The following is a 115,343-nucleotide window of genomic DNA, read 5'->3' on the forward strand; positions in this document are numbered from 1 at the left end:
TCGTGGCCGGTGTCGTCGAGTTCGCGGGCGAGCGTCGGCGCGGTCATCGCGGGCTGCTTGGTCGCGAGCGTGAAGTGCAGGAAGTGCATCAGCATGAAGCTGGCCGCGTAGTTGACGCCCGCGAGCAGCCCTTCGAGCATCGATTGCAGGTGCGCACCCGTGATCGCGAACTTCACGCACACGGTCGCGACGGTGACGAGGCCGCCGCCCGCGGCCATCCGCAGCATCTTCAGGTACTCGGCGCGGCCGCGCGAGATGTAGTGCTCGCCGGTGTCCGCGTTGGTCTCGACCAGCTTGCGCGCGAACAGCGAGAAGTTGCTGCGCACGAGGTGCGTCACGCTCTGGCTGTTCTGGTTCGCGTCGACCAGTTCGGCCGTCAGGCGCGCCATCCCGTGCAGGTCGTCGCGTGCCATCCACGCGTTCAGCAGCGTCTCGGCACGCAGGATGCGCATGCGCATCCGCTCGACCTGGAACACGATGTCGACCGATACGCCGTTGCGGTACAGGTGCGAGAACACGTCGTCGACGGCGATCCGGCATTCGTCGAGCAGCACGCGCAGGTAGTTCACTTCATGCAGCAGCTTGCTCGGGTCGCCGCCGTCCTCGACGGCCGCGTGCGCGGTCTCCACCGCGAGCATCGCGCGCGTGAGGCGGTAGAACGGCTGCGTTTCGAGCGGCTTGCGCGCATCGTCGTCGGACAGCCGGCTGCGTACCGTCTGCGACAGGCCGGTCGAACTGATCTGGCAGGTCAGGTTGTGCAGCGCGGCCAGCAGGTCGCGCGAGAACGAACCGGGCTCGTGGCGTTCCTCGTCGGTGACGTCGAACGAGATCAGGTCGGCGAGGCGCGTGAGCAGGTCGTCGGGCAGCGCGTCGATCCATTGCACGTCGTCGGGCGTCGGGAACATCAGCGTGAAGAGCGCCGACAGCTCGCGGCGGTTCGGCGCGGGCGGGATCAGCGACGAGTCGATCCGCTCGAACAGCGCGCCGAAGAAGCCCGAGTGCACGGGCATGCCGGCGTCGCACAGCAGCGAGATGCCGTCGCAATCGCGCAGGACGCCGCGCAGGATGCGCGCCGCGTGCGCTTTCCATGCGGGGTTGCGATCGAGCACGTGGAACAGGTAGCGCAGCCGAGCATGAGCCGGATACGCGCGCGCATCGGCGTCGCGATCGGCCGCGGCTTCCTGCGTGGCCTGCATCGTGCCGCCGCGGCGCAGCCAGTGCGCGAGTTCGATCAGCCATTCGCTGCGCTCGGCATACGACGCATCGGCATCGGCGTGCGCGAGCAGCGCATCGAGCTGGTGACCGGCATTGCGCGACGCGCGCCACTTCTTGATCAGGGTCGTCAGGGAACGAAACATAAACGGAATAGCGAAAGCCCTGGACGGGCGGGTTCGGGATGCCTGCCGGGAAATCGGCACGGCGCCGGGGAGAACGGGTGAGACGGGGCCGGTTGCCGGACGATGCGCGGCGACCCGCGATGCGGCTGCCCCGCTGCGATGCACGCCGATCGCGTGCAGGCGCCGGGAGGCACGGCGGTCGGGCCGAACGCGGCCCGGCGCCGCTGACTGGCGCGCCCGACGGGCGGCGCGAGCCTGAAAGTGCGTAGGATCGTCAATCGGGCCGGAAAACGCAAGCCGACCGCGTTGATTGGCGCCGGTTCCGGCCGACTTTGACAAACAATGCAAACCGGCCGTTCGGCCGATGAAGGCGGGGCGAGGCCGGCTGCGGCCGGGTCATGCCGGTGGCTGCCGGCGATCGCGATCGGCCGCACCGGGCCGGACGCAGCCGCGCGGACGAGCGCCGCTTCGGACGTTCGCCTGCGCGCCGCGCGCTTATGCGCCGGACTTGCCCGTCGCGCCGTCGCTGCCCGACGTCGGGTTGGCCGGGCACGGCACGACCGGCGCGGCGGCCGTCTTGCTGCCGGTCTGCGGCGCGGTCGTGCCGCGGCGTGCGGCCATCGCGCGCACGCCGGCCGCGGCCTGCGCGGCAATCACGTCGAGCGCGCGCCGGTGGCCGGCGACGAGCGCGTCGTAGCCGTCGGCGACCGGTTCCGCGACGCTCGTGCGGCAGGTCATCACGGCCTGCGTGCCGAGCGAGCGGACACTCCACACGGCGTCGACCGCCGCGCGTTTGCCGGGCCACGACTCGAAGCGCTGCACGTTCACGCTGACGCGATACACGGGCACGCCGGCCGGGTACGCGGAATTCGCGACGTCGATCGTGCCGAGCTGCGCGGCGAGATCGTCGGACAGCGCGCGGCGGATCTCGTCGGCGGGCGGCGACGCCCAGCGTTCCTGCTCGAGCACGTCGACCTGCGCGGCGTTCTTCTGCACGACCAGCTGGTTCTTCGCGACCTGCTCGGGCACGCCGACGGACGGCACCTCGATCAGGAACGCCGGGTTGGCCGGCGCGGTGCGTACCGGCGCTGCGGCGTCGGCCGGGCTGAGCGTGTAGAACCGCGCGGGCGGCGAGCTGCACGCGGCGAGCGCGAGTGCAGCGATGGCCGCCGCCGCGCCGCTCGCGAAACCGTTCACGCGTGTCGTCATTGTTGATCTCCAGGCTTGCCCTTGAGCAGCGATTCGGGGTGACGCTCCAGATAGTCGGCGAGCGCGTTCAGCGACTGCAGCGTGCGCGTGAGTTCCTTCAGCGCGCCGCGCACGTCGGACTGCAGCGGCGAATCCTGCTGCAGCGTCGCCTCGGCGGTCGAGAAGGTCTGCTTCGCGGCCGACAGCGTGTCGCGCGCTTCCGGCGCGACCTGCGTGTCGAGCTGCTTGAACAGCTTGTCGGCGTTCGACAGCGCGCTGTTCAGGTTCGCGCCGATCTGGTCGAACGGCACCTTGTCGAGCTTCTTCGCGATGTCGGCGACCTGCAGCTGCAGTTCGTCGAGCGTGTTCGGCACGGTCGGCAGTTCGAGCGGCTGGCGCGACGTGTCGAGCTTCGCGGCCGGCGCCTTCGGGAAGAAGTCGAGCGCGACGTACAGCTGGCTCGTCAGCAGGTTGCCGGTGCGCAGCTGGCCGCGCAGCCCGTGCTGGACGAGCCGCTCGACGATCTCGCGGCGGGCCGGTTCGCCCTTGCTCTCGATCGATTCGCGGAAGCGGCGGCCGAGGCGCTCCGGATACACGTTCATCGTCACCGGCATCATGAAGTTCTTCGACTTCGGATCGAAGTCGATGCCGATATTCGTCACTTCGCCGAGCACGATGCCGCGGAAGTCGACCGTCGCGCCGACGGCGAGCCCGCGCAGCGACTGGTTGAAGTTCATCACGACCTGCAGCGGCTGGCCGTCCGGGTCGCGCATCGCGTCGCCTTCGTCGGAAGCCAGGCGGAACGTCGTGTTGTTCGGCGCCGTCGTGCCGCTGCCCTGGTTCGGCGGCGTCTGGAACGCAATGCCGCCGAGGATCACCGTCGCGAGCGACTGCGTGTTCAGCTTCAGGCCGCTCGAATCGAGCCGCAGGTCGACGCCGCTCGCCTGCCACCAGCGCGAGTTCACGCCGACGTACTGGTCGTACGGCGCGTTGACGAACACGTTGAACGTGACGCCCGTGCCGTCCTTGTCGAGCGAGAAGCCGACCACCTGGCCGACCTGCACGCGGCGGTAATAGACGGGCGAGCCGATGTCGACCGAGCCGAGCGAATCGCCGCGCAGCACGTATTGCGTGCCTTTCTGGTCGCCGGTGACGGCCGGTGGCGTCTCGAGGCCCGTGAAGTCGGTCTGGGAATCCTGCGAGCGGCCGGCGTCCACGCCGATGTACGCGCCGGACAGCAGCGTGCCTAGCCCCGACACGCCGGTCGCGCCGATGCGCGGACGCACGATCCAGAAGCGCGAGCCCTTGACCGCGAAGTCCTCGGCTTCCTTCTTGAGCTGCACCTGGACGAGCACGCGGGACAGGTCTTTCGACAGCTTGATCGTCTTGACCGTGCCGATCTCGACGTCCTTGTACTTGACCTGGGTCTTGCCGGGCTCGAGCCCTTCGGCGGTGTGGAAGCTCAGCGTGATTTCCGGGCCGCGCTCGCGCACGGACTTGATCACGAGGCCGATGCCGATCAGCGCGGCGATCAGCGGCACGAGCCAGACGAGCGACGGCAGCCAGCCGCTTTTCGTCGAGATCGTCGGATCGGGCGGCCGGGGCGCGTCGTGCTGCGGGCCTTGTGGACTATTCATTGAGATTTCCTGAGTTTTCGACTGGATCCCAGATCAGGCGGGGATCGAACTGCATCGACGCGAGCATCGTCAGGATCACGACCGAGCCGAACGCAAGTGCGCCGGGGCCGGCCGTGATGACGGCGAGTGAACGAAAATGAACGAGCGCGACGGTGAGCGTCACGACGAAGATGTCGAGCATCGACCAGCGGCCGATGCGCTCGACGATCCGGTAGAGGCGCGTGCGCTGCATCGGTCGCCACGGCGAGCGGCGCTGCGAGCTGATCACGAGGATCGTCAGCACGCCGAGCTTGAGCATCGGCACGAGAATGCTCGCGACGAACACGACGACGGCGAGCGGCCAGTCGCCCGACACCCAGAAATAGATGACGCCGCTCATGATCGTGTCTTCCTGCGAACCGACGATCGACGACGTGCGCATGATCGGCAGCAGGTTCGCGGGAATGTAGAGGATCACGGCAGCGAGCAGCAGTGCCCACGTGCGCATGATGCTGTTCGGGATGCGGAAATGCAGCACGGCGCCGCAGCGGGCGCAATGCGCGTGCGGCCGGTCGAGCGTCTGCACGAGCCCGCACGAGTGGCAGCTCGCGTAGCCTTCGCGGGCGGCGGTCGGTGTCGTCATCGGCGGGCGGCCTCGGGCAGCGGCGCGGCGTCGTCGGGTTGCGCCGGCGGTTCGGGCGAGCGCCCGGCGCGCAGGTCGTCGGCGATGTCCCACAGCGTGCGCGGATCGAACATCAGCACGACGGCGATCATCAGCGTGAGCGCGGCGAATGCGAACAGCGCGGCATCCGGCACCACGCGCGCGAGGCTCACCATCTTCACGATCGTCACGAGGATCCCGAGCATGAACACCTCGATCATCCCCCATGGCCGCACGAGCTCGATCGCGCGCAGCACCAGGTTGAAGCCGGGCGGCACGACGCCGCGGCGGATCGGCAGCAGCAGGTACAGCAGCGCGGCCATCTCGACGAGCGGGAACAGCACGGTCGAGCAGAACACCATCACGCCGACGATCGCCATGTCCTGGCGCCACAGCGAGTCGATCGCGCCGATCAGCGTCGTCTGCACGCGGTTGCCGTTTACATCCATTTCGAGGATCGGGAACGCCTGCGCGATCGAGAACGTGATCAGTGCCGCGAGCGCGAGCGCGCAGATCCGCTCGATCTGCGCGGCGCTGTTGCGATAGAGCAGCGCGTCGCAGCGCGGGCAGCGCGCGATTTCGCGGCCGCCGAGGCGCGGTTTGTGCAACAGTGCGTCGCACTCGTGACAGGCAATCAGGTCGTTTCGTTGCATGGAAAATGCGGTTGTGCGACGGCGGGGGGACGCGTCGACGGGGCCGGAACCCGCGCCAATCTTACCAAAAGGCCTTTTTCGGCGTGTCAACGATCGCATGTTGAGTGACCGAGCGGTAACATGACAGGAAACCGTCAGGCGGCTGGCACGCCTGTCCTCAGAGTCCGCGCGCGTCAAAAGGTTGCGGTAGCATGGCGCCCTTGACAAGCGTCGGACTCGTGACCGGCGCGGCTGTTCGCTGAACTGAGGAAATCCAAGATGGCATCGAATTCGCTGCCGGCCAAGCCGGTACGCTATACGCAGACCGCGATCGCGCTGCACTGGCTGATCGCGCTGCTGATCGTCTGCGGCTTCGCGCTCGGCTGGGTGATGACGGACATCCCCGGCTTCACGCCGACGAAGCTGAAGTACTTCTCGTGGCACAAGTGGATCGGCGTGACGGCATTCGTGCTGGCCGTCGTGCGCGTGCTGTGGCGCGCGACCCACGTGCCGCCGTCACTGCCGGGCGATACGCCGGCGTGGCAGCGCGCGGCGTCGAGCGGCGTGCACTTCCTGCTGTACCTGCTGATGCTGGTGATCCCGATCACGGGCTACCTGTACAGCTCGGCGGCGAACATCCCGGTCGTCTACCTCGGCATCGTGCCGCTGCCGCGGCTGATCGACCCCGATCCGGTGCTGAAGGAAACCTTCAAGACGCTCCACGTGTCTTTGAATTACATTCTGCTTGCGCTCGTGTCGCTGCACGTGGTCGCCGCGCTCAAGCACCAGCTGTTGGACCGCGACGGCCTGCTGTCGCGGATGCTTCCCTTTGCCAAATGAAGGATCCCATGAAAGTGTCTTTCTCCCGCTCCATGCTGACCGCGTTCGCCGCGGTGTCACTTGTCGCGTCGGGCGCGGCGCTCGCCGATGTCGATCTCGCGAAGAGCAAGGTGTCCGCCGTGTCGAAGCAGATGAACGTGCCGACCGAAGGCGCGTTCAAGAAGTTTTCCGCGCAGGTGAAGTTCGACGCGGCGAAGGCCGCGCAGGGCAGCGCCCAGATGACGATCGACGTCGCGAGTTATGACCTCGGCGACAAGATGTACAACGACCAGGTCGCCGGCAAGGACTGGTTCGACGCGAAGACCTACCCGCAGGCAACGTTCGTGTCGTCGGCGATCGCGCCGGCGGGCGGCAACAAGTACAACGTGACCGGCAAGCTGACGGTCAAGGGCAAGTCCGAGACCGTCACGGTGCCCGTCACCGTCACGCAGAGCGGCGCGACGCAGACCTTCGACGGCGTGCTGCCGATCAAGCGTTCGACGTTCAACGTCGGCACCGGCGAATGGAAGGACACGTCGGTCGTCGCGGACGAAGTGCAGATCAAGTTCCATCTCGTCGCCACGAAGTAAGCGGCGGCCTGTCACCTCACTGAATGCCGCGCGAGGGCGCGGCGCCGTTCCAAGGAGAAAGAGTTGAAAAAGCATCTGATGATCGCCGCGGGCGCGCTGGCCGCTTCGCTGTCGTTCTCGGCGTTCGCCGACAGCGCGACGTACCAGTTCGACCCGGCTCACACGTACCCGAGCTTCGAGGGCGACCACATGGGCGGCCTGTCGGTCTGGCGCGGCAAGTTCGACAAGTCGAGCGGCACCGTGACGCTCGACCGCGCGGCAAAGACCGGTACGGTCGACGTGACGACCGACATCGCGTCGATCCACACGGGCAGCGCGAAGCTCGACGAGCATCTGCAGACGGACGAGTTCTTCAACGTCGCGAAGTTCCCGCAGGCGAACTACAAGGGCACGATCAAGTTCGACGGCGACAAGCCGGTCTCGGTGGTCGGCAACCTGACGCTGCATGGCGTCACGAAGCCGGTGACGCTGAAGATCGACTCGTTCAAGTGCATGCCGCACCCGATGCTCAAGCGTGAAGTGTGCGGCGTCGACGCGGTCGGCGAATTCAGCCGCGACGATTTCGGCCTCGACTACGGCAAGCAGTACGGCTTCAAGATGAAGACGAAGCTGCTGATCACGGCCGAAGCGATCAAGCAGCAGTAAGGTTTCCGGCCGGGGCAGCCCGGCGCGAGCCAACCGCCGCGTCCCCGTTGCCGGGGGCGCGGCGGTATTTTTTTGCGCGCCTATAATCGCCCGAGCGCCGCCCGCGGCGCCGGGCAGGCCGACGGTGCCGCAAGCGGCCGCCTCGAACAGAACGTACAACGACAAGGAGATCGCCGATGCATGCCGCCACGCAGTCCCGTTCCATTGCCTCGTCGCCGCGCGTGTGGCGCGCGGTGGTCGCCGCGTCGATCGGCAATGCGCTCGAGTGGTTCGATCTCGTCGTCTACGGTTTCTTCGCGGTGACGATCGCGAAGCTGTTCTTTCCGGCCGGCAACGACACCGTGTCGCTGCTGCTCACGCTCGGCACGTTCGGCGTGTCGTTCTTCATGCGGCCGCTCGGCGCGATCGTGCTCGGCGCGTATGCCGACCGCGCGGGCCGCAAGGCCGCGCTCACGCTGTCGATCCTGCTGATGATGGTCGGCACGCTGATCATCGCGGTGCTGCCGACCTACGAGACGATCGGCGTCGCGGCGCCGGTGATTCTCGTCGCCGCGCGGCTGATGCAGGGCTTCTCGGCGGGCGGCGAGTTCGGCAGCGCGACCGCATTCCTCGCCGAGCACGTGCCGGGCCGGCGCGGCTTCTTCGCGAGCTGGCAGGTCGCGAGCCAGGGGCTCACGACGCTGCTCGCCGCCGGCTTCGGCACCGTGCTGAACGCGCAGCTCACGGCCGGGCAGATGGCCGCGTGGGGCTGGCGCGTGCCGTTCTTCTTCGGCCTGCTGCTCGGGCCCGTCGCGTACTACATCCGCACGAAGGTCGACGAGACGCCGGAATTCCTCGCGGCCGAAGGCACCGCGAACCCGCTGCGCGACACGTTCGCGTCGCACAAGGCGCGCCTGGTCGCCGCGATGGGCGTGGTCGTGCTCGGTACCGTCGCGACCTATCTGGTGCTGTTCATGCCGACCTACGGCGTGAAGCAGCTCGGCCTCGCGCCGTCCGCGGCGTTCGCGGCGATCCTCGTGGTCGGCGTGATCCAGATGGCGTTCGCGCCGCTCGTCGGCCACTGGTCGGACCGTTACGGCCGCGTGCGCGTGATGGTCGCGCCGGCCATCGGCATCCTCGTGCTGATCTATCCGGCGTTCGCGTATCTGGTCGCGCATCCGGGCTTCGGCACGCTGATCGCACTGCAGGTGCTGCTCGCGTTCCTGATGACCGGCTATTTCGCGGCGCTGCCGGGGCTGCTGTCCGAAGTGTTCCCGGTGCAGACGCGCACGACCGGGATGTCGCTCGCGTATAACGTCGCGGTGACGATCTTCGGCGGCTTCGGGCCGTTCATCATCGCGTGGCTGATCCGCGCGACCGGGCTGAAGACCGCGCCGAGCTTCTACCTGATGTTCGCGGCCGTGCTGAGCCTCGCGGCGCTGATCGTGCTGCGCCGGCGGTTCGGGTTCCGGTGACGTTCCGGTGACAGGGCAGGCGGCGCGTCAGTTGCCGCCGCGCTCGCACACGGGCTGCGCGGGCATCAGCTGCGCCGGCGCGTCGACGGTCCGCACGGGGCGCCCCGCGAGTGCGGCGAGCGCCTGCTGCAACTGCCAGTCGCCGGCCGTGCCGAACGCGCGCTGCGGCAGCGCCGCGCTCTTCGACGTATCGACCTTCGCGCGCACGCGCTGCTCGCGCAGTGCCTGCCGTTCCTTGCGCACGTGCGCGAACGGGTCGGGCGCCAGCCGGTCAGCATACGGCGCGCGGGCGAGATCGGCTTCCCGGTACCACAGCAGCACGCCGTCGACGTCCGAGTCGCGGCGCGGCGGCACGAGCCAGTCCGGCACGACGCCGTAGCCGTCCATCGGGCAGCCGTCCGGCCGCAGGTTGCGTGCGAACGTGAAATTCAGGCGCGTGCCGTCGATCAGGTCAACACCGGTCTGCGCGAGCCCCTTCCCGTAGGTCGGCATGCCGAGCAGTTTCGCGCGGCCGAGATCCTTCAGCGCCGCCGCGGTCGCTTCGGCGGCCGACGCGCTCTGGCCGTCGACGAGTACGACGAGCGGCACGGTGCGCCACCAGTCGTCGGTCTGCAGCGGCGCGAGCGGATCCTGCCCGTGCATCACCGGCAGTTCGTAGTCGGGCCAGTTGGTCGAGAAGCGGCGGCGGTTGGCGTCGCCGCGCTCGACCGTCACCATCGCGGTGCGGTCGCGTCCCGCGAACAGCGCGGTGATGCCGATCGCCGCATTGAGCGCACCGCCGCCGTTGATGCGCAGGTCGAGAATCATGCCTTTCACCGGCGGGCCGGCGCGGCGCGCGGCCTGCACCGCGTCGATGTAGTCGCCGACCGCCGGTTCCGGAAAGCTCGACAGCCGCGTGTACAGGATGTCGCCGGCCAGCCGCTTCGCGATCGCCGGATGCGGTTTGACGATCGCGCGCATGGGCGCGAAATTCAGCACCGCATGGTTCGGGCCGCGCTGCACCGTGAGCTTCAGCGGGACGCCCGCGTCGCCTTTCGCGAGTTTCACGAGCTCGCTGCTGTCGATGCCGACGACGCTCCTGTCGTTCATCGCGACCACGAGATCGTCGGGACGCACGCCGGCCTTCTCGGCGGGCGCGTCGGGAATCACGTCGATGATGTGCAGCCCGTCGGGTCGCGTCTCGAAGACGATCCCGATGGCCGGTGTGCCGTCGCGCGCGCGCCGCTCGTCGTCGCGCCGTTCCTGCTCCTCCTTCGCGTTGAAGAAGCGCGCGTACGGCAGCGTCTTCATGCCGTCGTGCACGGTGGCGTCGAGCAGCGCGCCGATGTCGACGTCGGTCAGGTGCTGCTTCTTCAGTACTTCGACGGCCGCCTTCAGTTCGCAGAGCTGCGGTTCCCAGTCGGGCGGGCAGGGCGACGGCTGCGACGCGGCGGGCGGGGCGGAGGCGGATTGCGCGCGGGCCGGCGGCGCGAACGGCATGGCGACCGCCGCGACGGCTGCGCTGCAGAGGGCGAGGCGAAGAACGGCACGCACGGGAGGCATCATGGAAGCCGCAGTCTCGGACGGGTGGCGGGGGCGGGACGCCGACGATTGTAGCCGACGCCCCGGCGGGGCTGCCGCGATCCGGCCGCAGCCCTCGCATGAAAAAAGGCCGGTCCTGGTGGACCGGCCTTTTGGTGTTTGCCGAAACGACGCGCTGCTTAAACCTGCGCGCCCGCGTTCGGATCGTCCGGATCGTGCGCGGTCTTCTTGTCCTTGATCAGGTCTTCGCGCTTGATGCCGAGCCACATCGCGAGCGAGCCCGCGACGAACACCGACGAGTAGATGCCGAACATGATGCCGACCGTCAGCGCGAGCGCGAAGTAGTGCAGCGTCGGGCCGCCGAAGAAGAACATCGACAGCACCATCATTTCCGTCGACGTGTGCGTGATGATCGTCCGCGACATCGTGGTCGTGATCGCGTGGTTGATCACTTCCTGCACGTTCATCTTGCGTTCGCGGCGGAACGTTTCGCGGATCCGGTCGAAGATGACGACCGACTCGTTGACCGAGTAGCCGAGCACCGCGAGGATGGCCGCGAGCACCGCCAGCGAGAACTCCCACTGGAAGAACGCGAAGAAGCCGAGAATGATCACGACGTCGTGCAGGTTGGCGATGATGCCGGCGACCGCGTACTTCCATTCGAAGCGGAACGACAGGTAGATCACGATGCCGATCACGACGCACGCGAGCGCGAGCAGGCCGTCGGTCGCGAGCTCCCGGCCGACCTGCGGGCCGACGAACTCGACGCGCTGCAGCGTGACGTCCGGGCTCTGCGCCTTCAGCGCGTTCATCACCTGGTCGCTCTGCTGCGCGGACGTGAGGCCTTCCTTCAGCTGCAGCCGGATCAGCACGTTGCGCGACGTGCCGAAGTTCTGCACCTGCGCATCGGCGTAGCCGAGCTTGCCGAGCGTCGCGCGCACCGGTTCGAGTTCCGCGGTCTGCTGGTACTGCACTTCGATCACCGTACCGCCGGTGAATTCGACGGACAGGTGCAGCCCGCGGTGGAACAGGAAGAACACGGCGGCGAGGAACGTGACCAGCGAGATCACGTTGAACACCAGCGCGTGCCGCATGAACGGAATGTCTTTACGGATGCGGAAAAATTCCATGGTCTCGTCTCCGGGGCCTTATTGGGTCGAGCCCGGTTTCTTCGGCGACACGCCTTGCTGCGCGCGGTTGCGCAGCTGCGGCTTGCCGGTGCGCGGCGCGTTGCCCTTCGTGGGGGCGGCGAGCTTCGCGGCGCGCGCGGTGTCGGTCGATTCGTCCGCCGCGTCGAACGAGGCGGCGGCTGCGGCGCCTTCCGGCTTCCACACCTGGCCGATCGCGAGCGACTTCAGCTTCTTGCGGCCGCCGTACCAGAGGTTGACGAGCCCGCGCGAGAAGAACACCGCGGAGAACATCGACGTCAGGATACCGATACAGTGCACGATCGCGAACGCGCGCACCGGGCCCGAACCGAACGCGAGCAGCGCGAGGCCGGCGATCAGCGTCGTGACGTTCGAGTCGAGAATCGTCGCCCACGCATGCGCGTAGCCGGCCTGGATCGCGAGCTGCGGCGGCTGGCCCGCGCGCAGTTCTTCACGCACGCGCTCGTTGATCAGCACGTTCGAGTCGATCGCCATACCGAGCGCGAGTGCGATTGCCGCGATACCGGGCAGCGTCAGCGTGGCCTGCATCAGCGACAGCACGGCGACGAGCAGCAGCAGGTTCACCGACAGGCCGATCACCGAGACGACGCCGAACAGCATGTAGTACGCGATCATGAACACGGCGATCGCGCAGAAGCCCCAGATCACCGAGTGGACACCCATCCGGATGTTGTCGGCGCCGAGGCTCGGGCCGATCGTGCGTTCCTCGATGATGTCCATCGGCGCGGCGAGCGAACCGGCGCGCAGCAGCAGCGCGAGGTCGGCCGCGGCCTGCGGCGTCGGCTGGCCCGTGATCTGGAAGCGGTCGCCGAGTTCGGACTGGATCGTCGCGACCGTCAGCACTTCGCCCTTGCCCTTCTCGAACAGCACCATCGCCATCGGCTTGCCGATGTTGTCGCGCGACACCGTGCGCACCGAGCGGCCACCCGCCGAGTCGAGACGGATGTTGACCGACGGACGCTGGTGGTCGTCGAAACCGGCCGATGCATCGATGATGCGGTCGCCGGTGAAGATCACGTCCTTCTTCAGCAGCACCGGCGCCTGGATGCCCTGCGTGAACAGTTCCTCGCCCGGCGGTACCGGGTCGTTCGGGTTCGGGTGCGTGTTGATCGGATCGGCGAGGCGCGCTTCGAGCGTTGCGGTGCGGCCGATGATGTCCTTCGCCTTCGCGGTGTCCTGCACGCCCGGCAGTTCGACGACGATGCGATCGCTGCCTTGCTGCTGCAGGATCGGCTCCGACACGCCGAGTTCGTTCACGCGGTTGTGGAGCGTGGTCAGGTTCTGCTTGAGCGCGGCGTCCTCGACGGATTTCTGCACGGCCGGCGTGAACGTGCCGACGACCTGCGTGCCGCCGCCGCCGGGCTGGGTCGCCCATTGCAGTTCGGTGATCGACAGCGCGAGCACCTTGCGGGCATCTTCCGCCGTTTGCGCATCGCTGAAGTTGACGACGACCGACTGGTCGACGCGGCTCACGCCGCCGTCGCGGATGTTCTTGTCGCGCAGCAGCGTGCGCGCGTCGGACGCGTCGGAGTCGAGCTTCTTCGTGAGCGCGCCCGTCATGTCGACCTGGAGCAGGAAGTGGACACCGCCGCGCAGGTCGAGGCCGAGATACATCGGCAGCGCGTGCAGGGCGGTCAGCCAGCGCGGCGACGCGCTCTGCAGGTTCAGTGCGACGACGTATTGCGGATCGTTCGGATCGGCGTTCAGCGACTTCTGCAGCAGGTCCTTGACGCGCAGCTGCGTATCGGTGTCCTTCAGGCGCACGCGAATGTTCGCGTTGGTCGCCGTGTTCTCGAAGGTGACGTCGTCCGGCGTGATCTGCGCGGAGGCGAGCGCGGATTCGACCTGGGTCAGCGTGGTCGAGTCGAGCTTGACCGTGGCCTTGCCGCTCGACACCTGCACCGCCGGCGCTTCGCCGAAGAAGTTGGGCAATGTGTACAGAAAGCCGATGGCGAGCGCCACGACCATCACGACATATTTCCAGAGTGGATAACGATTCATGAGGGGGCCGAACGGGTGGTTGGCGTGAAAGCGTCGCGTCCGGCGCCGCGGCGGCTCGCTCTCTCAGGCGGGCACGGCGCGGGGAGCCGGACGCTCGGTGAAGGGCTTACAGCGACTTGATCGTGCCCTTCGGCAGAATGGTCGTGACCGCAGCCTTCTGCACGGTGATTTCAGTGCCTTCGGCGATCTCGACGCCGATGTAGCCTTCGGTGACCTTCGTCACCTTGCCGACGAGGCCGCCGCTCGTGACGACTTCGTCGCCCTTGGCCATGGCCGCGAGCATGTTGCGGTGCTCCTTCTGCCGCTTCATCTGCGGACGGATCATGATGAAGTAGAGCACAGCGAACATCAGGATGAGCGGCAGAAAGCTCATCAGGCTCGATTCGGCGCCACCGGCACCTTGCGCGAAGGCATTGGAAATGAACGGCACGTTGGTCTCTCCGTAGGGGAACTTCGAAAAATAAGCCGGTTATTCTACCACCGGCCCCATGCGCAAACGGCTCGGCAAATGCGCTTTCGGATCAAGCTGTTAAAGCGCGAACCGACACCGTTGCGACTTGTATGGAAAGGCAATTGTAATATTTGGCGGTCGTGACGGGCGACTGGAACGCGTTATTTAGTACTCGTCCTATGTGACGGGCCGCCGCGCGGCCCGCCGGCCCGTCAGTCGACGCCTCTCGCGCGATCCTCCGCGAAGCGCTGGCGGAACGCGTCGAACGTATGGGTTTCGATCGCGTCGCGGATCTCGCTCATCAGCTGCAGGTAGTAGTGCAGGTTGTGGATCGTGTTGAGCTGCGCGCCGAGGATTTCGCCGACGCGGTGCAGGTGATGCAGGTAGCCGCGCGAGAAGTTCTGGCACGTGTAGCACGTGCAGCTCGCGTCGAGCGGCTTCAGCGAGTTCTTGTGCGTCGCGTTGCGGATCTTCACGTCGCCGAAGCGTGTGAACAGCCAGCCGTTGCGCGCGTTGCGGGTCGGCATCACGCAGTCGAACATGTCGACGCCGTTGGCGACGCCCTCGACCAGGTCCTCCGGCGTGCCGACGCCCATCAGGTAGTGCGGCTTGTTGGCCGGCAGCTTCGGGCCCACGTGCCGCAGCACGCGCATCATGTCTTCCTTCGGCTCGCCGACCGACAGCCCGCCGATCGCGAGGCCGTGGAAGCCGAGTTCCGACAGGCCCGCGAGCGATTCGTCGCGCAGGTCCTCGAACATCCCGCCCTGGACGATCCCGAACAGCGCGTTCGGGTTGCCGAGCCGGTCGAACTCGTCGAGCGAACGCTTCGCCCAGCGCAGCGACATGCGCATCGAGTCGGCCGCTTCCTTGTGCGTCGTCGGCACGCCGTTGGTTGCGTACGGCGTGCACTCGTCGAACTGCATCACGACGTCGGAATTCAGCACCTTCTGGATCTGCATCGACACTTCCGGCGACAGGAACAGCTTGTCGCCGTTGATCGGCGACGCGAACGTGACGCCGTCCTCGGTGATCTTGCGCAGGTCGCCGAGCGAGAACACCTGGAAGCCGCCCGAATCGGTCAGGATCGGCTTGTTCCAGCCCATGAACGCGTGCAGGCCGCCGTGCGCGTCGATCGTGTCGAGGCCCGGGCGCAGCCACAGGTGGAACGTGTTACCGAGGATGATCTGGGCCTTGATCTCGTGCAGCTCGCGCGGCTGGATCGCCTTCACGGTGCCGTACGTGCCGACCGGCATGAAGATCGGCGTTTCGACCACGCCGTGGTTGAGCTTCACGCGGCCGCGGCGTGCGTGGCCGTCGGTCGTCAGCAGTTCGAATTCGAGCCCGTTTGCCGGGCGGTCCTGCACGGGGGCGTGCGTATCGTGGGATGAACCTTCGGTCATCGCTTTATGCTCCTTGCCACCGGAGAACAGTCCGGCGCATGTTGGAAGCGCCGCCGGCAAGCCGGCGGCGGGGAAAAGGGTGCGTCGCGCTTATGCGCCGGTTTGCACGCCGGCCGCCTCCGGCGTGTCGCGCCGCGTGAGCAGCATCGCGTCGCCGTAGCTGAAGAAGCGGTAGCGCTGGTCGATCGCGTGCCGGTAAGCGGCGCGGATCGTCTCGACGCCCGCGAACGCGGACACCAGCATCAGCAGCGTCGACTTCGGCAGGTGGAAATTCGTGACGAGCCGGTCGACCACGCGGAAACGATAGCCGGGCGTGATGAAGATGTCGGTCTCGGCCTGCGTCGCCGCGAGCGGGCGGCCCGCTTCGTCGGCCGTGCGCGCGGCGGCTTCGAGCGCGCGCATCGACGTCGTGCCCACCGCGATCACGTTGCCGCCGCGCGCGCGGGTCGCGGCGATCCGGTCGACGAGCGACTGCGGCAGGTCGTACCACTCGCTGTGCATCTTGTGCTCGGCGATGTTGTCGACACGCACCGGCTGGAACGTGCCGGCGCCGACGTGCAGCGTCAGCGTCGCGCGCTCGACGCCCATCGCGTCGAGCTGGTCGAGCAGCGGCTGGTCGAAGTGCAGCCCGGCCGTCGGCGCGGCGACCGCGCCCGGGTTGCTCGCGTAGACGGTCTGGTAGCGCGTCTCGTCGGTCGCGTCGGGATCGTGCTCGATATACGGCGGCAGCGGCAGGCGGCCGAACTGCTCGATCAGCACGAGGCACGGCTCGGGGAAGTGCAGCGTGAAGAACGGCTCGACGCGCTCGCCGACCGTCACGTCGAACGCGTCGGCGAGGCGCAGCGTCGTGCCGGCGCCCGGCGACTTGCTCGCGCGGATCTGCGCGAGCGCCGTGTGGGTGCCCGTCACGCGCTCGATCAGCACCTCGATCTTGCCGCCGCTGGCCTTCTGGCCGAAGAAACGCGCCTTCAGCACCTTGGTATCGTTGAAGACGAGCAGGTCGCCGGGCGCGATGCACGACGGCAGCTCGGCGAATTTGCGGTCGACGAGGCGCGCGGGCTCGACGGTGCGGTCGACCTCGAGCAGGCGGCTCGCGGTGCGATCGGGCAGCGCGGTTTGTGCAATCAGCTCGGGCGGCAGATTGAAATCGAAATCGGAAAGCGTGAACATGCGGGCTGGTTCGAAACGGCCGGCGAGCGTTGCCGGCAGGGCGGAAACGCGTAAATGGGGCGCGCGAGCCGCTATGATGACGGGATGCGCGGCCTGGCCGGCGTCGTTCGTTCGGACGACGTGAAAGCCGCTATTGTACTTGCCTTGCGAAGCACCCAGACGATCCGATGCCTGTGTCACCACGCCGTTCCACCGCCACCGTTGCCGATTCCGCCGATCCGTTCGACGCGGACGATGCCGCGCTCCCCGCGCAAAGCGCGCAGGAGCCTGCCGAGCCGCAGCGCGCCGCGCCGCGCCGGGCCGGGCCGAAGCGCGGCGCCGACGGGCGGCTCTCGCAGCCGGCCGCCGCCGCACCCGATGCCGACGGCGCCGCCGCGAGCGACGAAGCCGGTGCGGCCGGCGCGAAGCGCAAGAAGAAGGCGGCCGCCGACAAACCGGTAAAGACCGTCGACAAGCTCGCGAAGCTCGGCCTCACGCGCTCGATCGATCTCGTGCTGCATCTGCCGATGCGTTATGAGGACGAAACCACGCTCACGCCGATCGGCGAGCTGCTGCCGGGCGGCATCGCGCAGACCGAAGGCGTCGTGTTCGACAACGAGGTCGCGTACCGGCCGCGCCGCCAGCTCGTCGTGAAGATCCAGGACGACGACGGCGAGCTCCTGGTGCTGCGCTTCCTGAATTTCTACGGCTCGCAGGTCAAGCAGATGGCCGTCGGCCAGCGGCTGCGCGTGCGCGGCGACGTGCGCGGCGGTTTCTTCGGGATGGAGATGGTGCATCCGGCGGTGCGCGTCGTCGAAGCGGATGCGCCGCTGCCGCAGGTGCTCACGCCCGTCTATCCGAGCACGGCCGGCGTGTCGCAGGCCTATCTGCGCAAGGCGATCGAAAACGCGGTCGAGCGCACGCCGCTGCCCGAGCTGCTGCCGCCCGAGATCGATCGGGCGTACCTGAAGCCGCTCGGCGTGCCGTCGCTCGAGCAGGCCGTGCGCATCCTGCATCACCCGCGCGTCGATTCCGACGAAGCCGCGCTGATGGACGGCTCGCATCCGGCGTGGACGCGCATCAAGTTCGAGGAGCTGCTCGCGCAGCAGCTGTCGCTCAAGCGCGCGCACGAGGAGCGCCGCACGCGCGCGGCGCCCGCGATGCCGCGCCGCACCGCGAGCGATGCCGGTGCGCTGACGACCCGGCTCTACGCGGCGCTGCCATTCACGCTGACGGGCGCGCAGTCGCGCGTCGTCGACGAGATCGCGCACGACCTCACGCTCGCGCACCCGATGCAGCGGCTGCTGCAGGGCGACGTCGGCAGCGGCAAGACGGTCGTCGCGGCGCTGGCCGCCACGCAGGCGATCGACGCCGGCTACCAGGCCGCGCTGATGGCGCCCACCGAAATCCTCGCGGAACAGCACGCGCGCAAGCTGCGCGCATGGCTCGAGCCGCTCGGCGTCACGGTGGCGTGGCTCGCGGGCAGCCTGAAGGCGAAGGACAAGCGCGCGGCGATCGAGGCGGCCGCGCTCGGCACCGCGCAGCTGGTGATCGGCACGCACGCGATCATCCAGGACACGGTCGAATTCGCGCGGCTCGGCCTCGTGATCGTCGACGAGCAGCATCGCTTCGGCGTCGAGCAGCGTCTCGCGCTGCGCGCGAAGGCCGCGAACGCGGCCAACGGCGCGCGCGATTTCCAGCCGCACCAGCTGATGATGTCGGCCACGCCGATTCCGCGCACGCTCGCGATGACGTACTACGCGGATCTCGAGGTCTCGACCATCGACGAACTGCCGCCGGGCCGCACGCCCGTGCTGACGCGCCTCGTCGGCGACGCGCGGCGCGAGGAGGTGATCGCCCGCGTGCGCGAGGCCGCGCTGACCGGGCGTCAGGTGTACTGGGTGTGCCCGCTGATCGAGGAGAGCGAGACGCTGCAGCTGCAGACGGCCGTCGAGACCTACGAGACGCTGGCCGCCACACTCCCCGAGCTGAAGGTCGGGCTCGTGCATGGCCGGCTGTCGCCGGCCGACAAGGCGGCCGTGATGGAGGCGTTCACGCGCAACGACGTGCAGTTGCTCGTTGCGACGACCGTGATCGAAGTCGGCGTCGACGTGCCGAACGCGTCGCTGATGGTGATCGAGCATGCTGAACGCTTCGGCCTCGCGCAGCTGCACCAGCTGCGCGGCCGCGTCGGGCGCGGCACCGCGGCGTCGGTGTGCGTGCTGCTGTACACCGGGCCGTTGTCGATCACCGGTCGCGAGCGGCTGAAGACGATGCGCGAGACGACCGATGGCTTCGAGATCGCGCGGCGCGACCTCGAAATCCGCGGCCCCGGCGAATTCCTCGGCGCGCGCCAGTCGGGCGCGGCGATGCTGCGCTTCGCGAACCTCGAGACCGACGGCTGGCTGATCGACCCGGCCCGCGAGGCCGCGGCGCGGCTGATCGACGGCTACCCCGAGGTCGTCACGCAGCATCTCGCGCGCTGGCTCGGCGCGCGCGAGCAGTACCTGAAGGCTTGATCCACCGGCTTGGGGCCGGATCCGAAAGCGCCAATCGATGCATCGCGATGCAGAGAAACTTGGCGAACCGGTGCCAGAGGGTGTATAAATTAAACCTATCGCCTGTATATCTCTGATTGACCCACAATGACGCTGACTGAATTGAAATACATCGTCGCGGTTGCGCGTGAGCGGCATTTCGGCCGCGCGGCCGAAGCATGCTTCGTGAGCCAGCCGACGCTGTCGGTGGCGATCAAGAAGCTCGAAGACGAGCTCAACGTGCAGATTTTCGAGCGCGGCGCGAGCGAAGTGAGCGTGACGCCGATCGGCGACCAGATCGTCACGCAGGCGCAGCGCGTGCTCGAGCAGACCTTCGCGATCAAGGAGATCGCGAAGCAGGGCAAGGACCCGCTGGTCGGTCCGTTCCGTCTAGGCGTGATCTACACGATCGGGCCGTACCTGCTGCCGACGCTCGTCAAGCAGATGATCCAGCGTGTCCCGCAGATGCCGCTGATGCTGCAGGAGAACTACACGCTGAAGCTGCTCGAACTGCTGAAGCAGGGCGAGATCGACGCGGCCATCATGGCGCTGCCGTTCCCGGAAACCGGCCTGATGGTGCGGCCTCTGTACGACGAACCGTTCGTCGTCGCGCTGCCGGCCGGCCATCCGTGGGAGAAGCGGGTGGAAATCGACGCCGAGGACCTGAAGCAGGAAACCATGCTGCTGCTCGGCAACGGCCACTGCTTCCGCGATCACGTGCTCGGCGTGTGCCCGGAGCTGATGCGCTTCTCGCAGACGGCCGACGGCATCCAGAAGACCTTCGAGGGCTCGTCGCTCGAGACGATCCGCCACATGGTCGCGAGCGGCGTCGGCATCACCGTGCTGCCGCGGATGTCGGTCGCCGAGGTCGGCCCGCGCGCGAACGGCCCCGATGCGGAGCTGCTGTCGTACGTGCCGTTCAACGAACCGGTGCCGGACCGCCGCGTGGTGCTCGTGTGGCGCAAGAGCTTCACGCGGATGCCCGCGATCGACGCGATCAGCGACGCGATTGCCGCATGCGTGCTGCCGGGCGTCGCGAAGCTCGACATGCCGGCGACGATGAACTGAGTCGCCGCGACCCACGGCCCTGGCCGATAGACGGGGTTCACGACCCCGTTTAATTTTATCTAAGTAATAGATAAAATTAATCAAATATCTTGTTTGAATAGTATTTAATAGAATCTCTCACATGGATCGTTTGCCGGTTCGGCAGCCGGTCCGCACGCTGAATGCAAGCGTCAAAGGAGGATGTCATGATGCGTTCGATACTGGGGCACGCGCAGCGGAACATCCCGCCGCGCGGACATGTCGTAGATCGCGCCAGGGCCGCAATTCTGAGCCTGCGCCCGATCGCATTCGCGTACCTGGCGGACCGCGCGTATGGTGGATGAGTGCCGCCGCCCGCCGGTCCTGTGTTCCCCCGAGTCACCCGCCGTCAAGCCATGAGGGAGCAACGCATGTCAGAAAGCTGGAAACCCGCACGCGTCGCCGGCACGCCACCCGCCGGCCACCGCCTGCCGCAGCGCGCCGCTCGCGGCACGCGCGTATCGAAGCGCTCGCACGACATCCCGTAGGACGCAGGAGGATCAACCCGTTCCGTTTCTTACCCCCGCAATGACGCTTCACCCGCCGGTTCCGGCACGATGCCGGATCGCGCAGGTGGGGAAATACGAGCAAGCCAAGGAGAAAACGCATGTCGAACGAAACGAAGTGCCCGTTCAATCACGCCACCGGCGCTGGCGCGACGAACAAGGACTGGTGGCCGAATCAGCTGAACCTGAACATCCTGCACCGGCACTCGGCGCTGTCCGATCCGATGGACAAGGATTTCGACTACGCCGAGGCATTCAAGACGCTGGACCTCGCGGCGGTGAAGAAGGACCTGCACGCGCTGATGACGACGTCGCAGGACTGGTGGCCGGCCGACTTCGGCCACTACGGCGGCCTGTTCATCCGCATGGCATGGCATAGCGCCGGCACGTACCGCACGGCCGACGGCCGCGGCGGCGCGGGCGGCGGGCAGCAGCGCTTCGCGCCGCTCAACAGCTGGCCGGACAACGTGAGCCTCGACAAGGCGCGCCGGCTGCTGTGGCCGATCAAGCAGAAGTACGGCCGCAACATCTCGTGGGCCGACCTGCTGATCCTGACCGGCAACGTCGCGCTCGAATCGATGGGCTTCAAGACCTTCGGCTTCGCCGGCGGCCGCGTCGATACGTGGGAACCGGACGACGTCTACTGGGGTTCGGAAAAGATCTGGCTGGAACTGAGCGGCGGCCCGAACAGCCGCTACTCGGGCAAGCGCGACCTCGAAAGCCCGCTCGCCGCCGTGCAGATGGGCCTCATCTACGTGAACCCGGAAGGCCCGGACGGCAACCCCGACCCGGTCGCCGCCGCGCACGACATTCGCGAGACGTTCGCGCGGATGGCGATGAACGACGAAGAAACGGTCGCGCTGATCGCGGGTGGCCACACGTTCGGCAAGACGCACGGCGCCGGTCCGGCGTCGAACGTCGGCGCCGAGCCGGAAGCCGCCGGCCTCGAGCAGCAAGGTCTCGGCTGGAAGAGCACGTTCGGCACCGGCAAGGGCGCGGACGCGATCACGAGCGGCCTCGAAGTCACGTGGACGTCGACGCCGACGAAGTGGAGCAACGACTTCCTCAAGCACCTGTTCAGCTATGAGTGGGAGCTCACGAAGAGCCCGGCCGGCGCGCACCAATGGGTCGCGAAGGATGCCGGCGACGTGATTCCGGATGCGTTCGACGCGTCGAAGAAGCATCGCCCGACGATGCTGACGACCGACCTGTCGCTGCGTTTCGATCCGGCCTACGAGAAGATCTCGCGCCGCTTCTACGAGAACCCGGCCGAGTTCGCCGATGCGTTCGCACGCGCCTGGTTCAAGCTCACGCACCGCGACATGGGCCCGCGTGCCCGTTATCTCGGCCCGGACGTGCCGGCCGAGCATCTGCTGTGGCAGGACCCGATCCCGGCCGTCGACCACAAGCTGATCGATGACGCCGACGTCGCGGCGCTGAAGGCGAAGGTGCTGGCATCGGGCCTGTCGGTGTCGCAGCTCGTGTCGACCGCGTGGGCGTCGGCTGCGACGTTCCGCGGTTCGGACAAGCGCGGCGGCGCGAACGGCGCGCGGATTCGCCTCGCGCCGCAGAAGGACTGGGAAGTGAACCAGCCGGCGCAGCTCGCGAAGGTGCTCGCGACGCTCGAAGGCGTGCAGAAGGCGTTCAACGACGCGCAGACGGGCGGCAAGAAGGTGTCGCTCGCCGATCTGATCGTGCTGGCCGGTGCGGCCGGTGTCGAACAGGCGGCGAAGAACGCGGGCGTTGCGGTGACGGTGCCGTTCGCACCGGGCCGCGCGGATGCGACGCAGGAAGAGACCGACATCGAAGCGATGGCCGTGCTCGAACCGCTGGCGGATGGCTTCCGCAACTTCCTGAAGCATGCGTACAAGACGCCGGCGGAGGCGCTGCTGGTCGACAAGGCGCAACTGCTGACGCTGAGCGCGCCGGAGATGACGGTGCTCGTCGGTGGCCTGCGCGTGCTTGGCACGAACGTCGGCGATGCGAAGCACGGCGTGTTCACCGACCGTCCCGAAGCGCTGACGAACGACTTCTTCGTGAACCTGCTCGACATGGGCACGGAATGGAAGCCGGCATCGGCCGCGAACGACGTGTTCGAAGGGCACGATCGCGCGACGGGCAAGGTCAAGTGGACCGGCACGCGCGTCGACCTGATCTTCGGCTCGCATGCGCAACTGCGTGCGCTGGCCGAGGTGTACGGCAGCGCGGATGCGAAGGAGAAGTTCGCGCACGACTTCGTCGCGGCCTGGAACAAGGTGATGAACCTCGACCGCTTCGATCTCGCATGAACCTTGCCGCGACGTAATGCGGTAGTGAAGTAACGCAGCAACGCAGCAACGCGAAACGGCCGGTCGAACGACCGGCCGTTTCTTCTGGAACCTGAGTTTTGTTGAAGGAGTGACGACCATGACGCAATTGATGTTGAACATGCGCGCCGCACTGGCGGCGCCGAAGATGCGGGCGCCGGCCGAGATCGCGCGATACGTAGCCGGATTCGCGATCGTCATCGGCGGTGCGGCCGAACTGGTGTCGCAGGCGCTGCGCGCGATCGCGGCCGCCTGAGCGCGGCGCGTCACGCGCCACGCTGCAGTGGCGAGCCGTGCGCGCGGGTGGTGCGGTGTCGACAGGCAGGTAGCCCGATTTGCTTTCATTGCCTTGGTTCATTGAATAAGGAGTCCGTAACATGGCCGGGAAGACTCACGCCACGCAGATCAACATCGGCATCAGCGACAAGGACCGCAGGAAAATCGCGGACGGCCTGTCGCGCCTGCTCGCCGATACGTTCACGCTGTACCTGAAGACCCACAATTTCCACTGGAACGTCACGGGCCCGATGTTCAACACGCTGCACCTGATGTTCGAGGCGCAGTACAACGAACTGTGGCTCGCGGTCGATTCGGTCGCTGAACGCATTCGCACGCTCGGCGTCGTCGCGCCGGGTACCTTTGGCGATTTCGCGAAACTGTCGTCGGTGCCGGAAGCGAACGGCGTGCCGGCGGCGGAAGACATGATCCGCCAGCTCGTCGAAGGGCACGAGGCAGTCGTGCGAACCGCACGCGCGATCTTCCCGATCGCCGACGCGGCGAGCGACGAGCCGACCGCCGACCTGCTGACGCAGCGGCTGCAGACGCATGAGAAAACCGCGTGGATGCTGCGGTCGCTGCTCGCGTAAGCGCGGCGCGGCCGGGCAGGGCGCGCGGACGGCGCGATCCGGGTGGTGTGGAATCTGCCCCTTGATTGATGCGTATCGCGGCGCGGCCGCGTGCGGCGGGCCACGGCGGTCCATCCGCGTACTGCAACTGCCGGCCGCGGGTCGCGCCGACATGACGCGAAGCGCCGCTCGGCTCTAAAATGCCGGGGTTATCTTCCCGGTGCTTCGCCATGCTTGCCCGTTTTCCGCTGTATCTGCGGCTCGTCCGGATGGACAAGCCGATCGGCAGCCTGCTGCTGCTCTGGCCGACGCTCAACGCGCTGTGGATCGCGTCGGACGGCCACCCGCGCTGGCCGCTGCTCGTGATCTTCACGCTCGGCACGCTGCTGATGCGTTCGGCCGGCTGCGCGATGAACGACTACGCCGACCGCGATTTCGACCGCCACGTGAAGCGCACGGCCGACCGGCCGCTGACGTCGGGCAAGATCCGCGCATGGGAAGCCGTCGCGATCGCGGTCGGGCTGTCGTTCATCGCGTTCCTGCTGATCCTGCCGCTCAACACGCTGACGAAGGAGCTGTCCGTCGTCGCGCTGTTCGTCGCGGGCTCGTATCCGTTCATGAAGCGCTTCTTCGCGATTCCGCAGGCGTATCTCGGCATTGCATTCGGCTTCGGCATCCCGATGGCGTTCGCGGCCGTGCAGGACACGGTGCCGGCGATCGCATGGGTAATGCTGATCGCGAACATTTTCTGGTCGGTCGCGTACGACACCGAATACGCGATGGTCGATCGCGACGACGACATCAAGATCGGCATCCGCACGTCCGCGCTGACGTTCGGCCGCTTCGACGTCGCGGCCGTGATGGCGTGCTACGCGGCGACGCTCGGCATCTACGTGTGGATCGGCGTGACGCTCGGCTTCGGTCTGGCGTACTGGGCCGGCTGGGCAGCGGCGGTCGGCTGCGCGCTGTATCACTACACGCTGATCAAGGGTCGCGAGCGGATGCCTTGCTTCGCGGCGTTCCGGCACAACAACTGGCTCGGCGGCGTGCTGTTTGCCGGGATCGCCGCGCATTACCTGCTGGCCGGCAACTGAACGGAGCCGCGCGCCGGCGCGCGGTGCCAATGAAAAAAGCGGCCAGGTGACCGCTTTTTTTACGTCCGGTGCCGGAGAAGCCGGCACCGCGGGCGTGCTTACGCGCGGCCGAGTTCGTCGCCCATTTCCTTCGCGCGTGCCTCGGCCGCGAGTGCGCCGCGCACGATCGCTTCCTTCACGCCCTGCGCGTCGAACGATGCGAGCGCGGCGGCCGTCGTGCCGCCCTTCGACGTCACGCGCTCGCGCAGCACGCTCGCCGGCTCGCCCGATTGCGCGGCGAGTTGCGCGGCGCCCGCGAACGTCGCGACCGCGAGCGCGCGGCCCTGTTCGTCGTTCATGCCGAGGCGGCGCGCGGCTTCCTGCAGTGCTTCGATGAAATAGAACACGTACGCCGGGCCGCTGCCGGAAATGGCCGTGACGGCGTCGAGCTGCGATTCGTCGTCGAACCACACGATCTCGCCGACCGCGCCGAGCACGTTCGATGCGAGTTCGCGGCCCGCCGCGTCGACGCCCGGCAGCGCGGCGAGGCCCGTCACACCCATGCCGACGAGCGCGGGCGTGTTCGGCATCGTGCGCACGACGCGCGCGTAGTCGCCGAGCCAGCGCGCGAGGTCCGTGCCGCGGATGCCGGCCGCGATGCTGATCACGAGCTGCGACTTCAGGTGCGGCGCGAGCGCCTGCGCGACGTCCTTCAGCACCTGCGGTTTCACCGCGAGCACGACCGCGTCGTAATCGGCGAGCGTCGCGTCGACGGCCGCGCCGGTGCGCACGCCGAATTGCTGCGCGGCGCGCGCGCGGACGTCCTCGTTGATGTCGATGGCATACAGGCCGTCAGCGGCGACGCCGCGCTTGATCAGGCCGCCGATCAGGGCCGCGGCCATGTTGCCGCCGCCGATGAATGCGATTTTCATGATGTCCGATTGAGCAAGTGAGTGAACGGAAAGGCGGAAAGGGCGCGGCGTTCAGTGCGCGTAATCGCGCGCACCGAAGATCGCGGTGCCGACGCGCACGATCGTCGCGCCTTCGAGCACGGCCGCGTCGAGATCGGCGGACATGCCCATCGACAGCGTGTCGAGCGCCAGGCCGTCGGCGCGCAACGCGTCGAACAACTCGCGCAGCGCGCGATGCGGCGCGCGTTGCGCGTCGGTGTCGCCGGCCGGTTCGGGAATCGCCATCAGGCCGCGCAGCCGCAGCGACGGCAGCGCGGCCACCGCGCGCGCGACCTCGGCCACGTCGGCGGGCGCGACGCCGCTCTTCGACGCCTCGCCGCTGATGTTCACCTGCACGCAGACGTTGAGCGGCGGCAGGTGCGCGGGGCGTTGTTCCGACAGGCGCTGCGCGATCTTCAGCCGGTCGACCGAATGAACCCAGTCGAAGCGCTCGGCGACCGGGCGCGTCTTGTTCGATTGCAGCGGCCCGATGAAATGCCATTCGAGGTTCGCACGCAAGTCGGCGAGCGCGTCGATCTTGTCGATCGATTCCTGCACGTAGTTTTCGCCGAATGCGCGTTGCCCGGCCGCATGCGCGGCGCGCACGTCGTCGGCGGGAAACGTCTTCGAGACGGCGAGCAGCGACACCGTGGCGGGATCGCGGCCGGCCGCGCGGGCGGCGTCGGTGATGCGGCGATGAACGGATTCGAGACGGGCGGCGAGATCGGACATGACGGGCACGAAGACAGGCACGGAAGCGGGCATGAAGCAGCTGCGCCGCGGCACGCGGCGCATCGATCCGTCCATTATACGGACGCCGCGCGCGAGGCCTAGCCGTACAGCAAATGCTCGACGAGCTGGATCCAGTGGGTGACCGGAATCTGCGTGCCGCTCTGCAGGTGCGCGATGCAGCCGATGTTGCCGGAGACGATCATCTGCGGTTCGAGCGCCTGCAGCTTCAGCAGCTTCTGCTTGCGCAACCGGTACGACAGCGACGGCTGCGTCAGCGAATAGGTGCCGGCCGAGCCGCAGCACAGATGGCTGTCGGCCGGCAGCCGCACGTCGATGCCGAGCGTTTCGAGCAGGCGCTCGACCTTGCCGCGCGACTGCTGGCCGTGCTGCAGCGTGCACGGCGGGTGGTACGCGACGGTATGGATCGCGCGGCGCCGTGCGAGTGTCGCGAGCTCGGCCTCGAACGCGAGCAGCACGTCGGAGATGTCGCGCGTCAGCGCGACGATGCGCTGTGCCTTCTCCGCGTAGATCGGATCGTCGCGCAGCAGGTGCGCGTATTCGAGCACCGTCGCGCCGCAGCCCGTTGCGTTCATCACGATCGCCTCGGCGCCCTGTTCGACGTGGGGCCACCATGCGTCGATGTTGCGGCGCGCGTCGTCGAGCGCTTCGTCGTGATAGTTCAGATGCAGGCGGATCGCGCCGCAGCAACCCGCGTCGGGCGCGACGACCGTCTCGATGCCGAGTGCATCGAGCACGCGCGCGGTCGCGATGTTGATGTTCGGCAGCATCGACGGCTGCACGCAGCCGCCGAGCATCAGCATCTTGCGCGTATGCGTGCGGTGCGGCCATTCGAGCAGCCGCGTGCGCGGCGGCACCTTGTCGCGCAGCCGCTTCGGCAGCAGCGGCCGCACGTGCTGGCCGAGCCGCATCATCGGCGAGAACAGCGCGGCGTTGGGCACGAGGCTCGCGAGCACGCGGCGCACGAGACGCTGCTGCACGGGGCGCTGCACTTGCGCCTCGACATGCTTGCGGCCGATCTCGACGAGCCGGCCGTACTGGACGCCCGACGGGCAGGTCGTCTCGCAGCTGCGGCACGTGAGGCAGCGGTCCAGGTGCTGCTGCGTGCTGCGCGTGACGTTCGCGCCTTCGACCAGCTGCTTGATCAGGTAGATGCGCCCGCGCGGGCCGTCGAGTTCGTCGCCGAGCAGCTGATAGGTCGGGCAGGTCGCGGTGCAGAACCCGCAATGCACGCACTTGCGCAGGATCGCTTCGGCCTCGTCGCCGTCGGGCGTGTTGCGGATGAAATCGGCGAGGTTCGTTTGCATCGAGCTCTCAGAGATCGGGGTAGAGCCGGCCGCGGTTGAAGATGCGCGCGGGATCGAACGCGGCCTTCAGCCCGCGGTGGATTTTCATCATCGGGGCGGGAAGCGGCGTGAACACGCCCGCGCTGCGGTCGTAGGCGTCGCCCGCGCGGAACAGCGTCGCGTGGCCGCCGGCCTGCTTCGCGCTCATGCGCACGGTCTGCGCATCGGCGTCGGTGATCCACCAGCGCTGCGCGCCGCCCCATTCCATCAGCTGGGTGCCCGGCAGGTGCATCGGTTCGGTGATCGACGGCAGCGCGAGGCGCCACAGCGCATAACCGGGCGGGATGCCGTTGAAGAACGGGTCGGTATGCTCGCGCAGGCCGGCCCAGAAGCGCTCGGCTTCGACCGCGTCGACGACTTCGCCGCCGAGCAGCGTCTTCGCGGATTTCACGGCCGCTTCGGCGCCCGACAGGCGCAGCACGAGCGTGCCGTTGCGCCACGCGCTCGCGCTGACGGGCAGCGGATGGCCACCCCATTCGTTGAGCTTGCGCACCGCGTCGGTGGCGGTCATCTCGAACTTCAGCGTGACTTCGGCGACCGGCATCGGCAGCACCTTGATCGACAGGTCGAGCATCAGCCCGAGCGTGCCGAGCGCGCCGGCCATCAGCCGCGACACGTCGTAGCCGGCGACGTTCTTCACGACCTGCCCGCCGAAGCGCAGCATTTCGCCGCGGCCGTTCATCAGCGTGACGCCGAGCACGAAATCGCGCGGCGCGCCGCAGGTGGCACGGCGCGGGCCCGCGAGGCCCGCCGCGACGCAGCCGCCGACGGTGGCTGCGCGGCCGAAGTGGGGTGGCTCGAACGGCAGCATCTGGCCGCACTCGGCGAGGACGGTTTCCAGCTGCGCGAGCGGCGTGCCCGCGCGGACCGTGACGACGAGTTCGGCCGGGTCGTACGACACGATGCCCTGAAACGCGCGCGTGTCGAGTATTTCGCCCTCGAGCGCCTGGCCGTACCAGTCCTTGGTGCCGCCGCCGCGAATCCGCAGCGGCCGGCCGTCGGCGCTGGCCGCACGGACGCGTTCGGCCCATCCGGCGACGATGTCGTCCTCTTCCATGTTCTGTTGCTGCCTCGACTTGTTGTTCGGTCGATTGTACCGGGGTGGCGCGATTCCACATCGCGACTATCCCTAAGCCGGGTATTGCGGACCGCATGCCCGCGCCGACGCGCGAACGGGCCGCGCGGGCACGGCAGTACGCGGCGGCCCGGCCGCCGGCGCGGGCCGCGCACCGCGCGCGACGCTCAGAAGCGCGGCAGGTCGGGGTGCGGCAGCAGCCCGCCGCGCACGTGCTGGCGACCGTACTCGGCGCAGCGCGCGCGGGTCGGGATGCCCTTGTCCGGGTTCAGCAGCCCCGCCGGATCGAATGCGCGCTTGACCGCGAAGAACGCATCGCGCTCCTGCGGGGAGAACTGTACGCACATCGAATTGAGCTTTTCGATGCCGACGCCGTGCTCGCCCGTCACGCTGCCGCCGAATTCCACGCAGCATTCGAGGATTTCCGCGCCGAACTGCTCGGCGCGGTGCAGCTCGTCAGGGTCGTTCGCGTTGTAGAGGATCAGCGGATGCATGTTGCCGTCGCCCGCATGGAATACGTTGATGCAGCGCAGCCCGTAGCGCGTTTCGAGCTGCTCGATGCGCGCGAGCAGCGGGCCGATCGCGCGGCGCGGCACGGTGCCGTCCATGCAGTAATAATCGGCGGAAATACGGCCGGCGGCCGGGAACGCGTTCTTGCGGCCCGACCAGAAGCGCAGCCGCTCCTGTTCGTTGCGCGACACCTGGATGCGTGTCGCGCCGTGCTCGCGCAGCACGGCCGTCATCCGCACGACTTCTTCCGCGACTTCTTCCGGCGTGCCGTCCGATTCGCACAGCAGGATCGCCTTCGCGTCGAGGTCGTAGCCGGCGTGCGTGAACGCCTCGACGGCCTGCGTGGCCGGCTTGTCCATCATTTCGAGCCCGGCCGGGATGATGCCCGACGCGATGATCGCCGCGACGGCCTCGCCGCCCTTGACCACGTCGTCGAAGCTCGCCATCACGAGCTGCGCGGTCTGCGGTTTCGGGATCAGCCGCACCGTGACCTCGGTGACGATCGCGAACATCCCTTCGCTGCCGATCATCACGGCGAGCAGGTCCAGACCCGGCATGTCGAGCGCGAGCGAGCCGAACTCGACGATCTCGCCGTCGATCGTCACCGCGCGCACGCGCATCACGTTGTGCACCGTCAGCCCGTATTTCAGGCAGTGGACCCCGCCGGAGTTTTCCGCGACGTTGCCGCCGATCGTGCACGCGATCTGCGACGACGGATCGGGCGCGTAATACAGGCCGTACGGCGCGGCGGCTTCCGAGATCGCGAGGTTGCGCACGCCGGGCTGCACGGTTGCCGTGCGCGCGTACGGGTCGACTTCGACGATGCGCGTGAAGCGCGCGAGCGACAGCACGACGCCGAGCGCGATCGGCAGCGCACCGCCCGACAGGCTCGTGCCCGCGCCGCGCGGCACGATCGGCACTTCCATGCGCCGGCAGATCTGCACGATCCGCTGCACCTGCGATTCCGTTTCGGGCAGCGCGACCGCGAGCGGCAGGCGGCGGTAGGCGGACAGGCCGTCGCATTCGTACGGGGCGGTGTCTTCGTCGCGGTACAGCAGGCAGTGCGTCGGCAGCACGGCCATCAGCGCCTGCACGACTTCGCGCTGGCGCTGCGCGCGTGCCGCGCTCGACAGTTCGACGGGAGCATTCATGGGGTCTCCTGCGGGAGGCGCGACGTCGCGCCGCCGTCTCAGCACGTGAAAATCTTGCCGGGATTCATCAGGTTGCGCGGATCGAGCGCGAGCTTGATCGCGCGCATCGTGTCGATCGCGTTGTCGCCGTGCTCCTTCGGCAGGAAGCGCATCTTGTGCAGCCCGACGCCGTGCTCGCCCGTGCAGGTGCCGCCTAGGCGCAGCGCGCGCTCGACGATCCGGTCGTTGATGTGCTCGGCTTCGGCGAGTTCCTCGGGCTTGTCGGGGTCGATCAGGATCGCGACGTGGAAATTGCCGTCGCCGACGTGGCCGACGATCGGGCAGGGCAGCGACGACGCGCGCAGGTCGACTTCGGTTTCCTCGACGCATGCGGCGAGCTGCGAGATCGGCACGCAGACGTCGGTCGTCACCGCGCGGCAGCCGGGTTTCAGCTGCAGCATCGCGAAGTACGCGTTGTGGCGCGCGGCCCAGAGCCGGCTGCGGTCTTCGGGGCGGGTCGCCCATTCGAAGCCCTGGCCGTTGTTCTCGCCGGCCAGCGCCTGCACGAGCTCGGCCTGTTCCTTGACGGAGGCCTCGGTGCCGTGGAATTCGAAGAACAACGTCGGCGCTTCGGTGAGCGTCAGGTTCGAGTGGCGGTTGATCGAGCGCACGGCGAGCGAATCGACGAATTCGACGCGAGCGATCGGCACGCCGATCTGGATCGTCTCGATCACGGTGCGCACCGCGTCGCCCATCGTCGGGAACGTGCAGATCGCGGCCGATACGGCTTCGGGCAGCGGGTGCAGGCGCAGCGTGATCTCGGTGATCACGCCGAGCGTGCCTTCGGAGCCGACGAACAGGCGCGTGAGGTCATAACCGGCCGACGACTTGCGCGCGCGCGAGCCCGTTTTCACGACGCGGCCGTCGGCGAGCACCGCGGTCAAGCCGAGCACGTTCTCGCGCATCGTGCCGTAGCGCACGGCGTTGGTGCCCGATGCGCGGGTCGCGGTCATCCCGCCGATGCTGGCGTCGGCGCCCGGGTCGATCGGGAAGAACAGCCCGGTGTCGCGCAGCGCTTCGTTGAGCGCCTTGCGCGTGATGCCCGGCTCGACCGTCACGGTCAGGTCTTCGGCGTTGATCGACAGCACGCGGTTCATTTCCGACAGGTCGAGCGAGATGCCGCCGCGCACCGCGAGCAGGTGGCCTTCGAGCGACGAGCCGGCACCATACGGGATCAGCGGTACGCTGTAGAGCGAGCACAGCGACACGGCTTCGCGCACGTCGTCGGCGCTGCGGGCGAATACGACGGCGTCGGGCAATTGCGGATCGAACGGCGATTCGTCGCGGCCGTGGTGGGCGCGGACCGCGTCGGCGGTCGATACGCGTTCGCCGAAGGCGGCGCGCAGCGCATCGAGCATGGCGGGGGGCAGCGGGCGGCGCGTGACGGCCGGCGGGGCGGGGTGATTCACGAATGTCTCCTGGCTGCTTGTCGAACTTTCGGCTCATTCTACGCCGTAACGCCCGCTGCGCCCGCCGCCGCGGGCTGCGATAATCGCGTTCCAAACCAAGCGGGCTGCATCGCGGCCGCGCATGACAGGAGATTCGCATGGGCAACCGCTTGAGCAAGATCGCCACGCGCACCGGCGACGACGGCACCACCGGCCTCGGCGACGGACGGCGCATCGGCAAGGACGACGCGCGGATCGCGGCGATCGGCGACGTCGACGAACTGAATTCGAACCTCGGCGTGCTGCTCGCCGAGACGCTGCCGGACGACGTGCGCACGGCGCTCGTCACGATCCAGCACGACCTGTTCGATCTTGGCGGCGAGCTGTGCATCCCCGGCCATGCGGTGCTCGACGACACGCATCTCGCGCGTCTCGACCAGTGGCTCGCCGACTACAACGCGACGCTGCCGCCGCTGAAGGAATTCATCCTGCCGGCCGGTTCGCGCGCGGCGTCGCTCGCGCACGTGTGCCGGACCGTATGCCGCCGCGCTGAGCGCTCGATCGTCGCGCTCGGGCGCACCGACACGCTCAACGATGCGCCGCGGCGTTACGTGAACCGGCTGTCGGACCTGCTGTTCGTACTGGCGCGCGTGCTGAACCGCGCCGGCGGCGGGGCGGACGTGCTGTGGGAGCGCGGGCGCGTCCGCTAGCGCGCCGCGGCCCTTTTTGCGCACTGCGACAATTTGCCCGGGGAACGTCCTTTTTTAAACATGTATCGTATGTGCATGTTTAACGGAGAACGAACATGACCCACATCACCGCTGACCAGATGGCCCGTGTGAAGGCCACCGCCCCCGTCCTTGCCGAGCACGGCACGACGATCACGAAGCACTTCTACCAGCGCATGTTCGCGCGTCATCCGGAACTGAAGAACCTGTTCAACCAGACGCACCAGAAGACCGGCAGCCAGCCCGAGACGCTCGCGAAGGCCGTCTACGCGTATGCGGCGAACATCGACAACCTCGGCGCGCTGGGCGGGGCGGTATCGCACATCGCGCACAAGCACGCGAGCCTGAACATCCGCCCCGAGCACTACCCGATCGTCGGCGAGAACCTGCTCGCGTCGATCGTCGAAGTGCTCGGCGACGCGGTCGATGCCGAAACGCTCGAAGCCTGGCGCGTCGCGTACGGCCAGCTCGCGCAGATCCTGATCGGCGCCGAGGCCGACCTGTACGCGGGCGCCGCATGGAGCGGCTTCCGTCCGTTCAAGGTGGCGCGCAAGGTGCGCGAGAGCGACGAGATCACGTCGTTCTACCTGAGCCCGGCCGATGGCGGCACGGCGCCGACCTTCGAACCGGGTCAGTACATCACGGTGAAGCGCTTCGTCGGCGATCTCGGCGTCGACCAGCCGCGCCAGTACAGCCTGTCCGATGCGCCGCACGGCAAGTGGCTGCGCATCTCGGTGAAGCGCGAGGCCGGCACGCCGGAAGCGATCCCGGCCGGCAAGGTGTCGACGCTGATGCATGACGGCGTGGAGGAGGGTGCGATCGTCGAGGCGACCGCGCCGATGGGTGAATTCTCGCTGAAGCGGGGCGTCGAGACGCCGGTCGTGCTGATCTCGGGCGGCGTCGGCCTGACGCCGATGGTGTCGATGGCATCGACGCTGGTCGACGAAGGCAGCACGCGCGACGTGCGGTTCGTCCACGCCTGCCGCTCCGGCGCGGTGCATGCGTTCCGCGACTGGCTGAACGATACGGCGCGCGAGCATGCGAACGTCAGGCGCACGGTGCTGTACGAACTGGTCGGCCCGAACGATCGCGCCGGCATCGACCACGACGTCGAAGGGCGGCTCACGCCGGAACGCGTGAAGGCATTCGCGCTGGTGCCGGACGCCGACTACTACATCTGCGGCCCGATCGCGTTCATGAAGGCGCAGCGCGACGCGCTGGTCGCGCTCGGCGTCGCGCCGGAACGCGTGAATACCGAGATCTTCGGTTCGGGCGCGCTCGAGTGATGGGCCGACGGACGATTTCCGGCCAATAAAAAAGCCCGGCGCGAGCCGGGCTTTTTTCGTTGCGACGCCGCGATCAGTTGCCGCTGCCGCGCGTCACGCGGCGCGCCTTGACCGATTCCGCGAGGCCTTCGAGCACCTTCACGCTGTCGTCCCACGCGATGCACGCGTCGGTGATGCTCTGGCCATAGGTCAGCTCGCAGCCTTCCTTCAGGTCCTGACGGCCTTCGACGAGGTGCGACTCGATCATCACGCCGACGATGCGCGCGTCGCCGGCCGCGATCTGGCGGCCGATGTCGGCGCAGACGGGGATCTGGTTCTCGTGCTTCTTCGAGCTGTTCGCGTGGCTCGCGTCGATCATCAGGCGCGCAGCGAGGCCAGCCTTGCCGATGTCCGCGCACGCGGCGTTCACGCTGTCCGCGTCGTAGTTCGGCGCCTTGCCGCCGCGCAGGATCACGTGGCAGTCCTCGTTGCCGGCCGTCGACACGATCGCCGAATGGCCACCCTTCGTCACCGACAGGAAATGGTGCGGCTGCGACGCGGCCTTGATCGCGTCGACCGCGATCTTCACGTTGCCGTCGGTGCCGTTCTTGAAGCCGACCGGGCACGACAGCCCCGACGCGAGCTCGCGGTGCACCTGCGACTCGGTCGTGCGTGCACCGATCGCGCCCCACGAGATCAGGTCGGCGATGTACTGCGGGCTGATCATGTCGAGGTATTCGGTCGCGGCCGGCAGCCCCATCTCGTTGATCTGCAGCAGCAGCTCGCGCGCGGTGCGCAGCCCTTCGTTGATCTTGAAGCTGTTGTCGAGGTGCGGATCGTTGATCAGCCCCTTCCAGCCGACCGTCGTGCGCGGCTTCTCGAAGTACACGCGCATCACGATTTCCAGTTCGCCCTTGAAGCGCTCGCGCTCCTTCACGAGCCGGCCCGCGTACTCGATCGCCGCCTTCGTATCGTGGATCGAGCACGGCCCGACCACGACGATCAGCCGATCGTCCATCCCGTGCAGGATGCGGTGCATCGACTGGCGCGAGTTGTAGATCAGCTCGGACGCGGCTTCGGAGCACGCGAATTCGCGGATCAGGTGGGCGGGCGGCGTCAGTTCCTTGAGTTCGCGAATGCGGACGTCGTCGGTATTGTGCGGGGGCATGCTGTTTCTCCTATGTCGACCGGAGTTAGCGCTTTAGCGGTTACTCCGGACCCATGCAAAGCGGTTGAGGGCGCCGTTCGGTCAGTGCGCGTGCGGCAGATTCATCAATTCAAGCGATTCAGTGGTGTCGGTCGGGGCCGCGGGACGCTGCGGCGGCGACCGGGTGGCGAAGGGCGAAAAAAAACCGCCGGGTTCGCCGGCGGTTTTTTCGGGAATTTCGGTTGCGCTTTACGCGCCATCAACCCTCTCGATCCGCCAGCGGTCTGAGATACCAAAAAAAGTAAAAGTAAAACTTGGCGGACATGACGGGGATTCAGTTCGTCAAAAAAAGTTGATTCGGAATTTATACCCCGTCGCCGTGCGGCTGGCAACCGGGAAACGTCGAAAATGCGGAAAATCCGCGCGTTTTCTTCAAAATGCGCGGATTATCTGCGCCGCGATGCGGTTATGCCGTACCGCCAACCGTCATCTTGTCGATCCGCAGGGTCGGCTGGCCGACGCCGACCGGCACGCTCTGGCCTTCCTTGCCGCACACGCCGACGCCCGTGTCGAGCGACATGTCGTTGCCGATCATGCTCACGTACTTCAGCGATTCCGGGCCGCTGCCGATCAGCGTCGCACCCTTCACCGGGTAGGTGATCTTGCCGTTCTCGATCATGTACGCCTCGGACGCCGAGAACACGAACTTGCCGTTCGTGATGTCGACCTGGCCGCCGCCGAAGTTCACCGCGTACAGGCCGTTCTTCACCGACGCGATGATTTCCTGCGGATCCTTGTCGCCGTTCAGCATGTACGTGTTCGTCATGCGCGGCATCGGCAGCGCCGCATACGACTCGCGCCGCGCGTTGCCCGTGACCGGCATCTTCATCAGGCGCGCGTTCAGCGTGTCCTGGATGTAGCCCTTCAGGATGCCGTCCTCGATCAGCGTCGTGCACTGCGTCGGGTTGCCTTCGTCGTCGATGTTCAGCGACCCGCGGCGGTTCGGCAGCGTGCCGTCGTCGACGACGGTCACGCCCTTGGCCGCGACCCGCTCGCCGATCCGGCCGGCGAATGCCGACGAACCCTTGCGGTTGAAATCGCCTTCGAGGCCGTGGCCGATCGCCTCGTGCAGCAGCACGCCCGGCCAGCCCGGCCCGAGCACGACCGTCATCGCGCCGGCCGGCGCGGGGCGTGCGTCGAGATTGACGAGCGCCGCATGCACGGCGTCGTCGACGTAGCGCGACAGCACTTCATCGGTGAAGTAGCCGTAGTCGAAGCGGCCGCCGCCGCCGCTGGAGCCGATCTCGCGGCGGCCGTTCTGCTCGGCGATCACCGTGACCGACACGCGCACGAGCGGGCGGATGTCGGCCGCGAGCGCGCCGTCGCTGCGCGCGACGAGCACGACGTCGTATTCGCCGGCGAGGCCCGCCATCACCTGCGTGACGCGCGGGTCGCGCCCGCGTGCCATCTGCTCGATGCGCTCGAGCAGCTTGACCTTGGCCGTCGCGTCGAGCGACGCGAGCGGATCGGACGGCAGGTACAGGTCGCGACCGGAGATGCCCTTCAGCGACGTCGCGGCCTTGATCTTCTGGCGGCCGCCGCCGGCCGCCGCGATCGCCTTGGTGGCGGCAGCGGCCTGCGCGATCGCTTCGGGCGACAGGTCGTCCGAGTACGCAAAAGCGGTGCGGTCGCCCGCGACCGCCCGCACGCCGACGCCCTGGTCGATGCTGAAGCTGCCCGACTTGACGATGCCTTCCTCGAGGCTCCACGCTTCGCTGCGGGTCGCCTGGAAGTACAGGTCGGCATAGTCGACGCGATGCGTGAAGATGTCGGCGATCGTGCGCGTGAGCAGGCTTTCGTCGAGGCCGTACGGCGTGAGCAGGATGTCCTTCGCCAGCGCGAGGTTGCGGATGCCGGGTTCGATGATGTTCATGCGGATATCGGGATTTCTCAAAAAGTTGTCGGGTGCTTCTGGGCAGATGGGTTGGCCGCGCGGTGTTTCAAGCGGCAAAGCGGATTCAGGTCAGCACGCGGTGCCGCCACGCGGGCAGGCTCTGGCGCACGTCGGCGATACGCTGCGGATCGATCGCGCCGAGCACGACGCTTGCGCCCACGTCGCGGACCGCGACGATCTCGCCCCACGGGTCGATCAGCATGCTGTGGCCCCAGGTGCGCCGGCCGTTCTCGTGCTTGCCGCCCTGCGCGGCCGCGAGCACGTAGCACTGGTTCTCGACGGCCCGCGCGCGCAGCAGCGTTTCCCAGTGCGCACGGCCCGTCGTATACGTAAACGCCGACGGTACGACGATCATCGCGCAGTCGCCCATCCTGCGATACAGCTCCGGAAAGCGCAGATCGTAACAGACCGACAGGCCGACCCGCCCGAACGGCGCGTCGAACGCGACGACCGTATCGCCCGCACGGATCGTGCGCGCTTCGTCGAACGACTCGTCGCCTTTCTCGAAGTTGAACAGGTGGATCTTGTCGTAGCGCGCGGCTTCGTTGCCGGACGGATCGAACACGAGCGTGGTGTTCAGCACGCGATCGGGCTCGGGCGCCTTCAGCGGCAGCGTGCCGCCGATCACCCAGATGCCGTGGCGCCGCGCGGTGTCCGCGAGGAAGCGCTGGATCGGGCCATCCTGATAGGGTTCGGCAAGCGCGAGCTTGTCGGTGTCGCGGTGGCCCATGAAGCAGAAATACTCGGGCAGCAGCACGAGCTGCGCGCCTTCGCCGGCCGCTTCCGCGATCAGGCGGCGGGCTTCGGCGAGATTGCGCGCGACGTCCGGCGTGCTCACCATCTGCAGCGCGGCAACCCGAAAGGGTGTAGCGGAACGGGTGTGGTCGGTCATCGCGGGATCGGTTGCGTCATAAATGGGGTGCGGCCCGGCACCGTGCGCGGTTCGACGCGCGGCTCATTGGTTCACCGCATCGGCGGGACCGTGATTTATCTTACCCTGATCGCTCCGCACCCGCTCGATGTGCGGGTGCGCCCATGAACCCGTGATCGCGTAGTCGAGCGCGAACGCGTGCGACAGCGTCTCCGACAGCGCGTAGTTCGCGGCCAGTACGCCGACGCCGAGCAGCGGATTGATGATCGCGGCCGCGATCGCCGCCGTGCCGGCGCCGATCTTCGGTGCGACGTGCGCGTGCAGGTCCTGCGTCTCGTGGCCGAGGTCGACCGCGCCGCGTACCGTCACGTTCGCGGGCGCCGTCGTCATCGAGAAGTCGTCGGTGCGCGCGATCCCGTTCGAGATCCGGCCGGTGCCCGTGATCTTGTCGAACGGCAGCCCCTTGCCGACCACGTCGCGGAAATTCAGCGTCAGGAAGCGCGCGAGGCTTTGCAGGCTCAGCACGCCGAGGAGTTTCGCCGCGCCCGGATCGACTTTCAGGATCTGCCCGTGTTCGAGGTCGAGCGCGACCTGGCCGCCGAGCGACGGGAAGTCGAGCGCGGTCGGGCCGCCGCGCCAGCCGACCTTGCCCGTGACCGAGCCGTGACCGTCCGCGAGCGTGCGCGGCAGGCCGACGCGGTCGAGCAGCGCGCCCGCGTTGTCGATGTCGAGCTTGAAGTCGAACACGGTGCGGCGCGGCGCGTCGTTTTCGTCGGCGAGCGCGCGGCGCGACGTGCGCCAGTTGCCGGTCGCCGTCAGCTTCGCGGCCGGGTTCGACAGTTCCAGCTTGTCGAGCTGCCACACGGGCGTGCCGTCCTCGTCGATGTTGCGCGCGTTGACGACCAGACGGCCGATGTCGTGATTGCGCGCGACCACTTGATCGACGATCAGGTCGATCGATGGCATCGGGCGGTCGGTCGGCGTCGGCAGGTTCATCGCGCGGCCGACGAGGTCGTGCTGCGCGCTGTCCGGGATCACGAGCTTCGCGAGCCGCGCGTTCAGCACACCCGCACCGTTGTGGCCGCCGCCCGGCGCCCACGACAGGTAGCCCGACACCTGGTTCGACGCGATGTTCGCCTGCCACAGCTCGTCGATGTGCGACGCGCCGACGATCACGTTTTCCCAGTTGCGCTTGAGCAGCTTCAGCGTGCCGAAGTGGAACGCGAAACGCTTCGGCGCGAAGCTCGCGAAATCGACGCGCGGCGCGGCCGGCGGCTCCGGCGCGCGCGGCGTCGCGGGCTGCAGCGTGTGGGCGAGCGCGAGCCACGCGTCGGCGTCCAGTTCGTCGCCGTCGACGGCCGCGCTCACGCCGTCCTGCGGCATGTCGGGCATCCGGTGGATGCCCATCGCGCCGCGCACCGCGCGCAGCGGCTGGCCGCGCGTCGCATCGAGCAGGTAGGTCGCGGATACGGGGCCGAGCGTCAGGTCGGCGTGTTCGAGGCGCTTGCCGTCCGCCTGCGGCGCCGGCTGCAGCGTGAAGCTGAACGGCATCGGCGTGCCGGCCGGTTTCGCGAACGGCGCCGGGAAATTCAGTGCGACGCCCGTCAGGTCGGAATGCGCGCTGATGTCGGGCAGGCGGCCCGGCGCGCCGCGTACGGCGAGCTTGTACGGTGCGTCGCCGACCACGTGCTCGAGCAGCGCGGCGGCCGGGCCGTGCAGGTTCAGGCCGCGCGCGGCGTCGAGCGCGAGCCGGCCGTCGACGTCCACCGTGTACGGGCCGTGCGACTGGAAGGTGCCGTTTGCGTGCACCGGGCCACCGAGGAAGCGCCCCGACAGGTCGTGCAGCGACGCGCCGGCCTCGGTGAACCGGACGCTGCCGCGCAGCGCCGACAACGGCGGCACGCCGCTGGTCGACAGCGTGTTGCCGCCGAACGCGAGTGCGCCTTCGATGTGCGTATGCGGATGCGCGACGTGCTGCGGAATCGTGATCTTGAGCCCGAGCGACGCAGGCCCCTGCGCATCGATCCGCTGGCCGATATGCCCGCTCATCGTGCCGAGCGAGCTGTTGTCCGCGTAGTCGATCAGGTCGGCGAGCGGGCCCTGCGCATGGCCGTCGATGACGAGCGGCGAGTGGGTCGGATTGCCGAGATCGTCGATGCGGCCGGCGACCTTCGTCAGCGCGACGCGCTTGTAGTGCGCGCGGTCGATGTCGAAGCGCAGCTTGTTCTGCGCGAGCTCGAACTTGCCGTCGATCCCGTCGAGCGCCGGCCAGACGCTCGGCGTGCCGTTCGCGAGCTTGCGCGGCGGGTACGGCGTTGGCTCGAAGCGACCGCCGGTGAACGGCGCGACGATGTGGAACACGCCGGCGTCCGGCTCGTGTTCGAACGGGAATTTCTCGAGCGGACCGCGGGCGACGATCGACGCGCCCTTGGTCACCGTGCCGTCCTGCAGCGCGTGGCCGAGATAGTCGCGCAGGTGCTCGGACATCCCGGTCGGCAGGTAGCGCGGAATGCGCGCCACCGACGCGCGTGCGAACTCGGCGCGCAGGTCGAGCGAGCCGCGGCCGTGGCCGGGGTTCGTGTACGAGCCCGACACCGCGATTTCGGCATCGGGGTTCGAGACGAGCAGGTCGGGCAGCGTCACGTCGACGCGTGCATGCTTGTCGCCGGGCGCGGGCGTGATCGCCCATTTGACGTTGCCGCGCAGCCGGTCGAACGTCAGGCGCGGCTCGTCGAACTCGCCGGGCACCGTGACGGCCGCGTTGACCGTGTCGAAATGCGCGGTGCCGCCCGTCTCGCTCGCGTCGACGCGGCCCCACAGGTTCTCGATGCCCGGCCAGCCGGCGCGCGGATGGCCGCGCGGCGACAGGCCGGGCGGCGGCTCCTGCGCGGCGAAGCTGAGGCCTTGCAGATCGCCGAGGAAGCGGTAGCGGACGATCGGCGCGGCGCCGGTGCGGCGCTCCTCTTCCGCGAGGTCGGCCCGCGCGGGTTTCGCGCGCTCGACTTCGATCTGGTAGTTCGCCATCATCCCGCGCGGGTCGATCTTGATCAGTTCGTTGCGCAGGCGTGCAGGCAGCGGCAGGCCGCGAATGAATTCGCTGAGGATGCCGAGATCGACGCGGTCGCCGACGACGCTGATCAGCTGCCCCTGGGTCGCCGTCGGCACGCGGTAACGGGCCGTCAGCGTCGACAGCGCGAGCGAGCGGGCGAGCGGCGTGCCGTCGTCGAGCGGCGGCTGGCCGAGTTCCGCATGGAAGCGCGACAGGTGCAGCGTGTAGTCGTGCCCCGTGTCCATTGCCATGTCCCAGCCGAATCCGACCACCGGCACGTCGAGCCGCGGCTGCGTCGGCCGCACGCGCAGCGTGACGTCGGCGCCCTGCAGGTCGCCGCCCGCCGAGCGCAGCCGGCCGTCGCGGAAGGTCGCCCAGATCGCGTTGTCGATTCGGCCTGCATGGATCGTGAGCGGGATGTCGAGGTAACGGGCGAGCGTCTGCAGATCGACGGGGCCGGTCGACAGGTACGCGTCGCCGGTCCAGTTGGACGGCTTGCCGACCGGCGCGAGCGCCTTGTGCGTGAAGCGCGCGCGGAAATCGAGCGGGCCGAGCAGCAGCGTGCCGTTCGCGGGCGCCTGCAGTGCGGCCCGGTGTACGCGGCCGTTGTTGAGCACCGCGATCCGGATGCCCGACAGCACGAGCTCCGGCGCGTCGTGCTGCGCGTCGCGCCAGCGCAGCGTGCCGCCGCGCAGCACGATCGCTTCCTGCTTCAGCAGCCAGGTACCGAACGTGTCGTTGCCGCCGTGGGTGGTCGCCACGCCGACGCCCGCGATGCTCAGCGAGCCGTCGGCGGCGCGCGCGACGACGAGGTCGGGCTGGTCGACGATCAGGCTCGACAGCGCGGGCGACAGCCGCAGCAGCGACATCCACGACAGCGCGGCGGTCGCATGCGGCACCGACAGCGCGATCTTGCCGTCACGGCCGCGGATCGTCAGGTTCGTGAGTTCGACGCCCGGCTGCATGCCGGACCAGTTCGGGGAAAGCTTGCCGATCGAAAGCTGCGCGTGGAGCTTGTCGGACACGAGGCGCTCGATGCGCGGGCGGAATTCGTCGATGCGGGGCAGCAGCACATAGCGCAGCCCGAGGAACGCGCCGGACGCAACGAAGTAGGTGCCGATCCCGACTGCCAGCGTCACCTTGAACACGCGACGCAGGACCGGATGATCGTGCTTCGGAGGTCCCGCTTCGGGCGCAGCTACGGCGGATTCCTGACGGTCGGACATGCGGCGGACGGGCGGCGATATGGTAGTTTTGCAGACTGACGTTGAAATGTATCACACGGGTTCGTGCCGGCGGCCGTTGCGGCAGTGCGGCACGGGCTTTCCGGCGCGCGGTTTCGCGACGGACGCACGGGCGTCCCGCGATGCCGCGCCGAGTCCATGGGGCCTGTCGGCAGCGGCGCGCGCACGCGTTTGCCCGCGCCGGCCGGCCTTACCGCCAGGCCCGCTTCTCGATGACCGACGCTTCCGCCCTGATCAGCACGTCCTATTCCCGTTATATCGCCCGCGCGGCCGCCGCGCGGCCCGCGCTGGCCGAACAGGTCGCCGCGTGGGCCGCCGCGCCGCTCACCCGCGCGCAGCTCGACGCGCGCCTCACCGAACTGCTCGCGATGCCGGCCGGCGCGGCCGCGCCGACCGAGGAGCAACTGAAGCGCGCGCTGCGGCAACTGCGCGCCGAGGCGTTCGGCGCGGTCGCGGAGCGCGACCTGCGCGGGCTGGCGGACGTCGCCGAGGTGACCGGCGCGATGACCGATCTCGCCGAAGTGGCCGTGCAGCGCTCGCTCGCGCTGCTGTCGGCTGAACTCGAGGCGCTGTACGGCGAGCCGCGCGGCGCCGACGGCCAGCGCGTCGTGCTCGGCGTGGTCGGGATGGGCAAGCTCGGCGGCCGCGAACTGAACGTGTCGTCGGACATCGACCTGATCTTCGTCTACGAGGACGACGGCGAGACGACCGGCGGCGCGCGCGCGCCGCTGTCCACGCAGGAATACTTCACGCGGCTCGGCCGGCGCCTGATCGGCGTGATGTCCGAGGTCACCGCCGACGGCTACGTGTTTCGCGTCGACATGCGGCTGCGTCCGAACGGCGATTCCGGGCCGCTCGTCTGCAGCCTCGGGATGCTCGAGGAATATTTCTACGTGCAGGGGCGCGAGTGGGAGCGCTATGCATGGATCAAGGGGCGGCTCGTATCGGAAGGCGACAGCGACGCGGCGCAGCGGCTCGAGTCGCAGCTCGAGTCGATTGTCAAGCCGTTCGTGTACCGCCGCTATCTCGATTTTGGGGTGATCGGCGCGATCCGTTCGCTGCACCAGCAAATCCGGCAGGAAGCCGCGCGCCGCGCGTCGATGCGGCCCGACAAGGCCGATGACATCAAGCTCGGGCGCGGCGGGATCCGCGAAATCGAATTCAGCGCGCAGGTGTTCCAGCTGATCCGCGGCGGCCAGGACGCGGAATTCCGCGTGCGGCCGACGCTCGCGGTGCTGCGCCATGCGCAGGCGCGCGGGCTGATCGGCGAGGACGTGCGCGCGCGCCTGACCGACGCCTACAACTTCCTGCGCACGCTCGAGCACCGGCTGCAATACCGCAACGACGCGCAGACGCACGCGATGCCGGTCGAGCCCGACGAACGCGCGGCGCTGGCCGCGTCGCTCGGCTTTGCCGACTACGCGGCGCTGATGACGGTGCTGGATGACCACCGGACCTTCGTCGAGGCGCAGTTCCGCCAGATCTTCGCGGACAAGGTGGGCGGCAACCCTTGCGCGGCGGGCGACGATACGGCGGCGGCGTGGATCTGGAGCGGCGCGCTGGCCGACGACGGCGAGGACGACACGCTGGTCGCGCGCCTCGACGGCCTCGGCTTCGCCGATCCGGCCACCGTGCTCGCGCGGCTGCGCGCGATCTGGCAGTCGTCGCGCTACACGGGCTTGCCGGAAAAGAGCCGGCAGCGCTTCGACAGCGTCGCGCAGCGGGCGCTCGAGGCCGCGCCGCGGATCGACGCCGCGCGCCGCGACGACACGATCGTGCGCCTGTTCGACCTGCTCGAGACGGTCAGCCGGCGCGGCGTCTATCTCGCGCTGCTGACCGAATATCCGGCCGCGCTCGACCGCGTGCTGTCGGTGCTCGGCGCGACGCGCTGGGGCGGCGGCTACCTGATCCGCCACCCGCAGCTGCTCGACGAACTGCTCGACGACGAGGCGATCGCGAGCCCGTTCGACTGGCCCGCGTTCAAGGATGCGCTGCGTGCGCGCCTCGCGGCAGCCGACGGCCCCGAGCAGCAGATGGACCTGCTGCGGCATGCGCAGCACGCGGAGGTGTTCCGGATCCTGCTGATCGATCTCGCCGGGCAACTGTCGGTCGAGCATGTGAGCGACCGGCTGTCCGAGCTGGCCGATGCGGTGCTCGACGTGACGATCGAAGTCGTCTGGTCGCAGCTCGCGAAGCGCCATCGCGACGTGCCGAAGTTCGCGGTGATCGCGTACGGCAAGCTGGGCGGCAAGGAGCTCGGCTATGCATCCGATCTCGACCTGATCTTCCTGTACGACGATCCCGACGAGCGCTCGGCGGACGTCTACACGACCTTCACGCGGCGGCTCATCACGTGGCTCACGACGGCGACCGGTGCGGGCGCGCTGTTCGACATCGACCTGCGGCTGCGGCCGAACGGCGAGGCCGGGCTGCTCGTCACCGATCTCGACGCGTTCCGCCGTTACCAGTTGCGCGAGGGCGATGCCGCGAATACCGCGTGGGTGTGGGAGCACCAGGCGCTGACGCGCGCCCGCTACAGCGCGGGCGACGCGCAGATCGGCGCGGACTTCGAGGCGATCCGCCATCAGGTACTGACGACGCCGCGCGACGGGAACGTACTCGCGAAGGAGATCGTCGACATGCGCGGCAAGGTGTTTGCCGGTCACCCGAACCAGACCGAGCTGTTCGACCTGAAGCACGATCGCGGCGGGATGGTCGACATCGAGTTCATCGTCCAGTACTGGGTGCTGCTGCACGCGTCGAGCGACGCCGAGCTGATCCGCAATACCGGCAACATCGCGCTGCTGCGCGAGGTCGCGCGCTTCGGGCTGATGGGCGAGGACGAGGCCGAGCAGGTTGGCGCGGCCTACCGCAAGTACCGGAAGCTGCAGCACAAGCTGCGGCTCGACGGGATGGAAAAGGCGCGGGTCGACCCGGCGACGGTCGCCGGCGAGCGGGCCGCGGTGACGGCGTTGTGGGAGCGGGTGTTCGGCGGCGCGTGACGGCGGCGCGCGGGCCGTCCGGGCCGCGCACCCGAGGCTTTGAGATTCGATTGAGATTGTTTGAGCGGAACGGCCGGCATCGAAAAAATGCGGCTTTCCGTTCAACCGGCACCGCGTGTGCACGAAGCGATCTCGAGCCTATTTTGAAACCGATCCGCCATTCACTTGTCACGACGGCGCTGTCCGCGGCCGTCACGGGACTTTTCTCCGTTGCCGCCCATGCCGCCCATGCCGCCCATGCCGCCCATGCCGCCCATGCCGCCGATGCGGCGCCGACCCCGCTCACGAACCGGTTGCTTGGCGAAGGCCAGTGCCTTGCGTGGCAACCGGGCGGCGACGCGGTCGCCTTCGCCGCGTGCGATGGCAGTGCGGCGCAGGACTGGCAGTTTCAGAAGCAGAGCGGCGGTTATCAGCTGATCCGCAACCGGGCGGCGATCGCGCAGGGAGGCGATCGCTGTCTGCGCGCCCACTCGGACGGCGACGCGGGCCGGGTCACGCTGGGGACCTGCAACGGAGACGGCTACACGTCGATGCGCACCTGGCAGGTCAGCGCCGGCGTCGACGGCAGGATCGTGCTGCGCAACAAGTATCGCGGCGATCTGGGCCGAACCGAAGTGCTGAGCGCGTCGGCCGACAACCGCGACGTGGCGATGCGTCCCGGCACGGGCTTCACACCGGCGTCGACGTTCACCTATCCGCTGCCGCAACCGCTGCCGACCCGGCCGCTTGCCGGCGATAAATCCGTGCTGCTGATGGTCACGCATTTCAACGACTCGAAGCCGGCCGATGCCGACGTCGTGCGCAAGGCCGTGTTCGGCGATGGCGACGACTACGCGTCGCTGCGTCGTTATCTCGAGGTCGCGTCGCGCGGCAAGCTGACGGTTCACGGCGAAACGCTCGACAGCGTCAATCTCGGCGACCGGCCGGCGACCTGCGATTCGGGCGCGATCCGCACGGCCGCGCGCAAAGCGGCGCTCGCGCGTGGCGTGAACCCGGACCAATTCGACTACCTGTTCGTCGACCTGCCGAAAATGAGCAACTGTGGCTGGAGCGGCCTTGCCGCGACGCCGGGCAACTGGATCCTGTCGAACGCGAGCGGCCACGGTTACTGGATGTGGTCGCACGAGTTCGGCCACAACCTCGGCGCGAAGCATCCGGGCTCGCTCGTCGATTGTCCGACGCCGGGCGGCACGGTCGAGGTCGGCGGCGCATGTCGCGCCGGCAAGGTCGACGATCCGTCCGACACGATGGGGGGCGGCGGTCGGCGCCTGTATCCGGCGAGCTACCAGCTGTTCGCCGGCTGGCTCGGCGAAGCCGACGTACCGGAGATTCGCGCCGACGGCACCTACCGGCTTGCCCCGCTGTGGGGCGATGCGCCGGGCGCGAAAGCGTACCGGGTCGCGCGCACCGACGGCTCGACGCTGTGGTTCGAGTTCCGCCAGCCGCTGCGCGGTTTCGACGACTGGAAGGCGGGCGATCCGTTCGTCAACGGCGTGATCGTGCGGACCGTTGCGCACGGCGGCAACGTGCTGACGAACACGCTGGTCGATGCGATGCCCGGCAGCGCGGACGGCATGAAGGACGCGCCGCTGATGCCCGGGCACACGTTGCACGATACGCTGTCGGGCAAGCTCGTCACCGTGAAATCGGTCGGGCCGGACGGCGCGGTGATCGAGGTGAGGAACGACGGCCTGCTGCTGCCGAACGCGGTGGTCACGGGCCCGCAGCAGGCGGACGCGGGCGCGCGGGTCGTGCTGTCGGGCGCGTCATCGGGCGGCGAGCATCTGCGCTACGCATGGAGCGCGCCGGCCGGCATCGACGCGAAGCCGGACGGCGCCGAGCTGCGCTTCGTTGCGCCGGCACTCGAGCAGGACCGCGACTACGCGTTTCGCTTGACCGTCGCCAACGACCACGACTACACGGCGCAGGCGACGCACGTCGTCAAGGTGAAGGCGCAGGAGGTCGTCGCGCCGCCGCGCGCGGCGATCGGCGGACCGGCGTCGGCCGACGGCGGCGCGAGCGTCACGCTGTCCGGCGAGTCGTCGACGGGCAAGGGGCTGAGCTATGCGTGGACGGGGCCGGCCGGCGTGCCGCTCGTGCAGACCGGCGCGGTCGCGACGTTCACCGCGCCGACGGCGGCGGATGAGCGGCGCTACGACTTCAGGCTGGTGGTGACCGATGCGCTGGGCCGCACGTCCGACGCGACCCACCGCGTGACCGTGCACGCATCGGTCGGCGAGGGCGTGGCCGCGTGGGATCCCAGGCAGACCTATGCGCAGCCGTGCCAGAAGGTCAGCCATGCGGGCAAGGTCTGGGCCAACGGCTGGTGGGTGCTGGGCGACGTGCCCGGCACGGGCGGCGAGTGGGCCGCGTGGCGCCCGGTCGGTGCGGCCAACATGCACGAGCAGTGCAAGGGGTAACGTGCGGGCGGCAGGGCGGGCGCGATGCGGCGCGTGGGGCCGCATGCGGGGGCTGGGCCTGGCCGGATGAATCGTGCGAGTCCGCCCCCGGCCCTTGCATGGCCGGGCGCCGAGTCGTGACGGCCGCGTCAGGCCGCCAGCATTTCCTTTGCGTGCTTGCGCGTCGTGGCCGTGATCTCGAGCCCGCCGAGCATCCGCGCGACTTCCTCGATCCGGTTGGCCCGGTCGAGTGCGACGACCGTCGAGACCGTGCCGCCGCGGTCGTCGGCGCCCTTCGCGACCTGGAAGTGGTGGTCGCCGCGCGCGGCGACCTGCGGCAGGTGCGTCACGCACAGCACCTGACGGTCGCGCCCGAGCTGGTGCAGCAGGCGGCCGACCACTTCGGCGACGCCGCCGCCGATCCCCGTATCGACTTCGTCGAAGATCAATGTCGGCGTCGGGCTCGCCGCGCTGGCGATGACCGCGAGCGCGAGACTGATCCGCGCGAGCTCGCCGCCCGACGCGACTTTCGCGAGCGGCCGCAGCGGCACGCCGGCGTGCCCGGCGACCCGGAATTCGACCTGCTCGAGCCCGTGTGGGCCGCCGTCGGCGAGCGGCACGAGCGAGACTTCGAAACTTCCGCCCGCCATCGACAGTTCCTGCATGCCAGTCGTGACGGCCGTGCCCAGCGCCCTGGCGGCCTGTGCTCGCGCCTTGGACAGATGCTTCGCGTCGGCGAGATAGGCTTCCCGCGCCTTGGCCTGGATCGCCTCGAGCGCGCCGAGATCGGCGGCCGCGTCGAGCGCGGCGAGCTGGGCGCGCCGCGCCGCATGTTCTTCGTGCAGCGTGTCGGGCGGCAGCCGGAACTTGCGGGCGGTCGAGTGCAGCGCATCGAGGCGCGTTTCGACCTGCGCGAGCCGCTCGGGATCGAGATCGACGCGCTGCGCGTAGTGCGACAGCGAGTAGACGGCTTCCTGCAGCTGGATCTCGGCCGGTTCGAGCGACGCGAGCGCGTCGCCGAGCGTGGTGTCGTAGTCGGCGAGGCTGCGCAGCTTCGACACGATCGCGCCGAGCTGCGCGAGCATCGCGTCGTCGGCCTCGGACAGCGCGTTGAGCGCGCCCCGTACGCCTTCGATCAGGTTCGCCGAATGCGACAGGCGCTTGTGCTCGTTGCTGACCTCATCCCATTCGCCGGCCTGCGGCGCGAGCTTGTCGAGCTCGGCGAGCTGCCACGCGAGCTTTTCGCGTTCGAGCTGCAGCTCGCGCTCGTGCGCCTTCGCGGCGTCGATCGCCTGCGTCGCGTCGCGCCAGACGCGCCACGCGCGCGCGACGTTCGCGGCATCGGCGACGAGCCCCGCGTGCGTATCGAACAGCTCGCGCTGCGCGTCGGGCCGCATCAGCAACTGGTGCGCGTGCTGGCCGTGGATGTCGACGAGCATCTCGCCGAGTTCGCGCAGCTGCGCGAGCGTCGCGCTGGTGCCGTTGATGAACGCGCGCGAACGGCCGTTCGCGTCGATCACGCGGCGCAGCATCACGGTGTCCTCGGCGTCGAACGCGTGTTCGTCGAGCCAGCGCACGACGCGGTCGTGCGGCGTGAATTCGGCCGTGATGTCGGCGCGGCCGCAGCCGGTGCGCACGACGCTCGCGTCGGAGCGTTCGCCCAGTGCGAGCGCGAGGGCGTCGATCAGGATCGATTTCCCGGCGCCGGTTTCACCGGAAAACACGGAAAAGCCGCTGTCGAATTCGAGATCGAGCGCGGCGACGATGACGAAGTCGCGTATCGAGAGGTGGCGGAGCATGGTGTCGGGCGGAGGGGCGTCAGGACGCCTTGTCGTCTTCGTTCGATGCGTGTTCGTTCCAGTGCAGCTTCTTGCGCAGCGTCGTGTAGTAGCTGTAGCCGATCGGGTGCAGGAACGGCACCGTATGCTTCGAGCGGCGCACCTCGATCGTGTCGTTCAGTTCGAGCGAGGTGAACGACTGCATGTCGAAGTTCACGTTGACGTCGCGCCCGCCGACGATCTGGATCGCGATCTTCGTGTCGTCCGGCAGCACGATCGGCCGGTTCGACAGCGCGTGCGGCGCGATCGGCACGAGCACGATGCCCTGCAGCTGCGGATGGAGGATCGGGCCGGCCGACGACAGCGCATAAGCGGTCGAGCCCGTCGGCGTGGCGACGATCAGGCCGTCCGAACGCTGGTTGTACATGTACCGGCCGTCGACCGACGCGCGCAGCTCGACCATCCCGGAGAAGCCGCTGCGGTTGACGACGACGTCGTTGAATGCGATCGCGTGGTAGATCGGTTCGCCGTCGCGCATGATCCGCGCCTCGAGCAGCGAGCGCTCCTCGCGCTCGAACTTGCCCGACAGCATCACGGGGACGAGCGCATGCATGTCGGCGGCCGCGATGTCCGTGATGAAGCCGAGCCGCCCGTGGTTGATCCCGATCAGCGGCGTCCGGTACGGCGCAAGCTGGCGGCCGATGCCGAGCATCGTGCCGTCGCCGCCCAGCACGACCGCCACGTCCGCACGCGCCCCGATTTCGGCCGGGGTGAGCGCCGGGTAACCGGTGATGCCGAACTCGCGCGCGGTATCGCCTTCGAAGACGACCTCGAAGCCCAGCTTCGCGAGGCTGGCAGCCAGGGTGGCGAGCGGCTCGGCGATGCCGGGCGTGTTGCTCCGGCCGACGAGCGCGACAGTATTGAACTGATTACCGGTTTTCATGCCGGCATTACACCATAGCTCGTTGACGAAAAGAACCGGCTGTGCACCGGCGGGGCCGGATCGGGCCGGCCCGCGCAATGGCGGCCGACGCCACTCGCCGCGGTCGCGCGGTTGCGCTAAAATTTTCCACCATGCTAGATCCTCGCGCACGAACCCTCCTGAAAACCCTGATCGAACGGTATATCGCCGACGGTCAGCCAGTCGGATCGCGCACGTTGTCCCGTTATTCCGGGCTCGAGCTGAGCCCGGCGACGATCCGCAACGTGATGTCCGACCTGGAGGAACTCGGCCTCGTGTCGAGCCCGCACACGTCGGCCGGCCGCGTGCCGACGCCGCGCGGCTACCGGCTGTTCGTCGACACGATGCTGACGGTCGAGACGCCGATCGACGCCGAGGCCGTCGCGCGGCAGGTGCAGAACACGCTGCAGGCCGGCGAGCCGCAGCAGCGGGTGGTCGCCGCCGCGGCGAGCGTGCTGTCGAACCTGTCGCAGTTCGCGGGCGTCGTGCTGACGCCGCGCCGCAGCCACGTGTTCAAGCAGATCGAGTTCATGCGGCTGTCGGACAAGCGCATCCTGCTGATCATCGTCACGCCCGAGGGCGACGTGCAGAACCGGATGCTCGCGACGCCGCGCGATTACTCGCCGTCGCAACTCACCGAGGCGTCCAACTACATCAACGCGCATTTCGCCGGCCTGTCGTTCGACGAGGTGCGCCGCCGCCTGCGCGACGAGATCGACCAGTTGCGCGGCGACATGACCGCGCTGATGCATCTGGCGGTGACGGCCAGCACCGAGGTGCCCGACACCGAGGACACCGTGCTGATTTCCGGCGAGCGCAACCTGCTCGAGGTGGCGGACTTGTCGTCCGACATGGCGCGGCTGCGCAAGCTGTTCGACGTGTTCGACCAAAAGACGGGCCTCCTGCAACTGCTCGACGTGTCGAGCCACGCCCAGGGCGTGCAGATCTTCATCGGCGGCGAATCGACGCTCGTGCCGATCGAGGAAATGAGCGTCGTCACCGCGCCTTACGAGGTGAACGGGCAGATCGTCGGCACGCTCGGCGTGATCGGCCCGACCCGGATGGCGTACAACCGCGTGATTCCGATCGTCGACATCACCGCGCGCCTGCTGTCGCTGACGTTGAGCCAGCAGTAGCACACCCGATCCCGCCCCGTCATCGTGCCGCGGCGCCGTGCGTGCCGACAGTCGGCCGAACGGTACGGGGCGGCCCGCTATAATTGAGAGCCGTCCGGTCCCGTGCCCCGAGCACGTTCTTGCCCATGCGTTTCGATCTTGAGCCGCCTTCGAGCATCGCGGCCGCCCACCGCATCGGCGTGCTGCTGATCAATCTCGGCACGCCCGACGCGCCCACGCCGCGCGCAGTACGGCGCTATCTGGCCGAATTCCTGTCGGATCCGCGGGTCGTCGAAATTCCGCAGGTCGTCTGGCAGGTGTTGTTGCGTACGCTGATCCTGCCGCTGCGCAGCCGCGCGTCCGCGAAGAAATACGCGGCCGTCTGGATGCCGGAGGGCTCGCCGCTGCGCGTGCACACCGAGCGCCAGACCGACGGCGTGCGGCACCTGCTCGTGTCGAACGGCTATCACGTGCTCGTCGACTACGCGATGCGCTACGGCAGCCCGAACATTGCGCACGCGCTCGCGCAGTTCAAGCGCTCGGGCGTCGAGCGCGTGCTGCTGATGCCGATGTATCCGCAATACTCGGCGTCGACCACGGCCACCGCGTTCGATGCCGCATTCGACGCGCTCGCGCGCATGCGCAACCAGCCGGAGGTGCGCACGGTGCGGCACTACGCCGACCATCCGGCCTATATCCACGCGCTTGCCGAGCAGGTGCGCCAGTACTGGGCGCAGCACGGCCGGCCCGACTTCGCGGCGGGCGACAAGCTCGTGCTGAGCTTTCACGGCGTGCCGAAGCGCACGCTCGACCTCGGCGACCCGTATCACGACCAGTGCCAGCAAACAGGCGCGCTGCTGATGGCCGCGCTCGGGCTGTCGACGACCGAATGCCGCGTCACCTTCCAGTCGCGCTTCGGCAAGGCCGAATGGCTGCAGCCGTACACCGCGCCGACGCTGCGCGAGTTCGGCGAGGCAGGCGTGCGGCGGGCCGACGTGTTCTGTCCCGGTTTCACGGCCGATTGCCTGGAGACGATCGAGGAGATCGGCATGGAAGTGCGCGACGAGTTCCTCGCCGGCGGCGGCAAGGCGTTCCACCGCATTCCGTGCCTGAACGGCGCACCCGCGTGGCTCGGCGCGATCGGCGAGATCGTCGCCGAGAATCTGCAGGGCTGGCCCGTCAAGGCCGCGCAGCCCGAAACGGTGAACTGAGATGGAACGACACCCGCGCACATTTCATTCGCTGCGCGCCGGGGAGGCGGTCAGCCTCCTTGGGGCGGCCCGGCGGAGGCTGACATGAACTACAAGATTTCCACGGAACCGGGCGCGAAGCTGCGCATCGACAAATGGCTGTGGGCAGCCCGGTTCTTCAAGACGCGCTCGCTCGCGACCGATGCGGTCGACAAGGGGCACGTGAAGATCGGCGGTTCCGCGATCAAGCCGGCGAAGGAGGTGCGCGTCGGCGACGAGGTCGAGATTGCGATGGACGGCATCGTCTGGCACATTGCCGTGCGCGGCGTGTGCGATGTGCGCGGGCCGGCGAGCGTCGCGCAGACGCTTTACGAGGAAACGGAAGCGGGGCGGGCCGCGCGGCTCGCCGAACTGGAGCGGCGTCGCACGTATCGCGAGCCGGCGGCCGAGCTGCACGGCCGGCCGACGAAGCGCGACCGGCGCATCATCGACAGATTTTCTGGTGGGAGCTGAACATCTGGTCGAACGTCGCCCGCGCGCTTCCGTATTCGGTCGTGCGATCGGTGACGGCTCCCGACAGGCAGATGGTGGTGGTGCCGGCAATGAGTACCAGCGCGACCACCGAAATCGCAAAGGTCAGTTTCACGGTACTCCCCTCGAGAAGACGGGTGAAAAGGCGCCTGGTGGATGTAAGGCGACGGTCAGCTTAGGGTAAACACGCTTTTCCGACGCTTGAGTGGAGTGTAGTGCAGCGGCGTTGTGCGCAGCTAGTACTTGCCAGGTAAGCGTTGTTACAGGCCGTTTCTCCCGATCCGGCGAACGCTGCGACGCATGCACCGGCAGGACGCGCGGTTGTTTCGCGGCAATGGCGAATGCCGGCGAATAACCCTCTTGAAATTGTAGTTTTCGCCCTTATTTGCACCAGCAATGTGCGGTACCGCCGGGTATACGGTCCGGCGGTGACCGATTTGGCTTCAACCTCTAATCGACTTTCAGCGACATGGAAAACACGCAAGAGAACCCGGCACCCCAATCGGCCGAAGACATCGGCAGCGAGAAGCAGGCGGCGCAAGGCGCCACTCCCGCCGCCGAAGCCGCCGACGCGGCGCTCGCGGAGGCTCAAGCCAAGGTCGCCGAGCTGCAGGAGAGCTTCCTGCGGGCCAAGGCCGAGACCGAGAACGTGCGCCGTCGCGCGCAGGATGACGTCTCGAAGGCGCACAAGTTCGCGATCGAAAGCTTCGCGGAGCACCTGCTGCCGGTGCTGGACAGCCTGGAAGCGGCCGTCAGCGATACGTCCGGCGACATCGCGAAGGTGCGCGAAGGCGTCGAGCTGACGCTGCGCCAGCTGACGAGCGCGCTCGAGAAGGGCCGCGTCGTCGCGATCAACCCGGTCGGCGAGAAGTTTGATCCGCACCAGCACCAGGCGATTTCGATGGTGCCGGCCGAGCAGGAACCGAACACCGTCGTCGCGGTGCTGCAAAAGGGCTATACGATCGCCGACCGCGTGCTGCGCCCGGCGCTCGTCACCGTCGCGCAGCCGAAGTAAGGCCGTCGCGATGGCTGCCGCCGGCGTCGATCCGGCCGCGTTCGACGTGTTCGACATGCAGCCGCTGGCTGCCGACACGTTCGACGCGGGTATCGACGGCGCGGGCGATGCGCTCGCGGTGGTGTTCTTCTGGGGCGTCGACTGCTTCAACTGCGAGATCGCGAAGAAGGCGATGCTCGCCCGGCCCGACGCGATCCGCGCGCTGGATCTGAAGTGGTTCCATTGCAACGTGTACGAACACCATCAGCTGGGGCACCGCTTCGGGCTGCACGGCGTGCCGACGTGGTTCTTCTTCCACCGCGGCAAGCGTCTCGGCCGTGCGACGGGCTGGCATGGCCTCGCGCAGTTCCAGGCGGCCGTTTCGGCGGCGCGCGCGAAGATCGCGGTGGCGGCCGGCGATCCGGCGGCCGGCGGCGATTGAAAAAATTTAATATCCGCATCGCTTGTCGGGTCTTGAAAACGGGCCGGACGGACGCATGTCGGGAGCAGAGTTGAATTCTGGCGCGTGAAACCGCCCAAAAACGCGGCGTTTCGCGCAGCAATCAAGCATTTCTGGAGATTAGGAAAAAATGGGAAAGATCATCGGTATTGACCTCGGCACCACGAACTCGTGCGTCGCCATCATGGAAGGCAACCAGGTCAAGGTCATCGAGAACTCGGAAGGCACGCGCACCACGCCGTCGATCATCGCCTACATGGACGACAACGAAGTGCTCGTCGGCGCGCCGGCCAAGCGTCAGTCGGTGACCAACCCGAAGAACACGCTGTTCGCGGTGAAGCGCCTGATCGGCCGCCGCTTCGAAGAGAAGGAAGTCCAGAAGGACATCGGCCTGATGCCGTACAGCATCGTCAAAGCCGACAACGGCGATGCATGGGTCGAAGCGCACGGCGAAAAGCTCGCGCCGCCGCAGGTTTCGGCGGAAGTGCTGCGCAAGATGAAGAAGACGGCCGAAGACTACCTCGGCGAGCCGGTCACGGAAGCCGTGATCACGGTGCCGGCGTACTTCAACGACAGCCAGCGCCAGGCGACCAAGGACGCCGGCCGCATCGCGGGCCTCGAAGTCAAGCGGATCATCAACGAGCCGACGGCAGCTGCGCTCGCGTTCGGCCTCGACAAGGTCGAGAAGGGCGACCGCAAGATCGCCGTGTATGACCTCGGCGGCGGTACGTTCGACGTGTCGATCATCGAGATCGCGGACGTCGACGGCGAAATGCAGTTCGAAGTGCTGTCGACCAACGGCGACACGTTCCTCGGCGGCGAAGATTTCGACCAGCGCATCATCGATTACATCATCGGCGAGTTCAAGAAGGAGCAGGGCGTCGACCTGTCGAAGGACGTGCTCGCGCTGCAACGCCTGAAGGAAGCTGCTGAAAAGGCGAAGATCGAGCTGTCGTCGAGCCAGCAGACCGAAATCAACCTGCCGTACATCACGGCGGACGCGTCGGGCCCGAAGCACTTGAACCTGAAGATCACCCGCGCGAAGCTGGAAGCGCTGGTCGAGGACCTCGTCGAGCGCACGATCGAACCGTGCCGCATCGCGATCAAGGACGCAGGCGTCAAGGTGTCGGACATCGACGACGTGATTCTGGTCGGCGGCCAGACCCGCATGCCGAAGGTCCTGGAGAAGGTGAAGGAGTTCTTCGGCAAGGATCCGCGTCGTGACGTGAACCCGGACGAAGCCGTCGCGGTTGGCGCGGCGATCCAGGGCCAGGTCCTGTCGGGCGACCGCAAGGACGTGCTGCTGCTCGACGTGACCCCGCTGTCGCTCGGCATCGAGACGCTCGGCGGCGTGATGACGAAGATGATCAGCAAGAACACGACGATCCCGACGAAGCACGCGCAAGTGTATTCGACGGCGGACGACAACCAGGGCGCCGTGACGATCAAGGTGTTCCAGGGCGAACGCGAAATGGCGGCCGGCAACAAGCTGCTCGGCGAGTTCAACCTCGAAGGCATCCCGCCCGCACCGCGCGGCGTGCCGCAGATCGAAGTGAGCTTCGACATCGACGCGAACGGCATCCTGCACGTCGGCGCGAAGGACAAGGCGACCGGCAAGGAAAACAGGATCACGATCAAGGCCAACTCGGGTCTGTCCGAGGCTGAAATCGACCAGATGATCAAGGACGCGGAAGCGAACGCAGCGGAAGACCACAAGCTGCGCGAGCTGGCCGATTCGCGCAACCAGGGCGACGCGCTGGTCCACAGCACGAAGAAGGCGCTCACCGAGTACGGCGACAAGCTGGACGCGGGCGAGAAGGAAGCGATCGAAGCGTCGCTGAAGTCGCTCGAGGAAGTGCTGAAGGACACGTCGGCCGACAAGGCAACGATCGACGCGAAGGTCGAGGAGCTCGGCAAGGTCTCGCAGAAGCTCGGCGAGAAGATGTACGCCGACATGCAGGCTCAGCAGGCGGGTGCTGCCGCCGGCGCTGGTGCAGCGGAAGGTGCGGCCCACGCGGGTGGCGCGCAGCAGGCTGCCGACGACGTCGTCGACGCCGAGTTCAAGGAAGTGAAGAAGGACTAAGCCGGGTTGCAATGGCACCGCACGCCGCGCGCGGAAACGCGCGCGGCGCGACTGACCAGCGGCTGAAAAGCGGTCTGTCTTTCCTTCCGGATGGCCGGATCGACTCCACGCCTGGCGGGCTTCGCGGCCCTCCGGGCACATTTGTTTTTTGGCGGGTGCTGCGCGAGCCGTCCGCGGACGGCTGCAGCGCCAGACGAGTCGAGAGACTTTACTGCAGGCGAAAGGAGCCGCCGCGTGCGCGATGCGTGGCGGCACAGTGAATCGATATGGCGAAACGGGATTACTACGAGGTTCTGGGCGTCGCGAAGAATGCGGGCGACGACGAAATCAAGAAGGCATATCGCAAGCTTGCGATGAAGTATCACCCTGACCGTAATCCGGACAGCAAGGATGCGGAAGAGCATTTCAAGGAGGTGAAGGAAGCCTATGAAATGCTGTCGGACAGCCAGAAGCGGGCCGCGTACGACCAGTACGGCCACGCGGGCGTCGATCCGAACATGGGTGGTGCGGGCGCACAGGGCTTCGGCGGCTTCGCGGATGCGTTCGGCGACATCTTCGGCGACATCTTCGGCCAGGCCGCGGGCGGCGCCGCACGCGGCGGCCGCGGCGGCCCGCAGGTGTATCGCGGCGCCGACCTGCGCTACAGCATGGAAATCACGCTCGAGCAGGCCGCGCACGGCTACGACACGCAAATTCGCGTGCCGAGCTGGGTGTCGTGCGAGGTCTGCCACGGGTCGGGCGCGAAGCCCGGCACGAAGCCGGAAACCTGCCCGACCTGTCATGGCCAGGGCACGGTGCGCATGTCGCAGGGCTTCTTCAGCATCCAGCAGACCTGCCCGAAGTGCCATGGCACCGGCACCTACATCCCCGAGCCGTGCGTGCACTGCCACGGGTCGGGCAAGGTGAAGGAAACCAAGACGCTCGAAGTGAAGATCCCGGCCGGGATCGACGACGGGATGCGGATCCGCTCGGCCGGCAACGGCGAGCCGGGCATCAACGGCGGGCCGCCGGGCGACCTGTATGTCGAGATCCACATCAAGCCGCACTCGGTGTTCGAGCGCGACGGCGACGATCTCCACTGCCAGATGCCGATCCCGTTCACGACCGCCGCGCTCGGCGGCGAGATCGAGGTGCCGACGCTGGCCGGCCGTGCGTCGTTCCCGGTGCCGGAAGGCACGCAGTCGGGCAAGACGTTCCGCCTGCGCGGCAAGGGTATCAAGGGGCTGCGTTCGAGCATCGCGGGCGATCTGTACGTGCATGTGCAGGTCGAGACGCCCGTGAAGCTGACCGACCACCAGCGCGACCTGCTCAAGCAGTTCGAGAAGTCGCTGGCCGAGGGCGGCGCGCGTCACAGCCCGCAGAGCAAGAGCTGGTTCGACCGGGTGAAGAGCTTCTTCGAGTAACAGCATGACTGAAGGTAACGAGAGCGCGTCGTTCGCGCTCTTGGACGATTGCGACTCGACCGCGTCCGCGCGGTCGAGTCGTTTGTATTCGGGTTTCGTGCACGAACGCGTGTGCACGGACCCGGCGCGGCTCGACGAAGTCGACGCGGCGGTTGCGCAGGATCTGCGCGACGGGCTGCATGCGGTCGTCGTCGGCGATTACGCATTCGGACGCAACCTGCAACGAGCGCAGCCGGGCGATGCCCCGCTGCGCTTTTTGTTGTACGCGCGTTGCGAGCGCCTGTCGCGCGACGAAGTCGACGCATGGCTCGCGCAGCAGGACGGCGGCGGCACGCCGTCGATCGCGGGCGTCGCGCATGTCGCGAAGAGCGTGTCGCGCGATGCGTTCGACGCGGCGATCGACGCGGTGCACGACGCGCTGCGCGCGGGCGATTCGTATCAGATCAACTACACGTACCGGCTGAATTTCGACGTGTTCGGCACGCCGCTCGCGCTGTACCGGCGGCTGCGCGCGCGCCAGCCGGTGCGGTACGGCGCGCTGATCGCGCTGCCCGGCGGCGCGTGGGTCGTGTCGTGCTCGCCCGAGCTGTTCGTCGAGAAGCACGGCGACGTGCTGCGCGCACGGCCGATGAAGGGCACCGCGCCGCGTTCGGTTGATCCCCGCGAAGATGCGGCGGCTGCCGCGTTCCTCGCGAGCGATCCGAAGAACCGCGCGGAAAACGTGATGATCGTCGACCTGCTGCGCAACGACGTGTCGCGGATCGCGCGCACCGGTACGGTCCGCGTGCCGGCGCTGTTCTCCGTCGAGCCGTATGCGTCGGTGTGGCAGATGACGTCGACGGTCGAGGCCGGCTGGCGCGCCGGCACGACGTTCGCGCAGATGCTGCGCGCGCTGTTTCCGTGCGGATCGATCACGGGCGCGCCGAAGTACCGGACGATGCAGCTGATTGACGCGATCGAGACGACGCCGCGCGGGCTCTATACGGGCGCGATCGGCTGGCTCGACGCGCCGCCGGATGGCGCCGATTCCGTCGCGCGCGACGAGCGTGCGGCAGGTTGCGGCGATTTCTGCCTGTCGGTCGCGATCCGTACGTTGACGCTTGATGCGGCCGGCACGGAATTCGAAGCACGCGATCCGGCAACGGCAACTGCCGGCCGGCGCCGGGGCACGATGGGCGTTGGTGCGGGTATCGTGCTCGACAGCGTCGCGGCCGACGAATATGCGGAGTGCGAATTGAAAGCGCGATTCCTGACGGACGCCGATCCCGGCTTCCAGTTGTTCGAAACGACCGCCGCCACGCGAGCGGACGGCATCCGGCATCTCGATCGTCATCTTGCGCGGCTGCAGCGCAGCGCGGATACGCTCGGCTTCCGCTTCGACGCCGATGCGTTGCGCCGCGAGATCGACGTGCGCTGCGCGGCGCTCGATGGCGACGGGGCCTACCGAATGAAGCTCTCGCTTGCGAAGGACGGCACGGTCGAGATCGTTGCGGCGCCGCTCAAGCCGTTGCCGGCGGGGCCGGTCGGCGTGCTGCTGGCGTCGGCGCACGGCTTCGCGCCGACCCGCGCGAGCGATGCGCTGCTGCTGCACAAGACCACGCGCCGTGCCGAATACGACCGCGCGTGGCAGGCGGCGGAGGCGCTCGGCGGTTTCGACATGCTGTTCGTCAACGAGCGCGGCGAGGTGACGGAAGGCGGGCGCACGAACCTGTTCGTGAAACTCGACGGTCAGTGGGTGACGCCGCCGCTGGCGTCCGGCGTGCTGCCGGGCGTGATGCGCGGCGTGCTGCTCGACGATCGCGCGTTCGGTGCGACGGAGCGCGTCGTGACCTGTGACGATCTTGCACGCGCGCAGGCGCTGCTGCTGACCAATGCGTTGCGTGGCGCGCTCGACGCGGTATTGAAGTGATGACGTGACGGATCGGGCATCGCGCTTGCGCCGGTGCCGCGAAGCGTTTCACCGATGCTGCGTGCAAACAAAAAGCGCGGCGCCCCGCAAAGGGTGCCGCGCTTTTTCACATCCAGATGCCGGCGAACCCGCCGCCAGCCCCGCGTCAGAACGAGTGTTCCGGCCCGGGGAACGTGTGGTCCTTCACCGCGCTCACGTAGGCTTCGACGGCCGCCTGGATGTTCGGCTGACCCTGCATGAAGTCCTTCACGAAGCGCGGCCGCTTGCCGGGGAAAACGCCGAGCATGTCGTGCAGCACGAGCACCTGCCCCGAGCAGTCGACGCCCGCGCCGATGCCGATCGTCGGAATCTTCAGCATGTGCGTGACTTCGGACGCGACGAGCGTCGGCACCGCTTCAAGCACGACGAGCTGCGCGCCCGCGTCCTCGATCGCGCGCGCATCGCGCAGCAGCTGCGCGGCGCCCGCTTCGGTCTTGCCCTGCACCTTGAAGCCGCCGAACGCATGCACCGATTGCGGCGTGAGGCCGAGGTGCGCGCACACGGGCACCGAGCGTTCGACGAGGAAGCGGATCGTATCGGCCAGCCATTCGCCGCCTTCGAGCTTGACCATCTGCGCGCCCGCGCGCATCAGCTTGACCGAGTTCGCGAATGCCTCGGCCGGCGTGCCGTACGTGCCGAACGGCAGATCGGCGACGACGAGCGCGCGCGGCTGCGCGCGTGCGACACAGGCCGTGTGATATGCGATGTCGTCGAGCGACACCGGCAGCGTGGTCGTGTGGCCCTGCAGCACGTTGCCGAGCGAATCGCCGATCAGCAGCACGTCGGTGCCCGCGCGATCGAGCAGCGCGGAAAAGCTCGCGTCGTAGCAGGTGAGCATCGCGATCTTCTCGCCGGCGTCGCGCATTGCCTGCAGCTTGGGTACCGTCACGGCAGGCCGGCTCGATTCCTGGAGATAGGTCATGGGGAAATCCGGGTCGATAGGTGAAGAACGTCAGGCGGGACGCGTCAGCGCGTCGTCTCGCCCTTGACGAAGAATTCCTTGCGGCCGCGCATCGTCTCGATGCGCTCGACCAGCAGGGCAAGGTCTTCGGGGGAGTCCAGCGGGTTCAGGTGTTCCGCGGCGACCGTCAGCACCGGGGTGCGGTCGTAGTGGTAGAAGAATTCGTTGTACGCGTCGACGAGCGAGCGCAGGTACGCGTCGCTGATCTGCAGCTCCATCGGCAGCCCGCGCTTCTGGATGCGCGAGAACAGCACTTCGGGGCTGGCCTGCAGATAGACGACGAGGTCGGGCGACGGCGCCTGCGGCACGTCCACGTGCGTCGCGACCGAGCGATAGAGCTGCCATTCGTCTTCCGGCAGGTTCAGCCGCGCGAAGATGTCGTTCTTCTGCGGCATGAAATCGGCGACGACGGGGCGGCCCGTTTCGAGTGCACCGATCAGCTCGCGCGCCTGCTGCGCGCGCTGCAGCGCGAACGACAGCTGCACGGGCAGCGCGTAGCGCGCGGTGTCGCGATAGAAGCGTTCGAGGAACAGGTTGTCCTGCGGGCGTTCGAGCAGCGTCTGCATCGACCAGCGCTCGGCGAGCAGGCGCGCGAGCGACGTCTTGCCGACGCCGATCGGGCCTTCGATCACGAGATAGCGGTGCGGGGCGCGCAAGTCGGGCGCGGTGACGGTCAGCGGAGTCGAGTTCATCGGCAGCGGTTCTTGTCGGTGTCTTCGCCGGCCGCGAGCGCCTTCTGCATCAGGCACTGGCAGGTCTGCACCTTCTCGACGCGCTGGTCCGCGACGGCGGCGAGAAAGGCGTCGGCACGGCCGCGCGCGGGGATATCGAGCGCCGGATCGATCTCGACGAGCGGCACGAGCGCGAACGCGCGGTCGGTGAGGCGCGGGTGCGGGACGATCAGGTCGGGTTCGTCGATCGAGTCGGCGCCGAACAGCAGGATGTCGAGATCGAGCGTGCGCGGCGCGTTGCGATACGGGCGCTCGCGCCCGAAGTGATGTTCGATCTTCTGGCAGAGCGCCAGCAGCTCACGGGCCGAGAGCGTCGTGTCGAGCTTGACGACGCAGTTGTAGTAATCGTCGCCGCCCGCTTCGAAGGGCGCCGTGCGATACAGGCTCGATTTGCCGAGGATCGAGATGGTGCGCTGCTGCGCGAGGCACACCACCGCGTCCTTCAGGGTCTGGCGCGCATCGCCGAGATTCGCCCCCAGTCCGATATATGCAACCGTCATGGCATCACTTCCTACGTCGTTCGCCGACGAGCGCGTCAATCGTCGGAACCGCCCGCGGTGTCCGGTGCCTGCTCGGCGGCACCTTCACCCGGCTTGCGGTTTCGCACGCCGCCGCGGCGGCGCCGCTTGCGGGGCGATTTTTCCTTCGAGCCGCCTTGCGTGAGCAATGCCTCGCGAGCGGCCGCGTCGCCTTCGATGAAATCCGTCCACCACTGTCCGACATCCGCATCGAGCTCGCCGGATTCGCAGCGTAACAGGAGGAAATCATACCCCGCTCTAAACCTTTGGTGTTCCAGCAGCCTCATCGCGCTGCGGCCCGAGCGTTTTTCGAGGCGCAACTGCAAGCCCCAGATCTCGCGCATGTCGGCCGAATAACGCTTGTGGATCGCGAGTTTCTCGGTCTGCATGTCGAGCACGTCGTCCATCGCGCGATGGAGCGCCGGCACCGGGATTTCGCCTTCGGCCGTGTATTGCTCGAAGCGCTGGCGCATGTCGTGCCACAGCAGCGTCGCGAACAGGAAGCCCGGCGACACCGGCTTGCCGGCGCGCACGCGCGCATCGGTGTTGTTCAGCGCGAGCGTGATGAACTTCTCGCCTTGCGGCTGTTCGAGCACGACGTCGAGGAGCGGCAGCAGCCCGTGGTGCAGGCCTTCCTTGCGCAGCCGCGTCAGGCACGCGAGCGCGTGGCCCGACAGCAGCAGCTTCAGCATTTCGTCGAACAGGCGTGCGGCCGGCACGTTGTTGATCAGGTCGGCCAGCGCGTTGATCGGCTCGCGCGTATGCGGCTCGATCTCGAAACCGAGCTTCGCCGCGAAGCGCACGACGCGCAGCATCCGCACCGGATCCTCGCGGAACCGGGTAGCCGGGTCGCCGATCATCCGCAACAGGCGGGCGCGCATGTCGGCCATCCCGTCGTGGTAATCGAGCACCGTCTGCGTCGACGGGTCATAGTACATCGCGTTGATCGTGAAGTCGCGGCGCGCGGCATCTTCATGCTGCTCGCCCCACACGTTGTCGCGCAGCACGCGGCCGCTCGCGTCGACCGCGTGCGTGCGGCGATCGAGTTCGTCGCGCTTCAGGCGCTTCGGCGGCTCGGCCGCGGCGGCAGCCTCGGGCGGCGCGTCGACCAGCGCGCGGAACGTCGACACCTCGATCAGTTCCTGGCCGAACTGCACGTGGACGATCTGGAAGCGGCGGCCGATCAGGCGCGCGCGGCGGAACAGGCGCTGCACCTCGGTCGGCGTCGCGTCGGTCGCGACGTCGAAGTCCTTCGGCGCGATGCCGAACAGCAGGTCGCGCACCGCGCCGCCGACGATGAACGCACGAAAACCCGCCTGCTGCAGCGTGTCGGTCACGCGCACGGCATTCTTCGAGATCAGCGATGGATCGATCCCGTGCACGCTGGCCGGCACGATGGTCGGCTCATGGTTGCTGCGCGGTTTTTTCGCGCCGCCGCCGCGGGTGCCCTTCGAGGGGCGCGGGGCAGCAGGGGCCGCTTCGTCGGCCGGGGCCGCTGCGGGAGGTGTTTGCTCGGATTCGTCCTGACCGAGCAGCTTGCGAATGAATTTTTTGATCACGACGTTCAGAAGAGATCGAGGATACGCCAGCCGCGGTTGCTTGCATGCGCGCGCAGCGTGTCGTCAGGGTTGGTCGCGATCGGGTCGGTGACTTTCTCGAGCAACGGGATGTCGTTGTGCGAGTCGCTGTAGAAATAGCTGTGCGCGAAGTCGTCCCAGTGCTTGCCGAGTGACGCGAGCCACGCCTCGGTACGCACGATCTTGCCTTCGCGATAGCTCGGCGTGCCGGTCGGCCGGCCCGTGTACGGTGAATCGGGATGCCCGTCGGTCGTTTCGACCTCGCACGCGATCAGCGTGTCGACGCCGAATGCGGTGGCGATCGGGCGCGTGATGAATTCGTTGGTGGCCGTCACGACGCAGCACAGGTCGCCCGCATCGAGGTGCTTGCGCACCAGCTCGAGCGCGGCGGGCGTCATCGCGGGACGGATCACCTCGTACATGTATTGCTCGTGCCAGTCGGCGAGCTGCGCGCGCGAATACTTCGCGAGCGGCGTGAGCATCGCCGTGAGGTACGCGTGGATGTCGAGCTTGCCGGCCTTGTAGTCGGCGAAGAACTGATCGTTCTGACGCGAGAAGCTTTCCGCGTCGACGATGCCGAGCTTCACCATGAAGCGACCCCATTCGTGGTCGCTATCGGTCGGGATCAGCGTGTGATCGAGGTCAAAGAGTGCCAGATTAGTCATGGAAGCGCATTTTACTCGAAGCGGTTCGGGCCCGTGCCCGGTGGTGTGATGTCGTCGCCGGGACGCGCCAGCATTCGGCGCAGCAACGGCAGCGTGACGGCGCGTTTCTGCTCGAGCGAGAAGCGGTCGAGCGCGTCGAGCAGCGCCATCAGGCTCGGCATGTCGCGGCGGAAATGGGTCAGCAGGTAGGCGGCGATGTCGTCGGTGAGCGCGATCCCGCGCTCCTTCGCGGCGAGCTTGAGCACGGCGATCTTGCCGGCGTCGGACGGCGGCGACAGGTGGAACACGAGCCCCCAGCCGAGGCGCGTGCGGAGATCCTCGCGCACGTCGAGCGCGAGCGGCGCCGCGGGGCCCGCCGCGACGAACGCGCTCGACGGATGCGCGCGGACCTCGTTGAACAGGTTGAACAGCGCGACCTGCTGCGTGTCGGTCATCCGGTCGCAGTCGTCGATCGCGTAGATGCCGATGCGCGGGTCGAAGGTGAACGCGCCGAGCGGGCTCTGCGGCGTCAGATAGCGCGCATAGCCGTACGACGCGTCGCTCACGAGCGCCTGCAGCAGGTGGGTGCGGCCGCTGCCGGGCTCGCCCCAGATGTAGAACGAACGGTCCGGCACGGGGCCCGCCGCGAGCGCGAGGTCGAGCTTCTGCAGGCGCGAGATGAGCTCGTCGTTCTCCTCGTTCATGATGAAGTTGTCGAACGTGGCGGGCGGCGGCGTGCCGAGATCGAGCGTCAGTTGACGGGACACAACAGTCACAATGCGGGTCGGTTGAAAAAACGCGTGCCGTACGCCGGGCACGCGCCGGGGAATGCGGCTCCGCTGGCTGCACGCGCGACCGTACGCACGGCGCCGTGCCGGTTTCGGCGCGGTTCGCTGGGCGTTGAAAACGGGGACGTGTTGACCAAGATGCAATCCCTGACGATTCGGTGCTGGGAATTCCGGCCAACCGGCCGGCTTCGGGTAAAATCGCATTTTACCGACCTTCTCGCATTCCCCCATGAATCCTCCGAAATCCGCTCCTGACGCTCAGGGTCTGTCCTATCGCGACGCAGGCGTCGACATCGACGCGGGCGACGCGCTCATCGACAAGATCAAGCCTTTTGCGAAGAAAACCCTGCGCGACGGCGTGCTCGGCGGCATCGGCGGGTTCGGCGCGCTGTTCGAAGTGCCGAAGAAGTATCGCGAGCCCGTGCTCGTGTCGGGCACCGACGGCGTGGGCACCAAGCTCAAGCTGGCGTTTCATCTGAACAAACACGACACCGTCGGCCAGGATCTCGTCGCGATGAGCGTGAACGACATCCTCGTGCAGGGCGCCGAGCCGCTGTTCTTCCTCGACTACTTCGCGTGCGGCAAGCTCGACGTCGACACGGCCGCGACGGTCGTCAAGGGCATCGCGCAAGGCTGCGAACTGTCGGGCTGCGCGCTGATCGGCGGTGAAACGGCCGAAATGCCGGGCATGTACCCGGACGGCGAATACGACCTGGCCGGCTTCGCAGTCGGCGCGGTCGAGAAGAGCAAGATCATCGACGGCAGCACGATCGCCGAAGGCGACGTGGTGCTGGGCCTCGCATCGAGCGGCATCCACTCGAACGGCTTCTCGCTCGTGCGCAAGATCATCGAGCGTGCAAACCCGGACCTGTCGGCCGATTTCCACGGACGTTCGCTCGCCGACGCGCTGATGGCACCGACGCGCATCTACGTGAAGCCGCTGCTCGCACTGATGCAGAAGCTGTCGGTGAAGGGCATGGCGCACATCACGGGCGGCGGCCTCGTCGAGAACATTCCGCGCGTGCTGCGCGAAGGCCTCACCGCCGAGCTCGACCAGAACGCATGGCCGCTGCCGCCGCTGTTCAAGTGGCTGCAGGAGCACGGCGGCGTCGCCGACGCGGAAATGCACCGCGTGTTCAACTGCGGGATCGGCATGGCCGTGATCGTCGCGGCGGCCGATGCCGACGCAGCGATCGCCGACCTGACCGCCGCCGGTGAACAAGTGTGGAAGATCGGCACCGTGCGTGCGACCCGCGAAGGCGAGGCGCAGACGGTCGTGGTCTGACGCGCCGCCCGCAGCAGATGCAGCAGGAAAAGCCGCCCGGAGTCGATCCGGGCGGCTTTTTTTTCGGGCGCCGCGCGGCGCCGATGAAGGAGGGACGACGATGACCGAAGACGAACGCGCGATCCGCGAGCTCGTGGAAAACTGGTTCGTGTCGAGCCGGCGCGGCGATCTGGCGACCGTGCTCGACCTGATCGCCGACGACGCGATCTTCATGGTGGCCGGCAAGCCGCCGTTCGACAAGGCGGCGTTCGCGGCGGCATCGCGTGATGCGAACGCGGGTGCGGAGCACGCGCCGAAGGTCGACGGCCGCTACCGGATCGACGAACTGCGCGTGATGAGCGACTGGGCGTACATGCGCAATTTCCTCGAAATCGACGCGACACCGCCGGGCGGCGACACGATCCGCCGTTCGGGGCATACGCTGACGATCTTCCGCAAGGCCGACGGCCGCTGGCAGCTCGTGCGCGATGCGAATCTCGTGACGCTCGCGCACTGAGCGCGGCGGCGCCCGCCGTCGCTCATGCCGACGGCCGCGGCGCGCCCGCCGGACGCGCGCCGGCCAGCAACGGCGGCACGAGCAGATAGAGCAGCGCGGCCGCGGCCCACACGAGCCCCGGCCACGTCGAGCGTGTCGCCGCATAGGTCGCGGTGATGACCAGCGGCCCCGCGACGCCGATCAGGCTGGCCACGCTCGCGAGCGTGCCCTGCAATTCGCCCTGGCGCGCATCGTCGACCTGCCGCGCGAGCATCGCCTGCAGCGCCGGCAACGTCATGCCGCCCGCCGCGAACAGCGGCAGCAGTGCGAACGGCACCCATGCGGCGGTCGCGAACGCGATCGCCACAAGGCCGAGCGCGTCGCCCGCGAGGCCCAGCGCGAGCGCGCGGCGCTCGCCGAGCCGTGCGATCAGCGGCCCGATCGCGAATGCCTGCGCGAGCGCGTGGCACGCGCCGTAGCCGGCGAGCGACAGCCCCGCGATCGGCGTCGACCAGCCGAAATGCTCCTGGCCGTACAGGATCCACAGCGTCGCGGGCGCCTGCGACACCAGCGCCACGATCACGTAGATGCCGACCAGGGGCGCGAGCGCGGGCGCGCCGCTCAGCCGGCGCAGGCTCGCGAACGGGTTGAACGCGGCGACCGCGCGGCCTTCGCGGGCCGCACGCGGCCGCGATTCCGGCAGCGCGCGCCAGACGAGCGCGAGATTGAGCGCATTGAGAAGCGCGGCCGCGACGAACGGCGCGCGCAGGTGCAGCGCACCGAGCAACCCGCCGATCAGCGGGCCCGCGATGAAGCCGATGCCCATCATCGCGCCGAGCTGGCCGAAGCGCTTGGCGCGATCGGGTTCGGCCGTGACGTCGGTCACGTACGCGGTCGCTACCGCGACGTTCGCGCCCGTGATGCCCGCGATCAGCCGCCCCGCGTAGAGCCAGGCGAGCGTCGGCGCGAGCGCCATCAGCAGGTAGTCGAGCGCGGCGCCGGCGAGCGACACGAGCAGCACGGGCCGGCGGCCGAAACGGTCGCTCAGCGCGCCGAGCAGCGGTGCGCACAGGAATTGCGCGAACGCGTACAGCGCAAGCAGTACGCCATAGTGCGTGTCGATGCTGCCCGCGTCGGCGAGCGAGCGCAGCAGCCCGGGCAGGATCGGCATCACGATCCCGACGCCGATCGCGTCGAGCAGGACCGTGGCCAGGATGGCAATCAGGGACGGATTCAAGAGTGCGGCTCTCTATCGATGATAGAGTGGTGATTATTCCATAGTTTCCCTATCGGTGATAGAGATGAAGGACACAGGCGCGCGGCTGACGCGCGACACGGTATTGCGCGCGGCGCTCGAATTGCTCGATGAAGTCGGTATCGACGGATTGTCGACGCGGCGGCTCGCCGAGCGGCTCGGCGTGCAGTCGCCGACGCTTTACTGGCATTTCCGGAACAAGGCCGAGCTGCTCGACGCGATGGCCGAAGCGATCATGCTCGAGCGCCACGACGCGTCGCTGCCGCGGACGGGTGAAGCATGGGATACGTGGCTCGCCGAGAATGCGCGCAGTTTCCGCCGCGCGCTGCTGGCCTATCGCGACGGCGCGCGCCTGCACGCCGGGACGCGGCCGCGCGCGCTGCATTTCAGTTCGATCGAACGCAAGGTCGCGCTGCTCGCCGACGCGGGCTTCGCGCCGGATGAAGCGGTCGACGTGATGTATGCGCTCGGCCGCTTCGTGGTCGGGTGGGTGCTGGAAGAGCAGGCGGAGCCGGACGGTGACGCCGAAGCGCCGCTGCCGGATGCGGCCGAGTATCCGCTGCTCGCGAAGGGCTGGGCCGCGTTGCGCGAGCGCGGCGGCGACGAAGCGTTCGAGCGCGGCGTCGCGTTGATCGTCGAAGGTGCCCGTGCGGGTCTGGCGGCGCGCCGGCGCGGCTGACGCCGGCTGCCGTTCGTCCGCTCAGCCCGGCGTGCGGCCGTCGAGCACGCGTTCGAGCGCATCGAGCGCGCGGGCGGTCGAGTCCGGTGCAATGCAGTCGACGACGATCCGCTCCGGCATCGCGCGCAGCCACGTGAGCTGGCGCTTGCAGAGCTGGCGCGTCGCGAAGATGCCCTTGTCGCGCATCGTCCGGTAGTCGGCGTCGCCGTCGAGGTATTCCCATGCCTGCCGGTAACCGACGCAACGCATCGACGGCAGGTCGGGATGAAGGTCGTCGCGCCGGCGCAGCCGCTCGACTTCGTCGATGAAGCCCGCGTCGAGCATCGCGTCGAAGCGTTGTTCGATCCGCGCGTGCAGTACCGCGCGATCCGACGGTTCGAGCGCGACCGGCACGAAGCGGTACGCGGTGGCCGCATCGTCCGCGCGCGGCGGCGCGGCCAGCAGCACCGACATCGGTTGCCCGCTCAGCATGAAGATCTCTAGGGCGCGCTGGATTCGCTGCGAATCGTTCGGCGCGAGCCGCGCGGCCGTATCGGGATCGACCTGCGCGAGCCGCGCATGCAGCGCGGGCCAGCCGTCGCGCGCGGCGTCGGCATCGAGTTGCGCGCGCACGGCCGGATCCGCGGACGGCAGGTCGTTGAGCCCCTGCGTCAGCGCCTTGTAGTACAGCATCGTGCCGCCCGCGAGCAGCGGCGTGCGGCCGCGCGCGACGATCTCGCCGATCAGGCGCAGCGTGTCCGCGCGGAAATCCGCGGCCGAATACGCGTCGGCCGGGTCGATGATGTCGATCAGGTGATGCGGCACGCTCGCGCGTTCTTCGCGCGTCGGTTTCGCGGTGCCGATATCCATGTCGCGGTAGACGAGCGCCGAATCGACGCTGACGATCTCGATCGGGCGGCGCGCGGCGAGCGCCAGCGCCGCGGCCGTCTTGCCCGAGGCGGTGGGGCCGAGCAGGCAGGCGATCGTCGTCGGGCGGGAGTGCGGTGAGACGCTCATTGGCCGCGCATGAACAGGCGGTCGAGATCGTTCAGCGTGAGCTGATACCACGTCGGCCGGCCGTGATTGCACTGGTCCGCGCGTTCGGTCGCCTCCATCTGGCGCAGCAGCGCGTTCATCTCGTCGAGCGTCAGGCGCCGGTTCGCGCGCACCGCGTGGTGGCACGCGAGCGTGCCGAGCAATTCGTGCTGTCGCTCGGTGAGCACGCGCGAGCCGCCGAACGCATGCAGGTCGGCGAGCACCGCGCGCGCGAGCGACTGCAGGTCGGCATCCTTCAGCAGCGCGGGCACCGCGCGGATCGCGAGCGTCGTCGGTGACAGCACCGCGAGATCGAAGCCGAGCGATTCGAGCGTGTCGCGTTCTTCCTCGACGGTACCGATTTCGATCGGCGTGGCCGTCATCGATACCGGCAGCAGCAGCGACTGCACCGCGACCGAGCGATCGGCGAGCGCGTTCTTGAACTGTTCGTACAGGATCCGCTCGTGCGCCGCGTGCATGTCGACGATCACGAGCCCGTGCGCGTTTTGCGCGAGCACGTAGATGCCGTGGATCTGGCCGAGCGCGAAGCCGAGCGGCTGCTCGTCGTGCGTGCTCGCGGCGATCGGCGATGCGGAGAAGCCCGGCAGCGGCGCGCCCGGCGCGTCGGCCGAATCGCGGGCGAGCGTGGTCGTGCCGTCCGGCGTGCCCGCGCCCGTGTCCTTGCGGCCGAACAGCGCATCGTAGAGCGCGAGCGGCTGCGCGACGGGCAGCGTGCCTTGCGTCATCCGCGCCTGGCGCATCCAGGTGTTGCCCGTCGACGACGCGGACGACGACGGCGACGAGAAGCCGCCACCGGTGGCCTGGCCCTGGCCGAGGGGCGTGTCCAGGAACGATGCGGGCCCGCGCGGCGCGGGTTCGAGATGCGCGGCATGGCCGCCCGCGGTGGTTTCCGGCGACGCGCCCGCGTGGCGCGCGAGTGCGCGCTGGACCGCGTGGAACACGTACTGGTGGATCGAGCGCGAATCGCGGAACCGTACCTCGATCTTCGACGGATGCACGTTCACGTCGACGGCTTCGGGCGGCAGGTCGAGGAACAGCACGTACGACGGGTAGCGGTCTCCGTGCAGCACGTCCTCGTAGGCTGCGCGCACCGCGTGCGTCAGCAGCTTGTCGCGCACGAAGCGGCCGTTGACGAAGAAGTACTGCTGGTCGGCGCGCCCGCGGCTCGCGGTCGGCAGCCCTGCGCAGCCGTAGACGGCGAGCGGGCCGGCCTGCTCGTCGAGCGGCAGGTGTGCGGTCGCGAAGCTGTCGCCGAGGATCTTCGCGACGCGCTGCGCGGGTTCGGTCGCATTCCAGTGCTCGACGGCCTTGCCGTTGTGCAGTACCGAGATCGCGACGTCCGGCCGTGCGAGCGCCGCGCGGCGGATCATTTCCAGGCAGTGGCCGAACTCGGTCTGCTCGCTCTTCAGGAACTTGCGCCGCGCAGGCGTGTTGAAGTACAGCTCGCGCACCTCGATCGTCGTGCCGGTCGAGCCGGCGGCGGGCGACAGCACGCCCGTCTGCGCGTCGATCTTCATCGCATGCGCGGCATCGGCCGTGCGGCTCGTGATCGACATCTCGGCGACCGACGCGATCGATGCGAGCGCTTCGCCGCGGAACCCGAGCGTCGCGACCGCCTCGAGCTCCTCGAGCGAGCGGATCTTGCTGGTTGCGTGGCGCATCAGCGCGAGCGCCAGTTCGTCGGGCGGAATGCCGCAACCGTCGTCGGTGATCGAGATGCGCTTGACGCCGCCTTCTTCGAGCACGATGCGCAGCGTCGTTGCGCCGGCGTCCATCGCGTTCTCGAGCAGTTCCTTGACGACCGACGCCGGGCGTTCGACGACCTCGCCGGCCGCGATCTGGCTGATCAGCTGGTCGGGCAGGGGCTGGATCGCGCGCAGCGGGCGCGGAGTCGGGGCGGGCGCGGCGCCCGCGGCCGTTTCGGTGATATCGGACATGGCCGAATTATAGCGAGGCGGCGGATACGTGCCGGGGCGACGAACCGTTACGTTTTTTCACGGAGCCTTAAGGTAGTTTCGGTATCATGGGTCCGGTACACGCGCTGCGCCTTGGCCGGCGGGCGCTTCCGCCTTTTCTGGCCGTTCCGGCCCTTTCGCCTTCGAGGAATCGCATTTGGATACGCTGCTTCATTTCGTCAATCTGGTTCTGCATATCGACGCATTCCTCGGCGATTTCATCCGGCAGTACGGCGCATGGGTCTATCTCGTGCTGTTCCTGATCGTGTTCTGCGAGACGGGGCTCGTCGTGTTCCCGTTCCTGCCCGGCGATTCGCTGCTGTTCATCGGCGGCGCGTTCGCGGCGACGGGCGAAATGAACGTCGGCGCGCTGATCGTGCTGCTGCTCGTCGCGGCGATTGCCGGCAACACCGTGAACTACCTGATCGGCCGCTGGGTCGGCCCGAAGGTGTTCAATACGCATATCCCGGTGCTCGAGCGCTTCCTCGACCGCGCCGCGCTGCAGAAGACACACTCGTTCTACGACAAGCACGGCGGCAAGACGATCGTGCTCGCGCGTTTCATCCCGGTCGTGCGTACGTTCGCGCCGTTCGTCGCGGGCGCGTCGTCGATGAGCGCCGCGCGCTTCCAGCTCTTCAACGTGATCGGTGCGCTGGTCTGGGTGCTGCTGCTCGTGCTGCTCGGTTATTTCTTCGGCAACATCCCGTTCATCCGGCAGTACCTGAACGTGATCGTGCTGGTCGGGATCGGTGCGGCGATCGTGCCAGTCGCGCTCGGCGCGGTGTGGAAGCTCGTGCGCGGGCGGCAGTCGAACGATACGCAGAAGACGGGCGGGCGCTGAGCGGGCGCGTATCCGGTTCTGTTTCGAGCAATAAAAAAGCGTGGCAATTCAATTTGCCACGCTTTTTTTTCGTCCGCCGCGCTCGTTACGCGCTGCGATGCGAGACCGGGGTTTCGGGCGTCGGGTATTGCGCGTCGCGGAACGTCTCGAGGATCACGCGGTTGGTGTCGCAGTACACCTGCCAGTAGTTCTCGGGTGCCGTTGACGGGCGCACGAACAGCAACGGGCCTTCCGGCGTGAACTGGAACACGCCGACGTCCGGCGCCGGGTTGGTCAGCACGTTCGGGATCTGCTGGATCGACGCTTTCAGGCGGTTGATTGCATCGACCGCATCGACGCCGTTGGCGATCTTCGCGGTCAGGTCGACGCGACGATGCGACGTCGCGCTGTAGTTCGCGATGTTGTCCGAGAAGATCTTGTTGTTGCCGACGATCGTCACGATGTTGTCGGGCGTGATGATCGTCGTGCCGAACAGGCCGAGCTCCTTCACCGTGCCGGTGACGCCGCCCGCGTTGATGACGTCGCCGATCTTGAACGGGCGCAGCACCTGCATGAACACGCCGGCGGCGAAGTGCGCGAGCAGGCCGCCCCAGGCCGTGCCGATCGCGAGGCCGAGGCCGGCGAGCAGGGCGGCGAACGAGGTCGTCTGCACGCCGAAGACCTGCAGGATCGCGAGGATCAGCAGGACCGTCAGCAGCACGCCGACGACGGAGGTCAGGTAATCGGTCAGCGTCGGGTCGACCTTGCCGCTGCGGCGGACGACCTTGCCGAGCAGGCGGGTACCGATGCGGATTGCCCAGCGGCCGATGAACCACAGTACGATCGCGGCAAGGAGGTTGAGGCCGAAGTCGAGGCCGCGGGTCATCAGGAATTGCTGGGCGGTGGCGAGATCGATCATGCGTTCTCCGAAGTCAAGAGTAAAAAGGGCGGCGCATGCACCGGGGTGGGTGGCGCTTTTATAACCTGACCTGTGCGGGCCGGGCAACCGGCTTTACGTTGCTTGACGTAATGAAAAACGGGCAGGACGCTTGCGCGTACTGCCCGTTGGCGGGTGTCGGATCGAGGCCGGCGGTGGCGCGCGAACCGGAAGTCGCGTTGCTTACGACGCAGCGCGGCCGTAGGTGTCTTCGAAACGGACGATGTCGTCCTCACCGAGATACGCACCCGACTGGACTTCGATCAGTTCGAGCGGAATCTTGCCGGGGTTCTTCAGTCGATGCGTCTCGCCGAGCGGAATGTAGGTCGACTGGTTTTCCGTCAGGATGATTTCCTTGTTGCCGTTCGTGACCATCGCGGTGCCCTTGACGACGATCCAGTGCTCGGCGCGATGGTGGTGCATCTGCAGGCTCAGCTGCGCGCCGGGGTTCACGATGATGCGCTTGACCTGGAAGCGGTCACCCTGGTCGATGCCTTCATAGGAGCCCCACGGGCGGACGACGCGGCGATGCGTGACCGATTCGTGGCGGCCGGAGGCATTCAGCCATTCGACGATTTTCTTGACGTCCTGGGCCTTGTCGCGATGCGCGACCAGTACGGCGTCGGCGGTTTCCACGATAACGATGTTGTCGAGGCCGATCGCGGCAACCATCCGGTGTTCCGCGCGGATATACGAATTCTCGACGGCGTCGGTGAAGATGTCGCCGATGAGCGTGTTGCCGTTCTCGTCGGCGTCCGCGATTTCCGCGAGCGCGCTCCACGAGCCGATGTCGTTCCAGCCGAGGTCGGCAGCGGTGACGACGGCGGCGCGTTCGGTCTTTTCCATCACCGCGTAGTCGATCGAGACGTTGGGGACGGCCGCGAACACGTCGGCGTCGAGACGGAGAAAATCGTTGTCACGCTTGGCCGACGCGAACGCGAGTTCCGCCTGGCGGGCGATCTCGGGCGCATGGCGATGCAGTTCCTCGATGTACGTGGACGCCTTCAGCATGAACATGCCGCTGTTCCAGTAATAGTTGCCGTCGGCGACGAAGCGCTCGGCAGTCGGCATGTCGGGCTTTTCGACGAATGCGTCGACCTTGTAGACCTGCTTGCCGTCGGCAATGGCCGTGCCGCGACGGATGTAGCCGAACCCGGTGTGCGCTTCGGTCGGCGTGATCCCGAAAGTGACGAGATGCTTGTCGGCCGCGATCATTTTCGCTTCGTTGGCCGCTGCGATGAATGCCGGCTCGTTGAGGATGACGTGGTCCGACGGCAGTACCAGCAGCAACGCATCGGGCGAGTCGTGCATCGCGAGCAGCGCGGCGATCGCAATGGCGGGCGCGGTGTTGCGGCCGACCGGCTCGAGCACGATCGACGACGGCGTGATGTTGACCTGGCGGAGTTGTTCCGCGACCAGGAAACGCTGATCGTTGTTGGTGACGATGATGGGCGCCGATGCACCCTGGAGGTTACGCAGGCGCAGCGCGGTTTGCTGGACCAGCGAGTTGTCGCTGGTCAGCTTGAGATACTGCTTCGGATAGCCGCCGCGCGACATGGGCCAAAGGCGAGTGCCGCTGCCGCCACACAGGATGACTGGACAAATGTGCATCGTGGTAACTCCCTAACTCTTGACGAACGTAAGATGGATTCGAATCGACATGCATGCCGCACGGATGCGGGGCGCGGATCAGTTCATGCGCGCTCCCGTGCGTCGCGCAGGATGTGCTGGAGCACGTTGCGGATCCAGCGCCCGGCTTTCTGGAGCGGCCGGAGGCGATCACCGTGGAGGCGACCCGATGCCCGCCGGGCGCCGGCCGCCAGTTGCGCCGCGACGGCTTCCGGTGTGGTGTAGAGCCGAAGCTGCCAGTCCCAGTACAGCGGATAGCGGATCAGGGCGCCTGCCGTCAGCATGTCCAGCGTCAACGTGCGTCGACGCCATGGCTGCGGGGTGATTGCGTCGTCCGTCAGTCCCCAGCCCGCGTAGAACGGCAGGCCGTAGGTCGAGACCGGCTTGCCGCGCAGCAACGCGTCGAAACCCGCGAGCGAGGACAGCGTATGGACTTCGTGCGCGACTTCGATGAGCGACAGCAGGTCGGCATCGCGGTCGACGACATCGGCCAGGCTGCCTGCGTCGACCAGCCCGCGCCGATTGCCCGACAGGACGTCCGGATGCGGTTTGTAGACGATGTACGCATGAGGGCGCTTCGCCCGTACGGCGTCGAGAAGCGCGTCTGCCGTCTGGATCGCTCCGGTGCCGAGACGGATCGATGCGTCGTCCGCGACCTGGCCGATGACCAGGGCCACCGTGGCGCCCGGCGGTGCTTGCCACGCCGGGGGGCGGCGTCCGAGGTTGTACTTCGTCAGGCCGGCGGACACGATCTGGTGGCGCAACGCGGCCGCGCGCGCGAGTTCGGCGTCGCCGAAGTCCGTGTCGTTCAGGATCGCCGTCAGGTCGCTGGGGCGACTGGCGTCGAAGTAAAGGCTGGTGCGATCGACGATCTGGCTGCGCGGCGCGATCATGTCCGAACCGAGTCCGTGCGAATGCAGGAAGCCGTCTTCGATCCGCACGGCATCGACGCCGGGCGGCAGCCCCTTGCTGTCGCGTGATCCCCACAGCAGCGCGTGCTCGTGCGTCGCGACTTCCGCTGCGGTGCGGGGCCAGCGCAGGGTGCCGCCGCCCGCCGTGGCGAACGGTGTGACGAACCCGCGCTTCCACCACTGAATGCCGACGCAGGCGACGGTCCGCAAATCGGCATAACGCCGCCGGACGTCGCGCTGGAGTTCGATCAGGTCGAGCAAGGCATCGAGCGTGCCGGATCGATGCGTGACCGGATCCCGATAACGGGCGAGTTGCAGGTAGACGCAGTCGAACAGCGCCGCGATGCTGGGTCGTGTGCTGCGTCCGGTCAGTGTCCTGGCATCGCGGGTGAGGCCCCAGCCCGCGTAATACGGATTGCCAAATACATGCACGCGACGATTTGCGAGCAAGGCGAGCATGCCTTCCGACGCATCGAGCACGTAGACGTGGTCGACGTGGCGCAGCATGGCCGGCAACGCGCCGTCGCCTGGCGCCGTACGCAGGCCGGGCGGCAGCGATCGTGCAACGGTCGATAGCCAGCGGCCGGTGCCGCCATCGCTCGAACGCGCGAGCCAGAATTCCGCGTCGGGATGGGCCGCGCGCGCAGCGTCGGCCATTTCCGCGAACGCGGCACCGCGGCGATGCGCGACGCTCCCGCCGACCCGAGGCGCCCGGGCACGCTCGTCGATCAGCAGCACGCGGGTGCGATCACCTGGCCCGAGCAGTTCCGATGGGCAGGGCGCATGCCGGTGCCGCCCGCCGGTCGCGCCGACGTCGACGACTCGAGCCATCAGGCGCGCGATATCGTCGGCCGATCCGGCCGCGGCGCGGCTTCGCAACGCTGCATCGAGGGTGGCGATCAGCGCGTCGTCATCGCCGGACGGAAGTTCGAACCACGACAGCGCGGCGTGGCCGCGACGCGGGGTTGCCCAGATGGGCCCGTGTTGCCCGGTGCGGCCGAGGTGTCGCGGCGCGGTGTGGCCGGGAACGGCCGTGCGCCCCGGCTGGACGGTCGCGGCGTCGCCACGCGAACGCGCGTCGGTCGGCATGGCGGCGGGAACGGAGGGCGGCAGCGTGGACGTCATCTACGTGAGCGAGGCCAGGAATGCGTCGACACGCGTGAAGTGGTCGGCCCAGGTCGGCGCGCGAAACTGCCCGAGTCGGGCGAGCTGGGTTGCGCGCTCGGTACTGTCGAGCCCGGCGTAGGCAAGGATTCGTTCGAACCAGCCCATGCCGTCGAGCGGATCCAGATAATCGGGAAGATCGCCGGCTATCTCGTGAAAGACGGGCAGGTCGCTCGCGAGCACGGGAATCCGCTGGTCGAGGGCTTCGATCAAAGGCATGCCGTAGCCTTCGACGAAAGAAGGAAAAAGCAATGCCTGCGCGTGCTCGAGCCATGCGCTCAGCCGCTCGTCCGGGCAGTTCGATTCCTCGATGACCGCGTCGCGCAGCGGACGGCTGCGCTCCAGCATGTCAACGACGTTCTCGCATTCCCAGCCGCGCCGCCCGATGATCACGAGCTTGGGCGCGGCGTTGCCGAACTGCTCGACCAGCCGACGCCACACATGCAGGATCAGCCAGTGATTCTTGCGCGGCTCGATCGTGCCGAGCATCACGAAGTAGCGGGCGTCGAGCGGGCGCGGCGCACCCCGGCGCGGTATGGGCCCCGGTGCGAGCGGCGCCACCGTGCAGGGCGGTGACGGCAAGCCCGATCGTTGCGCTTCGTCGACGATCGAGTCGAACGTGGCCTGCGAGTTGGCGATCAGGCCATCGGCATGCTTGAACGCGGTGTGGATGCGCACGCGATGGGTCGCTTCGACACCGGGGCGGCAATATTCGGCATGCGTGAGCGGGATCAGATCGTGAACCATGAATACCGAACGAATCCCGCGCCGCTTCATCGCCGTGTAATAGCGCGGATATTCCATGCCGTTGTGGCTGGTATGAAGCAGGATGCCGGGCATTTTGCCGAGACCGGCGCCGCTGGCGCACGCGCGCAGCACGAGTGCCGGAAGTGCGGGCGGGCGCGCGGATCCCGAAACCAGTTGCTCGAACAACCGCCGCGAGTCCTGCGCCGATAACACGACGGAGAAGCCGCGTTCGCTGAGGACGGCGCGTGCACGCGAACAATAATTCTCGACATAAGCCAAGCCGACGCGATCGACTCCCGTTGGATGCTGTCCAGCGCGGAGGCGAGTCAGGAGTCGCGTGACGTCGAGAAAGATCTGTGACACAGAGGTGGAATGGTCTTTTGCCTGAACTAGGGCGGTTGCGTGCCGGATCCCGTTGCTTATCTCATATATTTTTTTTGAGACGCGCCATTCTAGCCGACAACATGCGACAATTCTCGGAAAATTCTTATCTCGATTTTTGAAATAAGAGCGGCTTTCGTCAAGCAAACGTTATAAACGGGACGAGTCTTCGTAAGACTTTGTCTGGCTGGTGCCCACTGGAAGTCTTGTGCTGTACCGATAAAACGGCCAAGAAGCGGCTCTCGCCGAGGATGGTGCACGTCGGCAGTAATTCGCGACATTAGCTAATCCGGGGTGATTGGCTCTCGTTCGATCCTGTCAGGCGCGAAGGCGGGCCGGGCGTCCGGCAGCGTCGTGAAAGGTCCGTGACACGGAAATGCAATGACCTTCTGCTAGGCTCGGGCGGCCGCGTGGCGGATTTGTTGCGTATCTCATATATTTTTCGTGAGACGCGCCATTCCAGCCGACAACATGCGACAATTCGCGGCAAATTCATATCTCGATTTTGCAATACATGCGGCTTTCGTCAAGCAGATCATTATTGGTAGGGTGCGTCCTTGGGGTGGCTTTGCTTGCCGGATGCTCGAGTATTCCGACATCCGGGCCGAGTCGTTCGCAGATCGAGCAATCCGCGAGCAGTGCGAATCCGGAGGGCATCCAGATCGTGGATGTGACGGATCAGATTGCCCGCAAGTTGTTCGCCGAGCGCGGCACGTCGAGTTTTGCGACGGTGCTGGGCGGCGGAACCGAATTCCAGCAGCAGTTGGGCGTGGGCGACACGATCGAGGTATCGATCTGGGAGGCACCGCCCGCGACCCTGTTCGGCGCCGCGCAGGCGGACGTCAAGGCCGGCCCGAGCAACGCACGCGTGACGGTGCTGCCGGACCAGACGATCGATGGCGACGGGTCGATCAACGTGCCGTTCGCGGGACAGTTGAAGGCGGCGGGACGCACGCCGGCGCAACTGCAGCGGGACATCACGGCACGGCTGCGCAATATTGCGCACGATCCCCAGGTTCTGGTGAAGCTGGCCCGCAACGCGACGTCGTACGCGACGGTCGTCGGGGATGTGACGACCAGCAACCGTCTGCCGCTGACCGCTCGCGGAGAGCGCCTGCTCGACGCGCTGGCGGGCGCGGGCGGGGTGCGTCAGCCGATCGACAAGGTCACGATTCAGGTCACGCGCGGCACCAAGGTCGTGTCGATGCCGCTCGAGACCGTGATCCGCGATCCGCGGCAAAACATTCCACTGCATGCGGGCGACGTCGTCACCGCGTTGTTCCAGCCATACAGCTTCATGGCGCTCGGTGCGACGGGCAAGAACCAGGAAATCAATTTCGAGGCGCAAGGGATCACGCTTGCCCAGGCACTCGCACGCGCGGGCGGGCTGCAGGATTCGCGCTCCGATGCGCAAGGGGTATTCGTTTTCCGTCTGGAGGACGCCAGCGCGCTTGACTGGCCGACCTCGCCGGTGCGGACGACCGCGGACGGCAAGGTGCCGGTTGTCTATCGGGTCAATTTGCGCGATCCGAATTCGTTCTTCGTCGCGCAGAGCTTCATGATGGACAACAAGGATTTGCTGTACGTATCGAATGCCCCGATCGCGGAAGTGCAGAAATTCCTGAATGTCGTGTTCTCGGTGGCATATCCGATTATTACGGGCGTGCAAACCTTCCGGTAAGCGGCTGGCCGGAACGGCATCACGAGGCGGCGCGTGCGTCACGCGCCGGCATTGCCATTTTCAGGGCGATTGGACGCTTGCAGCCGGCTCGATGCCGGGTGCAGGTGGACGTTTAGTAGTGCAGTGACTGGGGGCGGCGTCGCCGCGGGGTAAGGCCGGAGGCTAGCCCGACTGACTGAAAGCAGAGACTTTTTCTGACTATCTTTGAGAGTATCGATGAGCGCAACAGCAATTATTACCGGCATCACCGGTCAGGACGGAACATATCTCGCGCAACTGCTGCTGGAGAAAGGGTACAAGGTGTATGGCACGTACCGTCGGACCAGTTCGGTGAATTTCTGGCGCATCGAAGAAGTCGGCATCATGGGCCATCCGAATCTGCATCTCGTCGAGTACGACCTGACGGATCTCAGCGCGAACATCCGCCTGCTGCAGACGAGCCAGGCGACGGAAGTCTATAACCTCGCCGCGCAGAGCTTCGTCGGCGTGTCGTTCGAGCAGCCGAACACGACCGCGTCGATTACCGGCGTCGGTGCGCTGAACCTGCTCGAGGCCATTCGCATCGTCAACCCCGGCATCCGCTTCTATCAGGCGAGCACGTCGGAAATGTTCGGCAAGGTGCAGGCGATTCCGCAGATCGAAAGCACGCCGTTCTATCCGCGCAGCCCGTATGGCGTGGCCAAGCTGTTCGCGCACTGGATGACGGTGAATTATCGCGAGAGCTACGGCATCTTCGGCTGCAGCGGTCTTCTGTTCAACCACGAATCCCCGCTGCGCGGCCGCGAATTCGTGACGCGCAAGATCACGGACACCATGGCCCGCATCCGTCTCGGCAAGCAGGACGTGCTGGAGCTCGGCAACCTCGACGCAAAGCGCGACTGGGGTTTTGCGAAGGAGTACGTCGAAGGGATGTGGCGCATGCTGCAGGCGGATCAGCCCGATACCTACGTGCTGGCCACCAACCGCACCGAAACGGTGCGCGACTTCGCGACGATGGCGGGCAAGGCGGCAGGCTACGACCTCGTGTGGGAAGGCCGCGACGAGAAGGAAGTCGGCATTGACCGCTTGTCGGGCAAGACCATGGTCCGCATCAATCCGAAGTTCTATCGCCCCGCTGAAGTGGATCTGCTCATCGGCGATCCGCGCAAGGCGCGCGAGGAACTGGGCTGGGAGCCGCGCACGACGCTGGAAGAGCTGTGCCAGATGATGGTGGAGGCGGATATCCGGCGTAACGAAGCAGGCGCGTCGTTCTGAACGCGGGCCGCCCCGGCGGCCGCGTCGCACACCGCCCCGCGACGGTTTTCCCCGCGCGGGGCGGTGCGCCGTCCGGGGCGCGGGGAAAAGATGGAACCGTTGTGTGAAGCTGATCCTATCCGTTGATCCAATTGCTCATCCGCTGACCGGCATCGGCCGCTACACGTGGGAGCTTGCCCGGCATTACCACGCGACGTCGCGCGAGCAGCCGGTCCGCTTCCTGCACGGCACGCGCTGGGTCGACGATCCCGCGCTGCTGCTGCGGCCGGGCGGGCTGGCGGGCGTACCCGCGAAGTCAGGCTGGCGCAAGCTTGTGCATTCCCGCAGGCTGGCGCGGTGGCGTCTGGCCCGCGAGATCGGCAGCCACTTTTGTCACGGTCCCAACTACTTTCTTCCCGACGCGGCGGAAAGCGGTGTCGTGACGGTGCACGACCTTTCGGTGTTCAAATTTCCGGAAACCCATCCGATCGAACGGATCCGTCATTTCGAAACGGGATTCGCGTCGACGCTTGCGCGCGCGCGGCACCTGATCACCGACTCGGAAGCCACCCGTCATGAAGTCGCGGCCTATTTCGGCTGGCCGCTCGAGCGCATCACCGCCATCCAGCTCGGCGTCAGCGACGCGTATCGCGTACACGCGGCGGACGAGCTGACGGCGACGCTCGCCGGGTTCGGCCTGCAGGCGGGCACCTACGCACTGTGCGTGTCGACGCTCGAGCCGCGCAAGCGCGTCGATCGACTGATTCGCGCGTACGGACGGCTGCCGGCGGCGCTCAAGCAGCGCTATCCGCTGGTGTTGGCGGGCGGCAAGGGCTGGCTCAATGACGCGCTGCTCGCCCAGATCGAACAGGCCGAACAGGCCGGATGGCTGCGCTATCTCGGCTTTGTCCCCGAAGCGTCGTTGCCGGCGCTCTACGCCGGCGCCCATGCTTTCTTTTTTCCTTCGGTCTACGAGGGCTTCGGCTTGCCCGTTCTCGAGGCGCTTGCGAGCGGAACGCCGGTGCTGACGTCGAACAGCACGTCGCTGCCGGAAGTGGCGGACGGCGCCGCCTGGCTCGTCGAACCCGATCATGACGATGCATTGCTGGACGGTATCGAGCGTGTCCTGACCGACGACGAGTGGCGTGCCGATGCAATCCGCCGCGGGCTCGATGTCGCGGCGCGGCATCGCTGGTCCACGTGCGGAGATCGTACGTTGGCGCTTTGCAGGGAACTGGCGCAGTGAATGCGCGTCGGCTCGTTGGAGTGGCGGAGCGGTTTCCGGAACAGATATTTTCAATGACAACATGAGCAATCACCATCACGACATCCACACGCCGAACGGGGCGACTGTTGAGCAACTCCTTGCCCTCGACGGCGAAGCGTTCGTCGATCGCGCCTATCGGACCTTGCTGGGGCGCGCGCCGGATGCGGGCGGCCGCCAGCATTACCTCGGAATGCTCGGTCGCGCGGACGGCAAGGCGCGCGTGATCGCGGATCTGCATCTGTCCGCGGAGGGGCAGCAATATCCGGTGCAGATGGGTGGGCTCGACGCGTTCGTCACGCGCTATCTGGCCGCTCGTGCGCCGATGAAGTCGCTGCTGCGACTGTTTCGCACGCGTCCCGCGCCGTCCGGCGCGGGTACTGCATCGCCGGCGCTCAAGGCTCCGGTGCAGGCGCCCGCACCCGCCGCACCCGTGGCACCGGCTGGCGCGCCGCCCGCGGTCGTCGATTCCGGCCGACGCGGCCCGACGCGCGCGGCGCCGCGCAACCAGCCGGTGTTCTGGTTCGATCTGACGACGTCGATGGAATGGACGGGCGGCGTGGTCGGCATCGTCCGCGCCGAGCTCGAAATTGCGTGGGGCCTGAAGAAGATCGACCCGAATGTGCGCTTCTCGATGCAGAAGGGCAATGGTTTCGTCGAGATTCCGGACGAACAGCTCGCGTGGCTGTTCGACGCGCCGAACGTGATCGACGCGTACATGAAGTTCTTCGATCGTTACCAGTCCGGCAAGACAGCCGGCCAGCCGTCGACCGCGCGCAGCGTGCAGGTCGACCTGCCGGACGCCCGCACGCTCCATCATCCGTATTGCAAGGGTGACGTCGTGGTCAGCATGGGCTGGATGGATAGCCAGAAGGAAGCCTATTTCTCGAAGGTGAAGGCGGCATTCCCGCACATCTTCGTCGTCTACCTGATTTACGACATCATCCTGTTGCGTCCGGAGACGCGGCACCTGTATTCGGAAATCGGCCAGAACAAGTTCGAGGGCTACATCAAGTGGATCTCGGAGACGGCCGATTTCACGCTGTTCGGCGGTGAAACGGCGAAGAAGGACACGCGTGCGCTGCAGGCGGAAATGAACTGGCCGTCGCCGCCGGGCGAGGCCGTCAAGTTCGGTTCGGACATCATGAAGTCGACCGATTCGTCGCAGGACGCGAAGCTCCTCGAAGAGATCGGCATTACCGGCCCGTTCATCATCACGGTGGGCTCGATCGAGCCGCGCAAGAACCACGATACGCTGTACCGCGCCTATCTGATGGCGCTCGCGGAGCGGCCGGACGACACGCCGCAGCTCGTCATCTGCGGGCGGCAGCTTGGCCAGGTGGCCGACCTCGTCGATTCGATCGACCGCGATCCCCGTCTTGTGGGCAAGGTGCTGCGACTGTCGCCGACCGACACCCAGCTCGCGGCGCTCTACAAGCATTGCCGCTTCACCGTGCTGCCGAGCCTGTATGAGGGCTGGAGCCTGACGCTGCCGGAAAGCCTGAGCCAGGGCAAGTTCTGCCTGTCCGCCGATACGCCGCCGCTGCGGGAAATCGGCCGCGACCTGATCGACTACGCGTCGCCGTGGGATGCGCGCTCGTGGGCCGAGAAGATCCTGCATTACGCGACCGACGACGCTGCGCTGCACCGCTACGAGCGCCGTATCGCGGAAGACTGGACCATCACGACGTGGAAGGACACCGCGCAGGCGATTCACCAGCACGTGAAGCGTTTCGTGGCGACGGCCGTGCCGACGCGCCGCGAACCCGAGGTGTGGATGGATCTGACGCTGACGTACCTGCATTGGCAGGGCGGCGTCAACGGCATCATCCGGGCCGAACTCACGTTCGCCCGCTATCTGCGCGAACTGGCGCCGAACACGCATTTCTTCGCGCACGATCACGGCCACATGTTCGAGATTCCGCACGACATGCTGCTGTGGTTGTTCAACGATTCGGACCTGACGGTCGCGTACAAGAGTTTCCACGACTTCTGGCACAAGCACGAGGCCGACGGCACCGGCTATCGCAGCCCGTTCCGGGCGTCGAACGGCGCCCATGAAGGTCACGCGGCGATCGTTCACGCATTCCCCGACAACTCGATCGTGTTCTTCGCCGGCATCGAATGGGAACAGAAGCTGATGAGCGCCGCGGCGCGCGCCAGCCGCGAGGGAAATGCGGTCGTCGCGTCGCAGCTGATCTACGACCTGACGCCGCTGCTCGTACCGCACCTGCACCAGCCCGAGACCTGCGACGGCTATCACCGCTTCGTGGAATTCGCATCGCAGAACTTCGACCACATCGTGTACGGCGGCCAGACGGCCCGGCGCGACGGCATCGCGATCCAGAAGCAGAACGGCTGGAAGACGCCGCACAGCGACTACATGGAGTTCGGATCGGACATCAATGTCGAGCACCGTGGCACGACCGCGGACGATCACGCCGTGCTCGACCGGCTTGGCGTCGGCCGCGATTTCATCATGACGGTCGGAACCATTCAGCCGCGCAAGAATCACGAGACGTTGTACAAGGCCTACGTGACGCTGTACGCGCGCGGCCAGACCAATCTGCCGAAGCTCGTGTTCATCGGCAAGGAAGGCTGGAAGTCCACCGATTTCCTGACGATTCTCCGTGCGGATGCGCGGATGAAGGACCGGATCCTGGTGATCAGCCCGACCGACGAGGAACTCGACGTGCTGTACCGGCATTGCCGCTTCACGCTGCTCCCGTCGTTCTACGAGGGGTGGAGCCTCACGTTGCCGGAGAGCCTCAGCTACGGCAAGTTCTGCCTGACGGCGGACGTCGATCCGCTGCGCGAGACGGGGCGCGATCTGGTCGAGTATGTCGATCCGCTCGACACGTTCGCGTGGGCGGATCGCATCGGCTACTACATCACGCATCCGGAAGCCGTGGCGAAGCGCGAAACGCATATCCGGCGTGAATGGAAGCCGCGCAGCTGGAAGCAGTCGACGGAAATGCTGCTGGACGCGCTTTACGAAGCCCATGCCGAGAAGGTGCGGGCGAATGAAACACGATCAGCGGCGGCATTGACGCAGACGCGATCGGCATAATGAATCGGAGAGGGTCAAGATGGCTTCAATCTTGGTGACGGGGGCAACAGGCTTTGTCGGGCGGCATCTGGTCCGTCAACTGCAGGAACTGGGTCACGACGTCGTCGGAACCACGACGCGTGGCGGCGACGGCGCCGAGGTCTGCGACCTGCGCGATCGCGATCGGGTGCACGAAGTGGTGCGCACGGCCGATCCGGAGGTCGTGATTCATCTCGCGGCGCTGTCGTCGGTGACGCTGGGCGCAACGCTCGAGTACTACGAGACCAATCTCGTCGGTACGGAGAACCTGCTGCAGGCGGTCGATGCGCTCGGCAGCCGCCGCCGCTTCATTTTCGTCAGCACGGCCGGCGTCTATGGCAATCAGAAGACCAGCCTGCTGTCGGAAGATCTGGCACCCTTGCCGGTCAGTCACTACGGCATCAGCAAGTTCGCGTGCGAGCGGGTCGTCGCCAATTTCGGCGATCGGCATGACATTACGATCGCGCGCCCGTTCAACCTGATCGGCGTCGGGCAGAGCGGCAACTTCATCGTGCCGAAGCTGGTCCAGCATTTCGCGCGGCGCGAGCCGTCGATCCGGCTCGGCCGTCTCGAGCCGGTGCGGGACTACATCGACGTTCACGCCTGTTGCGATATTCTGGCGAGGCTGATCGGGCAGTCCGCATCGTATGGCGAAGTCGTCAATATCTGTTCGGGACGCGGTACGTCGGTACAGGAATTGCTCGACGTGATCACGGACATCTGCGGACACCAGATCGAAGTCGTGGCCGCGCCGGAATTCATGCGCGCCAACGAAGTATTCAGGCTGCTCGGCAGTACCGAGAAGCTCGATCGCCTGCTCCCGGAACGTCAGCCGTTGCAGCCGATCACGAACGTAATGCGCGAGATGCTCGCGGCAGCATCCGAGGACGCTTTGCGTTGATGGCGTGCGTCGCCTGTGGGCAACGCGTTGCGACATCGACGCTCGCGTGATGTACGAATTCTGAACACACGACGAGTGAATTTCCGATATGAAAATCGCGATTGTTTCGAATTGCCAGGGCGATGGCCTTGCAAAGTGCCTGATGGCGATGAACGCGACGCTGGAGGTCGAGTTTGTCGTGATCACCAAGCTCTGGGACGGTAGCGTGCAACTGGGCGATCTTCTGCGAGATTACGATCTCGTGCTCGCGCAGAAGATGATCGAACCGCATGTCGCAGCGGAACACGCGCACAAGGTCCACTATTTCCCGAGCTTCGCGTTCCCGGCGTTTCATCCGGACATGACATACGTTCGCGGAACCCGGCAGGATGGCAAGGTCGATACGGTGTACACGCCGATGGTCCACTACAATTCGGCCATCGTGCTGCATGGCTATTTGCGCGGATTGTCGGTCGACGAGATCGTTGCATCGTTCGGGCACGAGACTTTCTCGCGGCTTGGCTATCTTGACGGATGGCCGACCGCAAAGGCAGCCTTTCTTCAGGAAGCCGACGAAATCGGTCTGCCGCTCTCGGATCGCTTCGACAACTGGGTCAAATCCGGCTGCTTCATGTACTCGTTCAACCATCCGTCGATCCACGTGATCGCGGATGTCAGCGCGGATCTGCTCACCAAACTCGGCATCGAGATCCACAGCCGCAACGCGGCGCGTTATGTGGTCGACGACCTGCGCACGATGCCGGTCTGGCCGATTTATCCGGAAATTGCCGAGTCGCTGGGCCTGTCGGGTGACTATGCATTCAAGCGGCATGACCCGCACGGAACGATCAGCCTGCGGCAGTTTGTCGAGGAGTCGGTGGCGGCTTACGCGGAATTCCAGCGCGATACGCTCGAGCCGCTGAATTTCCGCCTCGACGAATACGATCGCTTGCTGGGTTTCACGGCGAACGGAGAGCGGGTCGAACCGCAAGGCCACGTGAAGCGCGCGCCGGGGAAGGGCAATCCCTATCGCGGTCTGCCGGATTTCCATTTCTGGAAACGTGCGGTCGCAGAGCCGGCGATGGAGGATGTCGATCCGGTCTCGTCTCCGCGCTTCACGGTCGCGCGTGAGCAGAAGGTGGCGACCGCCGGTAGCTGCTTTGCGCAGCATATCGCCCGAACCCTCAGCGCGAATGGTTTCAACTATCTCGTCACCGAGACTGCGCCCCCCGAACTGGACGCGTCACAAGCGCACGCCCGCAATTTCGGCGTGTTTTCCGCGCGATACGGGAACGTCTATACCGCGCGTCAGCTTCTGCAGCTGATCCGCCGCATCAACGGCGATTTCGTTCCGGCGGAGCAATACTGGATGCGCGACGACGGGCGCCTGGTCGATCCGTTCCGGCCGCAGATCGAGCCGGACGGGTTCGCGGATATCGATGCGCTGGTGCATGCGAGGGACGCGCACTTCGCGTCCGTCCGGGCGATGTTCGAGCAGATGGACGTGCTGGTCTTCACGCTGGGCCTGACGGAAGGCTGGCGCTCGAGGGAGGATGGCGCGGTCTATCCGCTCGCGCCGGGCGTCGCGGGAGGCAGCATGGATCCCGAACGCTACGAGTTCGTCAATTTCACGGCGAGCGAAGTGGTCGCGGACCTGCAGGCGTCGCTCGACCTGCTGCGCGTGATCAATCCGGCCGCCAAGGTGATCCTGACGGTGTCTCCGGTTCCGCTGATCGCCACTTTCGAACCGCGACACGTGTTGACGTCGACCACCTACAGCAAGTCCGTGTTGCGGGTGGCGGCCGACGAGATCCGCGCGGCGAATGCGCATGTCGAGTATTTCCCGTCGTACGAGATCATCACGGGTGCGTACACGCGGGGCGCTTATTTCGAGGAAGACCTGCGCTCCGTGAAGGACGCGGGCGTGGCGCACGTCATGCGTCTGTTCCTGCAGCACTACATGACGTCCGACGATGCGACATCCGATGCTGCGGCCCGCGCACATCGGGAACTCGCGAACATCGTCTGCGACGAAGAGGCGATCGCCAACTTCCAGGTCGGCTGATGTCTGGACCGCTCGCGCGCCTAGTGCGCGAGCGGTGCCGTGCGATCGAGATCGCCGATCAGTTCACTGAAGCGCGCCGCGCTTTCACCCCACGTCAGCGGCCGGATTCGCCGGCTGTCGGGCGCGGTGCCGGCGCGAACCTTTTCCACCCATCCTGCCAGCTCGTCCGCGAACGCGGTTGCGGTTGCCGCGTCGAAATATTCGACATGCGATCCGGCGATCTCGCGAAAGACCGGGAGGTTGCGCGCGAGCACGGGTAGTCCGTAGCGAGCGGCCTCGACGAGCGGCAGGCCGAATCCTTCGGCTTCGGACGCCATCAGCACGCCGTGCGCGTCGCGATATTGCCGTTCCAGCATCGCGTCGTTGCTGTCCCGCAACCAGGTCAGCGGATGGCCGGTCTGTTCGAACCGATGCAGGCGCTCGACGACGTCGTCCGCGCGCCAGCCTTTCCTGCCGACGACAACCAACCTGACGGACATGCCGCGCGCCCACAGGATCTCGAGTGCGCCGAGTGCGAGTGCGTGCCCCTTGCGTGGTTCGATCGTTCCCACCATCAGCAACGTAACGGGTTCGCCGGGCGATACGGCACGCGCGGGCTGGGTCAGATCGTCGGAGCATGCATTGAAGTTCGCACCGAGATGAAACCAGTCGACGGAGGGTGTGCCGACGGGCAGCCGGTATCGCGTGTGAAGCCACGCACGGGTGCTCTGGGCGACGGCGTCGGAGATGCAGAACAACGCATCGGCGTGAAGCGCCAGGCTCGCGAGCCACTTGCGGAAGGCGGTCGACGAGCGTTTGGTAAACCAGGCGGGATGCGTGGCGGGCAGCAGGTCGTAGACGACGAATGCACACCGCACGCCGCGCAACTGCAGTGCGACGAGATCGGCGCGCCGCGCCGGCACGATGCTGCTCGCGAGATCGAGGCCGATGAACAGATCGCCCGGATGGACGACCAGCTCGTCGGATCCGACGGCTGCCTCGGTGCCGGTCAGTGCCGTTGCGTACGCCTGCGCGTAGCGATACGGATGTTTGCGCGTCGCATGGATGAAGCGCATTTCGAATCCGGGCGGCGGTGCCTTCAGGAGTTCCAGTGACAGCGAGCGCACGGCGCGCTGAATGCCCGTGCCCGCATCATGCCGCGCGATGATCGATACATCGATCAGCAACTGTCGGGCACGGTGCGTATCCGTTGCGGTTTCGCTTGCCGCCCGCCCGCGCAGGTAGCGACGCGTCGCGGCCATCAAGGGCGACGGGAGTTTCGTCGCCAGATTGCATAGCAGGCGGACCGGCAGGGAAGGCTGAATGGTGCGTACTTCTCGCGTCATCGGAGCGATCCGACCATCATTGATGGATCGTATTCTGGTAGAACGAATAGGCGTCGTCGATCGCGTCGAACGTGTGCAGCTTGCCCTCGACGAGGACCGCGGCATGATCGCAGTGCTGCCGGATGTAGCCGGCATCGTGGCTGACGATAATCAGCGAGCGGTCGCGGCGCCGCTCGAACAGTTCGTGGTGGCACTTCTCGTGGAACCGGCTGTCCCCGACCGCGATGATCTCGTCGATCAGGAAGCAGTCGAATTCGATGGCCATCGAGATCGCAAAAGCCAGTCGCGCACGCATCCCGGCCGAGTAGGTTTTCACGGGCTCGCGCAGGTAGTAGCCCAGTTCCGAGAATTCCTGGACGAATGGCTCGGCTTGCGTCGCATCGGCGCCGTAGACGCGGCAAATGAAGCGCAGATTGTCCATGCCGGTCAGGCTGCCCTGGAATGCACCGCCGAACGCGAGTGGCCAGGACACGCTCATCGCGCGCGCCACGCGGCCGGATGTCGGCAGCTCCGCGCCGCTGATCATGCGGATCATGGTCGACTTGCCCGCGCCGTTGCGGCCCAGGATCCCCAGTTTCTGACCTTTGTCGACGCGCAGGTTGATCCGGTCCAGGACCGTGCGGCGGCCCTGGCGGGTGTGGTAAGTCTTGATGACGTCGGTAAGTTCGATCATTCCGGTTCCACGCGCAGACTGGTGTCGCGTACCAGCAGCAGCCCGATCAGCAGCAGGACGAGATCCGAGGTCACCATGTACGTGACGTCGTAATGGGGCTTGACGAGTGCGCCGAAGTAACCGGCACGAAGCATTTCCGAGCCATGCACCATCGGAATCCACAGCACGATCTTCTGCGCGGCGGGAGGCAGCCATTCGACCATGAAGGCGGCACCGGACAGCGGAAACAGCAGGTACGCGACGGTATGCCAGAGGCGATCGATCGTTTCGCTGCGCTCGCTGAGTGCGCCGATCGTGAAGCCGAGGCCACAGCCGAGTACGACCAGGTAGATCCATCCGCCCAGCACGAGCGAGATGTCGTGAGGCGGTTCCATCATGCCGAACACGACGAAAAAGATCGACAGGAACAGAAACGACATCGTCGCGCCGGAGATCTCGACCAGCAGGCGCGCCATGAAGAAGTCGATCACCCGCACATTACGGTGGTAGAGCAGGCTCTGATTCGGTTCGATGGCGAGTGCGCAGCGGTTCGCACAGTTCCGCCAAAGCAGGATGGTCGAATAGCCGGTGACGGCGAACGCGGTGATCGGCAGATTGAGGCCATGGGTGGCCTTGGTTGCCGTCCATAGTGCGGTCACGCCCAGCGTGAATGACATCGGCTCCAGAAAGATCCACAGGAAACCGAGGTTGTGCCGGCCGTAACGCGTCAGAATCTCGCGCATCAGCAGCGCACCAAGCACGCGACATTGAATCTGGAACGAGCGGTAGAGCGGCGTGTCGTGTGTCACCATGCGCCTCGATCAGTCGTGGTGCTCGCGTACGCCTGCCAGCAGCAGGCTCAGCACGCCCCAGACGATCATGCCGAGTGCGAACACCTCGAAAATCCGCTTGAGGCGTTTCGGTTCGATCGCCACATCGGGGGTGTTCGGCTGAACGAGCCGCTCGAGATACAACTGCTTGCGCTGGGCTTCCGCACGTGCGTTCTCCAGTGCCGACATCGCCGACCCGAGCTGCTTGTCCGCGAATTGGGAATCCAGTTGCAGGCGTGCGTAGACGGCGGCCTTGTCGGACAGCGAGCCCTTTCCGCCCGCGACATTGCTGGTGGCGTCCTTGATCTGCGTCTCGAGCGCCGCGATGTTGGTCTTCAGAACCGGAATCTGCGGGTTCTGCGGCGAGATCGCGAGGAGTTGCAGCAGTTGCGTGCGCGCCGCGAGCATCTGGTTCTGCAGCAGGGTGACCTGCTGCAACTGCAGCGCTGACTGCTTGTCCGGATCGAACACCGTGTGCGAGTTGCGGTAGGACGCCATTGCGGCTGCTGCGTCCTTGGCCTTCGCGGTGGCGAGATCGACCTGGGTCTGTGCGAACTGGACGGTGTCGGTGGCCGCCCGCTCGTTCATCCGGTTGACCAGGTGTTCGCTGATGTCGAGCAGCGTCGAGTTGATCCTGGCTGCGTCTTGCGCCGTGTACGCGCGTACCTGCAGGGTCGTGATCGCTGAGGCAGAGTCGAAGTCGACCGTGACGATGTGCTGGCCGTAGTACTTCCACAGTGCTTCGAAGCTGTTGTCCATCCAGCTATTGAAGCGGCTGACGAAATCACCGTGCCGGGAATAGGCGTCGACGATGTAGTCGCGCTGGTTCAGTTCCCGCAACGCATCGCGGGACTGGATGTAGTCGATGACCGAATACGTGTCGTCCTGCGCCTTTCCGAAGGTCGTGCCCTGCAGGAGCGCGCTGACCATGCTCGTCTGCGCCTGCCGTGACGCGGAGCGGACGACGAAGCGCGATTCCGAAACGTAGACGTCGGATGCAATCAGGCCGAAGTAAAGTGTTGCAATGGCCGTCGGGAGGATAACCGTGGCGGCAAACAGACGGTTGATCTTCTTGAGCCGCGCGCCCAGTTTTCCAGGCCGTTGCGCGGGCGGTGTCGCCGTGCTACCTGATACGTTTTCCACCAACTTCTCTCATCCAGACTGATTGGCTCTTTGAGCGCCACAAAAATATTGTGGCGGCTTTATGACAAAAGAGCAGAATGTCGGTCAAGCATGACAAATAATTATTCCACGGCAGTATTTTTGCAGCCTTCGTGGCGAGGCGGCACGGGCCGTCGAGTAAGGAATTAGTCAGAAATTGGCGCGTGTCGCACCGACCGGATTCCGTCAGGCGGCTTAAAGTGCCCAGAGCCGCTGATTATAGCGATCGGACGCGAAATGCGCCAACTTGTGGATATTTGGCACAGTCTGTATTTATTGCCCCCTCAATGCTATATTCGCGTCTCCCGGAGCGGCTGACAGTGCCCGCTGTTATTCAATGGAGAGCCTGGGCCGAGTTCGAGTCGACCCGTCGACATGCTCGGCGGGGCTCGTTTTGTCGGTCGACACATTCGATGTCTCGCGCGTTTCTCGTATTGCAGGGCACGGCTTCACCTTTTTTCAGTCGTTTGTCCCGTGCGCTGCGCGGGCGCGGGCACGCGACGTACCGGGTCAATTTCTGCGGTGGCGATGTCCTGTATGGCGGCGCGAGCGCGGCACTGGACTACCGTGGCGAGCCCGCAGGCTTGCCTGACTGGTACGAGCAGATCGTGCGTTCAAAGGATATTTCGGACGTCATCATGTTTGGAGACTGCCGCGACATTCATCGACCCATGCACGACATAGCCCAGGCCAACGGGCTGCAGGTGCATGTGTTCGAGGAAGGCTATATCCGTCCGCACTGGCTGACGCTCGAACAGCATGGCGTCAACGGCCGGTCCCGGTTGCCGCGCGATCCGTCGTGGTACCTCGATCGGCGCTCCAGTACGCCGCCGAGCGAGCCCGGTCAGCCGACCGGCTACAACCTCTACGAGCGCGCGTTCCACGATATCAGCTACCGGGCTGCCAATACCCTCTACGCGGCCCGCTTCCCGCATTACCGCAGCCATCGGCCGCGGAACGGGCTGGTCGAGTATTCCGGGCTGGCGAGCCGCATGCTGAGCAAGCAGCGGTACGCGAGCGAGGCGGAGCGGGTCACGCGCGAACTGCTGGAATCAAAGCATCCTTATTATCTGTTCCCGCTGCAACTGAATTCCGACGCCCAGATCGTCGCTCACTCGCCGTTCGATGGCGTGCTGGCCGCGATCGATCAGGTGCTTGCTTCGTTCGCCCGGCATGCGCGACCGGACACGCATCTCGTCATCAAGAACCATCCGCTCGATACGGGGCTGATCGACTATCGCCGTCATGTGCTGCAACGCGCGGCGGAGCTCGGGATCGGCGCGCGGCTGCGGTTCGTCGACGCAGGCCATTTGCCGACCCTGCTCGAGCACGCGCGCGGCGTCGTGGTGGTCAACAGCACCGTCGGACTGTCCGCGCTGCACCACCGACGGCCGCTGATCGCGCTTGGCACGGCGATCTACGACATGCCCGGGTTGACCTGGCAGGGCGGGCTCGACGCGTTCTGGCGCGAGGCCGGCGCGCCGGACGGCGTGCTGTACCAGGCGTTTCTCGACTACGTGATGCATTACACGCAGATCAACGGCGATTTCTACACCCGGACCGGCATGGCGATGGCGACGGAAGGGGCGCTGCGGCGATTCGAAGGTGCGCATGGCTAGCCCGGCGCCGCAGCGGATTGTCGTGACCGGTGCGAGTGCGGGCCTCGGGCGTGCGCTCGCATTGGCATACGCCGGCCCCGGCGTGACGCTCGGGCTGATCGGCCGGGACGCGGAGCGGCTCGAGGCCAGCGCGGCGGCGTGCCGCGTGCGCGGCGCGACGACGCTGACCGCCGCCATCGACGTACGCGACGCGGCGGCACTGCGGGACTGGCTCATGCGTTTCGACGACGCGGCGTCGATCGATCTGCTGATCGCGAACGCCGGTGCCGCCAGCACGCTGACGTCGGCGGAGGACTGGGAAGATCTCGGGCGGACCGCCACCGTCGTCGACACCAATTTCTACGGCGCGATGCACGCCGTTCTGCCGGTACTGGAGCGCATGCGCGCGCGTCGATGCGGGCAGGTGGCGCTGGTGGCGTCGCTGGCCGCGCTGCGCGGCATGGCGATCTCGCCGGCGTATTGCGCGAGCAAGGCCGCACTCAAGGCATACGGCGATTCGGTGCGCCCGTTGCTGGCGCGCGACGGCGTCCATCTCGCGATCGTCTTGCCCGGGTTCGTCAAGACCGCGATGAGCGACGTCTTCCCGGGTGACAAGCCGTTCATGTGGTCGGCGGACAAGGCCGCCGGCCATATTCGCCGCAAGCTGGCGGCGCGGCGCGCGGAGATTGCATTCCCGGGGCTGCTCGCGCTCGGCATGCGCCTGTTGACGCTGCTGCCGGCGCGGCTCGGTGACGCGATACTGGGCGGACTGTCCTATCTGCCGCGACGGGAGCGCTAGCTTGAGCGTTGGCGTATGGCTCACGCTCCCGATCGCGCTCGGCGCGTCGTTCGTGCTGGATGCGCTGGCGCTGCCGCGGGCGCGCCGGCGCTCCGGTGCCGCACGCGTGTTGCATTGTCTTGCGCTCGTGGTTCTGACCGGCGTAATGCTGTTCGCGACCCGGCGGCTCGTGTTTTCCGTCTGCATCGCGGTCGCGCTGGTCGGCCTGTTGGCAACCGTGAGCAATGCGAAGTACGAGTCGTTGCGCGAGCCGTTCGTTTTTACCGATTTGAGCCTGTTCAGCCAGCTGTTCGCGCATCCGCGGTTGTATTTGCCGTTTCTGAGCGTCGGCAAGGTGATCGGAATCGTGATCGGCGGCGGGGTGCTGCTGGGCGGCTTTTTTGCGGAGCGGCCGCTGCACGGGGGGCTCTGGCTGGTCGCGGTGCTCGTCGCGGTGTGCGCCGCCGCGGCCTGCTCGCTGGCCGCACGCTTGCCCCTCACGCTCGATGCCGGTGAGGACCAGCAGCGGCATGGTTTTTTCGCGGTGTTCGTCGCGTACCTGCTGAACGGCCTGCGGCCCGCCACGCTGCGCGCGTTCGAACAGGTCGCGCGGTCGGGCCCGTATGCAGCGGGCGCGCCGATCGCGGGCCCCGACGTGATCGTGATCCAGAGCGAGTCGTATTTCGACGCACGGCGCCTCGGCGCGGCGATCGATCCCGCGAACTATCGGCACCTGGACATCGCGCGCCGGGAGTCCTGCTGTCACGGCGAACTGTTCGTGCCGGCCTGGGGCGCGAACACGATGCGCACGGAGTTCGCGATGCTGAGCGGGCTGGCGCCGGCGCGCCTTGGTTATGCCCGCTTCTATCCGTACGCTTTCGTGCGGCGTGCATGCGCATCGATTGCAGCGTGGTTTCGGCAGGGCGGTTACACGACTGTCGCGATTCATCCGTACTATGCAGATTTCTTCGGCAGGAACCGGGTCTTTCCGTTGCTCGGATTCGACCAATTTCTGGATATCGAACATTTTGCCGACGCCCCGCGAGCCGGTCCGTATATTGCCGATTCGGCCGTGCTGGATGCCGTCATCAATGCACTGGACGAACCTCGGGACACGCCGCGGTTCGTATTTGCGATGACAATGGAAAACCACGGCCCGTTGCATCTGGAACCAGTTTTGCCCGGTGAAGCGTCGTCGCGACATGCTCTCGGCGAGGACGCCTCCTGGCGCGACCTGACTGCCTATCTGCGGCACATTGAAAATGCAGACGCGATGATCGGGCGCTTGCTCGATCATTTGCGCACCAGCGATCGTGAAACGGTCGTTTGCTTCTACGGCGACCACGTTCCTGCCTTGCCTCATGTTTTTCATAAGCTGGGCGCTACGCCGCAACACAGCGACTACTTCATTTGGCGGAATTACGGCGCAGGGACTCCTGAATACCGGGATCTGGTGGCCGAGGAGTTGGGGGCGGCACTGCTGCGTGTGGTACAAGATGACGGAAATCGTGCGGGAAAGCCGTGCGCATCCGAGAAAGCGACATAAAAGATGAACAGTAAGATTGCAATAATTGGGATAGCTTGTCGGTTTCCCGGGAGCGCAAACAATCTTGGCGACTTCTGGCAACTGCTGCGCGACGAACGCGACGCAGTGACCGAGATCCCCGCCGAACGTTTCGGTACCGATTTCTATCGGCACCCGTCCAAACGCGAACCGGGCAAGAGCTACACGTTCTCGGCCGGCGTGCTCGACAACGTCGCCGGCTTCGACGCCGCGTTCTTCGGCATTTCCCCGCGCGAAGCGGCCCAGATGGATCCGCAGCAGCGCCTGCTGCTCGAACTCGCGTGGGAAGCGTTCGAGGATGCGGGCGTGCGCCCGGCGGACATGCGCGGCCGCAACTGCGGCGTCTACGTCGGCGTCGCGGGCACCGACTACGGCAACCGCAACATGGACGATCTGAACGTGATCGATCCGTATTCGGCGACCGGCAATACGCTGAGCATCGCGTCGAACCGCGTGTCCTATCTGTTCGACCTGCGCGGCCCGAGCATGTCCGTCGACACGGCCTGCTCGTCGTCGCTCGTCGCACTCCACCAGGCCGTCCGCGCGCTGCAGTCCGGCGAAGCCGACACGGCGCTCGCGGGCGGCGTCAACCTGCTGCTGCACCCGTTCGGCTTCGTCAGTTTCTCCAAGGCGTCGATGCTGTCGCCGCGTGGCCGTTGCCGCGCGTTCGATGCGACCGGCGACGGCTACGTCCGCTCGGAAGGCGGTGCGTTCGTGCTGCTCAAGCCGCTCGATCGCGCGCTCGCCGACGGCGACACGATCCATGCGGTGATCGCCGGTTCCGGCGTGAACTCGGTCGGCCACTCGCCGGGCGGCATCAGCGTGCCGGGCGCGGCCGCGCAGGCGTCGCTGCTGCGCAGCGTATACGCGCGCGCGGGTATCGATCCGCAGTCGCTCGCGTACCTCGAGGCGCACGGCACCGGCACGGCGGTCGGCGATCCGATCGAGGCGCGTGCGCTGATCGACGTCGTGTCAGGCGAGCGCCCGGCGGATCGCCCGCTGCTGATCGGTTCGGTCAAGACCAACATCGGCCATCTCGAGACGGCATCCGGCATGGCCGGCCTGCTGAAGGCCGTGCTGTGCCTGAAACATCGCGCGGTGCCGCGCTCGCTGCATTTCGTCACGCCCAATCCCGGCATCGATTTCGACGGCGGGCGTCTGCGCGTCGTCGATCGCTACATGCCGCTCGATGCAGGCGACGCGCCGCTGACGGTCGGCATCAACTCGTTCGGCTTCGGCGGAACGAACGCACACGTCGTGCTGACCGAGGCGCCGCCGGCAGTTGTAAAGGATGCGTCGACGGCTGCACAGGAACCGTCTCAAGCACCGTCGCCGCTCGTGCTGACCGCCCGTAGCGCGAACGCGCTCGGTGCGCTCGCAAGCCGCTTTCTGGCAGCGCTCGAGAACGGCGCCGACTGGCAGGCGCTTGCCGCCGCGGCCGCACGTCGTCGCCAGTGGCTCGAGCATCGCGCGATCGTCGCGCCGGCCGACGTGGCCGCAGGGCGCGCGGCGCTCGCGGCGCTGGCGCAGCCGGCGCAGGAAGGGTTGCCGGCTTGCGTTGTGACCGGCCAGGCACCCGCCGACGCGCTGCGCACCGCGCTCGTGTTCTCGGGCAACGGTTGCCAGTGGGTCGGGATGGGCAACGAACTCTATGCGGAGAACGCCGTCTTCCGCGCGGCGCTCGACGAAGTCGACGCGCTGTGGTGTGCGGACGGCAGCCCGTCGCTGGTCGACGTGATGCGTGGCGGCCCGAGCGCGGAATGGCTGGCCGGCGCGGGCGCCGAATGGCTCGCCGCGACGGAGAACGCGCAGCCGCTGCTGTTCGCGATCCAGGTCGGCATGATCCGCGTGATCGACGCGCGCGGCATGCGATACGACGCGGCGATCGGCCATAGCGTCGGCGAAATTGCGGCGGCGTGGGTGACGGGCGCACTGTCGCTCGCCGACGCGGTGCGCGTGATCAAGATCCGCAGCCGCGCGCAGGCGATGACGCGCGGCAGCGGCCGGATGGCGGCAGTCGGCATCGGCGAGGCGGCGGCACGCGAACTGATCGCGCGCCACGGGCTGGCGCGGCGCGTCGAGATCGCCGGCATCAACAGCCCGGATGCGGTGACGCTCGCGGGCGAACTGCAGGGATTGCAGGCGCTGGAGGCTGCGCTGCGCGGCAGCGGCAAGTTCTTCCAGATGCTGGATCTCGACTATGCGTTCCACAGCAGCCACATGGACCGCATCGAGCCGGTCGTGCTGGCCGAACTGGCGAGCCTGCGGCCGCAACCGGGCAACGGCGCTTTCGTGTCGACCGTGACCGGCGGCGCGCTCGCCGGCAGCGAACTCGATGCGCGCTACTGGTGGCGCAATATCCGCGAGCCCGTGCGCTTCGGCGACGGCATCGCGCATCTGATCGAGCAGGGCGTCCGGCTGTTCGTCGAGGTATCGCCGCATTCGATCCTGCGCACGTACGTGAAGCAGGCGCTCGCGGCCGCCGGTGCGACCGGCGTGGCGCTGCCGACGCTCAAGCGCGATCACGGCAGCGCGGCGACGCTGCGGCAAGCGATTCTCGCGGCGATCGCGCATGGCGCGAGCGTCGATCCCGACCGCTTTGCGCCGGGCACGTCGCGTGCGGCGCTGCCGTCCTATCCGTGGCAGCGCGACCGCTACTGGCTGACGCCGACCGCCGAAGGCTACGGCCTCGTCAATCGCCGTCGCGAGCATCCGCTGCTCGGTTATCGCCTGCACGAACACGCATTCGCGTGGGAAAACCAGCTCGATCCGGCGAAGCTGCCGATGCTGGCCGATCACGTCGTCGACGGCGGCGTGGCGTTCCCGGGTGCGGGATACGTGGAAATGGCGCTCGCCGCGGCACGCACCTTCTTCGATACGCCGGATGCGGCACTCGAAAACGTCGAGATTCGCACGCCGGTCGTGTTCCAGCCGCAGCAGGCGAAGCTGTTCCGACTCGTGATCGAGCCGCGCACCGCGACCTTCACGATCGAGACGCGCGACCGGATGTCCGACGGCGCATGGACGCTGAACGTGACGGGGCGGATGCTGGAAAGCGGCAACGTGCTGGGTGCCGCGAGCGTCGTGCCGTCCGACACGCTCGATCGCCTGCTCGCGCTGCCGGCCGCTGACGGCGACACGCTGTACGCGAACACGGCGGCGATCGGCCTCGGCTACGGGCCGGCGTTCCGCTGGGTCCGCTCGGTGCGGGTCGCCGCGGACGACGACGCGGCGCTGGCCGACGTCGCCGCGCCTGCCGCATGCGGCGATGCGCGGGCGCTGTCCGCCTATCTGCTGCATCCGGCGCTGATGGACAGCGGGTTTCATCCGCTGTTCGCGTTGCTGGCGGCGCACGCGCGCGACGGCGAGCATCCGGCTTACGTGCCGGTGCAGATCGGCCGGGTCGACTATCTGCGCGGCGACGCGATCGAACGGGTGCTCGCGCGGATCGACCGGCGCAGCCCGCATTCGATCGTCGCGCATTTCGAATTCCTCGACGCGCACGGTGCGATCGTCGCGCGGCTCGGCAGTTGCCGGTTCCGGCGCGTCGATCTCGTCGGTCGTCGGCAGAACCTGCCCGCGCGCTTCGTCTACCGCCTCGAAGAGGTGCCGCTGCCGAACGAAGTCGACGCAGCCGGTTTGCCGGCTCCCGATGCGCTGCTCGCGCAAGCCGTCGCGCGGCTCGATGCCGCCGAACAGGACGGCCGCCGCACGCAGCATCTGACCGAAATTCTGCCGCTGCTCGACGTGCTGGCGAGCCTCTACGTGCTTCGTGCATTCGATGCGCTCGGCGCATTCGCCGGCACGTGGCAGCCGGCGGCCGGGCGTGCGGCGCTGGCTGCGCGTCTTGCCGACATGCTCGTCGAGGACGGTCTGGCCCATCGCGACGGCGATCGCGTCGTGCGCGACGATGCAGCGTGCGCGGCGTTGCCGCCGCTCGACGAGCTGTGGCGCGGGCTGCTGGCCGAGTCGCCGGGGCACGTGGCCGAGCTGACGCTGCTCGCGCATTGCGGCGCGGCGTTGCCCGACGTGCTGAGCGGCGCGAAGGATGGCGCACGTTTGCTGTCGCCGACCGGGCACAGCCTGGTCGAGCAACTCCTTGCCGCATCGCCGACCTGGCAGCACGTGCACGCACTGCTGACGGCCGGCGTCGAGCAGGCCGTCGACGCATGGCAACCGGCGCGCCGGTTGCGCGTGCTCGAACTGGGCGCGACGGACGGCGACGTGCTGCAGACGCTCGGCATGCATCTCGCGGCCGCGCGCTGCGATCACACGATCGCGGCGACGGCCGGCCAACTGGCCGGGTTCGACGCGGACGCGGAATCGGCGGTGCGCACGGTCGCGCTGCAACCGGGCGAGCGGCTGTCGCTGGCGGCCGACGAAGCCGGCCCCTACGACCTGATCGTCGCGAACCGTGCGTTGAGCGGCCGTCAGGATGGGGTCGATGCGCTGAACGCGATGCGGTCGTGGCTCGCGCCGGGCGGATTGCTGCTGCTGGCCGAGTCGCGCCGCGGCCGCTTTTCCGACATCGTGTTCGGCTCGCAGGCGTCGTCGACGGAAGCCGGCGCGCCCGTGCCGCTGGCGCCGGCCGATCTCGATGCGGCGCTCGAGCGCGCGGGCTACGTCGACGTCGTGCGGCACGTCGAGCAGTCGCTCGACCTGGACGGCACACCGACGTTCGTCATCGCGCGCAACCCCGCGAGTGCCGCTGCCGCGCATGGCTGCGACGGCACGAACGATCTCGATACGCTGGCGCGCAGCGAGCAGTGGCTCGTGATGCACGCGCCGGATGTCGTGGGCGGCTTCGGCGGACGGCTGGCCGATGCGCTCGCGCACGCGGGTTATCCGGCCGAAATCGTGGACATCACACACGCGGCCGATGCGATCGCGTCGTTGCCGGCCGGGCAGCCGGCGCATGTCGTGTTCTGCGCGCCGGAAACGCCGCTGGCCGAATCGGCCACGGGAGACGGCCTGATGGCCGCGCAGCGCGACGGCGTGATCGCCCTTGCGGCGCTCGTGCGCGCGCTCGGCGCGCAGCCGAACGCGGCCACGCGGCTGACCGTCGTCACGCGTGGCGGCGCGCCGTTCGCCGGTGCGGCGAACGCGCATCCGGAACAGGCGACGCTGTGGGGCCTCGGTCGCGTGCTGGCGAACGAGCATCCCGAATTGGCGTGCCGCCTGATCGACGTCGATCGCGCGGCGGACCGGATTCCCGACGCGCTGATTCGCGAGCTGACCGGCGCGGCAGTCGAGGAAGAGGTCGTCCTGAGCGCACGCGGGCGGCTGGTGCCGCGCATGCTGACGGCCGCGCAGGCCGCGGCCCGCAACGACGGCGCGATCGCGCGCGCGGCCGTGCTCGCGTTCGATGCGCCGGGCTCGCTGCGCAATCTCGAATGGTTTGCGCTGCCCGAACGCGCGCTGGGCGCGGACGAGGTGGAAATCGAGCCGGTTGCGACCGGCCTGAATTTCCGCGACGTGATGTATGCGATGGGGCTGCTGTCCGATGAAGCGGTCGAGACCGGCTTCGCGGGCGCGACGATCGGCATGGAGCTGTCCGGCCGCGTAGTGCGGGTGGGCAGCGCCGTGACGGAATTCGCGCCGGGCGATGCGGTCCTCGGATTCGCGCCGGCGTCGTTCGCGACGCGCGTCACGACGCGCGCGCAAGCGATCGCGCCGAAACCCGAGCGCCTGTCGTTCGAGGAAGCGGCGACCGTGCCGACCACGTTCTTCACCGCGTATTACGCGCTCGTCGAACTCGCGCGGCTGCGCCGCGGCGAGCGCGTGCTCGTGCATGGCGGCGCGGGCGGCGTCGGCATCGCCGCGATCCAGCTCGCGCGCCACTTCGGCGCGGAAGTGTTCGCGACGGCGGGCAGCGACGAGAAGCGCGAGTTCGTGCGCCTGCTCGGCGCCGACCACGTGCTCGATTCGCGCAGCCTGGCGTTCGCGGACGACATCCGCGCGATGACGGGCGGCCAGGGCATCGACATCGTGCTGAATTCGCTCGCCGGCGAAGCCATGGTGCGCAGCATCGATACGCTGCGTCCGTTCGGCCGTTTCCTCGAGCTCGGCAAGCGCGATTTCTACGAAAACAGTCATATCGGGCTCAGGCCGTTCCGCAACAACATCAGCTATTTCGGCATCGATGCCGACCAGTTGATGGGCGTGCTGCCGGAGCTGACGGCGCGTCTGTTCGGCGAAGTGATGACGCTGTTCTCGGCAGCGGCACTGCATCCGCTGCCATATCGCGCGTTCCCCGCCGAACGGGCCGAGGACGCGTTCCGCTACATGCAGCAGGCGCGCCAGATCGGCAAGGTGCTCGTGACCTATCCGTGCGGCACGCCGGCACCGACGCGCGGCGTCACGGGCGCGGGTTTGCTCGCGCTCGATCCGCATGGCGCGTACCTGGTGGTCGGCGGTACGGGCGGGCTCGGTTTCGCGAGCGCGCGCTGGATGGTCGAGCGCGGCGCACGCCAACTGACGCTGGCGAGCCGTTCCGGCGAACTCGCCGTCGCGGCGCGCGACGAAGTCGAGCGCTGGCGCGACACGCTCGGCGTCGCGGTCGACGTCGTGTCGTGCGACGTGACCGACGCCGCGGCGGTCGACGCGATGATTGCCGCGATCGTCCGGCGCGACATCCCGCTCAAGGGCGTGCTGCATTCCGCGATGTCGATCGACGACGGCCTCGTGCGCAATCTCGACGATGCGCGCATGGCCGCGGTGCTCGCACCGAAGGTGGCCGGCGCGTGGAACCTGCATCGCGCGACGCGCGCGCTGCCGCTCGACCTGTTCGTGGTCTATTCGTCGGCGACGACCTATCTCGGCAATCCGGGGCAATCGAACTACGTCGCGGCCAACAGCTTCCTCGAGGCGCTCGTCGAACATCGCCGCGCGGCGGGTCTGCCCGGCACGTTCATGGCCTGGGGGCCGCTCGAGGACGTCGGCTTCCTCGCCCGTCACGCGGATACGCGCGAGGCGTTGCAGTCGCGGATCGGCGGCGCGTCGATCACGTCCGACGAGGCGATGATCGCGCTCGAGCGGGCGCTGGTCGCGGGCGCGGCCGGCGAAGCCGTGGTCCGGCTCGACTGGCACGCGGTGGCACGCGGGATGCCTGCCGCGAAGGCGCGCCGCTATTCGCTGCTGCAATCGCATGCGAAGGGCGGTGATGCGCGCGACGGCGGCACGCAGTTGCGCGAAGAGGTGCTCGCGTTGCCGCGCGACGAGGCGATCGCGCTGGTTGCCAGGACGCTGCAGGCGCAGATCGCGCGGATCCTGCACATGACGCCCGATCGCATCGCGCTCGACAAGTCGGTGCTCGACATGGGCATGGATTCGCTGATGGGGATGGAACTCGGCCTCGCGGTCGAGGAGGCGTTCGAGGTCAAGCTGTCGGTGATGGCGATCGCCGAGGGCGCGTCCGTGACGACGCTGGCCGGACGCATCGTCGATTCGATCGGCGCGTCGGCCGATGCCGAAGCCGGCTCCGCGACCGATTCTGCACACGAGGCGGTCGCGGCGCTCGCCGCGAAGCATGCGATCGACGGCGAAGCGCGCGCGATGCTCGATACCCGGGCAGCGCCGGTCGCGGGTCATGCGTCGCCGACGCTGGAGGTCGCCCGGTGAGCGCACCGACCGGCTGGGCGACCCGTCAGGGCACGCTGGCACGCCCGCTGACGATCGACGGTCACGGCTTGCACACCGGGCGCCGGGTGGGCGTGCGGATCCTGCCCGGGCGTCCGGAAGACGGTGTGACGGGCATCGCGTTCCGTCGCGTCGAGCAGGGGCGCACGCTCGCGACGCTGCCGGTCGACCCCGCGCTGCGCCGCGCCCAGCCGCTCTGTACGATGCTGCGTAATGCCGACGGTGTCGGCGTTCGCACGATCGAGCATCTGCTCGCGTCGCTGCTCGCGTGCGAGATCGATCACGCGATCGTCGAGCTCGACGCAGAGGAAGTGCCGATTCTCGACGGCAGCGCAACGCCGTGGGTGGACGCCATCCTCGCGTGCGGCCGCGTCGCGCTCGATGCGCCGAAGCGCTTCATCCGCGTGCTGCGGCCCGTCGTCGTCACGGACGGCGAGGGCGACCAGCGGCGCGAAATGCGGATCGAGCCGGCACCGCGCTACGAACTGAGCGTGCGCAACGACCTGCGCGGCTTCGGCGACATGCACTGGGATGGTGCGCTGACGCCGGCCGCGTTCGCGACCGAAATCGCGCCGTCGCGCTCGTACGGGCGCGTGAAGTGGGCCGTGCCGGCGATCGTCGCCGGTTATCTGCGCGGCGTGCCGATCCTGCGCGGCGCGCGGCCGTCTTGCACCGCGTCGATCGTCGGCAATCGCGTGCTGGGCGGGATGCGGCTGCCGGAGGAGTTCGTCCGGCACCGCGTGCTCGACCTGGTCGGCGACCTCGCGCTGGCCGGCGCGCCGCTGCTGGCGCGCGTGAGCGCGTTGCGGCCGAGCCACGAGATGAATTTCCGGCTGGTCGATGCGCTGCTGGCTACGCCCGATGCGTGGCAGTGGGCCGAGTTTTCCGACGCGTGACACCACGCTTTTTCAAAATGCGCGGCGTAACATAGCGTCTTTTCGAGATACAGCGAAGGAAGCAATGGCACTGGGAGAGCATCTTCGCCAGCAACTGGCGGCGAAAGCCCTGAAACGGCAACTGGAACGCGCGACCGATGCCGCCGCGGCGCCTGGCGTACCCGGCACGCCGGCTGCGCAGACCGCGTCGGCGCGCAGCCGCTTCGAATCGATGCCGCAGTATCAGCAGGTCCGGATCATGCGCGAGATGGGCGAGAAACTGCGGGTCGACTCGCCGTTTTTCCGCGTGCACGACGGCGTTGCCGGTGCGACGACGCAGATCGGCGGCCGCGAATACCTGAACTTCGCGAACTACAACTACCTCGGCCTTGCCGGCGATCCGGCGGTGTCCGCGCGCGCGAAAGCCGCGATCGACCGCTACGGCACGTCGGCATCGGCGAGCCGGATGGTCGCGGGCGAGCGCCCGGTGCAGCGCGACCTCGAGCGCGCGCTGGCCGCGTTCTACGAGACCGACGACTGCGTCGCGTTCGTGAGCGGCCATGCGACCAACGTGACCGTGATCGGCGCGCTGTTCGGCCCGGGCGACCTGATCGTCCACGATGCGCTCGCACACAACAGCATCGTGCAGGGCGCGCAACTGAGCGGCGCGAAGCGGCTGAGCTTCGCGCACAACGACTGGCAGGCGCTCGACGACCTGCTGTCGCGCGTGCGCCGCGAATACCGGCACGTGCTGATCGCGATCGAAGGGCTGTACAGCATGGACGGCGATTTCCCCGACCTGCAGCGCTTCGTCGACGTGAAGACACGCCACGGCGCGTTCCTGCTGGTCGACGAGGCGCATTCGCTCGGCGTGCTCGGCGCGACCGGCAAGGGCATCCGCGAGCATTGCGGCGTCGCGCCCGACCAGGTCGACATGTGGATGGGCACGATGAGCAAGACGCTGGCCGGCTGCGGAGGTTTCATCGCCGGCTGCCAGCCGCTCGTCGACATGCTGCGCCATCTGGCGCCGGGCTTCCTGTACAGCGTCGGGCTGGCGCCGACGCTCGCCGAAGCGTCGCTGGCCGCGCTCGAGCGCCTGCAGGCCGAACCGGAGCGCGTCGCGCAGCTGCAGGCGCGCGGGCGACAGTTCCTGACCGAGGCGCGCGCGGCCGGGCTGAATACCGGCACGAGTGCCGGGTATGCGGTCGTGCCGGTGATCACCGGCAGCTCGCTGAAGGCCGCGCAGTGGGCGAATGCGATGTTCGACGAAGGGATCAACGTGCAGCCGATCTTCTATCCGGCCGTCGAGGAAAAGGCCGCGCGCCTGCGCTTTTTCATCTGCTCGACGCACGAGCCGGAGCAGATCAGCCGGACGGTCGCCGTGTTGTCGCGGCTCGCGGGACGCACCGCATGACGCAGGCCGCCGCGGTCGCACAAGCGGTCCCGCACGCTGGCGAGCGTGTGCGGTTTCGCGCGGCCGGCGCGGACGACGCGGCCGCGTGCGCGCCGCTCGTGTTCGCGTCCGGCGTGGCCGAGTTCGGCTTCTTTCTCGGCGAAAGCGAGGCGCGCTGCATCGCTTTCCTGCAGCAGGCGTTCCGGTCGCGTCTTGGGCGCTTCTCGTGGCGCCGGCATCGCGTGGCGGTCGGAGAGGACGGCACGGTGCTCGCCGTGATGGCGATTCACGACGGGCAGCGGACGACGTTCGACGACGTGCATGTCGTGTGGGCGCTCGCGCGCTGCTTCGGCGCGCGCCGCACGATCGGCCAGTTGTTGCGCGGGCTGATCCTCGAAACGGAAATCCCGGCGCCGAAGCGTGCGCAGATCCTCGTCGCACATTGCGCGACGGACGAGCGCCAACGCGGCACGGGTATCTTCAGCGCGCTGTTTCGCGATGCGCTGGAAACCGGCGCACTGCCGGCCGACGGCAGCCGCGACATCGTGCTCGACGTGCTGACCCGCAACGCACGCGCCCGCGCGCTGTACGAGCGGCTCGGGTTCGCCGCGCTGCCGCGCCCGCGCGCCCGCTCGCGCCGGCTGCCCGCCGAGCTCGATTCGATCCGGATGCGGTTCTCGCGCGGCGCCTGACTGCGCGAACAGCGCCGGCTGCTACTTGTGGCGCGGGCTGAACGGCCGCTGCTCCACGTCGGCGCCGTGCGCGACGATCGCCGTGCCCTCGGGCACTTCCTCCCACGCGCCGCGCAGGTCGACGAGCGGCTCGGACACGACCATGAACGCGTCGTCGCCGGCTTCGGCGATGCGCGGGTTATGCGGATACAACTCGTGCAGGTGCTTGAACGACGTGCTGTGGAACAGCGAGCGCGATTGTCGTTCACTGGAGTAGCGCACCGCGATGATCCGTTCGCCGTCGGTCGCGCAGATCGTCATGTTGAGCGGGTCGGCCACGCGATGCCGCGCGGCGGTTTCCTCGACCACGCCGACCATCCGTTCGAGCGCCGGCAGCGGCATCTGCTCGAGGCCGTACGTCAGCGCGAGGCGGAACATCAGCTCGGAATCGGTCGAGCCTTCGAGCGTCGGGAACAGCGCGGGATCGACCTTCATCGTCAGGTCGCGGCGCAGCTTGTGGAAGTCGCGGATCAGCCCGTTGTGCGCGAACAGCCAGCGGCCGTGGCGGAACGGGTGGCAGTTGGTTTCCTGCACGGGCGTGTCGGTTGCCGCGCGGATATGCGCGATGAACATCCGCGAGCGGATCGCGCGCGCGGCTTCGCGCAGGTTGCGGTCGTTCCACGCGGGATGCACGGAGCGGTAGCGGAACGGGAGTTCGTCGGGGTGCCCGTACCAGCCGATGCCGAAGCCGTCGCCGTTGGTGGTCGTGGCGCCCAGCTCCGAATGCAGGCTCTGGTCGATCAGCGAATGCTTCGCGCGGAACAGCACGGTCTCGAGATGGATCGGATTACCCGTATAGGCGAGCCAGCGGCACATGGAGCGCTCCTTCACGATGGATCGTTCGCGCATGGTAGCCGACTTCGCCGCGCATTCGGGTCCGCGTGCGCCGCCGAATCTTCATACAACGTGTGCCCGCACGCGCGCTGCGCAACCGCCCGGCCAGGTGGCCGGGCGCCACGTAACGGTTGTCATGCAGCGGCCGTCACGCTCCGTCGCCGAGCGCGTCCATCACGCGCGCCGAATAGACGAGCGCCGCGCCCGCATTCAGCGCAATCGCGACGCCGAGCGCTTCCGCCACTTCCTCCTTGGTCGCGCCGTGCTTCGCCGCTTCCGCCGTGTGCACGGCGATACAGCCGTCGCAACGCGTGGTGACGGCCACCGCGAGCGCGATCAGTTCGCGCGTCTTCGCGTCGAGATGGCCCGTCTTGGCGCCGGCGCCGGACAGCGCCTTGTAGCCGGCCAGCGTATCGGGCGACAGCTTGGCGATCTCGCCGATGCGCGTCGAGAGTTCCTTCCGGTATTCGTTCCAGTTCAGCATGATGCGTCCTTTCGAGTAGAGGTGAGGAGGGCGGCGGGCGCCGCGATCTCGGGCGATGCAGGGCTATTCTGATCGCTCGCGCTGAGGGTTTCGATACGCTAGAGTGTCAATTTTTAGCGCAATCGTCTCATGGATGCATTGAGTCAACTACTGTCGCTGGGCCGCAGCCATGTCGAACTCGACGTGCGCTGCCTGCTCGACGGGCCGTTCGCGATGCCGCACGACCCATTGCCGCCCGGCGAGGCGGCGTTCCACCTGGTGCTGGCCGGAACCTGCCGGCTGCGTACCGCCGACGGGCGCACGCTGCAGCTCGACGACGGCGATTTCGTGCTGCTGCCCGCGGGCGGCGCGCACGACCTGCTCGATGCGGGAGCCGGCCGGTCGCGGGCCATCGCGCCGCTGCGCGAATCGGGCACCGGCGGCGCGGTGCTGCCGGTCAAGTCGAATCTCGACCCGGCCGAACCGGGCGGCGCGAGCGTGGACCTGCTCTGCGGGCGGTTCGTCTATGCGCGCGGCGCGGGCGAGCTGCTGATGCGCACGCTGCCGCACGTGCTGCACGTCGGATTGCGCGAGGCATCGGGATTCGCGCCGCTGCAACTGCTGACGAGCGTGCTGCGCACCGAGGCATCGAATGTGCAGCCTGGCGCCGGTGCGATCGTCAACGCGCTCGGCCAGGCGCTGCTCGCGTATGCGTTGCGTGCGTATGGCCGCGGCGCGCGCGTGCCGTCCGGCTGGCTCGCGCTTGCGGCCGATGCGCGGCTCGGCCCGTCGGTCCAGGCCGTGCTGCAGGCGCCGGAGAAGCCCTGGACGGTCGAGTCGCTCGGCGGCGCGTCGGCGATGTCGCGCGCGACATATGCGCGGCATTTCCGCGAGAAGGCCGGGATGAGCGTCGGCGCGTTCGTCGCGCAGATCCGGATGATGCATGCGTGCGCGCTGCTGCAGGACACGCAGCGCGGGCAGGCGGAGATCGGGCAGGCGGTCGGCTACCAGTCCGAGGCCGCCTTCGGCAAGGCGTTTCGGGCGGTGCTCGGCACGACGCCGGGGCGCTGGCGGCGCGCGCAGCGCGAAATGTAAGACTGCAAGCACGGCTGTCTTGGCGCGTGCCAAAGCTGCTACCATGCGCGAAACGCAGTTCAACGAAAACGATTTCGAACAAGAAGAAAGAGAGGGCAAAGTTATGAACCAGACCAGCATCCAGCAGCCGTCGTTCGCGTTCGTGGCCGCATCGTGGGCCGCGCTGCTCGCCGGCTTCGCGGCATTCCTGATCGGACTCTGGAACGCCGGCATGCAGCTCAACGAGAAGGGCTACTACTTCACCGTGCTGGTGTTTGGCCTGTATGCGGCGATCTCGCTGCAGAAAAGCGTCCGCGACCGCGCGGAAGGCATTCCCGTCACGGGCATCTATTACGGCCTCAGCTGGATCGCGCTGCTGCTGTCGATCGCGCTGCTGATCGTCGGCCTGATCAACGCGACGCTGCAGTTGAGCGAAAAGGGCTTCTACGCGATGTCGTTCGTGCTCGCGTTGTTCGGCGCGGTGGCCGTGCAGAAGAACACCCGCGACCTGCAGAGCGCGAAGCCACGCTTTACCGACTCCGATTCCGCGTCGTCCGTCCAGGAGTGACGGCCCGCGAGGCGGGCGCCCACGAGGCCGCCCGTTTCGCGATGACGGCCGTGGGCGAACCGCATTCGCCGGTACGCCGCGCACTCCCCGCCGATTCGTTTCATCCATGCCGGTGCGCATGACGATGGAGATATTCAGGATGCCAGACCTCACAGAAGAAACCGCGCCGCGCACGCGCGCGGCCGCCCGTTCCGTGGCCGCGAGGGCCGCGTTCGTGCTGGAGACGAACAATTTGCGCGGCGGCGCCGGCCTCGCGCAGGCCGTCGACAGCCTGAAGCGCCTCGTCGCGGCGCTGTCGAAGCAGACCGTGCCGCCGACGGCACTCGCGCAATGGATCATCACGCACGACGGCCTGCCTGCCGATGCGTGCGCGCAGATCGCCGCGCTCGCCGGCCGCCCGATCGACTTCGTCGAGATCGGCGCGAGCACCGGCTACTACGATGCGAAGAACGATGGATTCGACCGCGTCGACGCGGAGCGCTGCGACATCGTCGTGTTCGGCGATGCCGATTGCCGGCCGGCCGACGACTGGCTCGAGCACCTGCTCGCGCCATTTGCGCGCGACGCGGGCGATGCGCCCGTCGCGGTGGCGGGGCGCACCAGCTATGCGCCGAACGTGCTCGGCACCGCGCTGACGTCGATCGACTTCATGTATTTCCCGAGCCCGCTGCGCGACGGCGCGACGCGCAATTTCTACGCGAACAACGTCGCGTTCCGGCGCGACGTGTTCGCGTCGTTCCGCTACGAGCCGCTCGACGGCGTCTATCGCGCGCATTGCCAGGTGATGGGGCTGCGGATGCAGGCGGCCGGCGTGGCCATCGAATTCGCGCCGGACGCGCACACCGAGCATCGGCTGCCGGACACGCAGCGCGAATCGCTGAAGCTGCGCTGGATGCGCGGCGAGGACAGCGTCGCGCTGACGCCGTATCTCGTGAGCGCGTATCTGCCGCGCCACTGGCAGTGGTTCGGACGCAGCGGCCCGCTCGCCCCGTTCTGCGTGATGGCGATGCGACTCGGCTACAGCCTGCGCGCGCTCAATCGCCAGCAGTTGCCGCGGCTCGGCGCCGCCCGCTATCTCGCGGCGGTCGGCGTCACGATCGTCGCGTCCGGCGTCGATACGCTCGGCGCGATCGCGCGCGGTTTCGGTCTCACCGGGCGCGCATCGGCCCGGCGCGATCTCGAAGCGCTGTCCTATCACCGTCATTGACACGGCGCCGCCACGACCGCCGACACCCTGCATCCATCCCGACGACGACCATGCCCTCACTCGCCACCCGCGTTGCCTGCCTCGCCCTGTTTGCCGCCAGCGCCGGCGTCCATGCCGCACCGGTCGATCACGCGGGGCGCGGGATCGTCCACTTCGCGTCGCAAAGCGGCTGCCCGTTTGCGAGCGCGGCCGCGACGGAGTGCAATCGCGTCGCGCTCGATGCGCCCGACGTTCATGCCAGCATCGATACCGACGCGCATGCGATCGTGTTTTCGAGCGATGCGAATCGCCGCACGAAGGACGTGCTCGGCGACGTGCTGCTGCAGGGCACGGGTGTCGACGGCGACGGCCGGCGCGTGCCGTTGAGCGTGCACGTGCTGCTGCGTCGCGATGGCGCGAAGTGGGATCGCGACGTGTACGTTCATGCGCCCGTGCGCGGCAAGTTCACCGATGTCCGGATCGATCCTTATCGTGTGCGCGTGAAGGAGGGCGACGGCGAGCGCGACATGCTCACGCCGGATGAAACGCTTGCGCTGTTCGCGCATCCGTCGCTGGCATCGCGGCTCGCGCGGCACCTCGTGAAGGTGAGCGCGACCGATCCGAAGCAGCCGTCGGCGGACGACATCACGATCGCGCTCGGCGTCGGCGGCTTGACGAAGTCGGTCGCGCGCGCGAGCTTCACGTCGAACGCACCGCACGATGCCGACGTCGATCGCGCGCTCGCGTCCGGCACGTGGTCGATCCGTTTCGATGCGCTGAGCGATCACATTCCGGTGTGGGTCGCGCAGCGCGAGCTGTTCCTGTTCGGTCTCGACGGCAGTGCACTCGTGAAGGACGTGCGCGAGCGCGGCTTCAGGAAGAACGACCGGATCGAATTCGGCGCGCGCGACGGCACCGGCTATCTGCGCGTGAACGGCCACGAGGAGGCATTCGCGGGCGCGGCCGCATCCGCGCATGCGTTCATGCAGGAAAGCTTCGTTGGCCTGATCCTCGGCTGGCGTCGCGATTCGGCTGCTGCTGCGGCGGCCGCGACGAAATCCGCGTCCGCACGGGGCATGCCCGCATGACCTCGGCGCGCGAACTGCCCGCTTCGCCGCAGGCGTCGCACGGCGAGCGCTTCGACTGTCTCGATGCGCCCGTGCCGCGCGGCGTGGCGCGAGCACGCGCCTATCTCGTCGATCGCATCAAGCGGGCGGCGCTCCGGCGGCTGCATCGCAGCCCGCATGGCGAGCGCTGGCTGTTGCGCATGTACCTGATCGGCGAAGAAGCGACCGAGTGCGCGCTGCACGAGGACTGGACCGGGCAGCCGCCGGACTGGCTTGCGCCGCGGATCGAGCAGCATCTCGCGGACGAGCACCGCCACGCGGCCGTATTTGCCGATGCGCTGCGCGCGCGCGGCGTCGTGCCGTCGACGACGCCGCACGAACTCGACTGGCTGAGCCGGCGCAAGATCATCCGATGGCGGCGGCTCGCGCAGCGCCATGCGCCGCACTTCGCGCAAGGCAAGCTCGTGCCCGCCTATGCGGCGGGCCTGTGTGCGGAACAGATGGCGATGCGCGTGCTCGCGCGCCACTGCGAGACGATCGGCGCGGCGCATCCGCTGTATCCGCTGTTCGCGCGCGTGCTCGCCGACGAGACGCGACACGTCCGGCTTTGCTCGGACGCGCTGCGCCGTCTCGTTGCACCGTCCGAAGCCGCACATCTTGCCGCGTTGCTGGACGAGATTCGCGCGATCGAGGCCGGCTTCGGCGTGACGGGCGCACTGGCGCTGTACGCGGCCGGCTGGCTCCAGTCGCTTCGTCCGCACGCATGATGCAGCGGATCGTCTATCTCGCGACGGCCGACGCGCGCGGCCACCTGATGCGTGCGCAACTGCTCGTGCATGCGTTGCGCGCGGCCGGTGCGCAGGTCGACGTGCTGACGACGTCCGATGCGGGGCAGGCATTCCTGTCGGCATTCGGCATCGACGCGGCCGTGCTGTCGCGTCACTACGCGGTGCAGTTCGACGAACGGCAGAACATGCTGCGCGACGCGACCGATCGCAACGTCGCGCACTACGTGTTCAGGCCGACACGCATGCTGCGCGACATCGCGCGGCTGCATGCGATCGTCCGCGATGCCGATCTCGTGATCAACGACTCGTTTCATCCGGCGCTGCTGTTCATGGGCGCGGTGCCGGGCTGGCGGCGTCGCATCGTGCACGTGTATGGCGGCAGTCTCCGCCGCGCGTTGACCGCGAACTTCGACGAGCGGCTGCCGCGCGCGCTGGCGCGTGCTTTCGCGCGGATCGTCGACTGGCAGATCGATTCGGCGCTGGGCTGCATTGAGCACGACTTTGCGTACGACGTCCCCGACGATGTGCCGCGCTCGCACCTGCATTGCCGGCTGCCGACGCCGGTACCGGTCGCCGCCGAACTGCCGGCTTCGGAACCGGCTGCCGCGGCCGTTTATCTGAACCCGCACTTTCGCGATGTCGCGATTGCCGATGCGCTGTCGGCCGGGATGCGCGACGCGGGGCTCGCCGCGCACCGCGTGGGCGAGGGTTACGCCGGGCACGACGGCTGGACCGGCGTCGACGCGGACTGGCCGACGCGCGCCGCACATGCGCCGCTGATCGTATCGGCGCCCGGCATGGCCGCGCTGTCGATCGCGCGCGTGTATCGCCGCCCGATCCTGCTCGTGCTGACCGATCAGCCCGAGCAGGCGAGCAACGCCGCGCGCGCGGCACGGCTGCAACTCGTGCACCGCGTCGTCACGTGGCGCGGCGATGCGGCCGCGTTCCGGCACGAAGTCGGGCAGGCCGCAACCGAGCTGATGTGTAATCCCGGCACACCGGCGGGAACGATCGCCGGTCGCGAGCATGCGCGTGCGCGCGTCGATGCATGGACGTCGCGCGTCCTCGCGTTGCGCCCGCGGGCGCAGGCGATCGACGGCGATACGCGATGCGAGGCGCCGGCGCCGCGATGAACACGTTGTCGTTTCGAGACGAGCGCCGGCTCGATATCCGGCAGATGCTGGCCGCGATGTTCGGCATGGTTGCCGGCCTTGCGATCTTCCTTTTGCTGGAACGCGGCGTCACGCCGCGCTATGTGTTCGCCACGGCGATCGATGCGCGGATTCCGTTCATCGCGTGGTCGTGGGCCATCTATGTCGGCTTCTTTCCGTTCGTGATTGCGCTTGCCGCGTATGCACGGCCATCCGCGTTCGCCGCGTTCAAGGAGGCCGCGCTGATCGCGTTCGTGCTCGGTGTCGTGTCCTTCCTGCTGTTTCCGGAAGCGGTGCCGAGGCCGGATGTCGCGGAGATCGGCAATGCGTTCCTGCGCCAACGTCTTGCGCGCATGTGGCAGCTCGATGTCGCGGCCAACGGTTTTCCGAGCCTGCACGTCGCGGTGACGTGCCTCGCGTGCCGGATGCTCGCGGACCGGCGCCGGATAGCGGTAACGGCGATCGGGTTGCTGATTTGTGCGTCGACGTTGACGCTCAAGCAGCATACGGTTGCCGACGTGCTGGGCGGCGTGGCGCTCGCGATGGTCAGTGCGCTGTGGGTCGAGCGCCGTTCGCTGCGCAGGAGGCTCGCGTGACGGATGCCCAGGTTCATCACGCCGGATCGAATGCCGAGCTCGCGCGGTTCG

90 protein-coding genes (2 of these 90 running past the window's edge) are annotated in these 115,343 nt (G+C 67.6%); 47 read left to right on the plus strand and 43 right to left on the minus strand.

All coding sequences use genetic code 11. The features are described 5' to 3' along the window. From ACN22W_RS03510 to ACN22W_RS03530, 5 genes are all read right to left on the minus strand, one after another. Window positions 1-1,358, minus strand: the 5' portion of a protein-coding gene (locus tag ACN22W_RS03510) for a site-specific recombinase (RefSeq protein WP_419686247.1). It extends 766 nt beyond the left edge of the window; the window shows 1,358 of its 2,124 coding nt (coding positions 1-1,358); its start codon is at window positions 1,356-1,358; its stop codon lies beyond the left edge, outside the window. A 474-nt stretch (window positions 1,359-1,832) separates the two neighbouring features. Beyond that, the gene (locus ACN22W_RS03515; RefSeq protein WP_419686249.1) at window positions 1,833-2,546 is read right to left on the minus strand and encodes a PqiC family protein; all 714 of its coding nucleotides are present in this window, start codon (window positions 2,544-2,546) and stop codon (window positions 1,833-1,835) included. Further along, complete coding sequence (locus ACN22W_RS03520) at window positions 2,543-4,162, minus strand: intermembrane transport protein PqiB (RefSeq protein ID WP_419686251.1); 1,620 nt, start codon at window positions 4,160-4,162, stop codon at window positions 2,543-2,545. The genes ACN22W_RS03515 and ACN22W_RS03520 overlap by 4 nt, the downstream gene beginning before the upstream one ends. After that, window positions 4,155-4,784, minus strand: a complete 630-nt coding sequence (locus ACN22W_RS03525) for a paraquat-inducible protein A (protein ID WP_129513741.1) — start codon at window positions 4,782-4,784, stop codon at window positions 4,155-4,157. The genes ACN22W_RS03520 and ACN22W_RS03525 overlap by 8 nt, the downstream gene beginning before the upstream one ends. Beyond that, a complete protein-coding gene (locus ACN22W_RS03530; protein WP_048250782.1) occupies window positions 4,781-5,455 on the minus strand; it encodes a paraquat-inducible protein A in 675 nt (224 codons plus the stop codon). Before ACN22W_RS03530 ends, ACN22W_RS03525 begins: the two co-directional genes overlap by 4 nt. A 258-nt stretch (window positions 5,456-5,713) precedes the next feature. Here ACN22W_RS03530 and ACN22W_RS03535 point away from each other — a divergent pair, with 258 nt between their 5' ends. The 4 genes from ACN22W_RS03535 (at window position 5,714) to ACN22W_RS03550 (ending at window position 8,942) form a co-directional block, all read left to right on the plus strand. Beyond that, entirely contained in the window at window positions 5,714-6,274 is a 561-nt protein-coding gene (locus tag ACN22W_RS03535; RefSeq protein ID WP_193097649.1) for a cytochrome b, read from the plus strand. 8 nt (window positions 6,275-6,282) lie between these two features. Next, window positions 6,283-6,843: a YceI family protein gene (locus tag ACN22W_RS03540; RefSeq protein ID WP_419686254.1), complete on the plus strand. Its 561-nt coding sequence runs from the start codon at window positions 6,283-6,285 to the stop codon at window positions 6,841-6,843. 63 nt (window positions 6,844-6,906) lie between these two features. Then, window positions 6,907-7,488, plus strand: coding sequence for a YceI family protein (locus tag ACN22W_RS03545; RefSeq protein ID WP_129513745.1), 582 nt, complete (start codon window positions 6,907-6,909; stop codon window positions 7,486-7,488). Window positions 7,489-7,664: 176 nt separating this feature from the next. Next, window positions 7,665-8,942, plus strand: a complete 1,278-nt coding sequence (locus tag ACN22W_RS03550) for an MFS transporter (protein WP_419686255.1) — start codon at window positions 7,665-7,667, stop codon at window positions 8,940-8,942. 27 nt (window positions 8,943-8,969) lie between these two features. Here ACN22W_RS03550 and ACN22W_RS03555 read toward each other — a convergent pair whose 3' ends face one another. From ACN22W_RS03555 to queA, 6 genes are all read right to left on the minus strand, one after another. Further along, the gene (locus ACN22W_RS03555; protein WP_419687364.1) at window positions 8,970-10,484 is read right to left on the minus strand and encodes a S41 family peptidase; all 1,515 of its coding nucleotides are present in this window, start codon (window positions 10,482-10,484) and stop codon (window positions 8,970-8,972) included. 158 nt (window positions 10,485-10,642) lie between these two features. Then, the gene (gene secF / locus ACN22W_RS03560; protein ID WP_048250793.1) at window positions 10,643-11,593 is read right to left on the minus strand and encodes a protein translocase subunit SecF; all 951 of its coding nucleotides are present in this window, start codon (window positions 11,591-11,593) and stop codon (window positions 10,643-10,645) included. An 18-nt stretch (window positions 11,594-11,611) separates the two neighbouring features. After that, window positions 11,612-13,633 (minus strand): protein translocase subunit SecD, encoded by a 2,022-nt coding sequence (gene secD, locus ACN22W_RS03565; protein ID WP_419686257.1) that lies wholly within the window; start codon window positions 13,631-13,633, stop codon window positions 11,612-11,614. A gap of 106 nt (window positions 13,634-13,739) precedes the next feature. Then, complete coding sequence (yajC, locus tag ACN22W_RS03570; protein WP_006476868.1) at window positions 13,740-14,063, minus strand: preprotein translocase subunit YajC; 324 nt, start codon at window positions 14,061-14,063, stop codon at window positions 13,740-13,742. Window positions 14,064-14,296: 233 nt separating this feature from the next. Then, window positions 14,297-15,484 (minus strand): tRNA guanosine(34) transglycosylase Tgt, encoded by a 1,188-nt coding sequence (tgt, locus tag ACN22W_RS03575; protein WP_129513749.1) that lies wholly within the window; start codon window positions 15,482-15,484, stop codon window positions 14,297-14,299. Window positions 15,485-15,574: 90 nt separating this feature from the next. Next, the gene (gene queA, locus ACN22W_RS03580) at window positions 15,575-16,654 is read right to left on the minus strand and encodes a tRNA preQ1(34) S-adenosylmethionine ribosyltransferase-isomerase QueA (protein WP_419686259.1); all 1,080 of its coding nucleotides are present in this window, start codon (window positions 16,652-16,654) and stop codon (window positions 15,575-15,577) included. Window positions 16,655-16,821: 167 nt separating this feature from the next. Between queA and recG the strand changes: the two genes are divergently transcribed. The 6 genes from recG (at window position 16,822) to ubiA (ending at window position 25,007) form a co-directional block, all read left to right on the plus strand. Continuing rightward, window positions 16,822-19,152, plus strand: a complete 2,331-nt coding sequence (gene recG / locus ACN22W_RS03585; protein WP_419686260.1) for an ATP-dependent DNA helicase RecG — start codon at window positions 16,822-16,824, stop codon at window positions 19,150-19,152. Between the two features lie 126 nt (window positions 19,153-19,278). Then, window positions 19,279-20,238: a hydrogen peroxide-inducible genes activator gene (locus tag ACN22W_RS03590; protein ID WP_048250800.1), complete on the plus strand. Its 960-nt coding sequence runs from the start codon at window positions 19,279-19,281 to the stop codon at window positions 20,236-20,238. 625 nt (window positions 20,239-20,863) lie between these two features. Next, a complete protein-coding gene (gene katG, locus ACN22W_RS03595) occupies window positions 20,864-23,050 on the plus strand; it encodes a catalase/peroxidase HPI (protein WP_419686262.1) in 2,187 nt (728 codons plus the stop codon). Between the two features lie 118 nt (window positions 23,051-23,168). Next, window positions 23,169-23,324 (plus strand): hypothetical protein, encoded by a 156-nt coding sequence (locus ACN22W_RS03600; protein ID WP_419686264.1) that lies wholly within the window; start codon window positions 23,169-23,171, stop codon window positions 23,322-23,324. Between the two features lie 121 nt (window positions 23,325-23,445). Continuing rightward, window positions 23,446-23,934 (plus strand): non-specific DNA-binding protein DpsA, encoded by a 489-nt coding sequence (gene dpsA / locus ACN22W_RS03605; protein ID WP_048250802.1) that lies wholly within the window; start codon window positions 23,446-23,448, stop codon window positions 23,932-23,934. A 209-nt stretch (window positions 23,935-24,143) separates the two neighbouring features. Beyond that, window positions 24,144-25,007 (plus strand): 4-hydroxybenzoate octaprenyltransferase, encoded by an 864-nt coding sequence (ubiA, locus tag ACN22W_RS03610; protein WP_343492961.1) that lies wholly within the window; start codon window positions 24,144-24,146, stop codon window positions 25,005-25,007. A gap of 98 nt (window positions 25,008-25,105) precedes the next feature. Here ubiA and proC read toward each other — a convergent pair whose 3' ends face one another. From proC to ACN22W_RS03640, 6 genes are all read right to left on the minus strand, one after another. Continuing rightward, complete coding sequence (gene proC, locus ACN22W_RS03615; RefSeq protein ID WP_419686266.1) at window positions 25,106-25,918, minus strand: pyrroline-5-carboxylate reductase; 813 nt, start codon at window positions 25,916-25,918, stop codon at window positions 25,106-25,108. A gap of 51 nt (window positions 25,919-25,969) precedes the next feature. Next, window positions 25,970-26,668 carry a YggS family pyridoxal phosphate-dependent enzyme gene (locus ACN22W_RS03620; RefSeq protein WP_419687365.1) on the minus strand — a complete coding sequence of 233 codons (699 nt, stop codon included), beginning with the start codon at window positions 26,666-26,668 and terminating at the stop codon, window positions 25,970-25,972. A 98-nt stretch (window positions 26,669-26,766) separates the two neighbouring features. Next, complete coding sequence (gene glcF, locus ACN22W_RS03625) at window positions 26,767-27,993, minus strand: glycolate oxidase subunit GlcF (RefSeq protein WP_129513756.1); 1,227 nt, start codon at window positions 27,991-27,993, stop codon at window positions 26,767-26,769. A 7-nt stretch (window positions 27,994-28,000) separates the two neighbouring features. Beyond that, complete coding sequence (gene glcE, locus ACN22W_RS03630) at window positions 28,001-29,089, minus strand: glycolate oxidase subunit GlcE (RefSeq protein ID WP_048250813.1); 1,089 nt, start codon at window positions 29,087-29,089, stop codon at window positions 28,001-28,003. Between the two features lie 185 nt (window positions 29,090-29,274). After that, complete coding sequence (locus tag ACN22W_RS03635) at window positions 29,275-30,768, minus strand: FAD-linked oxidase C-terminal domain-containing protein (protein WP_129513758.1); 1,494 nt, start codon at window positions 30,766-30,768, stop codon at window positions 29,275-29,277. A gap of 38 nt (window positions 30,769-30,806) precedes the next feature. Continuing rightward, the gene (locus ACN22W_RS03640; RefSeq protein ID WP_193097660.1) at window positions 30,807-32,216 is read right to left on the minus strand and encodes an FAD-binding oxidoreductase; all 1,410 of its coding nucleotides are present in this window, start codon (window positions 32,214-32,216) and stop codon (window positions 30,807-30,809) included. A gap of 137 nt (window positions 32,217-32,353) precedes the next feature. On the opposite strand from ACN22W_RS03640, the gene ACN22W_RS03645 reads away from it, so the two are divergent. Together ACN22W_RS03645 and hmpA are read left to right on the plus strand one after the other, a co-directional pair. Then, window positions 32,354-32,905 (plus strand): cob(I)yrinic acid a,c-diamide adenosyltransferase, encoded by a 552-nt coding sequence (locus tag ACN22W_RS03645; protein ID WP_129513760.1) that lies wholly within the window; start codon window positions 32,354-32,356, stop codon window positions 32,903-32,905. 95 nt (window positions 32,906-33,000) lie between these two features. Further along, window positions 33,001-34,209, plus strand: a complete 1,209-nt coding sequence (hmpA, locus tag ACN22W_RS03650; protein WP_419686269.1) for an NO-inducible flavohemoprotein — start codon at window positions 33,001-33,003, stop codon at window positions 34,207-34,209. A 73-nt stretch (window positions 34,210-34,282) separates the two neighbouring features. On the opposite strand, the gene aroG is transcribed toward hmpA, so the two are convergent. From aroG to ACN22W_RS03670, 4 genes are all read right to left on the minus strand, one after another. Then, entirely contained in the window at window positions 34,283-35,356 is a 1,074-nt protein-coding gene (gene aroG / locus ACN22W_RS03655; RefSeq protein WP_046544980.1) for a 3-deoxy-7-phosphoheptulonate synthase AroG, read from the minus strand. Between the two features lie 445 nt (window positions 35,357-35,801). Beyond that, window positions 35,802-37,268 (minus strand): metalloprotease TldD, encoded by a 1,467-nt coding sequence (gene tldD, locus ACN22W_RS03660; RefSeq protein WP_419686271.1) that lies wholly within the window; start codon window positions 37,266-37,268, stop codon window positions 35,802-35,804. A gap of 85 nt (window positions 37,269-37,353) precedes the next feature. Beyond that, complete coding sequence (locus ACN22W_RS03665; RefSeq protein WP_048242938.1) at window positions 37,354-38,181, minus strand: carbon-nitrogen hydrolase family protein; 828 nt, start codon at window positions 38,179-38,181, stop codon at window positions 37,354-37,356. A gap of 63 nt (window positions 38,182-38,244) precedes the next feature. Continuing rightward, entirely contained in the window at window positions 38,245-42,435 is a 4,191-nt protein-coding gene (locus ACN22W_RS03670) for a YhdP family protein (protein WP_419686272.1), read from the minus strand. 230 nt (window positions 42,436-42,665) lie between these two features. Between ACN22W_RS03670 and glnE the strand changes: the two genes are divergently transcribed. Both glnE and ACN22W_RS03680 read left to right on the plus strand, forming a co-directional pair. Continuing rightward, the gene (gene glnE, locus ACN22W_RS03675; RefSeq protein ID WP_419686274.1) at window positions 42,666-45,455 is read left to right on the plus strand and encodes a bifunctional [glutamate--ammonia ligase]-adenylyl-L-tyrosine phosphorylase/[glutamate--ammonia-ligase] adenylyltransferase; all 2,790 of its coding nucleotides are present in this window, start codon (window positions 42,666-42,668) and stop codon (window positions 45,453-45,455) included. Between the two features lie 143 nt (window positions 45,456-45,598). Continuing rightward, on the plus strand, window positions 45,599-47,875 hold the full coding sequence (locus ACN22W_RS03680; RefSeq protein ID WP_419686276.1) for a carbohydrate-binding protein: 2,277 nt from the start codon (window positions 45,599-45,601) through the stop codon (window positions 47,873-47,875). A gap of 128 nt (window positions 47,876-48,003) precedes the next feature. On the opposite strand, the gene recN is transcribed toward ACN22W_RS03680, so the two are convergent. Then, complete coding sequence (gene recN, locus ACN22W_RS03685; RefSeq protein WP_129513764.1) at window positions 48,004-49,653, minus strand: DNA repair protein RecN; 1,650 nt, start codon at window positions 49,651-49,653, stop codon at window positions 48,004-48,006. 19 nt (window positions 49,654-49,672) lie between these two features. Beyond that, window positions 49,673-50,575, minus strand: a complete 903-nt coding sequence (locus tag ACN22W_RS03690; RefSeq protein ID WP_129513765.1) for an NAD kinase — start codon at window positions 50,573-50,575, stop codon at window positions 49,673-49,675. 131 nt (window positions 50,576-50,706) lie between these two features. Between ACN22W_RS03690 and hrcA the strand changes: the two genes are divergently transcribed. The 3 genes from hrcA to ACN22W_RS03705 all read left to right on the plus strand — a co-directional run bounded on the left by hrcA (window position 50,707) and on the right by ACN22W_RS03705 (window position 53,411). Further along, window positions 50,707-51,729, plus strand: a complete 1,023-nt coding sequence (gene hrcA, locus ACN22W_RS03695) for a heat-inducible transcriptional repressor HrcA (RefSeq protein WP_048242933.1) — start codon at window positions 50,707-50,709, stop codon at window positions 51,727-51,729. Between the two features lie 125 nt (window positions 51,730-51,854). Beyond that, window positions 51,855-52,919, plus strand: coding sequence for a ferrochelatase (hemH, locus tag ACN22W_RS03700; RefSeq protein WP_419686278.1), 1,065 nt, complete (start codon window positions 51,855-51,857; stop codon window positions 52,917-52,919). 84 nt (window positions 52,920-53,003) lie between these two features. Beyond that, window positions 53,004-53,411, plus strand: a complete 408-nt coding sequence (locus tag ACN22W_RS03705; protein ID WP_419686280.1) for an RNA-binding S4 domain-containing protein — start codon at window positions 53,004-53,006, stop codon at window positions 53,409-53,411. On the opposite strand, the gene ACN22W_RS03710 is transcribed toward ACN22W_RS03705, so the two are convergent. Beyond that, window positions 53,383-53,544, minus strand: a complete 162-nt coding sequence (locus tag ACN22W_RS03710; protein WP_006476841.1) for a hypothetical protein — start codon at window positions 53,542-53,544, stop codon at window positions 53,383-53,385. The two genes, ACN22W_RS03705 and ACN22W_RS03710, sit on opposite strands and share 29 nt — an antisense overlap. A 354-nt stretch (window positions 53,545-53,898) precedes the next feature. Between ACN22W_RS03710 and grpE the strand changes: the two genes are divergently transcribed. The 5 genes from grpE (at window position 53,899) to ACN22W_RS03735 (ending at window position 60,278) form a co-directional block, all read left to right on the plus strand. Next, window positions 53,899-54,444: a nucleotide exchange factor GrpE gene (gene grpE, locus ACN22W_RS03715; protein ID WP_129513768.1), complete on the plus strand. Its 546-nt coding sequence runs from the start codon at window positions 53,899-53,901 to the stop codon at window positions 54,442-54,444. A 10-nt stretch (window positions 54,445-54,454) separates the two neighbouring features. Beyond that, the gene (locus ACN22W_RS03720; RefSeq protein WP_419686282.1) at window positions 54,455-54,865 is read left to right on the plus strand and encodes a thioredoxin family protein; all 411 of its coding nucleotides are present in this window, start codon (window positions 54,455-54,457) and stop codon (window positions 54,863-54,865) included. 148 nt (window positions 54,866-55,013) lie between these two features. Further along, on the plus strand, window positions 55,014-56,966 hold the full coding sequence (dnaK, locus tag ACN22W_RS03725) for a molecular chaperone DnaK (protein WP_193097668.1): 1,953 nt from the start codon (window positions 55,014-55,016) through the stop codon (window positions 56,964-56,966). A gap of 266 nt (window positions 56,967-57,232) precedes the next feature. Next, window positions 57,233-58,369, plus strand: coding sequence for a molecular chaperone DnaJ (dnaJ, locus tag ACN22W_RS03730; protein ID WP_129513771.1), 1,137 nt, complete (start codon window positions 57,233-57,235; stop codon window positions 58,367-58,369). Between the two features lie 4 nt (window positions 58,370-58,373). Then, window positions 58,374-60,278: a chorismate-binding protein gene (locus ACN22W_RS03735; protein ID WP_419686283.1), complete on the plus strand. Its 1,905-nt coding sequence runs from the start codon at window positions 58,374-58,376 to the stop codon at window positions 60,276-60,278. Window positions 60,279-60,423: 145 nt separating this feature from the next. Here ACN22W_RS03735 and panB read toward each other — a convergent pair whose 3' ends face one another. Genes panB through hda form a run of 6 tightly spaced genes read right to left on the minus strand, consistent with a single transcriptional unit; the run spans window position 60,424 to window position 65,515 of the window. Beyond that, window positions 60,424-61,239: a 3-methyl-2-oxobutanoate hydroxymethyltransferase gene (gene panB, locus ACN22W_RS03740; RefSeq protein WP_419686285.1), complete on the minus strand. Its 816-nt coding sequence runs from the start codon at window positions 61,237-61,239 to the stop codon at window positions 60,424-60,426. A gap of 44 nt (window positions 61,240-61,283) precedes the next feature. Next, on the minus strand, window positions 61,284-61,970 hold the full coding sequence (locus tag ACN22W_RS03745; RefSeq protein ID WP_419686287.1) for a deoxynucleoside kinase: 687 nt from the start codon (window positions 61,968-61,970) through the stop codon (window positions 61,284-61,286). Continuing rightward, on the minus strand, window positions 61,967-62,509 hold the full coding sequence (gene folK / locus ACN22W_RS03750; protein WP_048242923.1) for a 2-amino-4-hydroxy-6-hydroxymethyldihydropteridine diphosphokinase: 543 nt from the start codon (window positions 62,507-62,509) through the stop codon (window positions 61,967-61,969). The genes ACN22W_RS03745 and folK overlap by 4 nt, the downstream gene beginning before the upstream one ends. A gap of 35 nt (window positions 62,510-62,544) precedes the next feature. After that, complete coding sequence (pcnB, locus tag ACN22W_RS03755) at window positions 62,545-64,086, minus strand: polynucleotide adenylyltransferase PcnB (protein ID WP_193097670.1); 1,542 nt, start codon at window positions 64,084-64,086, stop codon at window positions 62,545-62,547. A 5-nt stretch (window positions 64,087-64,091) separates the two neighbouring features. Beyond that, window positions 64,092-64,769, minus strand: coding sequence for an HAD family hydrolase (locus ACN22W_RS03760; protein ID WP_419686288.1), 678 nt, complete (start codon window positions 64,767-64,769; stop codon window positions 64,092-64,094). Window positions 64,770-64,780: 11 nt separating this feature from the next. After that, the gene (hda, locus tag ACN22W_RS03765) at window positions 64,781-65,515 is read right to left on the minus strand and encodes a DnaA regulatory inactivator Hda (RefSeq protein WP_319022249.1); all 735 of its coding nucleotides are present in this window, start codon (window positions 65,513-65,515) and stop codon (window positions 64,781-64,783) included. A 250-nt stretch (window positions 65,516-65,765) separates the two neighbouring features. Between hda and purM the strand changes: the two genes are divergently transcribed. Next, entirely contained in the window at window positions 65,766-66,821 is a 1,056-nt protein-coding gene (purM, locus tag ACN22W_RS03770; protein WP_034182804.1) for a phosphoribosylformylglycinamidine cyclo-ligase, read from the plus strand. 100 nt (window positions 66,822-66,921) lie between these two features. After that, window positions 66,922-67,317 (plus strand): YybH family protein, encoded by a 396-nt coding sequence (locus ACN22W_RS03775; RefSeq protein WP_419686290.1) that lies wholly within the window; start codon window positions 66,922-66,924, stop codon window positions 67,315-67,317. Between the two features lie 22 nt (window positions 67,318-67,339). Here ACN22W_RS03775 and tet read toward each other — a convergent pair whose 3' ends face one another. Continuing rightward, window positions 67,340-68,533, minus strand: coding sequence for a Tet(A)/Tet(B)/Tet(C) family tetracycline efflux MFS transporter (tet, locus tag ACN22W_RS03780; RefSeq protein WP_419686292.1), 1,194 nt, complete (start codon window positions 68,531-68,533; stop codon window positions 67,340-67,342). A gap of 64 nt (window positions 68,534-68,597) precedes the next feature. On the opposite strand from tet, the gene tetR reads away from it, so the two are divergent. Continuing rightward, window positions 68,598-69,230 carry a tetracycline resistance transcriptional repressor TetR gene (gene tetR, locus ACN22W_RS03785; protein WP_419686294.1) on the plus strand — a complete coding sequence of 211 codons (633 nt, stop codon included), beginning with the start codon at window positions 68,598-68,600 and terminating at the stop codon, window positions 69,228-69,230. A gap of 21 nt (window positions 69,231-69,251) precedes the next feature. On the opposite strand, the gene miaA is transcribed toward tetR, so the two are convergent. Beyond that, the gene (gene miaA / locus ACN22W_RS03790; RefSeq protein WP_419686296.1) at window positions 69,252-70,226 is read right to left on the minus strand and encodes a tRNA (adenosine(37)-N6)-dimethylallyltransferase MiaA; all 975 of its coding nucleotides are present in this window, start codon (window positions 70,224-70,226) and stop codon (window positions 69,252-69,254) included. After that, on the minus strand, window positions 70,223-72,202 hold the full coding sequence (mutL, locus tag ACN22W_RS03795) for a DNA mismatch repair endonuclease MutL (protein WP_419686297.1): 1,980 nt from the start codon (window positions 72,200-72,202) through the stop codon (window positions 70,223-70,225). Before mutL ends, miaA begins: the two co-directional genes overlap by 4 nt. Window positions 72,203-72,377: 175 nt before the next feature. Here mutL and ACN22W_RS03800 point away from each other — a divergent pair, with 175 nt between their 5' ends. Beyond that, window positions 72,378-73,061 carry a DedA family protein gene (locus tag ACN22W_RS03800; RefSeq protein WP_419686298.1) on the plus strand — a complete coding sequence of 228 codons (684 nt, stop codon included), beginning with the start codon at window positions 72,378-72,380 and terminating at the stop codon, window positions 73,059-73,061. 85 nt (window positions 73,062-73,146) lie between these two features. Here ACN22W_RS03800 and ACN22W_RS03805 read toward each other — a convergent pair whose 3' ends face one another. The 4 genes from ACN22W_RS03805 to ACN22W_RS03820 all read right to left on the minus strand — a co-directional run bounded on the left by ACN22W_RS03805 (window position 73,147) and on the right by ACN22W_RS03820 (window position 78,791). After that, the gene (locus ACN22W_RS03805) at window positions 73,147-73,959 is read right to left on the minus strand and encodes a mechanosensitive ion channel family protein (RefSeq protein ID WP_129513784.1); all 813 of its coding nucleotides are present in this window, start codon (window positions 73,957-73,959) and stop codon (window positions 73,147-73,149) included. A gap of 201 nt (window positions 73,960-74,160) precedes the next feature. Next, window positions 74,161-75,588, minus strand: coding sequence for a mannose-1-phosphate guanylyltransferase/mannose-6-phosphate isomerase (locus tag ACN22W_RS03810; protein WP_419686300.1), 1,428 nt, complete (start codon window positions 75,586-75,588; stop codon window positions 74,161-74,163). 83 nt (window positions 75,589-75,671) lie between these two features. Continuing rightward, on the minus strand, window positions 75,672-77,642 hold the full coding sequence (locus ACN22W_RS03815; RefSeq protein WP_419686301.1) for a capsular biosynthesis protein: 1,971 nt from the start codon (window positions 77,640-77,642) through the stop codon (window positions 75,672-75,674). Beyond that, on the minus strand, window positions 77,643-78,791 hold the full coding sequence (locus ACN22W_RS03820) for a glycosyltransferase family 4 protein (protein WP_419686303.1): 1,149 nt from the start codon (window positions 78,789-78,791) through the stop codon (window positions 77,643-77,645). Window positions 78,792-79,323: 532 nt separating this feature from the next. Here ACN22W_RS03820 and ACN22W_RS03825 point away from each other — a divergent pair. The 6 genes from ACN22W_RS03825 to ACN22W_RS03850 all read left to right on the plus strand — a co-directional run bounded on the left by ACN22W_RS03825 (window position 79,324) and on the right by ACN22W_RS03850 (window position 89,020). After that, entirely contained in the window at window positions 79,324-80,490 is a 1,167-nt protein-coding gene (locus ACN22W_RS03825) for a polysaccharide biosynthesis/export family protein (protein ID WP_129513787.1), read from the plus strand. 216 nt (window positions 80,491-80,706) lie between these two features. Beyond that, window positions 80,707-81,744, plus strand: coding sequence for a GDP-mannose 4,6-dehydratase (gmd, locus tag ACN22W_RS03830; protein WP_129513788.1), 1,038 nt, complete (start codon window positions 80,707-80,709; stop codon window positions 81,742-81,744). Window positions 81,745-81,847: 103 nt separating this feature from the next. Continuing rightward, entirely contained in the window at window positions 81,848-82,969 is a 1,122-nt protein-coding gene (locus ACN22W_RS03835; RefSeq protein WP_129513789.1) for a glycosyltransferase family 4 protein, read from the plus strand. 61 nt (window positions 82,970-83,030) lie between these two features. Then, window positions 83,031-86,057 carry a glycosyltransferase gene (locus ACN22W_RS03840; protein WP_419686305.1) on the plus strand — a complete coding sequence of 1,009 codons (3,027 nt, stop codon included), beginning with the start codon at window positions 83,031-83,033 and terminating at the stop codon, window positions 86,055-86,057. 19 nt (window positions 86,058-86,076) lie between these two features. Next, window positions 86,077-86,976, plus strand: a complete 900-nt coding sequence (locus ACN22W_RS03845; RefSeq protein WP_419686307.1) for an NAD-dependent epimerase/dehydratase family protein — start codon at window positions 86,077-86,079, stop codon at window positions 86,974-86,976. A 142-nt stretch (window positions 86,977-87,118) separates the two neighbouring features. After that, the gene (locus tag ACN22W_RS03850; protein WP_419686309.1) at window positions 87,119-89,020 is read left to right on the plus strand and encodes a GSCFA domain-containing protein; all 1,902 of its coding nucleotides are present in this window, start codon (window positions 87,119-87,121) and stop codon (window positions 89,018-89,020) included. A gap of 20 nt (window positions 89,021-89,040) precedes the next feature. Here ACN22W_RS03850 and ACN22W_RS03855 read toward each other — a convergent pair whose 3' ends face one another. Genes ACN22W_RS03855 through ACN22W_RS03870 form a run of 4 tightly spaced genes read right to left on the minus strand, consistent with a single transcriptional unit; the run spans window position 89,041 to window position 92,970 of the window. Next, entirely contained in the window at window positions 89,041-90,345 is a 1,305-nt protein-coding gene (locus tag ACN22W_RS03855) for a glycosyltransferase family 4 protein (RefSeq protein WP_419686311.1), read from the minus strand. Between the two features lie 16 nt (window positions 90,346-90,361). After that, window positions 90,362-91,018, minus strand: coding sequence for an ABC transporter ATP-binding protein (locus tag ACN22W_RS03860; RefSeq protein ID WP_129513793.1), 657 nt, complete (start codon window positions 91,016-91,018; stop codon window positions 90,362-90,364). Then, window positions 91,015-91,809, minus strand: coding sequence for an ABC transporter permease (locus tag ACN22W_RS03865; RefSeq protein WP_419686313.1), 795 nt, complete (start codon window positions 91,807-91,809; stop codon window positions 91,015-91,017). The genes ACN22W_RS03860 and ACN22W_RS03865 overlap by 4 nt, the downstream gene beginning before the upstream one ends. A gap of 9 nt (window positions 91,810-91,818) precedes the next feature. Continuing rightward, complete coding sequence (locus ACN22W_RS03870) at window positions 91,819-92,970, minus strand: hypothetical protein (RefSeq protein WP_129513795.1); 1,152 nt, start codon at window positions 92,968-92,970, stop codon at window positions 91,819-91,821. Window positions 92,971-93,401: 431 nt separating this feature from the next. On the opposite strand from ACN22W_RS03870, the gene ACN22W_RS03875 reads away from it, so the two are divergent. The 7 genes from ACN22W_RS03875 to ACN22W_RS03905 all read left to right on the plus strand — a co-directional run bounded on the left by ACN22W_RS03875 (window position 93,402) and on the right by ACN22W_RS03905 (window position 107,526). Then, window positions 93,402-94,607, plus strand: a complete 1,206-nt coding sequence (locus ACN22W_RS03875) for a capsule biosynthesis protein (RefSeq protein ID WP_419686316.1) — start codon at window positions 93,402-93,404, stop codon at window positions 94,605-94,607. After that, window positions 94,600-95,385: an SDR family NAD(P)-dependent oxidoreductase gene (locus ACN22W_RS03880; RefSeq protein WP_419686317.1), complete on the plus strand. Its 786-nt coding sequence runs from the start codon at window positions 94,600-94,602 to the stop codon at window positions 95,383-95,385. The genes ACN22W_RS03875 and ACN22W_RS03880 overlap by 8 nt, the downstream gene beginning before the upstream one ends. A 1-nt stretch (window position 95,386) precedes the next feature. Beyond that, window positions 95,387-96,910, plus strand: coding sequence for an LTA synthase family protein (locus ACN22W_RS03885; RefSeq protein WP_419686319.1), 1,524 nt, complete (start codon window positions 95,387-95,389; stop codon window positions 96,908-96,910). Window positions 96,911-96,913: 3 nt separating this feature from the next. Continuing rightward, window positions 96,914-104,548 (plus strand): type I polyketide synthase, encoded by a 7,635-nt coding sequence (locus ACN22W_RS03890; RefSeq protein WP_419686320.1) that lies wholly within the window; start codon window positions 96,914-96,916, stop codon window positions 104,546-104,548. Further along, entirely contained in the window at window positions 104,545-105,462 is a 918-nt protein-coding gene (locus ACN22W_RS03895; protein ID WP_193097695.1) for a UDP-3-O-acyl N-acetylglycosamine deacetylase, read from the plus strand. Before ACN22W_RS03890 ends, ACN22W_RS03895 begins: the two co-directional genes overlap by 4 nt. Before the next feature lie 64 nt (window positions 105,463-105,526). Next, window positions 105,527-106,855, plus strand: coding sequence for an aminotransferase class I/II-fold pyridoxal phosphate-dependent enzyme (locus ACN22W_RS03900; RefSeq protein WP_193097696.1), 1,329 nt, complete (start codon window positions 105,527-105,529; stop codon window positions 106,853-106,855). Continuing rightward, window positions 106,852-107,526, plus strand: coding sequence for a GNAT family N-acetyltransferase (locus ACN22W_RS03905; RefSeq protein ID WP_419686322.1), 675 nt, complete (start codon window positions 106,852-106,854; stop codon window positions 107,524-107,526). The genes ACN22W_RS03900 and ACN22W_RS03905 overlap by 4 nt, the downstream gene beginning before the upstream one ends. A gap of 21 nt (window positions 107,527-107,547) precedes the next feature. Here the strand turns inward: ACN22W_RS03905 and ACN22W_RS03910 are convergent, their stop codons facing one another. Both ACN22W_RS03910 and ACN22W_RS03915 read right to left on the minus strand, forming a co-directional pair. Then, window positions 107,548-108,381, minus strand: a complete 834-nt coding sequence (locus ACN22W_RS03910; protein WP_412023418.1) for a class II glutamine amidotransferase — start codon at window positions 108,379-108,381, stop codon at window positions 107,548-107,550. 166 nt (window positions 108,382-108,547) lie between these two features. Beyond that, the gene (locus ACN22W_RS03915) at window positions 108,548-108,883 is read right to left on the minus strand and encodes a carboxymuconolactone decarboxylase family protein (RefSeq protein WP_048242899.1); all 336 of its coding nucleotides are present in this window, start codon (window positions 108,881-108,883) and stop codon (window positions 108,548-108,550) included. Between the two features lie 129 nt (window positions 108,884-109,012). Between ACN22W_RS03915 and ACN22W_RS03920 the strand changes: the two genes are divergently transcribed. The 8 genes from ACN22W_RS03920 to ACN22W_RS03955 all read left to right on the plus strand — a co-directional run. Beyond that, a complete protein-coding gene (locus ACN22W_RS03920) occupies window positions 109,013-109,957 on the plus strand; it encodes a cupin domain-containing protein (RefSeq protein ID WP_129513802.1) in 945 nt (314 codons plus the stop codon). Between the two features lie 103 nt (window positions 109,958-110,060). Further along, complete coding sequence (gene yiaA, locus ACN22W_RS03925; RefSeq protein ID WP_412022419.1) at window positions 110,061-110,504, plus strand: inner membrane protein YiaA; 444 nt, start codon at window positions 110,061-110,063, stop codon at window positions 110,502-110,504. Between the two features lie 139 nt (window positions 110,505-110,643). Continuing rightward, window positions 110,644-111,711, plus strand: coding sequence for a glycosyltransferase (locus ACN22W_RS03930; RefSeq protein ID WP_419686324.1), 1,068 nt, complete (start codon window positions 110,644-110,646; stop codon window positions 111,709-111,711). 50 nt (window positions 111,712-111,761) lie between these two features. Further along, entirely contained in the window at window positions 111,762-112,778 is a 1,017-nt protein-coding gene (locus ACN22W_RS03935; protein WP_419686325.1) for a hypothetical protein, read from the plus strand. Beyond that, window positions 112,775-113,524, plus strand: a complete 750-nt coding sequence (locus ACN22W_RS03940; RefSeq protein WP_419686326.1) for a hypothetical protein — start codon at window positions 112,775-112,777, stop codon at window positions 113,522-113,524. Before ACN22W_RS03935 ends, ACN22W_RS03940 begins: the two co-directional genes overlap by 4 nt. Next, a complete protein-coding gene (locus ACN22W_RS03945; RefSeq protein ID WP_419686327.1) occupies window positions 113,521-114,678 on the plus strand; it encodes a hypothetical protein in 1,158 nt (385 codons plus the stop codon). The genes ACN22W_RS03940 and ACN22W_RS03945 overlap by 4 nt, the downstream gene beginning before the upstream one ends. Further along, a complete protein-coding gene (locus ACN22W_RS03950) occupies window positions 114,675-115,292 on the plus strand; it encodes a phosphatase PAP2 family protein (RefSeq protein WP_419686328.1) in 618 nt (205 codons plus the stop codon). Before ACN22W_RS03945 ends, ACN22W_RS03950 begins: the two co-directional genes overlap by 4 nt. Beyond that, window positions 115,289-115,343 carry the 5' end (the start) of a fatty acid desaturase family protein gene (locus ACN22W_RS03955; RefSeq protein WP_419686330.1) on the plus strand. It continues 893 nt past the right edge of the window, so only the first 55 of its 948 coding nucleotides appear in the window; its start codon is at window positions 115,289-115,291; its stop codon lies off the right edge, out of view. Before ACN22W_RS03950 ends, ACN22W_RS03955 begins: the two co-directional genes overlap by 4 nt.

This window comes from Burkholderia theae (genome assembly GCF_048565265.1).
Taxonomy (GTDB): Bacteria; Pseudomonadota; Gammaproteobacteria; order Burkholderiales; family Burkholderiaceae; genus Burkholderia; species Burkholderia theae.

Coding starts and splice junctions, on each gene's coding strand:
- ACN22W_RS03670 (WP_419686272.1), bottom strand. CDS start 42,435: ATGTCCGACCGTCAGGAATCCGCCGTAGCTGCGCCCGAAGCGGGACCT.
- ACN22W_RS03705 (WP_419686280.1), top strand. CDS start 53,004: ATGAACTACAAGATTTCCACGGAACCGGGCGCGAAGCTGCGCATCGAC.
- ACN22W_RS03555 (WP_419687364.1), bottom strand. CDS start 10,484: ATGCCTCCCGTGCGTGCCGTTCTTCGCCTCGCCCTCTGCAGCGCAGCC.
- glnE (WP_419686274.1), top strand. CDS start 42,666: ATGACCGACGCTTCCGCCCTGATCAGCACGTCCTATTCCCGTTATATC.
- ACN22W_RS03950 (WP_419686328.1), top strand. CDS start 114,675: ATGAACACGTTGTCGTTTCGAGACGAGCGCCGGCTCGATATCCGGCAG.
- dnaJ (WP_129513771.1), top strand. CDS start 57,233: ATGGCGAAACGGGATTACTACGAGGTTCTGGGCGTCGCGAAGAATGCG.
- ACN22W_RS03880 (WP_419686317.1), top strand. CDS start 94,600: ATGGCTAGCCCGGCGCCGCAGCGGATTGTCGTGACCGGTGCGAGTGCG.
- ACN22W_RS03860 (WP_129513793.1), bottom strand. CDS start 91,018: ATGATCGAACTTACCGACGTCATCAAGACTTACCACACCCGCCAGGGC.
- gmd (WP_129513788.1), top strand. CDS start 80,707: ATGAGCGCAACAGCAATTATTACCGGCATCACCGGTCAGGACGGAACA.
- ACN22W_RS03855 (WP_419686311.1), bottom strand. CDS start 90,345: ATGACGCGAGAAGTACGCACCATTCAGCCTTCCCTGCCGGTCCGCCTG.
- ACN22W_RS03865 (WP_419686313.1), bottom strand. CDS start 91,809: ATGGTGACACACGACACGCCGCTCTACCGCTCGTTCCAGATTCAATGT.
- ACN22W_RS03920 (WP_129513802.1), top strand. CDS start 109,013: ATGGATGCATTGAGTCAACTACTGTCGCTGGGCCGCAGCCATGTCGAA.
- ACN22W_RS03825 (WP_129513787.1), top strand. CDS start 79,324: ATGCGGCTTTCGTCAAGCAGATCATTATTGGTAGGGTGCGTCCTTGGG.
- ACN22W_RS03525 (WP_129513741.1), bottom strand. CDS start 4,784: ATGACGACACCGACCGCCGCCCGCGAAGGCTACGCGAGCTGCCACTCG.
- tetR (WP_419686294.1), top strand. CDS start 68,598: ATGAAGGACACAGGCGCGCGGCTGACGCGCGACACGGTATTGCGCGCG.
- ACN22W_RS03935 (WP_419686325.1), top strand. CDS start 111,762: ATGCCCTCACTCGCCACCCGCGTTGCCTGCCTCGCCCTGTTTGCCGCC.
- ACN22W_RS03900 (WP_193097696.1), top strand. CDS start 105,527: ATGGCACTGGGAGAGCATCTTCGCCAGCAACTGGCGGCGAAAGCCCTG.
- ACN22W_RS03550 (WP_419686255.1), top strand. CDS start 7,665: ATGCATGCCGCCACGCAGTCCCGTTCCATTGCCTCGTCGCCGCGCGTG.
- tldD (WP_419686271.1), bottom strand. CDS start 37,268: ATGAACATCATCGAACCCGGCATCCGCAACCTCGCGCTGGCGAAGGAC.
- ACN22W_RS03845 (WP_419686307.1), top strand. CDS start 86,077: ATGGCTTCAATCTTGGTGACGGGGGCAACAGGCTTTGTCGGGCGGCAT.
- ACN22W_RS03905 (WP_419686322.1), top strand. CDS start 106,852: ATGACGCAGGCCGCCGCGGTCGCACAAGCGGTCCCGCACGCTGGCGAG.
- ACN22W_RS03620 (WP_419687365.1), bottom strand. CDS start 26,668: ATGTCCGATCTCGCCGCCCGTCTCGAATCCGTTCATCGCCGCATCACC.
- ACN22W_RS03760 (WP_419686288.1), bottom strand. CDS start 64,769: ATGACTAATCTGGCACTCTTTGACCTCGATCACACGCTGATCCCGACC.
- ACN22W_RS03775 (WP_419686290.1), top strand. CDS start 66,922: ATGACCGAAGACGAACGCGCGATCCGCGAGCTCGTGGAAAACTGGTTC.
- ACN22W_RS03690 (WP_129513765.1), bottom strand. CDS start 50,575: ATGAAAACCGGTAATCAGTTCAATACTGTCGCGCTCGTCGGCCGGAGC.
- ACN22W_RS03530 (WP_048250782.1), bottom strand. CDS start 5,455: ATGCAACGAAACGACCTGATTGCCTGTCACGAGTGCGACGCACTGTTG.
- ACN22W_RS03735 (WP_419686283.1), top strand. CDS start 58,374: ATGACTGAAGGTAACGAGAGCGCGTCGTTCGCGCTCTTGGACGATTGC.
- yiaA (WP_412022419.1), top strand. CDS start 110,061: ATGAACCAGACCAGCATCCAGCAGCCGTCGTTCGCGTTCGTGGCCGCA.
- ACN22W_RS03930 (WP_419686324.1), top strand. CDS start 110,644: ATGCCAGACCTCACAGAAGAAACCGCGCCGCGCACGCGCGCGGCCGCC.
- ACN22W_RS03910 (WP_412023418.1), bottom strand. CDS start 108,381: ATGTGCCGCTGGCTCGCCTATACGGGTAATCCGATCCATCTCGAGACC.
- ACN22W_RS03810 (WP_419686300.1), bottom strand. CDS start 75,588: ATGCACATTTGTCCAGTCATCCTGTGTGGCGGCAGCGGCACTCGCCTT.
- tgt (WP_129513749.1), bottom strand. CDS start 15,484: ATGACCGAAGGTTCATCCCACGATACGCACGCCCCCGTGCAGGACCGC.
- queA (WP_419686259.1), bottom strand. CDS start 16,654: ATGTTCACGCTTTCCGATTTCGATTTCAATCTGCCGCCCGAGCTGATT.
- miaA (WP_419686296.1), bottom strand. CDS start 70,226: ATGAGCGTCTCACCGCACTCCCGCCCGACGACGATCGCCTGCCTGCTC.
- hemH (WP_419686278.1), top strand. CDS start 51,855: ATGCGTTTCGATCTTGAGCCGCCTTCGAGCATCGCGGCCGCCCACCGC.
- ACN22W_RS03745 (WP_419686287.1), bottom strand. CDS start 61,970: ATGAACTCGACTCCGCTGACCGTCACCGCGCCCGACTTGCGCGCCCCG.
- ACN22W_RS03720 (WP_419686282.1), top strand. CDS start 54,455: ATGGCTGCCGCCGGCGTCGATCCGGCCGCGTTCGACGTGTTCGACATG.
- ACN22W_RS03515 (WP_419686249.1), bottom strand. CDS start 2,546: ATGACGACACGCGTGAACGGTTTCGCGAGCGGCGCGGCGGCGGCCATC.
- recN (WP_129513764.1), bottom strand. CDS start 49,653: ATGCTCCGCCACCTCTCGATACGCGACTTCGTCATCGTCGCCGCGCTC.
- grpE (WP_129513768.1), top strand. CDS start 53,899: ATGGAAAACACGCAAGAGAACCCGGCACCCCAATCGGCCGAAGACATC.
- aroG (WP_046544980.1), bottom strand. CDS start 35,356: ATGCCCCCGCACAATACCGACGACGTCCGCATTCGCGAACTCAAGGAA.
- ACN22W_RS03840 (WP_419686305.1), top strand. CDS start 83,031: ATGAGCAATCACCATCACGACATCCACACGCCGAACGGGGCGACTGTT.
- ACN22W_RS03590 (WP_048250800.1), top strand. CDS start 19,279: ATGACGCTGACTGAATTGAAATACATCGTCGCGGTTGCGCGTGAGCGG.
- ACN22W_RS03520 (WP_419686251.1), bottom strand. CDS start 4,162: ATGAATAGTCCACAAGGCCCGCAGCACGACGCGCCCCGGCCGCCCGAT.
- ACN22W_RS03665 (WP_048242938.1), bottom strand. CDS start 38,181: ATGACCGACCACACCCGTTCCGCTACACCCTTTCGGGTTGCCGCGCTG.
- hmpA (WP_419686269.1), top strand. CDS start 33,001: ATGACCCACATCACCGCTGACCAGATGGCCCGTGTGAAGGCCACCGCC.
- secF (WP_048250793.1), bottom strand. CDS start 11,593: ATGGAATTTTTCCGCATCCGTAAAGACATTCCGTTCATGCGGCACGCG.
- ACN22W_RS03540 (WP_419686254.1), top strand. CDS start 6,283: ATGAAAGTGTCTTTCTCCCGCTCCATGCTGACCGCGTTCGCCGCGGTG.
- ACN22W_RS03535 (WP_193097649.1), top strand. CDS start 5,714: ATGGCATCGAATTCGCTGCCGGCCAAGCCGGTACGCTATACGCAGACC.
- ACN22W_RS03875 (WP_419686316.1), top strand. CDS start 93,402: ATGTCTCGCGCGTTTCTCGTATTGCAGGGCACGGCTTCACCTTTTTTC.
- ubiA (WP_343492961.1), top strand. CDS start 24,144: ATGCTTGCCCGTTTTCCGCTGTATCTGCGGCTCGTCCGGATGGACAAG.
- dpsA (WP_048250802.1), top strand. CDS start 23,446: ATGGCCGGGAAGACTCACGCCACGCAGATCAACATCGGCATCAGCGAC.
- ACN22W_RS03850 (WP_419686309.1), top strand. CDS start 87,119: ATGGCGATGAACGCGACGCTGGAGGTCGAGTTTGTCGTGATCACCAAG.
- ACN22W_RS03945 (WP_419686327.1), top strand. CDS start 113,521: ATGATGCAGCGGATCGTCTATCTCGCGACGGCCGACGCGCGCGGCCAC.
- recG (WP_419686260.1), top strand. CDS start 16,822: ATGCCTGTGTCACCACGCCGTTCCACCGCCACCGTTGCCGATTCCGCC.
- hrcA (WP_048242933.1), top strand. CDS start 50,707: ATGCTAGATCCTCGCGCACGAACCCTCCTGAAAACCCTGATCGAACGG.
- ACN22W_RS03805 (WP_129513784.1), bottom strand. CDS start 73,959: ATGATCGATCTCGCCACCGCCCAGCAATTCCTGATGACCCGCGGCCTC.
- glcF (WP_129513756.1), bottom strand. CDS start 27,993: ATGCAAACGAACCTCGCCGATTTCATCCGCAACACGCCCGACGGCGAC.
- mutL (WP_419686297.1), bottom strand. CDS start 72,202: ATGTCCGATATCACCGAAACGGCCGCGGGCGCCGCGCCCGCCCCGACT.
- dnaK (WP_193097668.1), top strand. CDS start 55,014: ATGGGAAAGATCATCGGTATTGACCTCGGCACCACGAACTCGTGCGTC.
- proC (WP_419686266.1), bottom strand. CDS start 25,918: ATGAAAATCGCATTCATCGGCGGCGGCAACATGGCCGCGGCCCTGATC.
- ACN22W_RS03890 (WP_419686320.1), top strand. CDS start 96,914: ATGAACAGTAAGATTGCAATAATTGGGATAGCTTGTCGGTTTCCCGGG.
- ACN22W_RS03915 (WP_048242899.1), bottom strand. CDS start 108,883: ATGCTGAACTGGAACGAATACCGGAAGGAACTCTCGACGCGCATCGGC.
- ACN22W_RS03635 (WP_129513758.1), bottom strand. CDS start 30,768: ATGAATGCTCCCGTCGAACTGTCGAGCGCGGCACGCGCGCAGCGCCAG.
- ACN22W_RS03600 (WP_419686264.1), top strand. CDS start 23,169: ATGACGCAATTGATGTTGAACATGCGCGCCGCACTGGCGGCGCCGAAG.
- purM (WP_034182804.1), top strand. CDS start 65,766: ATGAATCCTCCGAAATCCGCTCCTGACGCTCAGGGTCTGTCCTATCGC.
- ACN22W_RS03940 (WP_419686326.1), top strand. CDS start 112,775: ATGACCTCGGCGCGCGAACTGCCCGCTTCGCCGCAGGCGTCGCACGGC.
- panB (WP_419686285.1), bottom strand. CDS start 61,239: ATGACCTATCTCCAGGAATCGAGCCGGCCTGCCGTGACGGTACCCAAG.
- ACN22W_RS03815 (WP_419686301.1), bottom strand. CDS start 77,642: ATGACGTCCACGCTGCCGCCCTCCGTTCCCGCCGCCATGCCGACCGAC.
- katG (WP_419686262.1), top strand. CDS start 20,864: ATGTCGAACGAAACGAAGTGCCCGTTCAATCACGCCACCGGCGCTGGC.
- glcE (WP_048250813.1), bottom strand. CDS start 29,089: ATGGAAGAGGACGACATCGTCGCCGGATGGGCCGAACGCGTCCGTGCG.
- ACN22W_RS03645 (WP_129513760.1), top strand. CDS start 32,354: ATGGGCAACCGCTTGAGCAAGATCGCCACGCGCACCGGCGACGACGGC.
- secD (WP_419686257.1), bottom strand. CDS start 13,633: ATGAATCGTTATCCACTCTGGAAATATGTCGTGATGGTCGTGGCGCTC.
- folK (WP_048242923.1), bottom strand. CDS start 62,509: ATGACGGTTGCATATATCGGACTGGGGGCGAATCTCGGCGATGCGCGC.